Origin of the sequence: Bradyrhizobium sp. CCGUVB4N (assembly GCF_024199945.1) — a bacterium.
Taxonomy (GTDB): domain Bacteria; phylum Pseudomonadota; class Alphaproteobacteria; order Rhizobiales; family Xanthobacteraceae; genus Bradyrhizobium.
Window position 1 is genome coordinate 1,363,333 of record NZ_JANADP010000001.1, and the last position, 115,343, is coordinate 1,478,675.

At 59.8% G+C, this 115,343-nt stretch carries 73 protein-coding genes and 18 pseudogenes (2 of these 91 only partly in view); 46 read left to right on the plus strand and 45 right to left on the minus strand.

Features of this window, described 5'->3' with window-relative positions:
- The 3 genes from NLM31_RS06310 to NLM31_RS06320 form a co-directional block, all read right to left on the minus strand.
- Nucleotides 1-128 carry the 5' end (the start) of an inner membrane-spanning protein YciB gene (locus tag NLM31_RS06310; protein WP_375143530.1) on the minus strand. 550 nt of this gene lie to the left of the window's left edge, so only the first 128 of its 678 coding nucleotides appear in the window; its start codon is at nt 126-128; its stop codon lies off the left edge, out of view.
- A gap of 239 nt (nt 129-367) precedes the next feature.
- A complete protein-coding gene (locus NLM31_RS06315; RefSeq protein WP_254191801.1) occupies nt 368-664 on the minus strand; it encodes a hypothetical protein in 297 nt (98 codons plus the stop codon).
- A 422-nt stretch (nt 665-1,086) separates the two neighbouring features.
- Nucleotides 1,087-1,494 (minus strand): hypothetical protein, encoded by a 408-nt coding sequence (locus NLM31_RS06320; protein WP_254191802.1) that lies wholly within the window; start codon nt 1,492-1,494, stop codon nt 1,087-1,089.
- Nucleotides 1,495-1,568: 74 nt separating this feature from the next.
- Here NLM31_RS06320 and NLM31_RS06325 point away from each other — a divergent pair, with 74 nt between their 5' ends.
- The gene (locus tag NLM31_RS06325; protein WP_254191803.1) at nt 1,569-2,507 is read left to right on the plus strand and encodes a DUF2493 domain-containing protein; all 939 of its coding nucleotides are present in this window, start codon (nt 1,569-1,571) and stop codon (nt 2,505-2,507) included.
- A gap of 187 nt (nt 2,508-2,694) precedes the next feature.
- Here NLM31_RS06325 and NLM31_RS06330 read toward each other — a convergent pair.
- Nucleotides 2,695-3,574, minus strand: a pseudogene (locus tag NLM31_RS06330) (transposase); the annotation flags it as partial.
- Nucleotides 3,575-4,022: 448 nt separating this feature from the next.
- Between NLM31_RS06330 and NLM31_RS06335 the strand changes: the two are divergent.
- Nucleotides 4,023-4,642: pseudogene (locus NLM31_RS06335) on the plus strand (IS5 family transposase); the annotation flags it as partial.
- Between the two features lie 25 nt (nt 4,643-4,667).
- On the opposite strand, the gene NLM31_RS06340 reads toward NLM31_RS06335, so the two are convergent.
- Entirely contained in the window at nt 4,668-4,874 is a 207-nt protein-coding gene (locus tag NLM31_RS06340; RefSeq protein WP_254128494.1) for a hypothetical protein, read from the minus strand.
- Between the two features lie 1,075 nt (nt 4,875-5,949).
- On the opposite strand from NLM31_RS06340, the gene NLM31_RS06345 reads away from it, so the two are divergent.
- The 4 genes from NLM31_RS06345 to NLM31_RS06360 all read left to right on the plus strand — a co-directional run bounded on the left by NLM31_RS06345 (nt 5,950) and on the right by NLM31_RS06360 (nt 9,892).
- On the plus strand, nt 5,950-6,519 hold the full coding sequence (locus NLM31_RS06345; RefSeq protein WP_254128495.1) for a hypothetical protein: 570 nt from the start codon (nt 5,950-5,952) through the stop codon (nt 6,517-6,519).
- Nucleotides 6,520-7,071: 552 nt separating this feature from the next.
- Nucleotides 7,072-7,497: a hypothetical protein gene (locus tag NLM31_RS06350; protein WP_254128496.1), complete on the plus strand. Its 426-nt coding sequence runs from the start codon at nt 7,072-7,074 to the stop codon at nt 7,495-7,497.
- Nucleotides 7,498-8,052: 555 nt separating this feature from the next.
- Nucleotides 8,053-8,373 carry a DUF736 domain-containing protein gene (locus NLM31_RS06355; RefSeq protein ID WP_254128497.1) on the plus strand — a complete coding sequence of 107 codons (321 nt, stop codon included), beginning with the start codon at nt 8,053-8,055 and terminating at the stop codon, nt 8,371-8,373.
- A 700-nt stretch (nt 8,374-9,073) separates the two neighbouring features.
- Entirely contained in the window at nt 9,074-9,892 is an 819-nt protein-coding gene (locus NLM31_RS06360) for a calcium-binding protein (protein WP_254128500.1), read from the plus strand.
- An 808-nt stretch (nt 9,893-10,700) separates the two neighbouring features.
- On the opposite strand, the gene NLM31_RS06365 is transcribed toward NLM31_RS06360, so the two are convergent.
- On the minus strand, nt 10,701-11,666 hold the full coding sequence (locus tag NLM31_RS06365) for a LysR family transcriptional regulator (protein WP_254128501.1): 966 nt from the start codon (nt 11,664-11,666) through the stop codon (nt 10,701-10,703).
- A 167-nt stretch (nt 11,667-11,833) separates the two neighbouring features.
- Between NLM31_RS06365 and NLM31_RS06370 the strand changes: the two genes are divergently transcribed.
- Together NLM31_RS06370 and NLM31_RS06375 are read left to right on the plus strand one after the other, a co-directional pair.
- Nucleotides 11,834-12,907, plus strand: coding sequence for an aromatic ring-hydroxylating dioxygenase subunit alpha (locus NLM31_RS06370; protein ID WP_254191804.1), 1,074 nt, complete (start codon nt 11,834-11,836; stop codon nt 12,905-12,907).
- 10 nt (nt 12,908-12,917) lie between these two features.
- On the plus strand, nt 12,918-13,925 hold the full coding sequence (locus NLM31_RS06375) for a PDR/VanB family oxidoreductase (protein WP_254191805.1): 1,008 nt from the start codon (nt 12,918-12,920) through the stop codon (nt 13,923-13,925).
- Nucleotides 13,926-14,575: 650 nt separating this feature from the next.
- Here the strand turns inward: NLM31_RS06375 and NLM31_RS06380 are convergent.
- Nucleotides 14,576-16,849, minus strand: coding sequence for a hypothetical protein (locus NLM31_RS06380; protein WP_254191806.1), 2,274 nt, complete (start codon nt 16,847-16,849; stop codon nt 14,576-14,578).
- Nucleotides 16,850-18,150: 1,301 nt separating this feature from the next.
- On the opposite strand from NLM31_RS06380, the gene NLM31_RS06385 reads away from it, so the two are divergent.
- The gene (locus NLM31_RS06385; protein WP_254128497.1) at nt 18,151-18,471 is read left to right on the plus strand and encodes a DUF736 domain-containing protein; all 321 of its coding nucleotides are present in this window, start codon (nt 18,151-18,153) and stop codon (nt 18,469-18,471) included.
- A 384-nt stretch (nt 18,472-18,855) separates the two neighbouring features.
- Here the strand turns inward: NLM31_RS06385 and NLM31_RS06390 are convergent, their stop codons facing one another.
- Complete coding sequence (locus tag NLM31_RS06390) at nt 18,856-19,137, minus strand: helix-turn-helix domain-containing protein (protein ID WP_254128505.1); 282 nt, start codon at nt 19,135-19,137, stop codon at nt 18,856-18,858.
- A gap of 103 nt (nt 19,138-19,240) precedes the next feature.
- On the opposite strand from NLM31_RS06390, the gene NLM31_RS06395 reads away from it, so the two are divergent.
- The 3 genes from NLM31_RS06395 to NLM31_RS06405 all read left to right on the plus strand — a co-directional run bounded on the left by NLM31_RS06395 (nt 19,241) and on the right by NLM31_RS06405 (nt 20,485).
- Nucleotides 19,241-19,519, plus strand: coding sequence for a DNA -binding domain-containing protein (locus tag NLM31_RS06395; RefSeq protein WP_254191807.1), 279 nt, complete (start codon nt 19,241-19,243; stop codon nt 19,517-19,519).
- Between the two features lie 218 nt (nt 19,520-19,737).
- The gene (locus tag NLM31_RS06400) at nt 19,738-19,869 is read left to right on the plus strand and encodes a transcriptional regulator domain-containing protein (protein WP_254135235.1); all 132 of its coding nucleotides are present in this window, start codon (nt 19,738-19,740) and stop codon (nt 19,867-19,869) included.
- A gap of 58 nt (nt 19,870-19,927) precedes the next feature.
- Nucleotides 19,928-20,485, plus strand: a complete 558-nt coding sequence (locus tag NLM31_RS06405; RefSeq protein ID WP_254191808.1) for a DUF2285 domain-containing protein — start codon at nt 19,928-19,930, stop codon at nt 20,483-20,485.
- A 451-nt stretch (nt 20,486-20,936) separates the two neighbouring features.
- Here the strand turns inward: NLM31_RS06405 and NLM31_RS06410 are convergent, their stop codons facing one another.
- Nucleotides 20,937-22,142: a sulfotransferase gene (locus NLM31_RS06410; protein ID WP_305884441.1), complete on the minus strand. Its 1,206-nt coding sequence runs from the start codon at nt 22,140-22,142 to the stop codon at nt 20,937-20,939.
- Between the two features lie 1,285 nt (nt 22,143-23,427).
- Between NLM31_RS06410 and NLM31_RS06415 the strand changes: the two genes are divergently transcribed.
- The 8 genes and pseudogenes from NLM31_RS06415 to NLM31_RS06450 all read left to right on the plus strand — a co-directional run bounded on the left by NLM31_RS06415 (nt 23,428) and on the right by NLM31_RS06450 (nt 31,320).
- Nucleotides 23,428-23,706: an AlpA family transcriptional regulator gene (locus tag NLM31_RS06415; RefSeq protein WP_254128510.1), complete on the plus strand. Its 279-nt coding sequence runs from the start codon at nt 23,428-23,430 to the stop codon at nt 23,704-23,706.
- Nucleotides 23,707-23,863: 157 nt separating this feature from the next.
- Nucleotides 23,864-24,945: pseudogene (locus tag NLM31_RS06420) on the plus strand (replication initiator protein A).
- Nucleotides 24,942-25,406, plus strand: coding sequence for a DUF2840 domain-containing protein (locus NLM31_RS06425; RefSeq protein ID WP_254128511.1), 465 nt, complete (start codon nt 24,942-24,944; stop codon nt 25,404-25,406). Before NLM31_RS06420 ends, NLM31_RS06425 begins: the two are co-directional and overlap by 4 nt.
- On the plus strand, nt 25,406-25,912 hold the full coding sequence (locus tag NLM31_RS06430) for a S26 family signal peptidase (protein ID WP_254128512.1): 507 nt from the start codon (nt 25,406-25,408) through the stop codon (nt 25,910-25,912). The genes NLM31_RS06425 and NLM31_RS06430 overlap by 1 nt, the downstream gene beginning before the upstream one ends.
- A 212-nt stretch (nt 25,913-26,124) precedes the next feature.
- Nucleotides 26,125-26,823 (plus strand): lytic transglycosylase domain-containing protein, encoded by a 699-nt coding sequence (locus tag NLM31_RS06435; protein WP_375167533.1) that lies wholly within the window; start codon nt 26,125-26,127, stop codon nt 26,821-26,823.
- A 241-nt stretch (nt 26,824-27,064) separates the two neighbouring features.
- Nucleotides 27,065-28,792: a DUF3363 domain-containing protein gene (locus tag NLM31_RS06440; protein ID WP_254191810.1), complete on the plus strand. Its 1,728-nt coding sequence runs from the start codon at nt 27,065-27,067 to the stop codon at nt 28,790-28,792.
- A gap of 91 nt (nt 28,793-28,883) precedes the next feature.
- Nucleotides 28,884-30,860: a conjugal transfer protein TraG gene (locus NLM31_RS06445; RefSeq protein WP_254191811.1), complete on the plus strand. Its 1,977-nt coding sequence runs from the start codon at nt 28,884-28,886 to the stop codon at nt 30,858-30,860.
- Nucleotides 30,861-30,870: 10 nt separating this feature from the next.
- Nucleotides 30,871-31,320, plus strand: coding sequence for a CopG family transcriptional regulator (locus NLM31_RS06450; protein ID WP_254128516.1), 450 nt, complete (start codon nt 30,871-30,873; stop codon nt 31,318-31,320).
- A 628-nt stretch (nt 31,321-31,948) separates the two neighbouring features.
- Here the strand turns inward: NLM31_RS06450 and NLM31_RS06455 are convergent.
- From NLM31_RS06455 to NLM31_RS43290, 9 genes and pseudogenes are all read right to left on the minus strand, one after another.
- The gene (locus NLM31_RS06455) at nt 31,949-33,013 is read right to left on the minus strand and encodes an IS630 family transposase (RefSeq protein ID WP_254191403.1); all 1,065 of its coding nucleotides are present in this window, start codon (nt 33,011-33,013) and stop codon (nt 31,949-31,951) included.
- A 96-nt stretch (nt 33,014-33,109) separates the two neighbouring features.
- Nucleotides 33,110-34,036, minus strand: coding sequence for a phosphoenolpyruvate mutase (gene aepX, locus NLM31_RS06460; RefSeq protein ID WP_256561093.1), 927 nt, complete (start codon nt 34,034-34,036; stop codon nt 33,110-33,112).
- A 162-nt stretch (nt 34,037-34,198) separates the two neighbouring features.
- The gene (locus tag NLM31_RS06465) at nt 34,199-34,459 is read right to left on the minus strand and encodes a hypothetical protein (protein ID WP_254128517.1); all 261 of its coding nucleotides are present in this window, start codon (nt 34,457-34,459) and stop codon (nt 34,199-34,201) included.
- 646 nt (nt 34,460-35,105) lie between these two features.
- The gene (locus tag NLM31_RS06470; protein WP_254128518.1) at nt 35,106-36,179 is read right to left on the minus strand and encodes a Gfo/Idh/MocA family protein; all 1,074 of its coding nucleotides are present in this window, start codon (nt 36,177-36,179) and stop codon (nt 35,106-35,108) included.
- A gap of 857 nt (nt 36,180-37,036) precedes the next feature.
- The gene (locus NLM31_RS06475; RefSeq protein WP_254128519.1) at nt 37,037-38,773 is read right to left on the minus strand and encodes an ATP-binding protein; all 1,737 of its coding nucleotides are present in this window, start codon (nt 38,771-38,773) and stop codon (nt 37,037-37,039) included.
- Nucleotides 38,770-39,816, minus strand: coding sequence for an SIR2 family protein (locus tag NLM31_RS06480; RefSeq protein ID WP_254128520.1), 1,047 nt, complete (start codon nt 39,814-39,816; stop codon nt 38,770-38,772). The genes NLM31_RS06475 and NLM31_RS06480 overlap by 4 nt, the downstream gene beginning before the upstream one ends.
- A gap of 62 nt (nt 39,817-39,878) precedes the next feature.
- Nucleotides 39,879-42,515: an AAA family ATPase gene (locus NLM31_RS06485; RefSeq protein ID WP_254128521.1), complete on the minus strand. Its 2,637-nt coding sequence runs from the start codon at nt 42,513-42,515 to the stop codon at nt 39,879-39,881.
- Nucleotides 42,515-43,633 (minus strand): DNA repair exonuclease, encoded by a 1,119-nt coding sequence (locus NLM31_RS06490; RefSeq protein WP_254128522.1) that lies wholly within the window; start codon nt 43,631-43,633, stop codon nt 42,515-42,517. Before NLM31_RS06490 ends, NLM31_RS06485 begins: the two co-directional genes overlap by 1 nt.
- Before the next feature lie 1,435 nt (nt 43,634-45,068).
- Nucleotides 45,069-45,320 (minus strand): annotated as a pseudogene (locus NLM31_RS43290) (BrnT family toxin).
- A 554-nt stretch (nt 45,321-45,874) separates the two neighbouring features.
- On the opposite strand from NLM31_RS43290, the gene NLM31_RS06500 reads away from it, so the two are divergent.
- The 4 genes and pseudogenes from NLM31_RS06500 to arfB all read left to right on the plus strand — a co-directional run bounded on the left by NLM31_RS06500 (nt 45,875) and on the right by arfB (nt 51,839).
- Nucleotides 45,875-47,596, plus strand: a complete 1,722-nt coding sequence (locus NLM31_RS06500) for an outer membrane beta-barrel protein (protein WP_254191812.1) — start codon at nt 45,875-45,877, stop codon at nt 47,594-47,596.
- 1,036 nt (nt 47,597-48,632) lie between these two features.
- Nucleotides 48,633-49,955: a pitrilysin family protein gene (locus tag NLM31_RS06505; protein WP_254196142.1), complete on the plus strand. Its 1,323-nt coding sequence runs from the start codon at nt 48,633-48,635 to the stop codon at nt 49,953-49,955.
- The gene (locus NLM31_RS06510) at nt 49,952-51,325 is read left to right on the plus strand and encodes a pitrilysin family protein (protein ID WP_254128525.1); all 1,374 of its coding nucleotides are present in this window, start codon (nt 49,952-49,954) and stop codon (nt 51,323-51,325) included. Before NLM31_RS06505 ends, NLM31_RS06510 begins: the two co-directional genes overlap by 4 nt.
- Nucleotides 51,326-51,434: 109 nt before the next feature.
- Nucleotides 51,435-51,839 (plus strand): annotated as a pseudogene (gene arfB, locus NLM31_RS06515) (alternative ribosome rescue aminoacyl-tRNA hydrolase ArfB).
- Nucleotides 51,840-51,911: 72 nt separating this feature from the next.
- Here the strand turns inward: arfB and NLM31_RS06520 are convergent.
- Complete coding sequence (locus NLM31_RS06520) at nt 51,912-52,217, minus strand: hypothetical protein (protein WP_254128526.1); 306 nt, start codon at nt 52,215-52,217, stop codon at nt 51,912-51,914.
- A gap of 417 nt (nt 52,218-52,634) precedes the next feature.
- Between NLM31_RS06520 and NLM31_RS06525 the strand changes: the two genes are divergently transcribed.
- Nucleotides 52,635-53,147 (plus strand): hypothetical protein, encoded by a 513-nt coding sequence (locus NLM31_RS06525; RefSeq protein ID WP_254191813.1) that lies wholly within the window; start codon nt 52,635-52,637, stop codon nt 53,145-53,147.
- 404 nt (nt 53,148-53,551) lie between these two features.
- Here the strand turns inward: NLM31_RS06525 and NLM31_RS06530 are convergent, their stop codons facing one another.
- On the minus strand, nt 53,552-55,153 hold the full coding sequence (locus NLM31_RS06530; protein WP_254191814.1) for a glycosyl hydrolase family 18 protein: 1,602 nt from the start codon (nt 55,151-55,153) through the stop codon (nt 53,552-53,554).
- Nucleotides 55,154-55,616: 463 nt separating this feature from the next.
- On the opposite strand from NLM31_RS06530, the gene NLM31_RS06535 reads away from it, so the two are divergent.
- On the plus strand, nt 55,617-56,126 hold the full coding sequence (locus tag NLM31_RS06535; protein WP_254128529.1) for a hypothetical protein: 510 nt from the start codon (nt 55,617-55,619) through the stop codon (nt 56,124-56,126).
- Between the two features lie 424 nt (nt 56,127-56,550).
- Here the strand turns inward: NLM31_RS06535 and NLM31_RS06540 are convergent, their stop codons facing one another.
- The 6 genes from NLM31_RS06540 to NLM31_RS06565 form a co-directional block, all read right to left on the minus strand.
- Complete coding sequence (locus NLM31_RS06540) at nt 56,551-57,918, minus strand: condensation domain-containing protein (protein WP_254191815.1); 1,368 nt, start codon at nt 57,916-57,918, stop codon at nt 56,551-56,553.
- A 28-nt stretch (nt 57,919-57,946) separates the two neighbouring features.
- On the minus strand, nt 57,947-59,194 hold the full coding sequence (locus NLM31_RS06545) for an MFS transporter (protein WP_254191816.1): 1,248 nt from the start codon (nt 59,192-59,194) through the stop codon (nt 57,947-57,949).
- A complete protein-coding gene (locus NLM31_RS06550) occupies nt 59,191-60,132 on the minus strand; it encodes a sulfotransferase (RefSeq protein WP_254191817.1) in 942 nt (313 codons plus the stop codon). Before NLM31_RS06550 ends, NLM31_RS06545 begins: the two co-directional genes overlap by 4 nt.
- 29 nt (nt 60,133-60,161) lie before the next feature.
- The gene (locus NLM31_RS06555) at nt 60,162-61,472 is read right to left on the minus strand and encodes an aminotransferase class III-fold pyridoxal phosphate-dependent enzyme (protein ID WP_254191818.1); all 1,311 of its coding nucleotides are present in this window, start codon (nt 61,470-61,472) and stop codon (nt 60,162-60,164) included.
- A gap of 27 nt (nt 61,473-61,499) precedes the next feature.
- A complete protein-coding gene (locus NLM31_RS06560; RefSeq protein WP_254191819.1) occupies nt 61,500-63,017 on the minus strand; it encodes a GMC oxidoreductase in 1,518 nt (505 codons plus the stop codon).
- Between the two features lie 1,126 nt (nt 63,018-64,143).
- Nucleotides 64,144-65,010, minus strand: a complete 867-nt coding sequence (locus NLM31_RS06565) for a radical SAM/SPASM domain-containing protein (RefSeq protein ID WP_254128535.1) — start codon at nt 65,008-65,010, stop codon at nt 64,144-64,146.
- Nucleotides 65,011-66,421: 1,411 nt separating this feature from the next.
- Here NLM31_RS06565 and NLM31_RS06570 point away from each other — a divergent pair.
- Complete coding sequence (locus NLM31_RS06570; protein ID WP_254135237.1) at nt 66,422-67,066, plus strand: YopT-type cysteine protease domain-containing protein; 645 nt, start codon at nt 66,422-66,424, stop codon at nt 67,064-67,066.
- Nucleotides 67,067-67,776: 710 nt separating this feature from the next.
- Here the strand turns inward: NLM31_RS06570 and NLM31_RS06575 are convergent.
- Nucleotides 67,777-68,049, minus strand: coding sequence for a transposase (locus tag NLM31_RS06575; RefSeq protein WP_254191820.1), 273 nt, complete (start codon nt 68,047-68,049; stop codon nt 67,777-67,779).
- 560 nt (nt 68,050-68,609) lie between these two features.
- Between NLM31_RS06575 and NLM31_RS06580 the strand changes: the two genes are divergently transcribed.
- The 3 genes and pseudogenes from NLM31_RS06580 (at nt 68,610) to NLM31_RS43295 (ending at nt 72,040) form a co-directional block, all read left to right on the plus strand.
- On the plus strand, nt 68,610-70,430 hold the full coding sequence (locus NLM31_RS06580; protein ID WP_254191821.1) for a trehalose-6-phosphate synthase: 1,821 nt from the start codon (nt 68,610-68,612) through the stop codon (nt 70,428-70,430).
- 422 nt (nt 70,431-70,852) lie between these two features.
- Nucleotides 70,853-70,984, plus strand: a pseudogene (locus NLM31_RS06585) (transposase); the annotation flags it as partial.
- 828 nt (nt 70,985-71,812) lie between these two features.
- A complete protein-coding gene (locus NLM31_RS43295) occupies nt 71,813-72,040 on the plus strand; it encodes a TIGR02391 family protein (protein ID WP_375167534.1) in 228 nt (75 codons plus the stop codon).
- A 320-nt stretch (nt 72,041-72,360) separates the two neighbouring features.
- Here the strand turns inward: NLM31_RS43295 and NLM31_RS06590 are convergent, their stop codons facing one another.
- A complete protein-coding gene (locus NLM31_RS06590; protein WP_254128538.1) occupies nt 72,361-72,618 on the minus strand; it encodes a hypothetical protein in 258 nt (85 codons plus the stop codon).
- Nucleotides 72,619-72,923: 305 nt separating this feature from the next.
- Between NLM31_RS06590 and NLM31_RS06595 the strand changes: the two genes are divergently transcribed.
- Nucleotides 72,924-74,684, plus strand: a complete 1,761-nt coding sequence (locus NLM31_RS06595) for an HrpF/NolX family T3SS translocon protein (RefSeq protein ID WP_305884090.1) — start codon at nt 72,924-72,926, stop codon at nt 74,682-74,684.
- A 1,061-nt stretch (nt 74,685-75,745) separates the two neighbouring features.
- Nucleotides 75,746-78,280: a Ulp1 family isopeptidase gene (locus NLM31_RS06600; RefSeq protein ID WP_254128539.1), complete on the plus strand. Its 2,535-nt coding sequence runs from the start codon at nt 75,746-75,748 to the stop codon at nt 78,278-78,280.
- Nucleotides 78,281-78,338: 58 nt separating this feature from the next.
- Here NLM31_RS06600 and NLM31_RS06605 read toward each other — a convergent pair.
- Nucleotides 78,339-78,491, minus strand: a pseudogene (locus tag NLM31_RS06605) (IS5/IS1182 family transposase); the annotation flags it as partial.
- Nucleotides 78,492-78,515: 24 nt separating this feature from the next.
- Between NLM31_RS06605 and NLM31_RS06610 the strand changes: the two are divergent.
- Nucleotides 78,516-78,644, plus strand: a pseudogene (locus NLM31_RS06610) (IS256 family transposase); the annotation flags it as partial.
- A 297-nt stretch (nt 78,645-78,941) separates the two neighbouring features.
- On the opposite strand, the gene NLM31_RS06615 reads toward NLM31_RS06610, so the two are convergent.
- From NLM31_RS06615 to NLM31_RS43300, 3 genes are all read right to left on the minus strand, one after another.
- Entirely contained in the window at nt 78,942-79,118 is a 177-nt protein-coding gene (locus NLM31_RS06615) for a hypothetical protein (RefSeq protein WP_254128540.1), read from the minus strand.
- 44 nt (nt 79,119-79,162) lie between these two features.
- Nucleotides 79,163-79,447 carry a DUF3892 domain-containing protein gene (locus tag NLM31_RS06620; RefSeq protein ID WP_254128541.1) on the minus strand — a complete coding sequence of 95 codons (285 nt, stop codon included), beginning with the start codon at nt 79,445-79,447 and terminating at the stop codon, nt 79,163-79,165.
- A 1,281-nt stretch (nt 79,448-80,728) separates the two neighbouring features.
- A complete protein-coding gene (locus NLM31_RS43300; protein ID WP_256561096.1) occupies nt 80,729-80,995 on the minus strand; it encodes a hypothetical protein in 267 nt (88 codons plus the stop codon).
- A gap of 239 nt (nt 80,996-81,234) precedes the next feature.
- On the opposite strand from NLM31_RS43300, the pseudogene istA reads away from it, so the two are divergent.
- Nucleotides 81,235-82,002: pseudogene (gene istA / locus NLM31_RS06630) on the plus strand (IS21 family transposase); the annotation flags it as partial.
- A gap of 24 nt (nt 82,003-82,026) precedes the next feature.
- On the opposite strand, the gene NLM31_RS06635 reads toward istA, so the two are convergent.
- The 3 genes from NLM31_RS06635 to NLM31_RS06645 form a co-directional block, all read right to left on the minus strand.
- Nucleotides 82,027-84,099, minus strand: coding sequence for a recombinase family protein (locus NLM31_RS06635; protein ID WP_254191822.1), 2,073 nt, complete (start codon nt 84,097-84,099; stop codon nt 82,027-82,029).
- Between the two features lie 333 nt (nt 84,100-84,432).
- Nucleotides 84,433-84,957 (minus strand): helix-turn-helix domain-containing protein, encoded by a 525-nt coding sequence (locus NLM31_RS06640; RefSeq protein WP_254128543.1) that lies wholly within the window; start codon nt 84,955-84,957, stop codon nt 84,433-84,435.
- Between the two features lie 198 nt (nt 84,958-85,155).
- A complete protein-coding gene (locus NLM31_RS06645; RefSeq protein WP_256561097.1) occupies nt 85,156-85,479 on the minus strand; it encodes a DUF5372 family protein in 324 nt (107 codons plus the stop codon).
- Between NLM31_RS06645 and NLM31_RS06650 the strand changes: the two are divergent.
- Both NLM31_RS06650 and istB read left to right on the plus strand, forming a co-directional pair.
- Nucleotides 85,473-86,249 (plus strand): annotated as a pseudogene (locus NLM31_RS06650) (IS21 family transposase); the annotation flags it as partial. The gene NLM31_RS06645 and the pseudogene NLM31_RS06650 overlap by 7 nt on opposite strands.
- Before the next feature lie 16 nt (nt 86,250-86,265).
- Nucleotides 86,266-86,904: pseudogene (gene istB / locus NLM31_RS06655) on the plus strand (IS21-like element helper ATPase IstB); the annotation flags it as partial.
- A gap of 6 nt (nt 86,905-86,910) precedes the next feature.
- Here istB and NLM31_RS43140 read toward each other — a convergent pair.
- Nucleotides 86,911-89,013, minus strand: coding sequence for a recombinase family protein (locus tag NLM31_RS43140; protein WP_309143672.1), 2,103 nt, complete (start codon nt 89,011-89,013; stop codon nt 86,911-86,913).
- Entirely contained in the window at nt 89,007-89,489 is a 483-nt protein-coding gene (locus tag NLM31_RS06665; RefSeq protein ID WP_254128545.1) for a Y4bD/Y4pK family protein, read from the minus strand. The genes NLM31_RS43140 and NLM31_RS06665 overlap by 7 nt, the downstream gene beginning before the upstream one ends.
- Nucleotides 89,490-89,518: 29 nt before the next feature.
- Here NLM31_RS06665 and NLM31_RS06670 point away from each other — a divergent pair.
- Nucleotides 89,519-89,656, plus strand: a pseudogene (locus tag NLM31_RS06670) (ATP-binding protein); the annotation flags it as partial.
- A 305-nt stretch (nt 89,657-89,961) separates the two neighbouring features.
- Here NLM31_RS06670 and NLM31_RS06675 read toward each other — a convergent pair.
- Entirely contained in the window at nt 89,962-90,711 is a 750-nt protein-coding gene (locus NLM31_RS06675; RefSeq protein ID WP_254128546.1) for a sulfotransferase, read from the minus strand.
- 1,243 nt (nt 90,712-91,954) lie between these two features.
- Between NLM31_RS06675 and NLM31_RS06680 the strand changes: the two genes are divergently transcribed.
- Nucleotides 91,955-92,671 carry a GNAT family N-acetyltransferase gene (locus tag NLM31_RS06680; protein ID WP_309143673.1) on the plus strand — a complete coding sequence of 239 codons (717 nt, stop codon included), beginning with the start codon at nt 91,955-91,957 and terminating at the stop codon, nt 92,669-92,671.
- 194 nt (nt 92,672-92,865) lie between these two features.
- Nucleotides 92,866-93,589, plus strand: a pseudogene (locus tag NLM31_RS06685) (DDE-type integrase/transposase/recombinase); the annotation flags it as partial.
- A gap of 33 nt (nt 93,590-93,622) precedes the next feature.
- On the opposite strand, the pseudogene NLM31_RS06690 reads toward NLM31_RS06685, so the two are convergent.
- Nucleotides 93,623-94,887: pseudogene (locus NLM31_RS06690) on the minus strand (IS256 family transposase).
- Nucleotides 94,888-94,985: 98 nt separating this feature from the next.
- On the opposite strand from NLM31_RS06690, the pseudogene NLM31_RS06695 reads away from it, so the two are divergent.
- Both NLM31_RS06695 and NLM31_RS06700 read left to right on the plus strand, forming a co-directional pair.
- A pseudogene (locus NLM31_RS06695) lies at nt 94,986-95,228 on the plus strand (integrase core domain-containing protein); the annotation flags it as partial.
- A gap of 1 nt (nt 95,229) precedes the next feature.
- Nucleotides 95,230-95,418, plus strand: coding sequence for a transposase (locus tag NLM31_RS06700; RefSeq protein ID WP_375143531.1), 189 nt, complete (start codon nt 95,230-95,232; stop codon nt 95,416-95,418).
- Between the two features lie 62 nt (nt 95,419-95,480).
- Here the strand turns inward: NLM31_RS06700 and NLM31_RS06705 are convergent, their stop codons facing one another.
- Nucleotides 95,481-95,945: a hypothetical protein gene (locus NLM31_RS06705; RefSeq protein WP_254191823.1), complete on the minus strand. Its 465-nt coding sequence runs from the start codon at nt 95,943-95,945 to the stop codon at nt 95,481-95,483.
- 17 nt (nt 95,946-95,962) lie between these two features.
- A complete protein-coding gene (locus NLM31_RS06710; protein ID WP_254191824.1) occupies nt 95,963-96,784 on the minus strand; it encodes a hypothetical protein in 822 nt (273 codons plus the stop codon).
- 795 nt (nt 96,785-97,579) lie between these two features.
- Here NLM31_RS06710 and NLM31_RS06720 point away from each other — a divergent pair.
- A pseudogene (locus NLM31_RS06720) lies at nt 97,580-98,800 on the plus strand (transposase family protein); the annotation flags it as partial.
- A 1,000-nt stretch (nt 98,801-99,800) separates the two neighbouring features.
- Here NLM31_RS06720 and NLM31_RS06725 read toward each other — a convergent pair.
- Nucleotides 99,801-106,508 (minus strand): shikimate kinase, encoded by a 6,708-nt coding sequence (locus NLM31_RS06725; protein ID WP_254191825.1) that lies wholly within the window; start codon nt 106,506-106,508, stop codon nt 99,801-99,803.
- A 1,383-nt stretch (nt 106,509-107,891) separates the two neighbouring features.
- Complete coding sequence (locus tag NLM31_RS06735) at nt 107,892-109,943, minus strand: HrpF/NolX family T3SS translocon protein (protein ID WP_305884442.1); 2,052 nt, start codon at nt 109,941-109,943, stop codon at nt 107,892-107,894.
- Nucleotides 109,944-110,247: 304 nt separating this feature from the next.
- On the opposite strand from NLM31_RS06735, the gene NLM31_RS06740 reads away from it, so the two are divergent.
- Nucleotides 110,248-110,505 carry a hypothetical protein gene (locus NLM31_RS06740; RefSeq protein ID WP_254128538.1) on the plus strand — a complete coding sequence of 86 codons (258 nt, stop codon included), beginning with the start codon at nt 110,248-110,250 and terminating at the stop codon, nt 110,503-110,505.
- 56 nt (nt 110,506-110,561) lie between these two features.
- Here NLM31_RS06740 and NLM31_RS43305 read toward each other — a convergent pair whose 3' ends face one another.
- Nucleotides 110,562-110,777: a hypothetical protein gene (locus NLM31_RS43305; RefSeq protein WP_375143629.1), complete on the minus strand. Its 216-nt coding sequence runs from the start codon at nt 110,775-110,777 to the stop codon at nt 110,562-110,564.
- Between the two features lie 448 nt (nt 110,778-111,225).
- On the opposite strand from NLM31_RS43305, the gene NLM31_RS06745 reads away from it, so the two are divergent.
- Nucleotides 111,226-111,597, plus strand: coding sequence for a hypothetical protein (locus NLM31_RS06745; RefSeq protein WP_254128567.1), 372 nt, complete (start codon nt 111,226-111,228; stop codon nt 111,595-111,597).
- Nucleotides 111,598-112,833: 1,236 nt separating this feature from the next.
- Entirely contained in the window at nt 112,834-113,037 is a 204-nt protein-coding gene (locus NLM31_RS06750; RefSeq protein ID WP_254191826.1) for a hypothetical protein, read from the plus strand.
- 227 nt (nt 113,038-113,264) lie between these two features.
- Here NLM31_RS06750 and NLM31_RS06755 read toward each other — a convergent pair.
- Nucleotides 113,265-114,564 (minus strand): annotated as a pseudogene (locus tag NLM31_RS06755) (DUF2130 domain-containing protein).
- A gap of 148 nt (nt 114,565-114,712) precedes the next feature.
- Between NLM31_RS06755 and NLM31_RS06760 the strand changes: the two are divergent.
- Nucleotides 114,713-115,343: pseudogene (locus NLM31_RS06760) on the plus strand (IS1380 family transposase) (it continues 715 nt past the right edge of the window).

The following is a 115,343-nucleotide window of genomic DNA, read 5'->3' on the forward strand; positions in this document are numbered from 1 at the left end:
CCCATGAACGCGGCGGTAGCCGCGAACAGCTGAAATTTCGCGTTCACACCATAGAAGACGATCAGCGGACCGAGCTCGGTTAAGAAGAACATCTTACGCGGTGAGTCTTGTCCATCAACTGCGCTCATCACCATTTCCAATCCATCTTTTGTGCCCGCATAACGCTAATACGTAGGGTATACAATTTAATGTTGCATGGACTGGTCTCGCTCTTCGCATGGCATGCTTGCGTTAACCGCAGCCTCGGTTCGGCACGCTGCTTGCTTCGCTCAAGGCAGCATCACCAAGTCGCCCGGTGATGTAGAGTCTGACTCGGTGCGTTCAGCGGCTCTCGCGTCACTCTTACGACGTCTATCGGCTCCTCGCTTCAGAACATGGCATGAGTGCGATGGCCAACCTCGAGCGCGCGAAGAGCTGCGCCGCTCACGCTCGTCCCTATTTCGATCGAAAGCCTCTCGACCTCGACCTGGCTACTCCCGGGACGTTCGGCATTGCGCCACCCGAGGGCATGCTCGGCCCGCTGTAGGAAGATTACGACGAGATGGCCGGCATGATCTTCATAGAAATCCCACCGTTCGGAGACATCATCGACCGAATCGCAGAGGCGGAAGCGACCTTGAACACGCGACCTAAACCCGGAAACTAGACCGTCGAACTCGGCCATCCTGCCAAATCGAACACCCGAATAGGCCGCCGCTGCCGACGGCACCGGCAAGCCGCGCTCTCTTAGCCAGAGCATGATTCGGACAAGTGTGAAGCGGCGTTCCCTGACGACGCGCGCGGCGCGTTCGTGGGGAAATCATAACAGTCCGAAGTGCGAAGACCACTCCTCCCAATCTCATAGCGTTTTAGGCATGCCGATCGAGCTGACAGCCCTTGCGGGGCGCAAGGTAAGCACTGCCCTGCGGATGCTCTGAACCGGCACGAGCCCAGTGGCGTATAATGGACTATCGGGAACCGACGCTACTGCGTTGAGTGTGTCAGAAATTCGGTCCATTCCATATCTCCGTTTTGATACAGCCTCGCAGTCTCTTACTTTCGCGCTTTGCCAGCTAGCAGGCATAGCTTTCTGGAATCTGACGAGTGTTAGAGCCAGTGCCCCGCATCGCGTCCTTTCGCCACTTTCATGCTTCTTGCTCCACAGGTTGATGCCGGTATCGCGCTGAAGCGCCTGCTACGAAAGCTAATCTCGTTGATCAGCTCCAAAAAGCCGCCCGCGCGATTCATGCGTCCGGTCGCGTTTCGATGTCGGTTCAATGCGGATGGTCTTGCGATGCTCGTCATGATCGCTCCCTGTGGGGGCGCCGCGCGGATAGAGCCGCCCCCCTTGCCTTCTAGAAGGCGATCGAACGGCAAGCGGTACGGGCCGGCAATGGCAGAGGCACAGCTATTTTCCGCCGGCGCGTTCCGCGCCTTTGCATCGCGAATCAAAATAGCTGTGCTTCTGCCATCCTCCGCTCTGCTTCGGCCCTCCGCTTTGCTGCGGGTGCTCATCCGTTCCGCTCGCCGTCATGTGATCGCCACGAAGGCCGCGATGGACGCGGCCGATCCGGCAAAGGACCTCACCCATGACGACCGACCACGACGACCCTCAATTCGTGCCGCTCCATGCTTCGTCCCCAACCGATCACGTTCTTGCCGAACTTCAACTCTTCGGATTTCGTCCCTTGCATGACGAGCCCGATCCACGGCTGCTTCCCGAAAACATGGCGATCACCGGCGCCGTCGCCGATATCTTCGATGCACTCGTTTCGACGTTGAATGACACGCGCCTGGAACCTGACCTCGAGGACTTGCTCTGGTCGACCGTCAATCTCTTCCATCGCGCTGCAGGCCGCATCGAACACGAGCTCGACGCCAACGAGCAGGCGCAGCAGAAGAGCCAACGCGAGCAGAACGGCTCGGAGGTGCGATCCGTCGAGCTCGAACGACTCATCGCCCAGGGCGTTACGCTCATCGAGCGCCGCAACGCCATGGAGCTCTTTCGCGACCAGGCCGCCGAACGCTTCGAAGTCCACACCGGTTCGCCTTGGCGGCCGCGCTCCGGGTCAATCGTCAGCCATCGTAACCTCACCGCCGCGATGATCGATAGCCGCGATTTTCTCGCTGCCAGGCGTAGAGCCGAAACCGAGGTGTTGTTCCCACCTGGGCCAAAAGTCGTACTCACCGGTGGGCTCGAATTCAACGACGTCTCGCTCGTCTGGGATCGCCTCGACAAGGTCCACGCAAAACATCCCGATATGGTTCTTTTGCACGGCGGCTCACCGAAAGGCGCCGAATTGATCGCGACAAAATGGGCCAGCCATCGCAAGGTGCCGCAGATCGCCTTCAAGCCGGACTGGACGAAACATGCGAAGGCCGCACCATTCAAGCGCAACGACGCGATGCTCGACATCATGCCGATCGGGGTCATGCACTTTCCGGGCACAGGCATCCAGGACAACCTCGCCGATAAGGCGAAGAAGCTCGGTATCCCGGTCTGGAAGTTTGGCAAGGACGGTGCGTGAGCGCCGTTCTGGTTGACGCTGAAAGCTATGGCACGGCCCGCTAAAAGGATGGACGGGCAGGGTTCGAAGGTGCATCGAGACACCGAGCCGGTGGGCCGGCCCTCTTCGTTCCTTGCTCGCTTGGTGCCGTCCGGCATCTGGTTGGAATCTAGAGTGGCGCAATCTCCGACATCGTGAAGTCATCTGGTTAGGCGGCGAGGTCAATTGGCTGATTGATGGGCTTTGCGGCGAGGTCTTCCAGCCATTGACCTTGCGCATGTTGATCTGGCCAGAAGCGAGCGAGGCCCAGAACAACATTGCTGCAGTGTCGGCAGATGGCGGCACTGTCTGCGTCTTGATCCGTCGTTTGAAGTCCTCGTGTAGCCGCTCGATGGGATTCGTCGTACGTGCGCTCTTCCATCGACTCGGTGGCAGCGACGTGAAGCTGAAGAACCGGTCGCCGGCTTCCTGCAGACTGTCGGCGATGGCGCGATGTTTGAGCCGCTATTTGCGTACGAAGGCTTTGCGTCGAGTTTCAATCTCCTCGCACGTTACCGCGTAGATCATGTCGTTGTAATCGGCGGTGATCTCCTCGTGCAGGCGCTCGCGCGCATGCGCCAGCAGATTCCTGTGATTGTGCACAGCGCTGCACCGGCACGCAGTCCCACACGGCGACGATGCAGTCTCAAGCCCCGACGCGCCGTCGACAATGAGGAATTCGGGACGGCGCAAGCCGCGCCGGATGAGCTCGTCGAGCACGATATGCCAAGTTTCGGTACTCTCGCCGCCCATACTCTTGATCGCGAGCAAGACGTTCTGACCGTCCGCACGCACGCCGATGACGACAAACAGCGAGATCGATGTCACCTTGCGGTCGAGCCGTCCCCCACCACGGTGCCGTCGAGAATCAATCGCACGATCGTCTCATCGGCCAGCCAGCGGGCATTCCAGGCGTCCCCGTCGCTCTTTCCCTTGCGCCATACCCGGCTCACCGTGTCCTTGCCGACGGCGCCAGCGAACAATGTACTGAGCGCACCGCGCACACGGCGCGTGTTGGTGCCAGCCAGGTAGCAGCCGGCGATCAGCGCGACTAGAACGCTGCGTCAACACATGATCAAGGCGCGGCCCTTGCGGCAGGAACACCATGACCATCCAGAATATCGATGTGATCAATTAGGAGATGCTCAGGCGCTGTTTACCAAAGTGATGCGTTCGCTGCATGCCCCCGCAGATACAGCCACGATGAACGGAGGGGCCCCCTCATAGCGAACGACGAAGCGTGATTTTCGCTCAAGAGCGCTTGCACATGGCAAGCCACAATTTGGATGGGTGGTCAACGCGCACCAAATTTATCAGCGACGAGCCAGATCTCTCAAGTGTCGGCGAAGCCCGCTTCGGGGGCACTTTCGTTGGACTCAGTTGAGGGCGGCACCTTGACGTCCGTTTCCGGTCATAAGTGCCGCAGCGGCGCCGGGCCAAGAGCGTCGCGGTTAGCTGGCCTCCTGTGATTCAGATCCCCAACTGGGAGATCGAACCATGCGCTACGAACCCGCCGATCATGAATGGGCTGCCATCGAGCCGATGCTGCCGAGCAAGCCGCGTGGCGTTCCTGGGGTGAACGACCGACGTGTCCTCAAAGGTATCTTCTGGGTCTTGCGATCAGGAGCAACCTGGCGTGATTTGCCGGAGGCGTTCGGTCCTGCACCACTTGCTACAACTGCTTTGTTCGCTGGCGGCCCGCAGGTGTCGGGCGGCGTATCATAAACGCACTTGCCGCTACCCATGATGCCGCTGTCCTGATCATCGACACGTCCACAATCCGCGTGCATCAGCACGGAGCCCGTATCACAAAGAACCAGCGCCAATCGATGGGAAGATCACGCGGCGACTTGACGATTAAATTCATGCGGTGGTCGATAGCAATGGTCTGCAGGTGCGGCTGGCGTTGAGTACCGGCGAGGCTCATGATGTTCGACTTGCCGGAAAACTGCTGTCTCGTCTGAAATCCGGGTCAATGGTGCTTGCCGATCGAGGCTATTGACGCGGACTGGATTGAGCTTGCCATAAAGAAGGGCGCGTGGGCCAACATTCCGCCGAAAAGTAACCGCAGCAGATCCGATCTGCTTCAGCCCTATCTCTACTGCGCTCGCAACAAGCCGGCCTTTGATTTGGATCGCCTGTCTAAGCTTCCGTGTACGAAATAGCGAGATTTTCGCAGATCGACGCAAACGCCTTTTTCGCTTCGGCGTCTTCGAAGCAAAAGCGTACCCCTTTGTCACCACGCTCGATCCACCACCCCGCCTTGTGTCCTTGCGAAACGCGGAATGCCTCCTCGCGCAACTGATCCAGTAATCTTCCGTAAGCACGCACAATCACACAGTTTTCCATCTCAACGCTCATTGCAGGAAAGCAACACAGGCCAAGCCACATATACCCAGAAGGCGCCGCTATGACAAACGGTGAATCTTAGGCCGGCCGCCGCCCAATATTTCCTCGGACATGATGTCGGACTCGGCGCATATTTTCCTCTCGCGCTCGGCCTTTCAGGTTGGGTTCCTGCACCCGTCGATGGAGGCGAGCGAAGAATCTGCGACGTCTTGTGCTATTATCTTGATCGGATGTGCTGCTTTTGGTGCGAGCTCAGGCTGGACGATTTCAAAAAAATGCGATGGATCCGCAAAGGTGCGATGCTGGTCGCGTTTTTCCCCGTGATGGTTTCGAATGTCTACTGGAGTTGGACGAGCGATTGTATGGCCGGCCTATTTGCGCTTGCAGCCGGCGCAATCATAGACCGTCTGTTCAAGTGCGCAATGATCCGCCGTGGCTATGCCGAGATGCGTAGACTCCACGGCGCCGAATGGGGAAACGGATAGGCAGCTGCCATCATCCGGCGAAGGCGAACAGCGGCCGCAAGCTTGCGAGAGCAAGCCAGGCCAACATGATCGCCGGATTTGACTCTGGCGCGTATTCGGCAAAGGTCGACCGGTACCAGCAAGGCGATTGTATCGGATTCTGTCAGGCGCGCCGAGTTGTGGCGAGGCGGCATCGCCAACCTTTGTTGCCGGTGGTCCGCCGGTTCCGGTTTGTGCTCACCGGCAAGTCACCTGCCGCATCATCACGACCTCGTGCTCGCCAGCACCGATGTTGCGGATGACGAGCGTCAACTGATCCCCAAAAGCGCGTGTTCGTCCGTTGCCGCCAGCTTTCCAGGTGAGTGAGCTCTGGTCCTTACAAATCGCAGCCTACGTAATGATACGGAGGTCGGCCGTCGTACTTTCTTGATCTGCGAAATGCATCGTCGTCGACATGCCATACAGACCAATCTACGATCCACAGCTCTGGCGCAGTCGCGCGCTCGCAACGCGTCTCAAAGCGGACTCGCTCAGCCCCGGCAAACCCAAAGACAGGCTCCTGAAAGTCGCGGAAGAATACGACAAGCTAGCCCGGTACGCAGAACGGTGCGATGCGCACGGAACCGACCAAGATTCCGATTCGTGTCACGATTTCTGATCGTTCTTCCGCTGTCTTGACTGAATCCTCGAGCCGCTCGCTTCGAGCCAAGACGGATGCCTTGGACAGAAACTTTGGCCTGATCTTTGCCAGTTGTTTTCCGATGCTGGCACTTCTTCGCCCGCCGATGTCGGGGCCTTCGGCGAAATCCTCCGCATCAAGCGCGTTGCCAATCCCCAACGTACGCGCCAACTGGCGCGCCGATGGTTCGGAATGCACACACTTTTGCCGACAATCGATCTTAAAAAGTCGAGAACGACCGGGGAGGCAAGCTGTATTGATTCAGGCCGAAAGAAGCGTGGTCGAGCACATGCTCGCATCATTGACAATCAGCGCGCTGCAGAGCCGGGCCGTCCCAACCCACGAACAGGTGATGCATCATTTGGAGCTTGCGTATGAAAGGGCGGGTCTGATCCCGACGCAGGCATCTACGATCAGGGTACTGGAGCGTATCTCACGTGAGATCAACAAGGCCGAGACGGTGTTGGAGTTCATCGGCCGAGGCGATGGGCACCCACACTGAGTTGACGCATGAAGGTCCATCACGCCTCGCACATCACGCGATCTGAGTGACGGAAGGAAGCAGGATGTCGAGTCCAGCTCCGGTCTAACAAGCCCATCCTGGCCTTGATCTGTGCAGCGATGCCAATCATTGTACCTTTGATGCCGTTGCGAAGGAGCCTAAGGTCGATGGGTCGAAGATCCATTCGGACGAGAGGTTTCATTCCTGTCCAGCGATGGAGCTCGCCAAAACGCGGATGTGGTGCCCGACGCACTTGCGGGTAGCGGCACTTGCGGAGGGTGAAAGGAGTTTCTAACTCTGCAAAAGCTATCGGGCTAGAACGCGATCCGGTTTGGAAGTTTGCCAAGAGCCGCTCGCAAGCGAGACCTCAATCGCTACAAAACCTGCATCTCCATATGACGCGGAGTTTGCGCCGCGACTTGATCACGTTTTGGTTCCATACAATCAGTCGCGCCGTGGTGGTGGTGGAAGGCGCAGTCCGAACTCTCTTGAGCGGGAATCACCACCGTGCTTGCCCTTGGACTTACCCTCAACCTCGTTGGGCTCGGCCTCTTGTTCTGGCTGACCTTTGCTCTCGCAGTCTACGCCCTCCCATTCTTTATTGCGGTCAGCGCTGCTGCAATGGCATTGGAGCGCGGCGCCGGGATGACTGGCGCGCTCATTGTCGTCATCATCAGTGCCGCCTCGATGCTCGCCATTGGTCAATTCGCCCATTCTATGGCGCGGCCGACCATCTTGCGCGGCATGATTGGCGGAGTATTTGCCATTCCGGCAGGCATTTCTGGATACCATGTCATGCTCGCCTTATCGCAGATCGGCGTATCCTCGCCGTTCTGGCGTGAGGCCTTCGCATGCGTCGGCGCAATCTTCATCGCCCGGAAGGCGTCGACGTCGATCACAATCTTGAGCGGGCGAGATGCGGCACCGGGCAGGTTGACCAATTCTGCGCCAACCGGCTCACTCGTCGGCGAGGCCTGAGGAATCGTCCGTGGCCGCTACATCTGGGGTGCTTTACCTCTGTGGGTGCCGAGGCCTCATTGCAGGAGCTCTTCGGCACAGGGCGGACTTCGTAGCGTCTAATCGGACTGTGCCGGCCTCATTCGGCCCTGTCACGGGCCAGTTGGCGGGACTTGGTTGCGGCTTTTTACCTGGCGGCAATGTCGCCTTTTCCCGCACACTCTTTCTTTCTCTGCGCCGTAACCTGCCGCCTTCTTGTGTTGCAAAGCGAGGTCTGCCACGTCTTTTCCCGCTTAAGCCTGTGTTCAGCGCTCGGACGCACCTCGCCTCGTTGGCTTGATCTGACCGAAGACCGTCTGCGCCTCGATCGTCTGAGACGCAATGCCGCCGGGGAGACTTTCTTCCCCTGGGCTACGCCCATTCCTCGCGAGGCAAGAAAGTCTCTCCGCCGGCATCCTCCGCTTAACGCTCCGGCCCGCGGGAAGACGCGGGTGCGTCGCCGATCGTCTTCGGCCCTCAGATCGCCATCGAGGCCGCGGTGGTCGCGGGGCTCGAAACAAACCAAGGAGAAGTGACATGGCTAGCATCGGTTCTTTCAAGAAAGTCGGCTCCGACTTCCAGGGCGAGATCGTCACGTTGAGCCTGCAGGCCAGGGGCGTCCGCATCGTCGCCGAGGCCAACCGCTCGAACGAGAACGCTCCCAGCCACCGCGTCTATGTGGGCCGGGCAGAAATCGGGGCGGCATGGTCCAAGCGCTCCGAGGAAGGTCGCGACTACCTCTCGATCAAGCTCGATGACCCCTCGTTCAACGCGCCGATCTACGCCAGCCTGTTCGACGATGAGGACGGCGAAGGTTACACGCTGCTCTGGTCGCGGCCGCGCAAGACCGGCGAGTAAGCCTCGCAACACCTACGCCCCGCCCGATCCAATCGGGAGGGGCGCTCTTTTGGTTAGAGCGCACCCAAGTCACGTGGGAGGAGGGGCTTATGGCCAAGAATAAGACCGGCATCGGCTAGCATCGGTTGGCCGGTACTACGTCTTGCGCCCGAAGGCGAACGGGGCAAGCGGACCACGAAAGACGCGGCCGAAAACGATCAGCGAAGCGAGAGGCAAGTCTAGTCTCTCAAGAACCGGAAAAATCCAACGGCGACTGCGATGTATGGCCATTCAGGCGTTAGGCATCAGGTCGCCGCTCCGCTGTCGGACTTGGGTTCCGGTTCTTAGCGACCCAAGGAAACGACATTAGTTCTCGCCTCACAAATTCTGCGAGCTTTATCGCGCGAGATTTCGATTGACGCATCAAGGAATGCGGAAAGTTACCATCCGAGAGCGTCACCGTCAGCACGATGGGGCAGGTTTCGCCCTCGCGCGCGCCTGTGGTTGCAGTTGCAATCACGAGCATTCAACTCTCATTGATGAATGGTGACAGACCCTAGATGACGGAGAATACGTGCAAGTCTAAGCCCGTGACGCGCATATGAATGCATTCGCAATGTAAATGATATCCATCAAAACAATCGATTTCTTTAGCCGTCCTAACGAGGAATACGAAGGCATCGGGCAGCGACGCGGGGGGGAATCCTAAGGAGCATTTGCGATGGAAAGGTTTATCCAGGGTGGCTCGGGTGACGATAGCCTCTTCGGCAGCAGCGGCGACGATCTGATGATGGATCCCCGGGGCAATGACTGGATCGACGGGGGGGCTGGCAACGACTGTATCTCGGCCGGCGAGGGCAATGACCGCGTCTTCGGTGGTGCCGGTAATGACCAGGTCTTCGGCGAAGAGGGCAACGACTATCTCTACGGCGGCGACTACGGCGGCAATAACCGCGACCAACCGCGCATCATCGCTGTAGACAATGACAAGCTCTACGGTGGCCCCGGCGATGATGTGCTCTTTGCCGGTGACGGCAGGGATATTCTGAGCGGTGGCTCCGGCCACGACACCTTTGTCTTCCAGTTCCACGACCCGATCCCCGGGCTCGACCCGAAGTACGGGCCGGATCCGGACAATACCAGCATCAGCGATTTCGATCCGGCGCAGGACACTCTCGCCTTTGATGCCGTGGGTCTCTATAACGACGGTTCCAGGGCGAACTTCGTCAACCACGCCAGTGAACAGCCGGGCTATCCGGTTGACACCTTTTACAGCGGAGCGGCCTCCGGTGCCAATGGCGAACACGTGGTAGTAATCACTGATCGGTCTTTCGCCTCCGGTACTCAGGCGGCGAGTGCGATCTCCGGCGAGAACGCCGGCGACATCATCGTCTACCACGATTACCAGACCCAAACCGCGAATTTGGCCTTTGTCACCTCCGCGAACCACGTGGACGAATTCGCCCATCTGGGCAGCTTTCAAGGTGTGGCCGATCTGGCCCATCTGCACCTGACCGCGTCAGACTTTACCTTCGTCTGATCGAGCCACGTCCCGCCATCTCGGCGGGATGCTTTGTGCCATCAACCTCTGGCGCGATAAGCATGCTGCCGCACCTCGACGAAGATGACTTCAAAGTTCAATGTTGCGCGCCACGATCTGTCGCGAAAGCACCAAGATACCTAAGATCGTAGCGTAGCTCGCTCAACAGCCACGGCATCATACCGAATCTCCGCCGACGTCTGCGTCATGGATCAATCATCGCGCCTGGGCTGGCTGAACGCACCACAAAGCAAATCCAACGAGGTCTTCACACTTCACGGTCGGGCGGCTAGAGGTCTATATCCGTACCTTCATCGACCTGCAGCCACAAAGCCGTAGCCCATCAAATGGGCCGTTGCGAAGCGACAGTGTCGAAAACATCTCGTGCTCAAGCGCAGGAAAGCCTCACGTCAAATCTCCCAAAAACATCATACTTGGTAGACTCGTATAACCTGCTCTCTTGATTGTTTGAACCTGTTCGATGACGAGGTCGGCGAAAGCCAAACGTGCGTTTCGTGTGGCCGGGCAAGACCGAGAAGTAAGTGTAGTGCGCCCGATCGATCCGCCCGGAAACGGCGCTCTTTGAAGCGGGCAGCAAGGCACCGGGAATATCGGTTTGTCTCGTTCCGATCCACGCGGTGTAGCGACCAGAACTCGTCCGATTGGAACCCACCGAGGCCGATCGAGCTGCCTGGAACGTTCGCCGTGTAAGAACCGTCGGCACGTCGGCGGCTTCGTGAGGACAGAGGAGGGGGGGAACGAAAATTCGAAAGCAGCGGAGAGACCGACGCGCGGGCGGGCGGGCAATTCAAGTTCTCGCATCGGCGCTGCCGCGGTTGCGCCCGGACGGCGCGGCAAGAGCGGCCCTGTACGGCAGAGCGCCGGCAATTCGAGCCATGAGTTGCCTCAGCCACCGGTGGGCGGCGGAATGATGCGTCCGCGACGTCCAGGTCATCCCGATCTGAAACGGCTCGGGGAAAGGACACGACGTGGCCACGACGGATTTAGCGATATTCGAAGCGATCCGGCTTGGCACCGTCGAAATCAGATCCGTGCTGGGGAGAATGTGGGTGAGATCGGAAATGCTCGGCACCGTGACCACCTGGTTGAGCGACAGGCCGCGTTCATCCAATCCTCTGAGATAACCTGATCGCCAGGTGCCGCCATAGGTGACGACGGCGTGGCTCGCCTTGACATAGTCGTCGACACGCAGCCTCCTGCCGGCGAGAAGATGGCTGCGGTGCATGACGCACATATAGTGGTCATCCAGCAGATGGCGATGATAGAGGCTATCCTCATGCACGTCGTAGGGGCCGAGGAGAAGATCGGCCTCGCCGCGTTTGAGACACGCGATACCTTTGGCGCGCGCCGTCTTGATCTCCAGCACCAGGCGCGGCGCCCGACGCCTGATCTCGGCGATGGTGCGCGGCAGAATGATCGAGCGTTCGTAATAGTTGCAGGCGATTGTCAACCGCCCGGACGCGCTTGCGGGATCGAAATCCGTCGGCTGCATTAAGCCTTCAAAACCTTCGAGCAGGCGGCTGGCACATTCGACGATCTCGACGCAGCGGGGCGTTGGTGCGATGCCGCCGCGCTGGCGCACGAACAGCTTGTCGTGGAACGCCGCGCGCAGCCGATCCATGGTGTAGCTGATCGTCGATTGATTGGTGCCGAGTGCTTCGGCGGCCCTCGAAAACGAACCCAGTTCCGACACCAGGCGCAAGGTACGGATCGCGGCAAAATCAATCGCGAATGGATCCCAATTCTTTGCCATCTCCTCAAGACTCTCCCGGCGGAAAACGATGCGATATCGGAAGAATAGATAAGGGATATCAACTCTGTCCGATTGTCCGATAACTATTGCCAACGCAATCTGCTCGAAAGTGGGAGTTAAGACGGCAAGCCCGCGACCATCGACCGAACCATGGAGATAGCTGCCCGATGAACGCACCCAAACCCTTTCCGCTCAATGCCTGGTACGCGGCTGCATGGTGTCACGAGATCGTCCGCGAGCTTTCCGCCCGCACCATCTGCGGCAAGAACGTCGTGCTCTACCGCCGCACGGATGGCGCCGTGACAGCGTTGGAGGATGCCTGCTGGCACCGACTGCTGCCGTTGTCGCTCGGACGTCTCAAGGGCGATGACGTCATGTGCGGCTATCACGGGCTGGTCTTCAATTCGGCCGGCCGCTGTTCCTACATGCCTGCACAGAAGACGATCAATCCGTCAGCCTGCGTGCGTGCCTATCCGGTCGCTGAGCGACATCGCCTGGTCTGGCTCTGGCCCGGCGATCCCGCGCTTGCGGACCCCGACAAAATTCCGGAGTTTCACTGGAACGGTGACACACAATGGGCTGGCGAGGGTGGCACGTTCTATCAGTTGAAATGCGACTATCGCCTGGTGGTCGACAACCTCATGGACCTTACGCACGAGACCTATGTGCACGCCGGCAGCATCGGTGACGAGGCGATCACGGCTGCGCCCTTCGATGTGACCCACACGGACAACACGGCGACGATGACGCGCTGGATGATCGACATCGAGCCGCCCCCGTTCTGGGGGCGCCAGCTCGCACGGCCGGGCCGCGTCGATCGCTGGCAGATCGTGACGTTTCAGGCACCGTCGGTCGTGGTCGGCGACGTCGGCGTCGCACTTACAAATACGGGCGCGCCGCTAGGCGATCGCTCGCACGGCGTCAGCGGCGCGTTCTTGGCGGCGATCACGCCCGAAACCGAGACGACCTGCCACTATTTCTGGAACTTCGTCCGAGATTATCGGAAGGATGATGTGGAACTAACGAGAGAGCTCCAGCTCGCCCACGTCAATGGCGGCGCAGGCGTCTATGATCAGGATCACAGAATCTTGGAGGCGCAGCAGGCCGCCATCGACAAGAACCCGCGTTCGCCTTTTTACGATCTCAACATCGATGCGGGCGCGCTCTGGGCACGGCGGCTGATCGACCGGATGATGGCCGGCGAACAGGACGGCGTGATCGAAGACGTTGCAGCTGAATAGGCGAAAAGTCATGGCCAAGCCGATGGAACGGATGAGTGCACGTCTTCGCGCCACGCGCGATCTCACGCCCGACGTCCGTCTTTTCGAGATCGAGCCGGATTGGCCGTTGATCAGGGTAACACCTGGCAGTCACATCAACGTCGTCGTACCGATCGACGGGCGGTCGCAGCTGCGTAGCTATTCGCTGGTAGGGCCTTGCGGGGACGGGCTCTATCGCATCGCCGTCAAACGGCTCGCTTCCAGCCGGGGCGGGTCTGTCGGCATGTGGCACCTCAAGACAGGCGAACGGCTCACGATCTCCGAGCCGAGGAACAGCTTCGAATTGAGCTACGACCGCCCGGAATATTTGCTGCTGGCCGGCGGCATCGGCATTACGCCGATCTACACAATGGCGCTGGCGCTGAAGCAAACGGGCGCGAAGTTTCGCCTGCTTTATTCAGCGCGCAGCCGCCTCGACCTGGCATTCGCGGAAGAGCTTGCCCGCTACATCGGCGAACGGCTCCAGATCTTTGTCAGTGAAGAGGGACAGCGCATCGATATCGCCGGCGAGATCGCCAAATTGGATCCGCGCGGCGAACTCTATGTGTGTGGCCCATTCGGGATGTTGGAGGCGGCAAAGCGCTTGTGGCGCGAAGCGGGCAGGCCCGCGCCGCATCTCCGCTATGAGACGTTTGGCAATGCCAGCAACATTGCGGATGCGCCGTTCAAGGTCAGGATTCCCAGGTTGGGTCTAGAAATCGACGTCCCTGCCAATCGCTCCATGCTAGAGGCGCTTGAAGATGCTGGCGTCGAGATGATTTTCGGTTGCCGGCGCGGAGAATGCGGCCTCTGCGTCCTGCCGATCTTGGAGCCGTCTGCCCAAGTCGATCATCGTGACGTCTTCTTCAGCAGTGAGGAGCGGGCGATAAACAGCAAGCTCTGCACCTGTGTCTCGCGCGCGGCTTGCGGTAGCCTAACCGTCGATACGCCCGATCGAACGCAGATCCGGCGTCATGCCTCTGACGCCAGCGTGGTCTAGGACGTGGCGTCGCAAGACCGCCATACTCTGTTTGACCTTCTCACACTTCAGGGCCTCGCGGCAGAATTATCTGCGGTAGCTAGAGCTCAATAAATTCAGTCTCTCCATCAATGCGCTTGCGTGGACATTTTGTTGACGATGGTAGCGATGAGGAGAATGGGCGGTCCCCGATTCAGCATGCGCATGAGCCACACATTTGGCGAGCGTTTGCCCAACGCACCGCCCCGCTCGCTGCGATGGTCAGCAGTCTGCGCAGGGGTCCGCTCATCCAGGAAAGACATCTTGCCGAGCTTCTGCTTTCCACCCGTGGTGCGCAGCAGCGGGTGTGGAGTCCGAGCCACGCTGCAAAAGTTGCAGCCTTCCAAGGCTTGAGCTGTCGGCGCCGGTGCAATAAGTGCCGGAGCCGTGATCGGCCCAATCCTGGCCGTCATCAGCCGCTTGGCTTCTGCAACATGGCTTTGGAACTGCTTTTCGGAGCTATCCCCGCGAGAACTGGCCGCGCGTTCGGCGGCGAGCGACTGGACTGCGTCTCGGAAGTTTTAGTCGACCGGCTGCTGAAGGCCCACGACCTGATCACGGGTCCCTGGCTCCGGAGTCGGAGGTCTCACTGATGGTGTCACCACGAGGCGCTCTTCCGTGGGACGCACCAACTACAAGTGTCGAGCGGCCTGCGTCGACCAGCGCTCCGCCTCAGCAAACGGATAGCCTGAGTGGTCGCTAAGCGCCGTGGTCAACAAGGATCTACAGAACACAGGCGTGAGCTTGCCGCGATGGACCACGACGTTCTCATGCCCCGTCGCTGCCTGGGCATTTTGCCACTGCCGATTGTAGCCGCGCTGTTCATTGGACTTGACGTGGCAAGCGGCGAAGTCAGCGTCATCAAGCATCGCCAACTGCCGCGCATGTATCGGCCGCTTCGTATGGATGTGCACCCACATCGGACTCGGCATTGCACCATTGCGCAGCGCCTTGGGTTGCAGCATGATCTCAAACAACACTCCTGGCTCGCCCTTTAGCGCGCGCGGTAGATCCGCAGGCGCCAACTCCTCGTCCGACCGCAAGTGTTCAAGGTACTTTTGCGACGGAAAGGCGTAGGTCTTCATGCAATCAATCCTCGTCGTGGCCTTTCGCTCGTTCAAAGCCTTGGCCAGCCCCTGCGCCTCGGACCCCATCGTCTTGAGCCGAACTATTTTGTCGTGCACTTCGCGCAACTGCACAGGCGTGAGTAGACCGCGACGGCGAGGCTCCTCCAACGCGGCCACACAGGCCTGCATCTCAGTGGCCTGGGTCTGCAGGCGCTTGACCACGGTGTCCACGACGTGGTCGGCGTCCTCGGGTTTCATCTGGCGCACTGGCGAGGCGGTCCTTTGCTGACCAGCCAGATCGAATTGCAAAAGTTCGTCCAAACGCTCGAGGAGTGGCGTCAGTGCCTCCATCGAGGGCGGGGCCTGCCAGATTGCCAAGTGCGTCGCCGACGATGATGCCCTTGCATGCGCCTCCTCTGCGCTCAAGAGCTTCTTCGTTCCCAGATCCGAGAGCACGAGAACCTTGGTTGCTGGCGCCGTCTCGGACGTAGCGACCTGCGGCTGCATCCGCCCGGCCGCCGAACTCCCGGCGCCAACGGCCGGCGTGCGCTTGCCTTTCCCCTTCCTGCGCGCTGTCGTGCCTTCGGCCACGACAGCCTCGCCGGCAGTGTTGGCCGGTATCGCAGCCCCATCCTCGAGCGCAGGTGAAATGATGACTGGCGTCTTGGGCTGTAGATCCAGGAGGCGCATAACGTCGTGCGCAGTGAGCCACGCGCCTTCCACGATGCGCCCCAACAACTCGAATGGAAGGTCGGCACCTGTTCCGGCATCCCTTAGCTTTGAAACGAGGTCGTGCACCCCCAACGCAAATTCTGAGAGTCGCTCCATGACTCCTTCCAGGACGGCGCAGTGCGCTCCGTCGAGTACGCGTCCTTGGTTGTGTAGAACTGCGTCGGATGTCGAGACGAATGCCGGAAAGACGTCCCCGAGGAAGGTTCCCAACAGGCGCGCCCGTCCGCTCTCGGCCATGAGGATTTTCCTCATGACTGGTTGAAACGTGTTCGCGTGAGGCTCAATCATGATTTGCGCGAGAGCGACCCGCGATTGCAGATGCATGCACTTCGTATGAAGTGCCCAACCGCTGTGCAGCCGCAGTGCGGCCTCTTCGGCCTGCCGCATCTTGGTCGTTGGCTTGGGCAATTTAGCAGTAGCGGCGCAGACGCCTTGCATCCGCTCTGAACGCAATGCCTTTTTTTCCCACCACTCCATGCAGGCCGCATAGCGGTTTGCTACGCTTGAAACCGCTCGGCTCATTTGATCGGAGGGAGCGTTGGATTGGAGCATCCGCTCAAGCACGAGTGTCGCAGTCAATCTGCTCTGCTCCAAGGCGAAGATGGTCGGGGTGGCCAGTGTGTTGCATTGGTCCGCCGCATGGAGCACCTCGTCGCGGAGGCGGCGAGTCCGATCATCGGACAGAACCCTACGCGCCACATGCGGGGGCAGGCTCGCGCGGTAGTCCAGAACTTTTGCGCCTGCCTTGACGAGCTGGTCGATCAGCTCTTGCGGCTCCGATGAGTTCCGCAACACTTGCGTGGCCGCATTACGGCAACGATCAAGTTCCTCAAGCAGGCCGTCCATTTGTGGCTTTGCTGCCTCGATCTCGTCGCCTGTCGCCGAAATGGGGACCTCCGTACCCGAAGTTCGCGGCTGGCTGAGGACCGGCGCCGTTCTGTCTTGCGGCCCAGAGCGCATCCGGTCCAAGACGGAATCGAACGATTGGCTACCTTCCCGAACGGCAAGTCCTGATTCTGAGCGCGAACTGCTCGATCCCGACGTGCTGTCTGCTCGAGCAGCCTCAACCTGCGACTTGAAAGGCCGCAGCCGGCCAATGCCCGTCATATCCACCTCCGATCCAGGCGATAATGCGAAGCCTGTCGAGATAGACCGCCTGGCTGACCATTAGCTGACGAAAAGCATTCTCGCGGATACACAAAGAAATCGGAACCATCGTGCCTTCCAATTCCAAGGAAGATCCCGTGGTTTTGAGTCTTCTGCCCGGCAGACGCCGCGTCCTGATCGCAAGCAGGCCATCAGTTCCCGGCGCATCGCTGCCCGGGCTGAACGAAGAGGGACTGGTGTAGCCTTCGGCAGGTACTCGACGTGCGTACGGCGGAGTGTCGGTGGTGCCATCGCGCTCCAGTTCGTTCGCCGCGCGGCGTCCCCGTTCACGAGGATGTTCGATCGAAGACCTGGCGGTTCAGAGCCGCCCTTTCGTAGCCGCTGCCGGGGTGCGAACCGGTTCGTGATGAGTTGAGGCAGTGATCGCAGCGGCAAATGGATAATCCATTCCTTTAAGCTGTGGTCGGTCAACCATCATTCTAAATCGCGACCGTGCGCAGCTTTCGCAGGTACATCTGGAATCTGCTCCTCAAGAGCAGCGGGGGCCTGGCGAGCCCCCTCAGCCGCCCCGTTGAAGGCCCGCCGCGCCTCGTCTAATTGGGTGACCGCTCTCGCACCCACATCAAATAGATTCGGCCCGATTGATGGAGGTCGATCCTCCAGGATTGCTCGGTCGAAATCTGGTAGCAAGCTCATGAGCGCTCGATGTGCGGCCGCTTGCGCAGTTTCCGAACTTGCCACAGTGGCAAGAGCGTCGCGATAATCGCCGCACTGCCTTGATGGCTCTCTCTTCAAGACAGAGATCGTCGCTCAATGGCTGATTCCCGTTACTTCGCAGCCTAGATCAGACCGACGGCTCCAGTCGGCCCCCCGTGAGCGGTCGACGGTAGATGCTCGGTCGCAACCGCTGCCCAACGGCAATGCCGTGTCGCCTTTTCCCGCACACTCTTTCTTTCTCTGCGCCGTAACCTGCCGCCTTCTTGTGTTGCAAAGCGAGGTCTGCCACGTCTTTTCCCGCTTAAGCCTGTGTTCAGCGCTCGGACGCACCTCGCCTCGTTGGCTTGATCTGACCGAAGACCGTCTGCGCCTCGATCGTCTGAGACGCAATGCCGCCGGGGAGACTTTCTTCCCCTGGGCTACGCCCATTCCTCGCGAGGCAAGAAAGTCTCTCCGCCGGCATCCTCCGCTTAACGCTCCGGCCCGCGGGAAGACGCGGGTGCGTCGCCGATCGTCTTCGGCCCTCAGATCGCCATCGAGGCCGCGGTGGTCGCGGGGCTCGAAACAAACCAAGGAGAAGTGACATGGCTAGCATCGGTTCTTTCAAGAAAGTCGGCTCCGACTTCCAGGGCGAGATCGTCACGTTGAGCCTGCAGGCCAGGGGCGTCCGCATCGTCGCCGAGGCCAACCGCTCGAACGAGAACGCTCCCAGCCACCGCGTCTATGTGGGCCGGGCAGAAATCGGGGCGGCATGGTCCAAGCGCTCCGAGGAAGGTCGCGACTACCTCTCGATCAAGCTCGATGACCCCTCGTTCAACGCGCCGATCTACGCCAGCCTGTTCGACGATGAGGACGGCGAAGGTTACACGCTGCTCTGGTCGCGGCCGCGCAAGACCGGCGAGTAAGCCTCGCAACACCTACGCCCCGCCCGATCCAATCGGGAGGGGCGCTCTTTGAAGCCGACAAAAGAGATCGCTTAACGCCACCTGATCGATCCGCATTTTACTTGTTATGTGAATTTCGCTTCGCAATCTTGGGACGTGCTTTGCAAATTTCTTCATCAAACAAACAAGATCGATGTAGCTGATGTCCGCTGGCTTGCGAGCTCGCACAGGGTCACCACAGTCGGATTGCGCCGACCACACTTCAACCCGTTGATATATTGTTCAGTAGAGCCGAAGGCCTCGGCGAATTTTCTTCCGCGTGAAGCCTTTCCGCTTCCGCAGCCTTTCGAAACTCTGGCCGTCCAAACTGCAATGTTTTTCAGCGAACTTATGCGAGTAGGTCCGCTATTTCTTCTTGTGACGTGAACGAGCCGGCTTGCGACCTTTGCGCAATGTCTTGTGGGATGTTGCTCCCTTGGGTGGTTGGACAAAGAACTCAGATAGATGAACACCAAGTGTTTTAGCGATCCGGTCGAGAAGATCGATTGTCGGATTCTCCTCTTGCCGCTCTACGCCGCCCAGATATGAGCGGTCAATCTCCGCATCGTAAGCCAGTTGCTCCTGCGGAATACCAAGATCCACGCGGATCCGTCGCACATTCCAGGCCACAAGCGCGCGAGCTTTCATGCGCCAAAGCAGCCATTTGGGCGGCCATCAAACCACTGGCTATAACCGATCTATTGCGGTAAGTTCGCCAAATGAAGATAACGAACTCGCCGCGTGAGCTTACATGAAAGTGCCGGCGTTAGATCCTGATGTCGCGGACGCGGCGCCGAACGAATCGGAACTGACATCCTATGACCAGCAGCATCTGGTGACGTATTGGCGACTCCTCGATGCCGAGGCGGATGGCGCTGATTGGAGCGAAGTCGTCAGGATCGTGTTGCATATCGATCCGGACCGCGAGCCAGTGCGCGCTCGCAATGCATTCGACAGCCATTTGGCACGCGCAAAATGGATGGCGGATCACGGCTACCGCGACTTGCTTCGTGTTGGCGCTCCTAGGTAGCAAAGATGCATCGTCTGGATTGCGCAGAGAGAAAGAACTTCTCCCATTGATGGCGTGATCGACTATGTGCATCACGCGTGATGCACAATTTGTGGCTTCCATAGCAACCCCAGTCTTTATAGACACTGCGCCGCAATTCGATTAGGCGGGAGATCATAGCAGTGTCAAAATTCGACTGGCGCTCACCGGAGTCATACCCGGGCGTCAAAGACGGCGAGATGTCGGATTTCGCTTGGGAAATCCTCCGTCGCAATCCCAAGTATCAAGCTGACTATCGGGACACGGTTTCGAAACACGGGCAGGTGACCCCTGAATTTCGGAGGAGATGGGGCCTTTGCTTTCGCTCATGACCCACAGAAGTCCTTTCATCAGCAGACCATCTTTTGGGCGCCGGAGGCTTTGCCGGCGGTGCTACCGATCGTTCAGAGCGCTGCCGGTTCGGATATCGTTGCTGCTGGGCTTGCGCTTGCCGATCCTGCATCGGACAGGATCAGGAAAGCAGCGGACGGTTGGCATGTCGTGTTGCGCATTCATGGGACCAAGCATCATCTGTGGCTGAAACAGGCCCCGCAGTTCGGTGCCACTTATGCATTCAAACTGCTGCCCGACGTCGAGTTTGAGATCCGGGCCCACGCCGCATATCGGTTCTGGCGTGCGGTCAACGGTCGCTCACCAGGACCTCCGTTTCATCGACTGTCGGCGCAACGACGTAAGCGTTTTGCGCTGGCGCTGCGCGCCCTCGATTTACGCATGGAAGGCGCCTCCTATCGTGCCATCGCCGAAGTATTGTTTGGTTCAAGACGCGTCTCCGAGCGCGCCTGGAAGACCCACGACCTGCGCAGCCGAGTCATTCGCCTGGTTCAGGCGGGTTTGGCGCTGATGCGCCGCGGCTATCATGCGTTGCTCCGTCCATCGCCTCGCAATAATAGAGGGGCAGCGAAATCATTCCCGACCCGCGGAAAATAGTCCTTCGCCATCGTGACCAAACCTGCGACGCAAGTTTCGGGAGTGTTGCAGAGACATTGCTGGCTGCCGCCACGCCCCGCGGGTTTATCTCGCTTGGAGCTAAGCAAACGTCAGCTCTGACGCCAAACTGGCTGGATTGGGTAGAGCGGCTGAGGTCAGGCCCTCGGACACTTGATGGTGCTGAGTTCCTTGAAACTCAATCGTTGGAGCGTGGCTTATATATTGCGTGTGCGCCTGCCGATCAGGCAATTCTGACGAGAGCAAGCGAGCAATCGTTCTGACCTGTGCCGGATACCTCGGCCATTTGTATCTCAAATGTCGCATTTTTTTTGTTTTCCAATTCACATTGCTCGCGCATGACAGCTGAAGCGATGTCTCAGATTATCATCTGAGATAACGGGGTCTGCCTGGGCCATGACCTTGCCCCCGCAACATCAATGTTGGCGCGCCATCACGGATGGTCTCCAGACGGCGCATCTCGATCGGCCTTCGAAGCCGCGAGCGCCTCATTCAACTGCGCCGCTATTGAATTTGCTGCCCGCAAATTCTCTTCCTTCTTGGTCGCGGCCAGACGTTGTGCTTGTTGAAGTACCGAGCGGCCGAAAGCTAACGAAGAGTTTTCCTCAGCTTGCCGACCGCTACTGTCTAGTTCGGCGCCATCAACGGGGATCTCGAATGATCTCCCTGTCTTGCCGTCCAGGAAATCCCAGCAGGTCCGAAACAAGTGGCGATAGCCTTGAGTTGCTTCTGGACCCCTATCAACGACGCCGGCTCGCTTTGCGAACTGAAGGTCCTGCTCATAGCCGAGCTCTATCAAAAGCTCCGCCCCAACCAGGTCGGTCACGACCTGCATCTCTTCGATGCTAAGGTTAGTTTGCCAAGCCTGCACTGAGCGGTCATCGACGGTTTTTCTCTCCACGATCTTGCGATCCCCGAGGGTGCTGGACCGAAGATCGTCCGTTTGCCCCATCGGCGCCGATGCCATGTCGGTCGGAGTGTAACCAAGGCCAGCAAGCACGCGACGAACTTCGTCGTCGGGCTGCGCCACAAGGACCTCGTAGTGTACCACCTGCGTCTGAGGTCGAGTGCGGTAAGCTGCTAGCGCGGGCAGCCCCAGAACGAGGTCGGCGAGCGAAGAAGCGATTGGGGGCGTGGGCTGGCCCAACGCGATATCGGCAAGACACGATGCGATCGCGGGCGGGCAACTTGCGGCTAGGAGAGGGACGTCCCACGTCGATTTCAGTGATGCGGCGATGGCGTAGGGGTTGCGCATTAGGACGAGCCGCGGTGCCTCCGGATAGACGGAATCCAAGAAGTCGAGCACCGTCCAATAGCGCGGCGTCTTGTCTATGAGGGTGCGTTTGCCTGCAGCGGCCAAATACCGGCCATAAGCTGCATCGGCAAAAGCGCGGGTAACGATCGTTCGATCTATTCGTCCCAAGAACTCCGAGGTTGCGGTCTGAACCAATGATGCGCCGGCTGGGTGACGCTGGTCCACTTTACCGAAGGCCTCAAGTGCCAACATGAGCCAGGGCTCAGGCGGAGCCAAAATATCCGGGTGCCGCTGAAGTACATGCGCTAACAGCGTCGTCCCCGAGCGCGGAAGACCGAGAAGAAAGCACAGCGCGGGCGAATGGCTTACATCGTGGTTCATCATTCAAGATCCTATCCGTGGCCAGACCGAGCGTTCGTCCTGAACCCTTCGGCCGGTCGAAAGAAACATCGCCAGCAATGGCGATTCAGATGGGTTTCAACCATCCCCATCCTCAGATGACTTGCCGTTAGCGAGGATGACATCATGCCGCGACAACATCCGATGATATTGTAGTCGCGCTCTGGCTTCTTCGCTGCATGATCGCCCACTGCGCTTCGGATTGACGCACGCAAGGCACGTCCGATTAAGGCATTGCGTACATAGATTTTTGGTTGCTCGGTGTTGTTGCGGACAGATTGCAGGTTGTATCGCTCCCGATCGCAGCGCCTCTCGAAGACGACCCCGTCCATGTTTCGCACGATCTGGGCGCCATGAATTCAATCCATTTATCCAGCCGGAGCACTGGACTCGCAATCGGCTGCGACCAATTCCTTGCGAGGCTGGAACTCCCCAAGCATCGCTCAGTCGCACGGAGCGGTATAGAGAGCCCTCCGAAAACCTATGCCGTAGTTTATTGGAAATTGGCGGCTACACGACAGAGGAAGTCCGTCGCTTCGCGACGGCACAATGCCGCTCACCTCACCAGCTAAAGAAGACGATCGCAATGGGCTGGTGTCGACCGATGCTCGACGCAAACGTTAGAATTCTTCCTAGAGCCGAGGCAAAGATGATGGTCGGTCCATTTCTGTGTTCGCAACCTGACCCGTATTATCCGCCACTCGTAAGATCGGCAGAAATCAATAGTTTTGATTGGACACATTCAGAGCGTGGATTGATGCCGTATCACTCAACGATCCTCGTATCTGAAAGAGACACGGCAATCAGTTCTGTGCGCATTATCCAGTCAGGCTGCCGCTCGATGCAGCTTTCGATACCGGCGCAGACGCCTTATATCGTCGGTGGCGCACAATCGCGCGCCGCCCGCCCGGACCTCTGTTCATTTACCCCAGCGCCGCGAAGGTTTGAGGTTGACGCTGCGAGCCGTCGAAGAACGCATCGATGCGTACCGCGCCATCGTACGATCGGTGTTTGACGTCGAACGATTCCTCAGCGCGCCTCTAACCCCACGAACGACCCATCTGACTATCGCTTTGAGTAACTTGTTTGGTGCTGAAGTGCGGAGATCGACGGAAAGTGCTCTGCCTGTCATTTCGCAAGGAACGAAGCAGGGGTGCCGAAAATCATTCCCACATCTTCGGCATCCCCTTAAGTGCTTCTACTCCGCCATCATGCTCTTCGGCGCGCGGTCAGACGCGCGAGCCCTCCAGATGAGCACGGAGCCCCTCGAATGCCCGATCCGACCGCCGGCTTGCCGCCGCGATACTTACGAACCCCCGAAGCGGCACGCTTTCTCGGCCTGTCCGGCCGAACCCTGGAAAAGCATCGCACCTATGGCACCGGGCCGACCTATCGCAAGCTCGGTGGGCGCGTTGTTTATGCGCTTGAGGACCTGAAAGCCTGGGTGGACCGCGGAGCAAAGAAGTCAACCAGCGATCCCGGCATGGGTACGGTCTTGCCTGCAAAGCGGCACGCACCCATTCCGTATGCGGGCAAGGAGCGGCGCTGATCCATGTCGAACGACACATGCTCTGGTTATGGGCAACGTCACTCGGAACGCGGTCAACTCAGAACTGTTTTGCTCATCGCCCAGCGATCTCATGCCGGGCGATGCGCCAAACCTGACGGCATATCCGTTCTTCCCACCGGCAAAGTCGAAACGGATTATGCCGATCGACCTCAGCGCCGGGGCAATCATGATTCGAGTGGAAGCTGTGCCGGAACATCGCACGGAGCCGATTTGGGATGCGCACGTTGTGATCTGGACCGCTTTGCAGATTGTCGAGGCTCGAGATGCCGGCTTGAAACCATCCGGGTTGATGAAACTACCTCATACGAGATCCCGACCTACGTAGATCGCGGCACCAGTGTGCGCGACTGCGAACGTCAGGGCTGCGCTCGACCGGCTGCAATCAGTATCGGTCCTGAACGCGATTCGCCGGCCGACCGAGCGCCGTCAGCACCGGTTCTCCGGATCAACAAATGGAAGGGAACGGCAGATATGCACCGCCATGCCTGCGGAATCGAGCTGATCTTGCCGGATTGGGTCTGCACGGGGGTTCTCAATGATGCCGTCGTGTTGACGACGGACCGAGCCTATCTCGATCTGATTGGTAGATTTGAATGCTGGCTCTTTCGCCTCCTGCGAAAATATGGCGGCCGTCAAACGTGCGGCTGGAGCTTTGATTTCGTCCGCCTCCACGCCAAGTCGGGCAGCCTATCCCCGCTCAAGCACTTTGCTTACGACCTGCGCCAGTTCGTCCGTCGACAAACGTCACCCGCGTATCGGCTTGTCATTACACGAGACATTGACGGTGTGGAGCGATCGAACTTCGCGCCACTTCAGGTCAGTCCCCTTTGCAGAAAGGCTACAAAGATGCGGGCGCATCTCAACGCCGGAGGAAAGTCTGTGAATTGTATCGTGCTATCACGGACCAGAATTTTCGCCCCATCCGCGACCGCACCTTTGTACTATCGGGAACGGAAATCAGCGCCAGGGGTTTGCTGTGCAATCGCTTTCCGCTCCCTTAACCCTGCTAATCCCGAATCCCTCGGATTGCTCACAACGAGTCAGACCCTTTCGTCTACGATCGGCAGGATGACCGCCGCGAGAATTCCGCAACGGCGGCAAGTTAGATTTCACCACGACGGCTCAGCCGCAGGCAAGTGTGTTGCAGCCATTCGGCTGCGGAAAAGTGCCTGCTGGCGCGGACCTGCAACACCTCTGAGCAAAGGAGCCGCTAGATGAGCGATGTCACAACCGTCGAACTCTTGTGGGTCGAGGGGCGGTTCGAGAACCGAATTCGGTTCGGCCGGCCCGTATCGGAAAAGATCATTGACCGCCACCGCCGCGTTCTGTCATTCGCAACCGGCAGCATTTTCGCATTCGTGCGCTGGACGTCCAACGATTTTGGAACCGTTCTGTCCCGCATCGACATCTTGCGCGCGGCAGCGCCCCGGCAGCGATATTCAACCGTACCTTGGGTCAATCCCGGCGGGGAGAGCCTGATGCGATTGTCAGGATGGACCAAGGTCGAGCGCGCACTGCAATTGATCGATGCGGTGGAGGCACTTGATATCAATCCTGCAGATGCTGCGCCAGACTACTGGCATCACGTTCACAATCGTCTCTCTGTCAACGAAAGCCCGCGTACCTACACCCGTGCGCGCCATCAAGCTTGGCTGCGACGCCGAAGACGGGAGCTCTGATGGGACGGCTATCAATTATGCTGGCGATCTGTGGATCGGCAGCTCTGGCGTTGTGCTCGGACAGAGAGGCACCGCCATCGTACATCTGGAACGCTTCAGACAGTGTTCCAATCGGCTTCTATCGACTGCAGCCAGCGCGACAATTGACGGTCACTGAGCTCGTGGCGGTTCGGCCGCCCGAGCCACTCGCAAGCTTCCTGGACTTGAACGGTTACCTGCCGACCGGTGTTCCCATGCTCAAGCGCGTCCTGGCACTGCCGGGACAAACCGTTTGCAGAACTGGTCTCGTCATCTCCGTCGACAACATCGAGATGGGACTGGCGCGCGAGCGCGATGCACGTGGCCGGCCGCTGCCGGTTTGGCTCGGATGCCGCCTCATAGCGTCAGATGAGGTGTTTCTCATGAACTGGCAGTCGGCGGACTCCTTTGATGGCCGCTACTTCGGGCCAATTCCAGCATCCGCCGTGATCGGACAAGCGTTCCCCGTGTGGACAAAGGAAGACTGATCATGCAGAGCCTGCTTCGTGGATTTGCAGTCTCGCCGGTCGATGGATCGCCGCACCTTCGCTCCGTCCCGGCCAGAGTCTTGAAGAGGATCGTGCGCGGTGCATGTCTGCGATGGCCTCGCACCCAGCGGCCGAACCGGCTACCCGTCACCTTCGCGAGCGCAAACGCTTGCGGTTCCATCTCTTTAGTGGCGGTCTGCGCTTTGACCGCTGTGCTGGTTCTTGAACTCTCGTCGAGCGTTTTGGCGGAGACCGCAGTCCCGGCGCTTGATTCCCGTTCGCTCAGCTCCCTGGATGTCGATCCATATACCGCCTTCGTCGCCGAAGCGTCCCGCCGATTTGCGATCCCGGAGCGCTGGATCCGTGCTGTCGTGCAGGTCGAGAGCAGCGGAAACGTGGGCGCCGTATCCTCTCGGGGAGCGCTGGGCCTGATGCAAATCATGCCCCAAACCTGGGTCCACCTGAGTATTCGCTACAAGCTCGGTGTCGACCCCTTTGGGCCCCGCGACAACATTCTCGCAGGCACGGCCTATCTGCGCGAGATGCTCGACCGGTTTGGATCGGAAGGATTTCTCGCAGCTTACAACGCTGGTCCAGGACGGTACGAGGCGCATCTGGCTACGGGGCGACCACTACCTCGGGAAACGCAGGTTTACGTCGCCAGGCTCGCAGGATTGATCGGCATCACACGAGACGAGTATGCGACTTTGGCTCCCCGACGCACTCTTCCGGGGCGGCAGGCAGCACTAATCTTTGATCGCGCCGACGGCGCGTCGGTCAAGGCCAGATCGACATCGGCTCTGCATTCAATGAACAGCCCGAAAGATCTTTCGAACCTGGGAATGCTGGCCTTCGTACCTGGTGCGACCAGGCTTTTTGTGCAGCGATCAACCGAATCGGAGTCCCGATGATCGCAATCGCGTTTCGTCGCGTGTTGTCGAAGTTTGTCGCACGTTGGAGAGTGCTGGGGAGGGAGCAAGGAATAGCCGACCGCGGATGGCAGGATAAAAGCCGCAAGGTGCGGTCGGTCGGTCGGGTGAGAATTGTCAGTAAATTCAGATACGCTCCAAACGTTGCGAAGATCGAGCACAACTTGTCATTTTTTCCACGACGCTGTTTTGGCTCGGCTTTCTGCACATTGCGGGGACCAAGATGACGCGTAACGATGATTTTCGCGTCCGCCCGGGCCAAATACGTTCGACACGCTGGCCGCGGGCAAAGCCCTTCCTGGCGCAAGCGCTCCAAGCCGCGCAGAAAGCCGGCGGTCTTTCACGTCGTGCCGGCAGTCGTGGCGGCCGGTTTGGGCGTGGGCGCGCTGCGACCCTTAGCGCCAACCGGCTCCTGCAAGATCGAGGCCGCGGTGCCATGGTCAAGGCGCGTGTCGTGCGGCGGATGCGCTCGCCAGGCAGTCTGCGGGCCCATATCGGTTACCTGCGGCGTGACGGCGTCACCCGTGACGGATCGCGTGGCGAACTATTCGATGCTGCCGGAGATGGCGCAGATGGCCGAGGCTTCGCTGAGCGCTGCGAGAACGATCGGCATCATTTCCGCTTCATCGTCTCGCCGGATGACGCCGGCGAACTGGGAAGTTTACGCAGCTTGACGCGCGAGTTGATGGATCAGGCCTCACGCGATCTCGGTACACGGCTTGACTGGGTCGCCATCGACCATTGGAACACTGAGCATCCGCATATTCACATCCTTGTGCGCGGCCGCACGGATGATGGCTCCGACCTTGTGATCAGCCGTGACTATATCAGCAAAGGTCTGCGGGCCCGCGCAAGTGATCTCGTCACGCGCGAACTTGGTCCCCGATCGGAGCTTGAGGTTCGGCGCGGCCTTGAGGCAGAGGTTGCGGCCGAGCGCTGGACGCGGCTCGATCGCGCGCTTGCTCGGGAAGGGGGACGGACGGACGGGGTGATCGATCTGCGCCCAGAGCGCGGCGGCGGGTCCGAGCCATTGCGCGAGATCCGGATTGGCCGGATGCGGACGCTCGAGCGGCTGGGGCTCGCTGAGCCCGCCGGTCCCGCGCGTTGGGTTCTCGCTCCTGATACGGAGCTACGCTTGCGTGCGCTTTCAGAACGCGGCGATATCATCAAGCGGCTGAACAAGACACTCGCGAAGGATGGCGCATCTCGTTCACCATCCTCCTGGGCGCTCGAAGGCGAACGTCATGGCGAACCCATCGTCGGCCGCCTTATCGCCCGTGGGCTCGATGATGAGCTTAGGGGATCGGCGTTCGCCGTTGTCGACGGGATTGACGGACGTGTTCATCATCTCAGGCTCCCCGACATCGATGCGGCCGGTGATGGCCCGGTTGGCGGTATCGTCGAATTGCGTCGCTTCGAGGATACGAAAGGCCGGCAGCGGATCGCGCTTGCCGTCCGCTCAGATCTTAATCTCGACCAGCAGGTGGCTTGGGAAGGGTCGACCTGGCTCGATCGGCGCCTGGTCGCTCGTGAGCCCGTCGATCTCGCGCGTGGCGGATTCGGCGCCGAGGTCCGGGCCGCGCTCGATCGCCGCATTGATGCACTGGTAGAGTACGGGCTTGCCCGCCGCGATGGCGATAAAGTCACATTAAGCGGCAACCTGATTGGCACTCTGCGCAAGCGTGAGCTCGATACCGTGGGCCAACGCTTGGCCTCCGAAACAGGGCTGGCGCATCTATCCGCCGAGGCGGGAGAGCCCATTTCCGGGGTTTACCGCCAAAGGATCTCGCTCGCCTCCGGCCGCTTTGCCATGATCGACAACGGGCTCGGCTTCCAGCTCGTGCCCTGGACCCCGTCGCTCGAGCGTGAACTGGGTAAACAGGTCAGGGGCATCGCAGGTCCCGGCGGGATCGACTGGAGTTTTGGGCGCAAACGCGACCTTTCGCTCTGACCCGCCGATCTCTTCGCCATGCTCCGCGACACCGCGACCTCGAAAGGACTGCCGTTGAATGGCGCCCTCACGGTGCGCATCAATTCTGGCTATGCCCGCGACGAAGATTCTTTGGGGTCAACTACTCTTTGTCTCAATGGTCGTGCTCGCTTTCCTCTGGGCGGCCACCGAATGGACGGCGTGGCGTCTGGCTTTCCAGCCGCAACTCGGGCCTGCCTGGTTCATAATCGCGGGCTGGCCTGTCTATCAACCGGCTGCCTTCTTCCTTTGGTGGTTCGAGTTCGACGCCTACGCGCCTGTCATCTTCGTCAAGGGAGCGTGCATCGCCGCAAGCGGCGGGATAGCATCGGTCGGCGTCGCCATCTTCCTGTCGGTGTGGCGGGCAAAGGAAGCTCAGTATGTGACAACATATGGGTCGTCCCGCTGGGCGGATGCACGGGAGGTTCGCCGTGCGGGACTTCTGGGGCTAGATGGCGTCGTGCTCGGTCGCTTTGAGGGCCGTTATCTCCGGCATGATGGACCCGAGCATGTCCTTTGCTTTGCCCCGACCCGTTCCGGCAAAGGTGTCGGCCTTGTCATTCCGACGCTGCTGACCTGGCCGAACTCCACGATCATCCACGATATCAAGGGCGAGAACTTCCAGCTGACCTCCGGATGGCGTGCCCGCTTTGGGCCAGTGCTGTTATTTGACCCGACCAATCCGGAGAGCGCGGCCTACAATCCTCTGCTCGAGATTCGCCGAGGCGACTGCGAGGTCCGCGACGCCCAGAACATCGCCGACATTCTCGTCGATCCCGAAGGCGCGCTCGAGCGTCGCAATCACTGGGAGAAGACCAGCCATTCCCTGCTGGTCGGGGCAATTCTCCACGTCCTCTATGCGGAACCAGACAAGACGCTTGCCGGCGTTGCCAGCTTCCTGTCGGACCCGTTGCGCGCAATCGAAACGACCCTGAACGCAATGTTGGCGACGCCCCATCTGGGAGAGCGTGTCCATCCGGTCGTGGCTTCGGCGGCGCGCGAACTCCTCAACAAGAGTGAAAATGAACGTTCCGGCGTGCTGTCGACCACGATGAGCTTCCTAGGTCTCTACCGTGACCCCGTGGTTGCCCGGGTCACGGGGCGGAGCGACTGGCGCATTCGCGATCTTGTCGACGGACCCCGACCGGTCTCGCTTTACCTTGTGGTGCCACCGTCCGACATCGCCCGGACAAAGCCCCTGATGCGGCTCGTTCTCAACCAGATCGGGCGGCGGCTAACCGAGAGCCTCGATACCGACAGGCGGCGGCAGAAGCTGCTCCTCATGCTCGATGAGTTCGCAGCCCTCGGCCGGCTCGATTTCTTCGAGAGCCAGCTCGCCTTCATGGCAGGTTATGGCATCCGCAGCTTTCTCATCACCCAAAGCCTGAATCAGCTTGAGCGCGCCTATGGCGCGAATCACGCGATCCTCGATAATTGCCATATCCGCGTTGCCTTCTCGACCAACGACGAGCGCACGGCCAAACGCGTGTCGGACGCGCTCGGAACCGCAACCGAAATGCGCGCGATGAAGAACTATGCCGGGCATCGGCTCTCGCCATGGCTTGGCCACCTGATGGTCAGCCGCCAGGAAACATCTCGTCCGCTGCTCACGCCCGGGGAAGTCATGCAGCTCTCGCCCAGCGAGGCCATTGTGATGGTTTCCGGCGTGCACCCGATGCGCGCCCACAAGGTCCGCTACTACGAAGATCCGCAGTTCCAAAGCCGGATATTAGGCCCGTCGCACAACGTTCCAGTCGGCTTGGTCTCGCAGCCCGACGATTGGTCGGCCCACACACCGATTCCGCCCTCGATCGATCTGCTTACCGCGTCGAAGCGTAACGTCCGCGATGGGAATGGTGGCATTCGACGCGAGCCAGAACTGGCGCCGCAGGAGGAGGTCGTGATCACGGCGCCGCGCGCCGACAACGAATTCGACGACGCGCTCGATGATGGCGATGCTGATGCCGCGCAAGTTACGGCCGTGAATCGCTCGATGCAGGGGATTGCACGTTCGGTCAGCCTCGACCCGGACGATAAGATGGACCTTTGAGAGGGCTAAGATGAAGAAGGTCCAGCTCAGCATCTATCTCGATCCAGAGATCTTCCGTAGCCTCGAGGCGTTCGCAAAACATCAGGGCAAGCCCAAGTCGCTGGTTGCCGAGGCTGCCGTTGCCTCCTTCCTGTCCCCCGATGAGTCCGAGCGGAGGGAAGCGGCGATAGCCAAGCGGCTCGACCGGATCGTGGGTACGCTCGAGCGCCTTGAGCGCAATGACGGTGTTACGTTGGAAACGATTGGACTGTTCATCCGCTTCTGGTTGACGGCAACTCCGGCATTACCGGAGCAGTCGAGCCCCGCGGCGCGCGCCAAGGGCGCTGAACGCTACGATCGCTTTGTCGAAGCTCTTGGACGGCGCCTGTCCAGTGGATCGAGCATGCTTAGGGAAGTCAGTTTCGAATCCTATGAAGCGGGAGGTCTTGATCCGACACAACACAAAGCTCGCCCCACCTGATCGACCCGCCACTTCATTCTTTTGCTGCGTTAGACTACGATCGCCCTCGTCAATCAGTTGAAAGAACTCGCGATGAGGTCCCTCCATCTTGCCTGTTAATCACCTCCTTGAAATCGATCGTTGCGGCATCGATCAATGTGCCCAGAGAAAGAAGAGGGCCATGCAAGGAAGAGGGAGGATATCAGCCCAGCGGCGAACTCGAACTGAAAGCTAGTGAGCTCGAGCTAGCTGCATCAGGGGCACCGCAAGGGGCACTCTTCGGCGGCGCGCCGCCGAAGCGGATGCTTCTTGCAACGAAAAAGAAACCTACCGCGGTCATGTCGCCCGCGAGCCGCTGCTATATCGTCCGAACACTGAAGTGCTGACCGTTGTGTTCAAGTCTGCCGAAAGTGACCTAAAGATTCGAACGAAACAAGTTAGGCTCCGTGTCGGTCGCTCTCCGAGAGACACGGACCTTCTGGATAAGTGACCTGATCGAGTGAGGGGCTCGAGATGCCCAGGGCGGCTATCTGGGAGCTGCGGCGCCACTTTCTGAAATCTCCATTATCGGGAGAGCAAACAAAGGTATCGTACGAGGCTACAGTGGACCGTTGCGATCGGGCGGTCGATCGCATGCTAGTACCCGGAATCAGAGCTGAGTGATACGGCGGCCTTTGAAACGGCGTTGACGGACCTTTTTCTTGGTCCAGACGAAGGGCTCGGCTCTGTCGTTGTATGCGTTGACGTAGGCATCGATGTGATCCTGAAGCTGCTTGAGGCTTGTGAAGGAGGTGCCGCTGAGCGACTGCCCCTGCAAGATCGAAAACCATACCTCGACCTGATTGAGCCAGGACGCACTTGTCGGCGTGAAATGAAATTGCACGTTGGGGTGGGCCTTGAGCCAGGGCTCGTTCTTCTTGTGGGTGTTGAGGTTGTCGAGGATGACGTGAAGCTTCCGGTTCGGAAAAGCCGCGGTGACGCTGTTCATGAAGTCGAGAAACTCGACGCGGCGTCGGCGTTTTGAATGCGTCGCGATGATCTTTCCGGTGGCGACTTCGAGCGCCGCAAACAATGTTGTCGTGCCATGCCGCTTGTAATCGTGGCTCTGGCCGGTCAAGGCGCGGCCATTGGGCAACTTCAGATAACCCTGCGCTCGCTCCAAGGCCTGGATCGAAGGCTTCTCGTCCACGCATAGCACAATGGCCTTCGCGGGCGGGGCGACGTAGAGGCCAACAACATCGGCGGCTTTGGCCGTAAAGTTCGGGTCGTTGCTCTCGCACCAGGACTTGCGAGCCACGAGGTCAATCTTGTGGATGCGCAGGAACCGCCAGACATATTGGACGTCAACATCGCCCAGTGCCTCGGCCAGCAGAGGGCCGGTCCAGCGTGCGAACCCTTGCGGGGCCGGCTTATCCAACAGCTTCAGAATCCGCTTGTCGGTAGCCTTCGTATAGATCGGCTGCTTGCCAGGCCGCGGCTTGTCTTGCAGACCTTCCAGGCCATGATCGGCATAGCGGCGCCGCCAAAGGCTGACAATCCGCGGCTGGACCCCGACTTCTTTGGCGATCGAGCGGGTGCTGCGCCCGTCCGCTGCCAACAGAACTATCCGCGCCCGCTTCAAATCGCGCTGCAACGTCACCGGCGAGCGACAACACGCCTCAAGCACCTTGCGATCTTTCCGCGAAAGGTGGACTTCTCTTGCTTCGGGGATCATCCCGACCTTGAATCATGACTCACGATCCAAGAAAAGTGGGTACTAGCACTTCCTAACGAGTAATTTTTTGTGAACATGAGAAACGGCTGCCGTTGGTTATCGGCGAGGCAAATATCGCACTTCGGCACGGGCGAGTTCGTCGTACCCGAACATCGCGAAGACCTCGTCGAGCGTCGCGATATGTGGCTCAACGCCGGCAATACCCTCCTTGGCCATGATGTCATCGCAGACTCGTCGCATTGCCGCCGTTGCAGCTCGCATAGAGTGGTTTGCCCAGATCACTGTCGAGATTTCGGCATCGCGATATACTGAGACGGGGGTTCGGAAGTATTTCGTTGGAACGATGACGACCGGCAGCCGGTTCTGCCAGGCACTCACAAACGAAAGGACCTCATCCGCACTGCTCTTTCGTGAGTGGATAAGGATTGCATCGGCTCCCGCATCAGCATAAGCGTGAGCGCGCAAAATTGCTTCGTCCAGTCCATGGCCGCTGATGAGGGCTTCGATCCGGGCAACGAGGACCAAGTCCTCTGCGATTGTATCTTTCACGGCCCGCAGTCGGCCGGAGAATTCATTGATATCGGCAAGGGGATGCCGCTCGCCAACGAATGAGTTCATCTTCGGAAAACAGCTGTCCTCGAGCGCGACACCGGCAGCGCCGCGCTGACGGAGCTTGCGTGCCAGGAGGCGCGCATTATTGAAGTTCCCGAAGCCGCCATCGCCGTCGACGAGCACAGGAAGCTCAGTCGAGTCGACGATGCGCTCGACCACGTCGACGATTTGGCTCCATGAAGCTTCGTTGGCATCGCGGTAGCCGAGAGAGCAGGCGATCGACAGACCCGACGCCCAGAGACTTTTGAATCCTGCGCGCTTGGCGATAGCGCCAGAGAGCCCGTCATGCGCTTCCATGAGGAAGGAGAGCTCGGTAGTGGAGCAGACCTGAGCGCGCAGCGCTTCTACGCACGACGAGACAGCACCTCGGTGAGGGGCGCTATCGAATACATATTGCGGTTGAGGTTGCATGCCGAAATCCTTGCAGGACACGTTGGACCTGCCGAGGTTCATGAACCGGGATGAAGACATGCTTTCGTCATGTAGATCAATTCCTGGCCTTGGTAGTTGACTGAGGTACAAAATTGTTATGGCAGTCTTGGTGTGGTTGAGCGCCCGCCAAGCGCTAAGCTCCTAGGTTCCGCGCATCGTAGGACCATTCGGGCCGCTAAAACCGTTCGAGCGGCGGTTCTCGGGTCGAGCGGCAGCCCCCCGACGTTCAGTTAATGGTCTATCGATCGCGGGGTCGCTTGGCCGCTCGTAGACGATCATAATGTCCGCAACGTCGCTGCCATCGATCTCCTGCACGACGACCGCAGCGCGGTAGATCATGATGCCGCGGCGGGCACCGGCGAACAGCCACAGCGTGTTGATGCTCACCCGAAGGTTGCTCAAGGCAGCCTCTAGATTGCTCCAACGGACGAAGGGGGCAGGCAACTTTCGATCAACGGCTCTTCCGAGGAGAAGTTTTGCAGCGCGTAGGGTTCTCCGCCGCACAGAAAGCAGCCTCATGATGGAGCGGAGCAATTTCCGTTCCGAAGGCCGCCGCGATAATCGAGAGAAAGAGGACGTATCGCGAGCAAACGACCACTGGTCCATGTTCCGTTTTGAAGGACGCATAGGGCCTGTCGCGCTCGAAACAGTGACTTTGGTCTGCCGCACGCGAGCTTCGTTCAAGATGGAATTGGGAGATTCAGTAGGGCAAGAGTCGTCGGCACAGTCGTTGCTGCTTGCAGGTCAAGACAGGAAAACGTTTGCACTTACTCTCTTCGCGCGTTCAGTGGTTGGCTTGGTGGCGAATTCGATGAGTCGACGGCCGCGGTATCACGCGACTGACTGAGACTAATGCTTGTGATCACCGGCTTACAACGGACGATGAAAACATGATGGCAGCGGCCAACACACTTCGAGCCGAGGCAACGAACAAGCGGGTTTGCACGCCGGATGTTCAGCCTCCATCACGGCGCGGAGGTTCGGCGAGGCTGGATCTGAGCAGGTTGAATCCGTCTCGTCCGCGTTGACGATGTTGGCAGCAGGCCCCTCAGAGGACCAGTCGTCGATCGGTTGCAGAGACAAATCGCACCATGTCGGGGGTTGGATGGCGGGCACGTGGCCGGGATGTGATCGTTTGCGGTTGTCCGGTCAGGACGGCCGTCTCAATTGCGAGCAGTGCGCGCAGGTCCGCCAAGCCTTCCTCGCCATCGGCTTCGGGCGGCGTTCCAGCTTTGATGCAATCTGAAAAGTACTGCACCTGCGCGGCAAATTGGTCGATGTGCGGAAACTGGGTTTCACCGACCTCGCCGTCGCGGCGCAGGCGCAATTTTGTTGCCGTCTCGAACCGGAAACTGGGGTCGAGTTCGATATCACCCGACGTTCCGACGACTCGATAATTGTCGACGGTAGACGCCCCGAAGCTGGCGATGAATTGGGCCAAACCGCCTGAAGGAAAACGCAGCAAGGCTGCGACCGACGCATCCACCTCGCCAAACCGTGGGTCATCGATCGGTCGGTGCGCCATTGCCACGGCCTCAATCGGCTCCTCAGTAAAGATATGACGAGCCGCGTTGACGCAGTAGACCCCCACGTCCTGGAGGGGGCCACCCCAACTCGCAGCTTTAAGTCTGTGGTTCCCTATCGCCGTCTGGAAACTGAAAACCGATTGAAAGAAGAGCGGTCGGCCGATCGCGTTGTTGCGGACATGTTCGAGGACCGCGACGGTTCCGGGTTCGTTGTGGAGCCGGTAGGCGGTCATCAGAAACACGCCAGCCTCGCGCGCAGCGGCGATCATAGCGAGGGCATCTTGTTCGTTGGTAGCCAGCGGTTTCTCGACCAAAATGTGCTTGCCGGCGCGAGCCGCCCGAACCGTATAGTCAGCATGCAAATGGTTGGGCAGAGCAATATACACCACGTCGACGTCGGAGCCTCTCAAAAGGGCATCGTATCCGTCATAGTTGGCGACCTGACCAATACCATGAAAATCCGCTAGTTGCGCGGCCTTGTCTCGATGACCGGTTACGATTGCGGTAACCTTCGAGTTCGCGGACTGTCCGACTCCCGGCAAGAAAGCTTGTTGCGAAATCGCACCAGCGCCGACGACTGCATACTTGATCATCATTTCCTCTCCGAGGGCTCGATCTTGGATCGCGTTCGAGGCTGTCGGATTTCCTCCAACTTCGTTCGCTTCTGTCAGTCATACAGGGGACGAGGCCGTATCTGAGGGGTGCCGCCCCATTTTCGGCGAGAGCCTCGGGCCCTGTACTCATTTCACGTCCCCCCTGACGTCCCATCAGATGACCGAGCTAGTGGAGTAACCGCTGCGGCCAGATCGAAACCGACCAGCCGCGTTGCGTCTGAAATTGCGAATACGCAGTCACAGCTGGCTGTCTGTTGCGGCAATCTGGCTCTCTGTTGCGACAATAACTGCCAAGTCGCAGGAACATCAGAACCCAAAAGGTTGGCGAGGACCGACATTCACGGTCCAGCAATTGCCGTGCCAGCAAAGACCTCGTGCAAAACCTTGCTTCGAACACGGGCGACGCATAGTCGAGCCAACGTCAGGCTCCCTCGCTAATGTCGCAAACCCAGCACTCCAGAAGAAAGCCCGGGCATGGTGTGTTTCGGCATGCATGAACGCGGCCGCTTCCGGGGTGATCGACATCCAAGAAGATTCCGTGATGGCCTCCGTCGACTCATGGGTAGATCGTGATGAAGACGATAGGATCATCTGTCGCGATAATTTTGCTTACGTTCTGGATGCACGTCCCAGGATTGCCGCGGTCAAGCAGCTAGTCTTGGAACTTGGTATTCGACCAACCGAAAGGGGGTTGTCGAGAGTCCGCAATTCGAACTTTCTCATGGCCGACGATCGCGGCAGACAACGGAAGTTGCCCGCAGATAGGCGATCCGAAGTGAAACGGGTGACGGACGCGATAAGCCGCGTGGGCTGCCCCCGTAGCTCGGTTTGACCAGACGCTATTTGACGAGCGTCTGACGGCGCCAACTCTCTACGGCCTTGTCGAGCTCGGCTGTAGCCCTCGGATCCGCCCAGCGGTCCCAAAACTGAATCGTGCCGCTGAGCGGTTCGTTGATCGGCTTTGCGATCCGGATGCGTGTAGGTAATAAGATCGCATCGCCGACCACGAGGGCCTCGCCGGTGTCGAGCACGGGGAGCAGATCACCAAACCCGCCCAGGCTATCGGGCAGCAGGCGGCGTACCACCGTCTGATCGTCACCATTGGTCAAGCGCATGGCAATCAAATTGTTGCACTGACTGACGACGGTGCGATTCACTTCGGCGGGCCGCTGGCTGATGACGACAAGGCCAACGCCATATTTTCGACCTTCCTTGGCAATGCGCTCAAAAGTCGCGATCGCATTCTCTGCGGCGCCGGAGGTAGCGTCCTGGGGAATATAGAGATGTGCCTCGTCGCAGAACAGCGCCACTGGATGACGTGCCCCCTGCGGACTCCACTGCTGCACATGAAGGACCATACGTGCAACCATGCCGACGATCAGCGGCAGAATGTCCGAGGGAACTTCGGAAAAGTCGATCACCTTTACCCCGTCGCGGCCCCCCTTGGCAGCTCGTCCGCCTAGGAGTAGCGTGACTGCTTCATCGAGCCACTTATAGCTATCGGCGACGCCCACTGCCGGAAACAAGAACCCGAGTCGGCGGTCTGTACGCTTGCCTTCGAGGCGCTGGATCAAGCGGCTGAGCTTCCCGTGAAAGTCGCCCTGCTTTTCGGCCCTGGCGCCTGGCACCATTTCCGTGTTCAGACGATCGAGTTCCGTGAGCACCGATGCCATCGCAAAAGGGACGGGGCTGTCGATCGTGAAGTTGGCGAGAACATCAGTGTGGCCCCCTGCAGTCAGGAAGCTGGTCTTCGCATCGACAATCGCACGCGACATAACCATGGCCTGATTAGGCGCGTTTTGGTCGCTGCGGTCGACGAACATCGAGACTAGCGCTTCGTAGCTCATCAGCCAGTAGGGAAGGTGAAGCACGCCGTCAGTGAGGCCTTTGTCCGCATCAATATCGCCCGGCCCCGCGACTCGAAGATGCGCGAAACCGGCCCCGGCCATAGACGCATATTCGCCGTGCATGTCGAACACGATAGCGTTAGCACTTTCAAGCTCGGCCACTTGTTCCAGGAGACGCGCTGTCGTCCAGGATTTACCGGAGCCAGTGCAACCGACGATGAGGGCGTGGCGCTGGAAAAGCCTGTTGCCGTTGACGTAAGCCTCCGCGTTGGGATCGAGAGTATAAGCGCCGAGCGACAGACGCTGAGCACCCCCAGTCACCTCAGAGATGACGCCCATGAAGCGGGTCAGCCGTTCGCCCTCAAGTGCGAAACAGCATGCATCAATTTCCGGAACCGTTTCGAGCGTACGCCGGAATACGTTGGCCCGCGTCCCGTCCCGGTCGAGCAGAGTTCCAATCAACGTGATGCGGACCAGATTAACCTCGGGATGGGCCTCGTCGGCACGCTCGACGTCGGCCACTTTTGCTTCCTCGAGCGCGGTGCGGGTGATTTTGTGGATAACGCCAATCAGCTTGTGGCCGGCCAAGCTGCTTTGGAGCGCGACCAGCCGATTGACCTGTAGTGCACGCAATGCATCGACGTCATCGACGCGAACAATCACGGTGGCGGTATCGACCGATTGGACGCGTCCGAGCGCCTCTGCATCGGTAAAGTCGAGCATGCTCATGCAGGTATTCCTGTGATGTGGTCGAGAAATTGATCGAGGCGCCACAGCGGCTTGTCTAGGTCGAATCCTGCTGGCGCGTCGTGCGTATATGCACGCGCGCCCGCGGCGCTGTCTTCGATGGCGAGATAGCGGCGGCAACGGCCGCCGGTCAGAAAGGCCTTAGCGCTGACCGTCAGCTCCTTCGTGATCACGACCAGCGGTATGGAATTATAGTCGCAACGCTCAATAAGCTTGGTCTGGACATGCTCATCATTAAAACCGTAGCCGATGCAGAGGTAAGAGCGGGCATTCTCTAGCGCGTTGTCGCTGCAGCTCAAGATTGTGCGGAACGGCTCGCCATGGGTCAGGCGGTACTTGTCAATGCCCGGCGTGATCATGAGCGGCGTATAGGCCGCCGGGATTGGGACGGCGCTTCTCACGCCAACGATCTGGTTGGCTGCCTGGAACCAATCGAGGGAGCCATGGACCTTCCAGACCGCCACCGTGCGCGACGGCCTCCCGTTCATGGTGACACGGGTATTAGGCGTCCGCGCCCGGGTCTGCAGATAGCCATGGTTGAAGCCCGTGAACGTGCTAACATCAGCCGCGTCGGCGGCGTATTCCGCGAGCCTGTCATAATTGGGCGTGACGACATGGATCATCGTGTGTGTGCTGTCGAAGAGGTGCCGATAAAGCCTGGTTAGCGGCAAGGTGTGGCGATCGGCTAACAGCGATGTGAGGACTGCTAGGTCGGAAGGCAGCAGAAATTCCCGTGTAGCGCCTGCAATGAACTGGGTTTGGCGTTCGGTAGGGCGTACCGCCTGTAGCGCGCTTTCAAGATCGGTGCCGGCCTTGAGATGACGAATGAACGATGTCCATTCGGCATTCTCTTCAGCCGTCCATCTAGGTGGAAGCGATGCGGCAGACAGATGCTCTGCTAGCGCTCCCATTCCCGGCACACCATGCGCCGCTGAGGCGCCACTTCCGAGGATAATCACTGGGGTGGCGCTCAGCGCGCTTTGGGCAAATTCCTGCGCGATCTCGGCCTTGCTCTTGGCCGCCATTCATTTCTTCCTTGATCAGACTGAGTGGGCCGCGGCGATCCGCTGAGATGTGCTTTGAGCTATCATGCAAGCATGATCCGGCTAGCCTCGAGACCGCGGTAGGCGCTGGTGCGGCAGCTCAAAATGATGATCTGCATGCGCTGCGCGGCTTCGGTCAATATCTCCAGCATGACTTCGAAGCGATCATCATCCGCAAACACCAGCGCGTCATCGAGCACAAGCGAGGCAGGTTTTCCATTCTCGATGAGGAGGTCCGCAAAGGCGATGCGCGTGAGGACGGCAAGCTGTTCCTGGGTCCCCTTGCTGAGATCTTCGGTGGCTTCTTCGCGGCCGGCGCGCGACAGCTGCATCGGACGGAGATCCTCCGCGAATGTGATCGATGCATTGGGCAAGAGCCGGCTGACGAAGGGCGTAACGCGCTGTGTGATGGGTACAAGAAGACGACGGGCGGCTTCGCGTTGTGCTTCGCGGATGGTCTCCGCGAGCATTGCGAGCATCTCGGCTTCCTCCTTCAGCCGGGCATGTGCTGCGGTCGCAGCCTCCGCGAGCTCGGCGGCGGCTGCCGCTCGACTGGTCGGCCCAGTGCCGCCGAGCGTCTTGGCGCGTTCTTCGAGCTGGGCGATTTCGCTCACAAGAACAAGCCTGTCAGTGGCCAGTCGTTCGCCTCGCTTGCGTAGATTGTCGCGACGCTGCACCAGCACGGTCTCGTCGAGCCCATCGACGGCGTGCCGCGCTTCGTCGCGAGCAACGATCGCACGCGCTTCGGTTGCCTTTGCAGCCGCCAATGCGGCGCCGAGTGCAATGTCGTCGAAAGCTTCGAGCTCGGTCGCGAGTTGGGCACCGAACCGTGAAACGTCTGCTACAGCGCGCTCGACCTGACCCGTCAGGCGAACATGGGCGAGCTGCGCCTCCTGCAGCGCATCGAGCGCAGCTTGGCGACGACCCTCGGCTTCTCGTTCAGCGGTGCGTGCGGCCCGCCAGGCTTTTTCGAAATCGTCTTCTCTTCGATCGGTTCCATCCTCGGCGAGCTGGGTTGGCTGGTCTATGGCTGCGAGCGCGCCGCGCAGCGAATCCAGGCCTGCGACAATGCCGAGCTCCGGATCCTCGGGGCAGGAGGCCGCAAGTCGAGCCGACAGCACAGAGACCGCTTGGGTAGCTTCCACGCGCGCTCGCGCCGTCTCCTTGGCGGTGATTGTATCGGTACAGCCGACCTCGGCGAGAAACGCGGCGAGATCCTGTTCTACTGCACGAAGTCGGGCCTGTGCAGGGGCGCCAGAAGCAGGCGGCGTAACCGCCACGCTTCCGATACCTTCGAACTCGAGAGTCTGGGTGTCGGTCACGAATGCGCGACTGCTGCCCTCTACCACAACGCCGTTCAGGCGAACTTGCGGCGCCGTCTGCAGCAAATCGATCTTGAGGAGGACCGCGCCAGCGGTGGCGGCCGCTTTGGCTTCGACGAGGGTCTGTTCGAGCTCCTGCAACCGCGCGCTCGCTTCCAGCGTCATCCGAATCGCCGCGACTTCGTCGCGACGCGCCTGGAGCTCGGCCGCAGTCCTTTCGGCAGCCTCAAGGCGGGCAAAGGCTGCGGCAAGCGCGCGCTGACGCATCCGCGCTGTTCGCACTTGTTGCGCTGAAAGCCTGTCTTCCTCGGCCATGCGCAAGGCGACCCGAGCGGTCTCGAGTGTTGCGGCCGCCTCGCTTTCGGCCTCCTCGGCCGATCCCTGAACGGCGTGATGATCCGCGGCGACCCGACGTAAGGTAGCCGCGGTCTGCTCGGCGCGCTCCAATTGGTCGCGCAACTCGCGCCGAGATCCCTTACGGGCTTCCAATCGCACGCGTTCGCCGGTCGCTTCGCGCAGCAATGCTTCGGCAGTGCGCAATGCCTGTCCCGCGACCTTCGCGCGATCGATATCGGTCTCCAGTTGGGCGAGACGTTCGCCCTGTTCGGGATCCTCGAGTTCGCGAACTAACCGCCGTTGCTCGTTACGCTTCGACTCGAGACGATTGAGCACTGTATCGAACTGCTCCAGCTCGGCCCGTGCAACGCGCGCCTCTTCGCATGCGGCAGTTGCTCTTTCCTGAGCCTCAAGGAGGCGGCGGGCGGGGCGGCCCGTCGGGGTCTGAAAATCAGCGAGATTTCGTTCAATGGCCTGCAGCACCGTAGTAGTACGCAGGCCGCCGGTTACAACGCCGACCTCGCCGGCCAGGACCTCCTCAAGTGTCCGGCGGGCACCTTGCCCCGGCACTCCAAACACAAAGGACTGGCCTTGCTCTACCCAAAGCAACCCTAGCGCTCCGCGACTATCATCGTCGGCGCCGCGATTGCCAGCGCGGGCGAACCCAAGTAGCGCTTGTAGGCGTTCCTCGGCTTCGTCGCCAGTTGCGCGTCCGTTGGGCCCTTCAAGCTCCACCGAAGCGTTCTGGAGGAAGCGTTTGCGCAGCTTCCAGACATCGCCTCTGATCTCGAAAGTCAGATCGACAGAGGGCGCTACATCGTCCCCATGCGGCCGAAACGAACGAATGCGATCGCTTCGCGATCCATGCCGTTCGAACAACACCGCTCGCAATGCCTCGAGCGCCGTCGACTTGCCTGCTTCATTTTGGTCGCACACCAGGTTCAAGCCGGCCTTGAAGCCGGTCAGCCGGATCGGCCGACGAAACTTTCGGAAATTTTCGATAGCGAGGTCGCGGATCAGCATCAGTGTGCCTCCGCGCGGGCGGCTCGGCGCTGTTCGACATAAAGGCGCTCAAGCGCGGCGGCAGCGCGCTTGGCGAGCACACCGCCTTCCGCAGACAAGGCCTGCAGGCGTTCGGCAGCCACGTGCAGCACGCCATGGGCATCGATGTCAGCGAGATCCATATCGGTCGGACGCGCATACAGATCGTCGAGATTGAGGTCAAGCCAGCGCACCTCGTGAGCCAGCTCTCCTTCGAGCCGGTCGCGCAGGACCACTCGCTCTGCGAGTGTGAGAAGGCCGGATAATCTAAGACGTAAGATAAGGTTTCGACGCTCGACGGCAGGGGCCAGACCGGCGAGCAAGACGTTCAGGTCGGCCGCGCTGCTGAGCGACCAAGTTTCTGTTCTCCAATGATAGCGCCCGGTCGATAGGTCCGCTACGCTTGGCCTTTCGGAACTTAGGTCCACGCAAAGCGCGACGCCGCTCACCTCGCGGCCGAAATCATCTGGTTCAGGCGTTCCGGAATAATAGGTGTTGGGATCGATTTCGTGCCGGCCGTGCCAGTCGCCGAGTGCAAGATAGGTGAGGCCGGACCGGCGCGCTCGATCAGGCGCAATCAGGTTTCCAGCCGTTCCGTGGGAACCGAAATCTCGGATTGGACCATGTGCGAGGCCGATGCGCTTCGCGCCCGCGGGGGTTTCCGCGAAATCGAACCATGCAGTCGGGTCTTCTAGCGCCCGCTTGAACTGCAGCGGGGCAGGGAGCAGCCAGAATCCCTCCTTGAGTTCGAGAGGCCGTGGTTCGAGGCAAACGGTTACAGTCTCGGGCACCTCGCCGATGAGACGGCTCCAGAGACCGTCGGCACGCGCCGGATCGTGATTGCCCGGAAGCAGGACCCAACGTATGTCTGATGCGGCTTTCATGCGCGTGAGCGCCTGACGATAGACGCGATCACCTGGTTCTGGACTATCGAATACATCGCCGGCCACCAGCACGAATTCGGCGCCTTCGCGGCGCGCCGCAGCGGCAAGTGTGTCAATCGCATCGAGACGCGCTTCGAATAGAGCAGTGCGAGCTTGGTCGGGCGCTCGTCCAAACGGCTTACCGAGCTGCCAGTCCGACGTGTGTATGAACCGCATCAACTTCCCTCGCCCAAATCCTGATCAGTGCTATGGTGCGCCTAGCGTAAAGCATGAAACATGATCCCCTCCCGTGCTTAATTGAAGCGGAGGGCTCCGGCGGTGCTTTTTTGAAAGGTCAACTAAGCGTTGGTCCGCTCAGACGGTGAACTGCTTGTGCCGCTACAAAGTAGTGCTCAAATTCATCCGGCTTCCGAGGCGATGCTTGTCGAAATCATAGGGCACTCGATAATTCCTTCTCAGCATGCATCGCTCTTATTCCGTTCCTGATGATCGAGCAAGCGAATCCCTGTGAGCGTCATCGCTTCCGCGTCGATCGGCCAATGCGCTGCAAGCAGCGGACAATTAGATAGCCGTCCAGATCAAATAGCCAACCATCGTGCGCCCAACCAAATTCGGTGCGGTGGTCACCCGGCCGTCGGGATGTTCGAGTGACGATCTGCTGTAAATTGACGCTGCATCATATTCGCCGTCGAGAAGTTTTTTCTCGCGTCAGCTCCCACTCGCGTGTCTTGAAAGCTGCTTCAATAGGCGCAGTCGCGCAGTATTTCTGCAACGAAGGGGCGGGGCAGGGGCGTGCCTGAAATGCGCCTGATGCCGCCGCCAACGCTGCTAAACGGCACCTTCTCGGGTCCTCCGCACATTCCTGCGCAGGCGGTGCAAGGATCAACTCGGTTACGCGAATCGGTTACAATCTGTCCCCACTAGCGTTGGCGTCGTCTCCATGACCGGCTCGCGCCGGGCTCCACGCAAGCGCAACTGCAAAGGGTAGTTGGAGCAGCGGGCTTCCACCCGCCAAAGCATGCAGAACCAAAATGGGAGATGAGCCCAAGTCGGAACCAAAGCGCGTGAACGCGTACATGCGACTACGCCGTGGACGCCGTGAGCACGTTTGTGCGCACTGGCATTCTTGGCCGCCTCAACTCGACTTGGCTTTTGAGGTCGGGCGGCAAAACTGGCCAGCCGACAGAGTAGGGAGCAGCGTTGCCCTCCGTCTCAAGAGAGGCGAAGCTCGGCTTTCTGCCGGGCTTCGCCGCTTTCGAATTGCTGCGGTTCTTTGGTTTTTTGCGGAAGGCCGTACCTTCGGCGTTTTGCCTTAACGGCAGTGAGGGGGATCTTAGCGCACCTTGTAAATGCACGATCAGATTGCTCCCGCACTCCTGTCAAGCGACCGATCGGGTATCCAGCCTTTCGATTGACAATCTTCACAAGCGCTTCGTCGTTTCTGGTCTGCCAATTGGGCCAGCCTTGAAATGATCTAGAAAAACGGCGCTGAGCTGTAGCGAAACCGGCTTCTTTGTGGGCGCCTTATTGGGCCGTACCCTTTCGCATCGTTGGGGAGACCTCGTCGAAGGCTTTTGCTTTTGCAAAGTCGCGCTTAGTCCATTCGGGATTATCGCTTACAGCACGCATATCGCTGGCAGTATGGCGCTTCTTAGCGACGATTCGCTTCATAGAACCCCCTTTCCGCTTTACTGGCTGGGCCCATGCTGATGATGCTGACGGCCTCCTTGCCGTGTATCGCGAAATAACGCCGCGAATATTCACGCCGATTGCGCGATAACGGTCTCGCTTGGCTCCCAAGACGACAGCCGTATCGAAGAACTTCTCGTTGAGATCGGCGAAATCCATCCCGTGGTTGTCGAGATTGGCCGAGTCGCTTTGGTTCGTCCCAAATGACCTTCACGAATGTTTTCTTAGCTGAAATGGTTGGACGTCAAGAGCAAGACGTCGCGGTATTTCGGCGGGCCGGCATTGCAGGTCGGGCAAGATACATCAATCTCCCTGGGACGCATCACAGACATTTGGCGCCCTCTGTGTTTGGCTGTTTGCGTTAGCGGCAGGAGTGGAGATCGGCTGACACCGTATGCTTCAGCCAATCAGCTGACTTGAATCTCTATTCGGGGAGAGCGACCTACTTGAGGGCTGCGTGAAACCGTATCGTGTAAGTCAACAGAACTTCTGCCGCTATCCTCACCGGACCATTACAGAGCGTCCCCCTATCCATCCGCTGGATGCCGAGCGTGAAGCGTGCGGTATGACCAACATCAGACGCGGACTTGTCTCAAAGATCATCGGGCTTGTTGCGAAGGCGACATCACTGACGAACAACTGCAGGGATCGCGCGCCACATCCGATGGCCTAGATCCTGCACAACAGCCCCGTGGAAGCTGGACGACAACGAAGGTTACTCGGCCTTCGTTGCAAGATGGCGCGCGCATTGTGTGTTCGTGAGGTGATATGAGATCTGAACTTTTGTTTTGGGGGATGGCAGCGGCTGCGCTGGTTGCAAGCGAGGTCGTCAATTCGGCAGACTCTAAGCCGGTAGTAAAGCTCCCGCCTGTCTTATGGAGTTGGACCGGAGGATATTTCGGCGGACAGGTCGGCGGGGGTTACGGCCGCACATCATTTGGTGATCCCTACGGTCCCTCGATCTATGGCGACGTGGTCGACACCCCTGTGTTCCTGGCAGGAGCGCAGATCGGTTACAATTGGCAGAGGGGCCGCTGGGTTTTTGGCCTCGAATTGGATGCCAGCGGCGCCATCTCGGACGGTGCAAACACCTGTCTTGCCGCTTCCGGTGTGCTCGTGAGTGCAAACTGCAACGCAAGTCCGGACGTCTTCGTCACTGGGACCGGCCGGCTGGGTTATGCCTTTGGGCCGCAGGGCCGCACGCTTGCCTATCTCAAAGCAGGTGTGGCCTGGCAACACAACCGCGGCGATATCGCCAACGGTAACGAGTTTCGTAGCGAGACTTACCCTTCCGGATGGGCACCACAGAATGCAACCCATGTTGACTATGGTCGTGCCGGGGGCATCATCGGCGCGGGCGTCGAACACGCGCTCACCCCGGCGTGGTCGTTGAGTCTCGAATATGATTATCTGATGTTCGGCGGACCAACTGTGGTGACCCCTTCGACGCTAGAATATCCACCCTTGGCAACGGTGCCAGCTAACGCCACCAACTTGTCTAGCGGCTACCAGATCGGCAAGATCGCTCTGAACTACCATCTTGACGCCGATGCATCGACGCCGCGGTGGTCGGACACGCCGCTCTATCCGATAAAGCCGACCTTTCGCGCGCCGGCTATTCCCTTCGCCGCAGGCTGGTCGCTTGAAAGCGGCACACGGCTCTGGCTGAGCCGAGGAAAATTTCAATGGGAAAATGGTCCGCCCGGTCTTGTGTCGAGGCTGACCTATCACAAGCTGGATGGGATTTCCGGTGAGATGTTCGAACGGGTTGACAGCCCCTGGGGGATCTTCCTGAAGGGCAATATCGGAGTCGGGCTCTTTAACAGCGGGAATATGAATGATGAAGATTGGGGCTTAGCTTGGGAAGCCGGAGATCCCATGGCCTATGCCAACACAATCTCGGGTCAGGCGAACGGTAGGTTCATGTACTACACGGTTGATGCGGGCTATGATTTTTTGCGTGGGAGCACGTACAAGATCGGTGCAATCACCGGCTGGACCTATTACAGCCAAAAGTCTGATTCGACAGGATGCGTTCGGATCGCGTCGCTTTACTGTCTCACGCCGGGCGATCAAAGGACAATCGGCAGCCAAGATACCAACTGGAATGCGCTGCGCATCGGCCTCAACGCTGAGACCATGTTTCTCGATCGTTGGCGCGTGAGCGCCGATATCGCTTATTTGCCCTGGACGGATTTCCAGGGGCGCGACAATCATCTGCTGCGCGACTTCACGACCTTCATTGATCATCGCGGGAGTGGTGGTCGTGGGGTACAAATAGAAGGTATTCTATCGTACCTCATCACCAGCAATTTCAGCGTCGGCGTCGGCGGCCGCTACTGGGCGATGTGGAGTCCGAGAGATAGTGAGCAATTCCACACCGGCACCATGCAGACGCGCACCTTTCCCGTCACCTCTGGGCCCTACCCTGCGAACTATCGCATGGAACGATGGGGCACCTTCCTGCAGGTCTCCTACAAGTTTCACTAAACTCGTTCCCTCGTCGCTCTACTCTTCAAAGACACCGACTAGGGGGCGACCATCAAAGACGAAAGCTTAGGTCCCTTGCCTCCTGCAAACTGCAAGCTCTTTGAGCCGTCAAAGCTCAAAAGCTTGCGCTGTTGTGATGGGAGGCCAGGCGCTGCCGGCGGCTAGAATAATGTGCCTTTTGCCGACAGATCTGCCATCACGCTCCCCACATCCTAAATGCGGTGGTTGGCCTTTGATAAAATGGCGTTCGATCACGGTCAGATGCGATAACCGCAAATCGCACGTCGATTTCTCTATGGCAAGCTCCTGGTCTCGAGATCGTTCTGCACTCGCGCCGCAGTCGCCATTTCCACGCTCGCGCAAGTCTAACGGTTGTGAAACGACGATCGCAGCTTTCTGCAGCCTTGACTGCTGATCTGATCACAAACCGAACAGCGGCATCCTGCTGGGACCATGCACAAGTTCTCGAACTGGCGATGATCGCGGCCACCCATTCACTTGGCCTGTCATTCGAGAGGACACGTAGTGGGCAGTGCCAGCACGCACTAGGCGGGTCCAACTGCGCTTCGTAAGAAGAGGAGTCTCGATAGCCGCACCCGTTTCAACGCGCGCACCGTGTCCGATGTATGACGATGTGTGAAGATGCTGACACGCTGAATAGGGTCACCAGGTTGCAGTTCAAGCAGTTTCTCCTTTGGCACGACTAATGCTTTTGTTTCGTCGGCGACGCGCCTGGCCGACGAGATCCCTGGAGCAAGGCGATCTGTCGATTGGTTAGCCAAAAGCATGGAGCATCCGACAAGTGACCTCGATCATGACGACATTTCTCATCCGAAACCAATCGCAATGGGGCATGCAAAAAGCCATGCCGATCCAGCGGTTGACGAACCGTTTTGAAATCAATGCCGCGCCCCTTCGACGGCGCGATCTGGCTTTCGTTTCGAAAAATCTATTACGTCTGCTGTCAAGACTTCCGACGTCCTCATCGCGATCGGCCGTTTGCCTTCTAGCGCGGGTCCTGACGTGCGCCTTCGTAATGGCTGGTGTATCAGAAAAGAGTCTTGCGAGCTCCATGCAGCACACCAGCTTTGCGCTTGGTAACGGCCTGCAAGTGGTCGTAATCCCCGACCATCGCACACCAGTGGTGACGCAGATGATCTGGTACAAAGTAGGCTCCGCAGATGAGGCGCCGGGCAAATCCGGACTCGCTCATTTTCTGGAACACCTCATGTTCAAAGGCACAGAGGAGCATGCGATCGGTGAGCTTTCGCAGATCGTGCATCGCGTCGGTGGAGGCGAAAACGCCTTCACCTCCACTGATTTCACTGCCTATTTTCAGCGCGTCCCGCGCGAACAGCTGTCGACCATGATGGACCTCGAGGCCGACCGGATGACTGGGCTGGTTCTGAAAGACGAGAACGTGCTGGCCGAGCGCGACGTCGTGCTCGAGGAGCACAACATGCGGGTTGCCAACAGCCCTGAGGCGCGGCTGTACGAGCAGATGAAGGGAGCACTCTACCTCAATCACCCCTATGGACGGCCGGTCATCGGTTGGCGACGAGAGATCGAAAATTTGGATCGCGAGGACGCGCTCGCCTTCTACCGCCGCTTTTATGCACCGAACAATGCGATCCTGGTGATCGCGGGCGACGTCGAAGCCGCCGACGTGCGCCCGCTGGTCGAGCACAATTTCGGCTCGATCCCGGCACGGGCCGCTATTCCCGCACGACGCACCCGTCCCCAGGAGCCGGAGCCCGCCGCCCCGCGCACCGTCACGCTGTCCGATCCTCGCGTCGAGCAGCCGAGCGTGCAGCGCATTTATCTCGTGCCCTCAGCCGCGATGCCCGGCGAGAGCGAGGCACTCGAGGTGCTCGCGCAATTGATGGGGGGCGGCAGCAACTCCTATCTCTACGGTGCGCTTGTCGTCGACAAACCGCTCGCGGTCTCCGCCGGCGCCAGCTATTCTCGTATCTCGCTGGACCCGAGCCAGTTCTCGATCTCGGCCGCGCCCAAGCAGGGCGTCAGCTTCGCGGAGGTCGAGCAGGTCATCGACAACGTGATCGCCGACACCGTGCAGAATCCCATCCGTGCCGAGGATCTCGAACGGGTCAAGAGCCGGCTCATCGCGAGAGCGATCTACGCCCAGGACAGTCAGGCGGTGCTGGCGCAATGGTATGGAGGCGCGCTGACGACGGGCCTGTCCATCGAGGACATTCGCAGTTGGCCCGACCGCATCCGCGCCGTGACTGCCGAACAGGTACGCGCTGCCGCGCAAAAGTGGCTGGAGAAGAAGCGCTCGGTCACCGGCTATCTGATCAAGGACATCACCCCGGCCAAGCGCGAGGAGAAGCGCTCGTGACTCATTTCTTCCTTTGCACGCGACGCACTGCGCTCTCTCTTGCAGGCGGACTCGTCGTTTCGCTCGCGGCGACGACGCTGTCGTACGCTGCTGCCAAGATAGAGCATTTGATCTCACCGGGCGGCATCGAGGCCTGGTTCGTGCAGGATGCGACCGTGCCGCTGATCGCGATGGAGTATTCCTTTGCCGGCGGCGCGTCGCAGGACCCCAAGGACAAGCCGGGCGTGTCCAGCTTGGTTGCCGACCTGCTCGACGAAGGATCGGGCGACCTCGATTCCAAGAGCTACCACGAGCGGCTCGAGCGCCGCGCCGTCGAGCTCAGCTTCTCGGCCTCCCGCGACACTTTTCGCGGCAGCTTGCGCATGCTCAGCGACAACAAGGACGAGGCCTTCGAGCTGCTCCACACGGCGCTGACCTCGCCGCATTTCGATCCCGTCGACGTCGAGCGCATCCGCTCGCAAGTCATCTCGGGTCTCCGCCGCGACACCACCAATCCGACGGCGCTCGCCAGCCGTAAGTTCCTCGAGATCGCCTTCGGCGCTCATCCCTACGGGCGCCAGGCCAGCGGCACGCTGGAGAGCGTTCCGACCATCACGGTCGCCGACATGAAGGACTATGTCGGCCGGGTGCTTGCCAAGGATAGCTTGAAGGTCGCGGTCGTCGGCGACGTCGATCCCGATACGCTCGGCACACTGCTCGACCAGACCTTCGGCAGCCTGCCGCCCAAGGCAAAGCTGACGCCGATTGTCGACGTCGAGGCGGCCAAGCCGCCGCAGCGCGCCTTCGTCCCGCTCGATGTGCCGCAGACCGTCATCGCCTTCGGAGGGCCCGGCGTGAAGCGCAGCGATCCGAACTTCATGGCCTCCTACGTCGTCAACCACATCTTGGGCAGCGCCGGGCTGTCGTCCCGGCTCTATAGCGAGGTGCGCGAGAAGCGCGGGCTCGCCTATTCGGTGTTCGAGTCGCTGCTCTGGATGGAGCACTCGGCCGTGTTTATCGGCAATACCGGCACCCGCGCCGACCGCGCGGGCGACACCATCGATGCCATCGAGAACGAAGTGCGCCATATTGCCGAGGACGGCCCGACCCAGAAGGAGCTCGACGAGGCGAAGTCCTACCTCAAGGGCTCGCAGATGCTCGCGCTCGACACCTCATCCAAGCTCGCGCAGGCACTCCTGCAGTATCAGCAGGACAAGCTGCCGATCGACTACATCGAGAAGCGCAACGCCATCGTCGATGCCGTCACGCTGGATGACGCCAAACAGGCCGCCAAGCGGCTCTGGGGCCAGGGGCTGCTCACCGTCGTCGTCGGCCGCGCCCCGCAGGCCGCCGCACAGCCGGCCGCCGCGCCGGCGGCTAAGTCGAATTGATCGGCGGCTTTCCTCCGCCGATGGCCGGACTTGTCCCGGCCGTCGGCGCCATTCAGGATGCGCCCGTGCATGCCCGATGATTCCGGGCATGAGGAATACCGGTGCCATCATGCTGCGGATATCCCGCGACCTTGTCATCGACGAGGACGACATCGAGGTCGGCTTCGTCCGCGCCTCTGGGCCGGGCGGGCAGAATGTAAACAAGGTCGTGACTTTGGCCTAGCTGCGCTTCGACAGGCGCAAGCTGACGCCACCCGAGGACGCCGTCATCCAGCGCCCACACTGCCGGCAAGCGCATGACCAAGGACGGCATCATCGTGATTCAGGCACGGCGCTTCCGCACTCAGGAGCGCAACCGCCAGGACGCGATCGAGCGCCTCCTCGATCCTCCGCGGGGCCATGGCGCGGCCAACCCCGCGACGCGCAACACGGCCGACCGCCGCGCCGGCTCGACAGCAAGAAGCGCCGTAGCGATATCAAGGCCGGCCGCGGCGGTAGCCGCTTCGACGACTGAGCATCCACAGCTGACTTGGCAAGAACCTCCGGCCGTAGAACGACCGGAGGTTCAACGTCTGGAATGATCGAATTAGTAGCGCTTGCCGGTAGCGGTGCCGCCCGGTGCGGAAACGTCGCCCGTCCCCTTGTGTACGGCGCTGCCGGTCGTGCTGACCGTACCCTTCGTTCCCTTGGTCGGCTTCATGCCGACCTTCTCGCCGGCGGCCCCCGGCTCCGCGTTCAGCTCCTCGTCCCCACTGCCTGACACCGTACCCTGCATCTGTTTGCTTTGTACGCCGCGCAGCTTGGCGTCCGATGATACGCCTTGCGCCAGGACGGGCCCTGCAAGCAGTGAAGAAAAGGCGCATGCGATCACGGAGGTCTTCACTAACTTCATCCATTTCTCCTGGATTTTATTCGCAATGAACGGTTCGGCTACACAACGCCGTTCGCCCGATCCGAACCGTCCCATTCAATGTGTGCGGCCGAATGGCGCGACCGTCATGCAATCCGGATCGTGTGGTGATGGTTTAGAGATTTCTGGGCGGTTTCGCGGAATTGCGCTCCTCATATGCGGCGGCGGGGAACACGGATTGGCATGCGAGCAGCGTGGACTTATCCCATGCATTTGCCGCTCCGGCGAGGCTAGATTGGCCGGATTCACCGAGGAAGCCATCCCCGTCCGCCAGCCTCCAGAGCAAGTCGTCAATCGCATCGCCGCCGGCGAAGTGGCGCCAACGCGTCAAATGTTCTTGAATCGGTCGTGGCGTCAAGTTGTACACCGTACCGAGGCATATCCGCGAAGTATACGTAAATGAAAAAAGCCATTCTCACTGTTGTACTATGTTCCGTTTTCGGTTTGCTCGGGCTGAATGTGGTTGCGCTCGCGGACTCCACCCGACGCTTTGATTGCACCATAGACGGGACGGATCGAGAGCCGGTAGGCGATCGAAATGGACAGCACATCATTGTCAGCCTTCAATACACCTGTCGTGTCGCTGATGGGCCGTTGAAGGACGCAGGAATCACGGCAATATCGGTCAGCGAGTGGGACGGTGAGAAAGGGACGTACCTGGCTTCTCTCGACGTTCACCGCGCGCTCGAAGGATTTGCAGTTGGCCAGCTCTTGGAGGGGATCGGCTCCTCAGTCATGGAGAACAACAGGACCGATGGGATCGCAGCTTCGGGTAAGACGGTGTTTAAGTTCGCATCCGGCTCGTTGGCCGCTCTCTCCGGAAAGACTATCAGATTTACGACCAAGCCCGCCGGTGCTCGCCGGTTCGAGATAGAGTTCACAGATTGGCCTGAAGCTGCTCAACCGAAATGACGCAGCGGGTCGAGATTCAGTCAATTTCGAGTGACGATCCAAGCACGATTTATTCTTACCCTGCACGACGGCGAGCCGCTCGGAGCGAATTCGCCGTTAGCACTTCGCGATCAGTGCGCATTCGCCAGTACTCGCTAAGCGGGCTCAAGGCATGGTCTCCGATCTTGTTTACGCCTAAGACTTCGTGACCCAAGCGTGCTCCTTGGCAAAACTCATGTGTATCTGGAGGATCGCTATCCTACTCGGTCTCAGTCAAGGCTCCAGGCAATCTGGCAAGCTACGGCCGAGCAGGGAATCGCGGCCCTATGGGGGCTATCGGTTTTCGCTTTCGGCAAATTCTCGCCGGCAGGACCTGCAAACTCTATCAAGGCAGCAGGATATGATCTTGAGTAACTGGAATTCCTCTAGCCTGGGATGTTGGCTTCGCAGTTATAATACTGTCCGGAAAGCCTCATTTTCGTGCAAGCCTCCTTCAGCACGTCCTTCGGGCTAGCCCAGTTCGGTTTCCATTGATCTCGATCGAAGCGAACGTTTTTGTATAAATCCCACATGATGATCCCTGACCGAGAATGCTTTATTGTCTCGTCAATGATCTTCGTCAGATCCTCTCTGGTAAGTGGCAGATTCCCGCTTGCTGGTTGTCCCACTTCAAAGCCGACCGTGATCGGTGGCGCGATCAGGAGTTTGCGGGGCTGAATTGAGGCTCGAGCGCCGGTTCTCGATCCTGAGACTTTTGCGTGCAAGTCTGCAAACTTTGAATCTGCCGGCAGTCCGTCGCCATTTTTGAGCCAAATCGCGGACTGCGCATAGTAATAGTTTGCCTGTCCTACGAGATCGCATGGAATGTAGGTCCGGGGACGGGTGCGCTCACAGTCCAGTTCACCAAGATCGTAGGACATAATGCCGACCTGGCTTAACTTGTCGATCTCCGCCTTGTGGAGCAGGGCGGTGTTGTAGATCAGGCCATAAAGATTGCCGCCCCGCCATACACCTCCATAAGCACCCGAGTTCGGAGCGACAGTGTCCCAATTAGCCGACATATTGGGGATCCCACCGTTGGCAGGCGCTGCAACGCTGACATTCAAGGATCGATTGTTGCTTGTGATCGCGTTGTCCAGCGACTTCAGAATTGCAGCGAACTTCTCGACCGTCCACGGCATAGCGCGTGGAGCCTTGTCGCTGTCAGGATTGAGTTTCATGGCGTCGTCAAATACGTCAGCTCCTATGCCAAGCTGCATCAAGGCCTTGTCGTCTAACATCTCCGCTTTCATCGCATCATTGGTGGGTGCGGGTGGCGTGATATTGTCGGGAGTCAACGTCCAAGACTTGGCATTGATGTCGGCGTGCCAGAACTCTTCATAATCGACATCGATGCCCGTAACCCCAAGATCATTTGCGAGCGCAACGATGTTCTTGTATGCGCGATCTGCGTCGCTTCCTATGATGCCGCTTTCAAATTGAGGACGAGGAATCACAGTCGAAGGATTCGGAAAGATATCATACGCTTCATACTCCGGGCCGCATGAATTGTTCTTTCCTGCCGTCGCATCGTAGATTTTGGGATAACAACTGAAGTTCCATCCGCCGACTGCTATGGAGGTTTCCACGCCATGGGCTTTTAGATCGGCGACGATCCTTTTCAGAGTCTCGAAGTCGCCTTTCGGATCTCTGTTCTCCGTAGAGACAGTCTTGGTTGTGCCTTTGTCACTGCTACAGGTATAACCAAAAAGTCCCGTGCAGGTCAGATCATTCGAAGTGTATCTGATCAAACTGGGCTGCACGAATGACAGCACGAGGCTGTTGAAATTTGTCTGATCGTGTTCGATCTTTTCGCTGAGCTCCTTGAGATTTTCCAGACTCGCGTAGTAATCCGGTGTGCCTTTCTCTGCTCCGGGACCTGTCAGGTAGTAGGCCGAAATTGTGGGCGCCGCGAGCCCATTCCCGGCAAGGCAAGATGTAAGCGTGATCGACAATAGAGCCTGGCGCAATGTTCTTCTGCCGCTCATCATTTTTTCCTTTTGACAAGATCGACGGCTGCCCTGCTTCCTGCGTACCGCAGCCACCGACGCGGTAGCAAGCGATCAGTGCTCACCAGGCTCGAACCGGCTATTTCGCCCAAGATCTGTGAACTGTTGCGCAAACCCCTTTCGGGCGGCTTTTGGCTGTCTGAGGGAAGGTCATCCTCAACCGGAGCTTTCCCCATATCTGTCCAAGCCCCGCGTGCCATCCACGTCAGGCGCCACAACGTTGGACCGCCAAAGAGCAGCGAGGTCGACTTTGCCGTGATAGCGGCGTGCGCCAGAATTCAGAGTTTCCGTAACGTCCGATTATAGGACGCTTGACTCAAGGGCGCGGATACTTGGCCGCGGGTCGCGCAATGTTCTGTCATCGTGGCTGAAGGAGCTTGAATCGGTCGTGGCGTCAAGTTGTACGTATCAAGCGGAGGATATCCCACGAAGGCATAAGCGGATGAAGACATCCTTTCTCGCGATCGTACTATGTTCCGCTTTGGGTTTGCTCGGGCTGAGCGGGGGAGCGCGTGCGGACACGATCCGGCGTTATGACTGCTCGACAGACGGGGTTGATCGAGAGCCAATGGGCGATCGGGATGAGCACGTCATCATCAGCCTTCAATATACCTGTCACGTGGCCGACGGGCCATTGAGAGACGCCACGATCACGGCGATTTCGGTCAGCGAGTTGGATGGTCAGAAAGGGACGTCTTTAGCGTCTCTCGATATTCACCACGCGGTCGACGGATTTGCAGTTGGACAGCTTCTGGAGGGGGTCGCCCTCCTAGTTATGCGGGATAAGAGACCTCTTGGCATAGCTGCATCCGGTAAGATGGTCTTTAAGTTCGCATCCGGCTCACTAGCGGCGCTGTCAGGAAAGGCAGTCAACTTTACGACCAAGCCGGCCGGATTTGGTCGGTTCGAGATGGAGTTCTCAGATTGGCCTGAAGCCGCTCAACCGAAGTGAGCCAGCCTTGCGCGCCCGGCTGGCTTTCTGGAATCAGTCAAACCGTATGGACAATGTGGAAACGCGGCTCGAACGTCTCGTTTGTTGTCGGCCATGGGAGTCTGGGCAACGTCTTGATGAGTCCGCGACAGAATGGTCGCGTCCTGGAAAAAGAAGAAGACATCAAGCTAGCCTACATCATAAGCGCGGTGCCCGCGCTGGCCCACCGTTACGGGGACGGGGGCCGGCCACTGTTATGGGAGCGGCACCGTGACCTCGCCGCTCCTAAGAGTTCCATGATCGTCGATGTCGCGCTGAGCGATCGTGCTGAGCGGTCTCTTCGCGACTGCGCATATCACTCCAACGCAGCTACGCTTGGACGACGTCCCTAGAACACCAGTTCTTCGATCGGCAAACGTGAGATTCTTGTGCGCCGGCAGCCAAGTCAGTCGTCCACCACGACCGGCCGCGGTAACGCACCGCTGATCCCGTTGGCTAGCTTTGTGACTTCGGCGAAATAGCGGTCCACCGCGCTGCGGGCGGTCGGCGTGCCGGGGTGACGGAAATTCAAGCAGATTCCATCGTGTGACCGGCTGACCCACACATAGACCTCCTGCGGGTCGTTGCTGCGGCTTATCAGAAATCTCGTTCGCCAGCGCGCCCAGCAATCCGACCCTGGAACCACCCGATCGTCCATATAGGAGACCATAAAGCGATCGCGCAATGCAGCCCCTAGCACTTCCATCGCTTTGGAAAAAGGCACCTGCGCGGTTTCTTTGGCCCGCTTCAGTTCGAGTCCAACGGATCGTAGTAGATCTGGGAACGTGTCGGACACTGGGAAGCTTACTGGGCTCATCCCGACATACCACCCAACCGAGTTCTTCCATCGCGTTGCGTTTCGCGTGTGAAAGGGAGCGACGGAGCGAAATTTCTTTTGGTTGCCCAGCGCTTTTCCCGCCAAGGCCAGGCACGCAAACATGCCTGCCATTGTATGTCCGCCTTGGGCGCGGCACGCCCGATCGAACCTGACTGCACTTTCCGCGTCAGATAGCCAGATCCGTCTGGTTTGCTGCAGGGCGGCGGCGCCGCCCAATGCACCGACTGACACCGGAAAATCGGGCAGTTGACCGCCGGTGGCCGCAATTAGCTCGCGCCAGTGTCCGATCACCGGATCCCCGTCGGTCAGATCGCTCACACGAGCGCGCTCGGAGACGGCGTACTCCAGATAGCTGTGCGCCGGAGCCAGTCGCGGGGCCACGCCCTGAATCGCCGCGGAGTAGAGTTCCCTGATCTCGTAGGGTACCGAGGCCATTGAGTAGGCATCTGTCACCGAGTGGTCGGAGGCGATGACGAGAGTGGTGCATCCGGGCCGGCTGATTGTTACGAAGACATGCGGTGGCCAGCTCAGCGGTTCCGTTTTGGTGTCGAACACATCTTCTAGCGTCCGGGCCAATTCGCCCGGATCAGCGTAGTCACCGAGCTCGACCAGATCGAGTGCTGCCGCGCCCGGGCCGACCGTCGCAAGGTGGATCGCAGTACCGTCCCTGTCGAAGCGGCAGCGTAGTGCCTCGTGCCGGTCGACCCAGCCAAGGATCGCCGAGCTCAGTGCTGTCGTATCGACCTCGCCCGACCATTCAAACGTGACGCCCAGCCAGGTTGGCCGGCCATTCTCGAAACAGCGAAGGTGTTCCTCCTGAACATAGGACGGGCGACGCGGGTCCGGGCGCCATCTGGCCGTGCCGGGCACGCTGATGCGCCACAAGGTCAGCCGGCCCGGCCGCAAATCGAGGTCCCCGAGATCGTTGATCTCCATGCACAGTCCTGCCAGCCAGTCCGTGGTATCAAAGATGCAAGCTGTGGGTGTGGCGCAGGGGCGATCGCCAGATCCACAGCATGGAGGTCGCGCTCAGCACGCTGCTGGCCACTAGCGCAGTCCGCAGTCCAGGCCCGGCGCCGACCACACCGCCAAGCAGCGCGCCTAGCGGCGCAAGCCCCCACACCAGGCTGCGGATGCTCGCGTTGACGCGGCCCAGCACCCGAGGCGGAGCCAGCGCGTATCGAACGGAGACTTGGTGTACGTTGTAGATCTCTTGACCAAACGACAGCATGAACTGGGACAGCGCCACGCAAATGACTGCTGCCGGCGGCGGCTGCGTGAACAGTGCTGCCAAGGTCATGCCTGCGCCGCTAAGTGCCAAGGCAGCCATCAGCACATGCCCAAGGCCGATCGCGCGGCCGGCCCACGCTGCGGTGACCGCGCCCCCAATACCACCCAGCGCGCCGATGCTGAGAACTACGCCCGTGGTCCAGCCGTCCAAACCAATATGTTGGGTCAGATACAGCAGAAAAACCGCAGAATAGGCGTTGTAGCAGAAGATGAAGCTGCCAGTCGCAAACGTCACCGCCCGGAGAATCGGGTTGCCAAACACGGTCGTCAGTCCTTCCGCGATTTGACTGATGACTGAGCTTGATCCAGTTGCCGGCGGTTCGGCCGCACGTGTCGGCAACAGCGGCAGCAAGACGGTGGCCAGCACGAACGAGGCCGAGTCGGCGAGAATCGCGGTTGGCGCGGAGAACGCGCTGATCAGCCAGCCTGCGAGAAACGGACCGACGGTCACCACGCAAGATCTGCTGAGTTGCCAGGAGCTCTGCGCTCTGACGAGTCGAGCACGATCAACGACGGTTGGCACGCACGCCAGATAGGCGACTTCGCCGATCACCGCAGCGGTCCCGACAAGCGTGGTTGCCATATACAGTTGGACCATTCCGAGCCAGCCAAGACCAGCGAGCAGCGGAATGGTTGCGAGCGTTGCTGCCATCACTAAATTGGCAGTCAACAGGATGCATCGGTGTGGTAGGCGGTCCACGATCACCCCGGCAAGCAGGCCAATGACGAGATACGGCGCCCGGCCGCAGGCGAGCAGCAACCCGGTCTGCGCAGGGCCCGCTCCCAGCAGAGTGATCGCCGTCAGTGGTAGCGCCAGCACTGTCACTTCGGATCCCAATTCCGACACAGTGCGCCCGACGAGCAGCGCTAAATAGCCGCGCGGTAATCCGCGAGATGGGGGGGAGATCTCGGTGGGATTCATGCGTCGATGGCCGGGCTCGCGGTCGACAGATAACCCAGCCGGGCCAATTCGCCGCCGGCGATGCGCTCGAATTCCGCGACTTCCGTGAGTGTCAGATCCTGCCTGAATCGGCCGAGGCGGCCTGCGTGCAGCGGTTTGCCCGCGGACTCGGCTGCCGGATGGCCGTGCGGCCTTTCGAACAGCGCATGCTTATGTTCGGCGTGCCGCAGCACGGCTTCATCCCAGGGTAGCTGCAGGTGATCCAAAATCTGCATGAGGCTGGGACGAGGGCGAGTCACCAAATCCTCGTAGCGCACCTCGAGATAGCGCGCCGGCGGCGCGAGGAGATGCGGCCGGGATACGACTTCAAGCCATCCGTGCGCGGCCTCTGCCACAGTTCGGTAACCCCAGTCTGGCACGGTTCTCAAATGCGAGGCGGCAAGGTCCCGACCATCCCGGACGATGTGCACGAAATGCGCATCGGGCCATAGCTGTGCGAAGACGTCGATTTGGGTGATCTTGCGTTGAAGCTTCAGTCCCCAGCGACTTGCCCCTGTTCGTAGCTTACGGAACTCACCGATCTCGTTGATCAGCCTGCATCTGTCGGCGAATGAGATGATATCGCCCGCTGTCTCATCCATCACCTTGGTAACAAGCTTGTGCACGTCATCAAAGTTCAGGCCGAACCGCTGGCATTGTACCACGAAGTGCGCGCCGTCATACCAGAACGGGTCGATCGCACTTTTGGTGGTGCCGCTGACCCGGGGATCGTTAGCTGCGAGCAGGTCGGTCGCACCGAGAATGTGCGGCCCGAGGTTCGGTGGTTCTAGGAAGTCGATCTCCGGCCCGACCACCAGATCGGCATGGGAGTCCAGCATGACGCTCAACAAAGTAGTGCCGGATCGATTCTCGCCACCGAGCAGCACCGGCGAGGTGGAGAATAGGTCGGTCTTGGGCATGGCAGTGTCCGCTGTTCGACTGCTGGTGTTCATGGATGGCTCGCAGCGGTGACCCAACGCCGTACGGTGTCCGGCGTTGCGATGAAGTGATCACCGGCGAACCGCACCGCAGCGGCGATCGGATCCGGATTGTCGCAAGTCGCGTCCACCTGGGCCAGTGCGGCCATCAGGGCCTGTCCGGCGGCATCAATCGCACCTCGTACGTCGGCATCGGAGACCGCGGCGGACGGCATGAAACGGCCGCCATACTGCATGAGGAAGCCGCGCGACCACATTTCCTGAAAGAATGTGTGACCGAGCTCGGCATTGGCAAACACGACGTCGAACATGGTCGGCCATGCGAACGCGCTCGCCTGAACCTGATGGCGGGCGAAGACCTCGTTGAGGCCATCGATGAGGTCCTCGCCGACCTGGTGCATCCGGGCGAGCGCGGTGCCGTCGCTCAGCGCGTCGAGGGTGCTCAGGGCGGCAGCGAACGGGGTGATCTCGCGTTGATAGGTGTTGCCCATGTATGTCTTTTCGGCGGCACCAATCACGTCTGCCCGACCAGCCACGGCCGATAACGCCATGCCGTTGGCCAGTCCCTTGCTGAGTGTGATCAGGTCGGGCGCAAGCCCGATCGCGGTGTGATAGCCGCCGAGGCCATAGCGAAATCCCGTCATCACCTCGTCCAGGAGGAGCAGGGCACCGCATTGGTGCACGAGATTTTGCAATTCGCGGTGATATTCGGGCGGAAAGAAGTTGACCTCCGGAGTGATGATCACAGCAGCGACCCGTTGCGCTCTGGTCAGTCTCTTGAGCAGGTCAAGGTCGTAATGGAAGTCGATACTGTCCAGGTCCCGGTCGGGTAGTCCCATCCCCGGACGGTCCTGCAAGTGCCAGTCGTGCCAACCGTGATATCCGCTGGTAAGCACCAGGTTCACACCGGTATACGAACGAGCAAGGCGGACTGCGGCGGTCGTGGCGCAGGAGCCAGTGCGGAAAAAAATCGAGCGCTGCGCGAGCGGGAATATCTCCGCTAGCCGCTCGGCCACCTCGATCCGATGCACGGACACCGGCCCGGGCAGGATGCCGCCGGTGCGACGCATTTCTGCAGTCACATGATCTACGACCGGTTGATATCCAGCTCCAAGCGGCGCAGCCCCGCTACAGGAGGTGAGATCCACGTATTGCCTTCCATCGACATCAAAGACATGCGCACCGGAGGCATGGCTCATGACGAGGGGAAAACGCCGATTGAGATCCCATTTCTCCGACGCAGTGATCCGCAACGCGCGGCGCAGTGCGGATTTGTGCGTATCCGTCGCGGTCAACGTGCCGTGGGGTGTGCTGGTGAACATCAACAATTCTCCGATCGCCGTGGCCTGTCAGGCCAGCTGCGTGAGGATTCTCCGAGCGATCCGCAGCGCGTTCGCCTGAATGGTGAAGGTCGGATTGACGCCGCCGGGATACGGGAAGAACCCGCCGTCCGCGACATAGAGATTGTCGATATCGTGCACGCGACCCCAGCGGTCGACCACGGATTCTCTTGGATCACCCCCCGCTCGACAACCGCCATGCAAATGGCCGCTACCGAACTGATAGTTGGAATCCTCGTAATCGATCTCTTTCGCGCCGGCCTCGGCCAGCACGTCCGATGCGCGTCGGGACAAATAGCCGAGACGGCGCTTGTCCAGCGGATGGGTGCAGTATTCAAGAATGATGTTGGGTAGACCGAGCCGATCGCGACTGTTGGCCAGTCGAACAGCGTTGCTGCGCATGGGCTGATCGGCCGCCAGGAAATGCACTCTTAACGGCACCTGTCCCTCGCCGGCCGCCCGATCTGCCGGACTGGCTTCGTAAATAAGTCCACCGAGGCCAGAGGGCGCATCACTGTCGAGATAGTGATCCGTCATCGCAACCGTGGAGAACGGTCCGCCGGTCGAATGCGAAGGCAGCCGATTCATTGTGATGGTGCCAGAGACGTAACCGCTGATCTTGAAACAAATGCCCCTGCCGACCATGCCCGTGGCGTTGCCGATGCCGTTGGGGGCCGCTCGCTGCACTGAGCGTAGCAGCAAGGCCGCAGATTGAATCGCGTTGCCAGCGAGCACCATGCAGCGGGCGTGGACCCGTGCGCGTTGCCGGGTGACGGTGTCCAACCATTCGACTGTATCGGCGCGGCTGGTGCTGCCAAGTTCGATATGCACAGCTTTGCTGCCCAAGTTAACCGACAGGGCGCCGGGTGGCAGCCAGGCGTCGGCGAATGGTGAGTGCGCATCGGCACGCGCGCCGCTTGGACATGGGTGTTCGTTGCACGGGCCGCACCGGTCACAAGCCGGCCGGCCGCGGTAGGGGACCGAGTTGATCGCCAGTGGGGTCGGGAACGGCTGCCGGCCTAGGCGTCCGCCCGCCGTAGCGATCAATCTGCCCTGCAAGCTATATCTGTGCGGTGGCAGCACGGCGGGATCACTGGTCGGTTCGAGTGGATCCGCGCCAGCCAACCTCGCGACCCCGATCCGCTGTTCGAGCTCCTCGTAATAGGGGCGTAGTTCGTCGTAGTTGATGGGCCAGACCGGGTTGAGCGCATCGGGGGCGACATGCGCTCGTGCGTCGAAATCAACCTTGCGATATCGGAATGCGATGCCGGCGTAGAGTGTCATTCCACCACCGAGCGCCGACACGGTCCATGGCCAGCCGATCGGCCTCAAAGTACCGGTCGGGGAGCGCACCAGGGCGGCGGCGTCAATTCCATTTTGGACCGTCGCAAATGAGGCGCCAGTGGGAAGCCTCAAGCCCGCTTCGAGGACGTGTACCCGGAATCCGTTTCTGGCGATCTCGTGGGCGACGATCGAGCCGCTGGCACCACTGCCGACTACACAAACGTCAACGGCGTCGGACGTCATTGCCCCACCTATGGCAAGGAACATCGGCCATACCTCATGGCGACGTGCCCATAAAGGACAGGTCAGGACGGCTAGTGAGAACTGTCAGCGCCAGCGTCGAACGTACGCCTGATCAGACCGTCGCGACCTACTTCGAGACTTATACAATATGACGTTCCGTGCGATTCAAGTCCCTTGAGCGCGCCCTCGCCTGAATGAGCGTGAGCATGTTCAAATCCACCGAAGTAGCGAGCTAAGAACTCTGAAGAAGAACGGTGCCGCTAACCCTAAAGCACTTGGTGCAATAGGGTGGCAGCGGCGCTGAACGTCATCTCATTGTCGCTGGAATGGAAGCTCAGCGGGAGTCGAGCACGGCCTTTGACACCTTCAGTAAGGACGATCTCGATAGGCGGGGATATTACATAGGTTTGGGTCGCTCCCCCCCGATTGCGGCTCATGTCAATCGATGAGGCTCAGCGCCTCAGTGCGATGTGTCGGTCGCTATTGCCGTGGGCGCAAGCCCCGTCGCGACGCGCCACCATAGCCCTTATTCGTCCTCGCCAATGCTGGCCAGGTATGACTCCGGCAAGCCGACCTTCCGCGCAATCGCCCGCAGGTCAGCTAATTAGCCCGGATCGGTCGTCCTGTCGTCTGGGATCGTTGGAAGATTGCAGCAGAGCGCCAGCTCTGCCGTGCCGTCGGCAAGTCGGGCGACGACAGGCTCGGGTCGATAGGCTGCGACGATCGGCTCTGAATAGAGCCGATCTCGTTCGGCATGGGTGAGAGTAGCGATTGTGCCGTAAACCCGCCCGTTATGATAGGCCACTAACGTTGCACGGTTTGATAGCCTCAGCGCAAGCCGCTTGAGATAGGCCTGCCGCTTGAGATAGGCCTCTTGAGATAGGCCTTCTGAAATCGGCCGGACGAAGACCTTTCGCCATCAAGCCTTCCGGGTCCATGAACAGGCCATGGAAGAAAATCGTCACTCGCTTTGCCATCGAGAGATTCTAACGGTTCCGAGAACCGATCGGCGCATTTGGCTCGCCCCGGACGCCCTTGTGGAAACCCGGTCATCGCCTGGCTGTTAGAGCGACGCACTTTCGCGCGAGTCGTGCGCAAGGCCAGGGCGTCGCCCCCCACACACAAATCAGCATGCCAATGCCGTTGGCTTAGCGAATTCACATATCCGGCAGAGAAGAAAACCGTCCTCTCCGTTCATGCGATCGACAATCTTACGAAAAGTCGGTCCTTTGAAGAGATCTTGATATTCATCGCGGAGAAGATTGCCCAGGATGTGGCGTCGCTCAAAATCCATGCAGCAGAGGGTGACGTCGCCGTTTGGGAGAAGAACATTACGATGTTCTCGTTCGTCGACGCACGTGAGCGCTCCGACGATCGGCTGTCGTGCCTCAACGATCTTTGGATCGACGCTTCCACCCCTGCTGCTCAGCGGACGCGAACGAACCAGCGCTTGCTCGGGGATTATGTCGACAAGCTCGGGATGAACCTCGCCCATGACTATGAACAGCGTCGATGGAATGTCTGCGTCGACCAGTTGACGCATCATATCGACATACTTGCGCCTGACCAGGCGACTGTTCATGTAGGTGCCGTCATCAAACACGTGCACCAGGAAAACTCGGAATTGCAGCGCTTGCAAGCGTCGTAGATTGCGCTCGTTCATTCCTGCAAGTGTCGTGAAAATCCGGATGCCATGGCCAGCGGCGTAGGCATGCTCAACCATTTCGGTGCAAGCCGGATTGAGCCAGGGCTCTGAGTACCCGGCAAAGCTGATGTCGACAGCTGCAGGTACGCGCGCAAGGCAGCTCTTGAAATCTTCGAGACGAAGATGCTTTGCGTGGGACACGGCTCTTTGCCGTTCGGCGAACTTGTCCTGAGGACAATAAGAACATCCGACGACGCAGCCCGTTGTCGTAGTTATCTCCAAGACCCTGCCGCCAGGAGGGATTGCAGCGCGCAGGTTCTGTATATTCTCCGGGTATGATTCAACCATTTGCTGGGTTCTCCGGAAATGGCCGGAACAAAGCGCGTTCCGACGCAGGACCGCCGATTTACATTCTTCATGAGGAGTTACTCATGCATGTTCTCAGTCATGCATGATCTCGGATGACTGGCGATAACGCGACACAGCTCACGACGAAACGATGGTTGATCGAGATATCCCACCTCGTGCGGCTTTCCTCCCGCCGCCCAGTTGAAATCCCGGCAGGGGTACGGATCTGCCGGAGCAAGCGCGTCGAGCACAGGACCGACTCAATGTCAATATTTCTGCGGCGTTTGGTAACCGCCGGCGCAAAATCCACTCACCAGTACGCCGGCATTGGTCATTGTTTTCTCAGTTCTCTCACCTCTTGCGATAGAAGTCGGCCATGCCATTGAAGCTCGCACCAGTGGGCAGTCAATCGGCTGAATTGTCACAACCAACGTTGGTCCGGGTTCATGCGATCGAGATCGTACAATGTAACGTCACGTACGATTCAAGCTCTCTCGAAATGGAGCGGAATGGAACGAGCACTCGATCCATCAAATCTGACCACTCCGCCGCTGGTATCGCGCTCGACAATGATGAATAGACCCTGGTGGGCCTGATTGCATATTCTGGACTGAACCTAAATCGGTTGATGAGACGACCCTTGCACGTGTGAGATCTCGTGCAAAAACCTATCAGCGCGGCGCAATTACGAGAGTTCGCGCGCATCATTAGGCGCTTCGCCGAATCTTCCGGCTCCCCCGTTAGCTTGCTCGCCGAAGACCCGGCGGATGATACGCTTCAAATCGACACGAAAGGTACAGTGCTTTCTTTCTATCTATGGTCCATCGCGAAACCTATTTCGCCATCGCTCGACTGCAAACGTCTTCGAGGTCCCAGGGGATCCTCTGCCTGACATGGGCCGCCATCACCACGGGTCGCGCGCTGCCTGTATACGATGCTATTCCCGTCCAAGCTCCGTCCGATTCTCGGTCGCGCCATGATACCCTTTTTTATGCTCGGTCTTCGTCATGCTCTCCAAGCCGAGCAACACCTGCCCGTCAGTTTGGGATCAGCTTGTCTGAGTATCATTCGCAGCCGGACCTAAGCAGCCTCAGTTCTCCGCGAAGAGACTTGACGCCGAAGGGAAGCGAAAATCGTCATGTACAATCGAATCAGTGGCCCATCCACGTTCCCCAACCATGCTCACGAGCCGACTCAGTCGACGGACAGCGACCGCTTTCAGCAAACATTGGCGGGCATGTCGTCCCGATCGGTGCCGGATCCCTATGCAACTTTGTCTTCGGCGCCAATACGGTCGTTTTCGCTGGTTTCCCAACCCCTTGTCATGGAGTTCGAAAGGCTACCATTTGGCGGAACCAGGCAAAATCTCACCTCGCGGAGGAGGCTGCCACCTGGGGATTTGCCTGACAAAATGGGGTGCTGCGTCAGCACGCCACAGGCCACGGATCCGCATGATCCCGGTACATCCTCTGCGGCGAGGCCGGTCACCCACCTGTTCGACTACAGGACGGCCGAATTGCATGAGGCAAATGTAGACGGCATCTGCGTCGGGTTGACGGCGGAGTGGCTCCGCAATCTCCACAACAGCCCATCAACGCGAATGAGTGCGCTAACACCCGGATCACAAATGTACTATTCAGCTGCTGAGCGGCAGCGGGAGTATCAAGATGGCAAGGACCAGTTGCGACTCGAGGGATTAGGAGACTCTCAGGCAGACTTAGAGGCACAAAACAGCATGTTGCGGCGGGCAGGCCTGAATCCATCCGGAAAGGAGAAGGTCTACGGATTCGGCGAGCAGTCGAGCGTCTCGCGCATGCTTGGGAAGATCACCAACGACGGATCGGAGTATTTGCTCACTTTGTATTTCGCCGAAGGAGGCTCACACACAGTTGCGACAGCGGCGCAGGGTAGAAGAACCACACTCTTTGACCCCAACTATGGAGAATTTACCGTTCAGTCAGAGGAGATGGAGGACTTGCTCCAAAGCCTCGCCAATCGTTACAGGGACCCCAACGGGCGGCATTTGTCGTCAATCACCACACAGAAGATGGAGTGAGTCTGGCCTGCAAGCTCGTGGCATGTTCCGCGCGGCGGCAACCACAGCACAGCCTCGTTCCGCCAAAAATGCGGCAATCGACTCCGTGCGTACATCACGGCTGCCGGTTGCGGAAGGCGGACCGCTGGGCGTTGGGTGAGAGCCGGCGCTGGCTGCGAGTTTGAGCGGTGCGACTGGGGATAGCCGGTACGGGCAGTTGTTAGTTTGCGCGGGTGACCTCGTGGCAGAGGACGCGTCGGCTTGAATCGTTGTCCGGCGCCTTTGTGCCCTACCGAGCTAAGGCGCCTACGCGTGGGTTCCTTTTGGGCGTTGTTACCTTCCAATGGGCGGTGAAGTGCTCAGCTGGCTCGGCCTAGAAAGCGATCAGCATCTCGTTGTCGCGCAACGCCCGAGGGGGTAAGCGTACCGCGGCTATGCATCGGCTACCCTTCTGTTGCGGATGTCCGGACTACAATTCCACGGCGGGTCATGTGGTCGACCACAGCTCGATGGACTGAGCGGCGCCTGCGGTCGCGGGAGTGACAGAAGTTTTGCGTAAGAGCGCCTTTGTGAGAAGTTTGCAGGCTCAGCGGACTGACCCCATGGGGTCAGTCCGCTGAGCCTGCAAAGCGCTCGCCCAACTGGATCGCAAATTGGCCCACTCGCGGCCGTCCATGCAACCGGTCGTCGCCAATGGATGCGTGGATTTCTGATGGCGAAGTAAAGTAGCTTCATCGCCGCCTCGTCGTTGGAGAACTGCCGCACGTCTCGATGATCTTGCGCAGCGAACGGTTCAGCGCCTCGACCGCGGTGGTGGTGTCGATCATTTTGCGGATCTCCGGCGCAAAAGCGAAGAACGGAATGACGTGCTCCCATGCCCGCCGCCAGGCCGTCCCTTCGCTGAATTGTGCTTCCCCACTCGGCTTCAAAGTCCTCCGAGCCTGAGCAGAGCGGCATCGGCACTCTCGGCAAGATAGATCGCCTTGATCGAGGGCAGGATCCACGGCATCATCTGTCAGATCTCGCAGGTAAGACGTGCGACCTTCGTGCTATCTACCTGTCGCATCTACGGCCGCAGTCTCTAGGTGACATTGGGCTTCAAGCTTTGTGGCTTCCTCGCCCGGATGCGGACGCTTCGTATGTGCCTCCTGTTCGTCAGGCCGGTACTTTGCTTACAGCTTCCTGCGGGTCTCGCTTCGTGACGATGCCCTTGCTGTTCGGCTAACGGTTCCTATCACCAAGGTCCATCGAGGACTCACACCTCCAAGTCATCGACCGGACACCACTTCGGTCAAGTCGCGCCAAGTTCAACGAGTCAGAACCTCCATGTCGAGTCGAGATTTTAGCGTCCCAATCAGGTTTCGCTATGGTCCGCCTCCGACATCGGACGATATCCCTCAGTTCTTGGGTCACGAGCGTATCCCGGACGCACCGTGGAAGAAATCAACGTCGCGGCTCGCTTTCAGACCCGTCAGCTTCTCGAAAGAAAGCTGTCATAATATCAGAAGTGCAGATCGGACACTCGCTGTTCCGATCACAAAGCTCGTCAAACGGAGGACCTGGGATGGACACGAATATCAACCCGCTGGGCCCCAATCGCGCCGAAACGTCGCATCCCATGATGGAAGAGCAATGGGCGCAGCAAGCAATCTTCGAGCGCCACTTGAGCGAGCCGCAACAGAGTAGACGTCGTCAAGCCGGTGCAGGATCCTCGCGTCGCATATTGTCTGCGGATCAGGCTGATCCCACCGACATGGCGACCCAGGGACGACATATGAACCTTGTCCTCGTCTCGAACCGAGTTGCGGATGGCAAGCCGAATGAGCCGGCGACTGGTGGGCTTGCCGCGGCCCTACTCCCGGTGGTTGAGGATTCCGGCGCAGTTTGGATGGGTTCATCGGGTGATCCCAGTCAGAACTCGGGCGATCCCAGTCAGAACAAAGCGTCCGTCCACGAGCTCGGAAATGGCGCGCTGGTGAAACTGGAGCTGCCTGAGGCCGAATATGCGGGCTACTACGACGGCTTTGCAAATTCGACGCTCTGGCCCGCACTGCATTCCCTCAGCGAGCGGATCTCGGTTTCGAATTCTGACCGCAATTATGAAAGCTATCACACGATTAACGAGATCATGGCGAATGCGTTGCTCAAGTTTGGCGACCGAGATGCGTTCTGGGTGCATGACTATCAATTGCTGGTACTCGGTGCCAAGCTGCGTGAGAAAGCTATCGACCGGCCAATCGGATTCTTCCTGCATACGCCTTGGCCGGGGCCAGATGTATGGCAGCGAGTGCCTCACCATGATGAGCTCATCGAATCGATGATGGCGTACGATCTTTTAGGCTTTCACACCGAGCGGGACTGTCGGAATTTCCTCGATTGTGTCCATTCCGATCTTGGTCTGAGAAGCAAGGACGGTGTGGTGGCGTCCAACCGCGGTCTCACCCGCTGCAAGGTATTTCCGATCGGCATTGATGCAGATCAGTTTGCTCGGTACGCTGCAGCGTCAACATCGGATTCCAAAGTCGCCTCACTGCGGAGCGGCCTGAATGGCGAGAAGCTTGCGGTTGGCGTCGACCGGCTCGACTATACGAAAGGTCTTCACGAGCGGATCGAGGCTTTTGATCAGCTGTGTACCGAGAGGCCAGGCAGCATCTCGCTCTTGCAGGTAGCAACGCCAACGCGCGCCAAGATTGAGATGTACCAAAAATACCGAGACCGGTTCGTCGAACTCGTCGAAGACGCGAATGCGCGTCATGCTACGGACGATTGGATTCCGATAAGACATCAGGATGAGGGCGTCAGCCAGAAGGTGCTCGCTGGCCTCTATCGCGCCGCGCATGTTGCTGTGGTGACGCCGATACGTGATGGCATGAACCTCGTTGTCAAAGAATATGTCGCTGCGCAAGATCCGAATGATCCCGGCGTGCCGGTTCTGTCGAAATATGCAGGCGCAGCCGACGAACTCAAGGAGGCATTGCTCGTTGATCCGAAGGACATCCCTGGCATAAAGCGCGCGATCTTAGAGGCCATGGAGATGCCCCTCGCTGAACGCTGCTCACGCTGGAAGGCGATGATGAAGACGCTTCGAGAAAATTCACTCCAAAACTGGTCGGCCAATTTCGTTCGGGAATTGGAGAACAGCCGCTTCGTCGCGAGGGTGCCTCCGAATCGGCTCGACAATATCGGCCTTGGCAGGACCGCCGAGACCCAATTTCCGAGCGAAGTGCTGGAACGTGCCCGTGACGTGCTGATGCGCCCATTGAGTAGAACCCCGCCTCCGACTGCGTTTGAGCAATCGACAAGCTCGTATCTCGGTGGACAGTCAGATCCGGCAGACTCGGAGTATGATGCGGAAGCCTCCTCCAGAGCATCTCCGACGCGCTGACGAGCCCGATCGTACTGATCGCAATCGCGTCGACCACGTACAGTGGGCTGTCGCGGCTGGTCGCTTCGCTCGATCGTATCAGTGCGGGCGCGCAGCCTGATCAAGCGCTCTAACGATCCCATTTGAGCACTTGGAGTTGAGGCCGGTCCGTGCCGGGACATTTTCGGTGTGACGAAAGTGTGTTCCCTTTCTTCCGGGCGGCAGCTGGCTCTTTTATTCGTATGGCAATATGCAGGAAGCGGCTGTTGATTAACGATTGCTGACGACGTTCGCTTCAACCTGATCAAAGAGGGAGATCTCTGAACCCTTTTACTGAAGCCTTTCCGACCGAGCTGCTCTCACGAAGCATGATTGCCAGAAGCGGCGCATTTGCGGTGGTGAGTCAGGCTCTGTATCCAACAGGGGCTTGCGATCTGGAGCCCCCATGGCGGGATCTGCCAGAGGTATTCGGCCCATATGCCACTTGCTACAACCGCTTCGTTCGCCGGAGGAGGGCTGGTGTCTGGGGGCGCATCATAGACGCACTTGCTTCTGCCCATGATGCCGCTGCCAGATGATCGAGCCATGCAGGCTCTTTGCTCAGGAGCCATGCGGGGGGCGGTTGCCACCGCACATTTGGCGCAGCCGTCGATGAGCTTTGCGCGCGGGCGGCAGTCTATCGGTAGATGGTCGCTTCGCTGCCTTCAAAACCGCAGAGCTTGACCTCGGTCAACAATGGCGCCGCGCGGCGTCACCCTCTTCCCGGCGCTTTTCCAGATAATCTCGGAAAGGATCAACCAGGACGGATGCTGCGGGTCGCCGCCGGTGCTGCAGCGTCACCGCCTGCAGCAAGCAAGCGCTCGACTGTCCTCACGCTCATGCCGATCCGCGGCGCGATCCCGCGCGACGACGGGCGGTCGCGTGCAGGTCGAGGATTTCGCCATAGAGTGAACGGCGACGGTTGCGCCGTGTGCTGCGCAGCTGATGAACTTTTGTAGAGGCTCTAAACGAACGCACATTGCAGTGAGCATCATCTCATCAGCGGACGACGAGGGCATAACGCCAACTCGGCAGCTCGGACTTCGAGACGACGTCGGCCCTCATCGAGAGCCGACGCAGCTTCTGCTTGCATCCTATTGTCAGCGACAATCACTTGTTCGATTTCGGTCAACCCGAATGTCGTTTTGCTTACGTGACGGGGGCCAACGTTGTCGTGTACGGCACGCTACCAATGGTGAAACTCGTCTGCTGCCGGTCCTCGTTCGGCAACGCGCCCATGCAGTGCATGCCCCGCATGAGCTCCAGATGCGCACGTCGGTCGCGGTGCAGCCAGCCCGGGACGTACATCATTAGATCCGGCGCGGTCGGCGGCGCGGAAGGCATGTATGGAGTCCCAAAAATCGATGCCTCGGCGCCTTGCAGCGTGGTACCGACGTCCCTTGCCGGGAGTTTCGCGGGCGCGTGCACATCTCTTTAGCGGCGCCATCGATTCTTATAAGAACCCGCATTCGGATCGCAATGTTGCACTGGATGATCCGGAAGAAGTCGCCGAAATCGTCATGCTCGCAAGTCATTTGCTCCGTATTATCGATGCGCGCGCCATCGTAGTTGGTCGATCCCGTGGCCGCTGAGCGACCCCGCTCGGCGCATCCGATACACGGACCGGTGCCGCGCGGCAATTTGGGCGGAAGCGCGTATCGCGTGACATGTCGCATGGGACGCAGGCAGATGAATGCGTGGCGGCGCTGCATGCCCACCTTTGCGACCAGCCGCAAGCCGCTCAAACGTCCACTATCGTGGAAGTTGATGATCGTGCCGGCGAAGCTTGCGAAATTCGCTTGATGTCGCACTCGCCATACCCCTTCAACACAGCATCGTGCTCGCGCCTGAGCTGACCAGACACATCGAGAGCACGCTGCAGCTTCCGGCAGAACTCCTAGATTTGCCATCGTCATTGGTGGGTCGCTTTCAGACGCGTCAGCTTCTCGAAAGCTGATCTCCCTAACATGAGAGCCTGGGTCTCTAGACGGCGCTGTTGCCGATTGACCGTAACGGAAATGAACGTCGGGCCTGGCGCGCAGGACATGATGGCGACATTTTTGGTGAGCCGCCAGGCAGTGGGCCAGGTCCCGGTCAACATTTCCATCAGGTCTTGCGTGTTGTTCGTCGTGAACACGGCGGCGCCACAAGGCGCACTTGTGACGGTCATCAATGTCACATCCGGGGATGCACCATGTCGTTCAGTAACCTTTCGCCAGCCAGTTGCGGAAATCAGCCTCAGCCGGCGTTTACCCCGGGGCCACGTTGGCTCTGGTACCTTCTGCGCAGACGCCGGGCCTGACCCAGCAAAGCGCATTTTCGAACTTTGGATAGCGAGGCAGTTGAGTGAGCGCCTTACGAAATAAACAGTCACTCAAAGCTCGACGTGACCCAAAAGTTCGGCATCCTTCTGACCGATAGGTTGGACGCGGGCTTCCTCAAACAAGCTCCACCCTCACATCCGAGTATAATGCTATGCAGCTCAACACCTCTTCGTCATCCGCCAGTGCGGTTCCAGCTCTGTTCGTGCTTGGTCCGGAAACCACGACCTTGGGTCCTTCCGTGCAGTCGCCCGGTGAGCAAGGCGACCCCTTCGAGGCCATGTTGTCCAGTTGCGCGCGGGAAGCCAAATCCGAGCTGCCGTCCCCACCACCGGAACTGCTGGACCCAAAGTTGCCTGTGCCGGAGGATCCGCTGGATCTGCTGCCGGCGAATGTGAAGGCGGCGGTTAAGGCCGCGGAGGAGGGCGTTCCCGCACCGGAAATGTCGAACGTCACGTGGATTGACGGCACGCTGACCAATGCCGAGTTGCAGATCGTGGCAGTGCTGAACCGCCACAAGGATCAGTTGCCCCTCTGGTGGGGACACATCACACCCACCGACTTCGATCCATCTGTGCCGCCGGATCTGAAAGCCGCAATCCAAGGATTGCACCAGGACCGCAAGCTCTTCGCTGCGCTCGGAGGGACATCCGACTGGAGGTCCTATAGAGTTGCCGATCGTTTGTCCAGCTTCTGCAGCAATCATCCGCAAGTTGCCGCATTCCAGGAGCAGCAGGCGCACAGCTACGAGCAGAACTACATCCCCTCCGATGGTACCGGAAATGGACAACCGTCAGTCATGACCGTGAACGACGCAATGCGCGAGCTTTACCGGTATTCCGACTACCTACCCAAGAACCTGAGCCTGGCGGATTTCAAGCAGATCGTCGACGGCAACGCCCAAACTGGCAAGAGCCCGCCGCAGGTGATCGCGGCGGCCCAATACTTCCTCGACCACCCGGATGCCTGGAAGCAGCTGTACGGTGGTGCGATTGATCAGGTCCACAAAGAGGATTTCCTTCAAGTCGCTTCATCGTCGATGGGCCTCACGCGAACCGAGCTGAACACGCTCGACACGATCAACAAGAATCAGGGCGCCTTCTTTGGAGGCGGCGTGCTGACCCGGGACAAGTTGGCGAGATTGGCCGAGGACAAGAGTCTTGATCCGAAGGTACGGCAAGCTGCGTCGCAGCTGCTCTCGGATCCGCTATTGTTCGCACTACTGAACAATTCGATTACGGGCTACAAGACCCATCATAAGTTCTTCGACTTCGGTGGCGGACATAGGGTCGATTCCGGTAACATCAGCAACAACGACTTCACGAACTTCTACCGCAACATGTCGGCTGCGAACCGCACCGTTCAGCAGACCAAGACCCATGTTCCCAAAACCGCGGCCGAGCAGTCCGCGGTCGCGGACATGATGATGGGCGTGGCCGACCAGCCCGATATCAAGTCTGTGAAGAAGAATGGCGGGGCGCTCAAGCACGCACTCGACGACGCGAAGCCCATACTCGACGGCGTGCTCAATGTCGAAGCGAAAGCGACTGACTGGGCCGCCACAGCGGTTGGCGCGCTTGGCTTCATTCCGGGCCTGGGCCAATTGGCCGATCTTGCATCAATGGCCCTCGAATTCGAGTCGGCAACGACGACTCTTCTCCACACCGCCATTAGCGGGGGCAATATGGACCATGCGCTGGAAGAGTTCGGCCTCAGTGTTGCGGCGCAGGCGATTGGCTGTATCTCCGGGCCCGAGGTCAAACTCGCGATGCGCGAGGGGCTAGCGAAAGAACTCATTGAAAGGGCCGCGAATGCCGGGGTCGACTTGGCGGTTTCGCAGGCGCAATCCCATGCGGAGGACTATTTGAATAACCTGAAGGAGCGCCTTGAGGCCAGTCCCATGCAAGCCGGATAGGCTCCGAGTCAGGTTGGCACGACGGCATCGTCGCAGAAGGTGGCCTGACGGGCGCACTTAGGCGGTCTCAACGTGGAATTCTGGCATCTTGTATTCGGGCGATCCCAACTTCAGTTCGATGTACCTTATGTCGTGGTTTCGAGCAGAAGGGTGCCAACACTGTTGCCTTCCGATAGAGCGAATACCTCTTTCGCAGCCTCCGGGTTGTCGTGAGTGCAAAACCACAGCACGGATCCAGGCCTCTTGTGATGGGGCTCGTCGCATGGCCGCACTTCTGGCGCATCGGCCACCTAGTGCTAAGGAGGGCCAGGGAGTTCTTCTGCGGCAGCTAAGGCTGGGCGGTGTGAGCAATGCACGAGCTTGGAGCGTGCGCTCGACGACTGTCCTCAAGTTCTGGCTGCCGACCTCGGCGATCAGCTTTCTGAAGCTGGCGTCGTTGCGGTCAGTGCACCCGAGTGTAGCTCTCAGCGGCTATGAAGATTAACCGATTAACCTCACCTAGGGAGAGTGGTGTGGAACCGAGCTATAACGATCGGAATCATTGGATGCGTTGGTACGCTGAGCAGCATGAGCTGCAGCGTGCGCGGCAAGAGTCGGACAATTTGTCTGTGGATCAAGCTGGCTTTGAGCAGCAGTTGAGCGAGCTGCAACGCCGCGCATGTGAGGAGAGCTCCGCCGAGCTGAGTTCACCCGACACTCGAGCCGCGGAGGGGCATGGAAGTATCCAGCGTACTGTCGACGGTGGTTCGATACGGACGCCGTCCCAATCCAACTTGCAAGACTACGGATTCAGCAGGACGCGCCACAGCGTAGACCTGCCGCGAGCTCACCTTCGTGGTTCGGCTGTGGAGGGATCGCGCTCTGATCTGCGTGAGAGGCTATTCAGCAGCACGCGCTATACGGCACCGTCGGAACCGGAGGTTGTCGCGCGGACGAGGGATAAGAGGAGTGGAGGGCTGTGGTCGCGTGTTAAGTCGGGGCTCGGCAAGGCCTTCGGGCGGAGCCGTCGCGAAAAGTTCTCCGGCGGCTCGGGCCCCGACGCGATGTCTTCAGAGCTTCGGATGGATTTCGTCAAGCGTGGTCGCTCCGCCGGCGAGGACATGCATCCGGAAGACGAGCGCTGCATTGGGCAGTTCGTGGAAGCAGTCCGAGGGTACGAAATTCTACCTGACGGTAGCCTCGGCCGAGGGGACGGAAGGGTTCCCGAGCCCACCCTCACGGACAATCAGGGCGTTCTTACCGCGTTTGCTCGTTGGCTTCGAGCACAGAACAGGGATCCGATGGCTTCTCGGTTGTTTAACGATCCCGAGTCATTAGCCGCTGATATCGAGGATTACAGGGCAAGCGGGGGCGACCATCGTGAGCGTCTCAAGTCGGCACTGTCTCATCTGCGGAGACTCTCGCCTGATGGGCAAGAACTCCACGCCGTCGGCCCCGGGCCCCGCCTGATGGGACGCTTCAAAAATCATCCTTATCCCGACGACACCCGCATTATCGATGCCGTTGTCAATGAAGCTCTGAGCAACGCTGGACCCGACCCGACTCCAGAGCAAAAAAGCCGCGTCTCAACGATGGCCACCAAGCAACGTAGGTTTAGTGATTGGCTCCAAAGGGAGGCTAGGGGCAGCATAGTGAGCCGAATCAGCGGAACTGAACAGCAGCAACTGTCGTTGAGAGCAGATCAAACAGACTTCTACAAAGCCACAAGACAGACCGTCAGTCTCGATCAGATTCGGAAGTACCGAGGCCTGGGCACCGGGGTCCGAAAACTGGATCCGTATGCGGACGACGCCCGCATCATCGATGCCGTGGTCAAGGAAGAGCTGAGCAAACTCGAATCCGACTTGCCCGCCCAGAGAAGACGTGCCGTGGATACTGCCAGCGGGCGACGCAGGTTCAGTGATTGGCTCAAAGCGGGAGATAGGGGGAGCATAGTGAGCCGTCTCATTGGCAGCGATCAGCAGCGACAGTCGTTGAAACTAGACGTGAAGGACTTTGCCGAGACCGAGGGAAAACCCGTCCTGCGTCTGGATCAGCTTCGGCAGTACCTAGGCGCCGAGTCCGCATCGAAATCGGCCCCTTTTGATCCTTATCCAGACGACGCTCGCCTTATCGAGGGCCTGGCTCACCAAGAGCTAACCAAGCTCGGAATGGATTCGACTAGACAGAGATATAACGCCCTGAAAATTGCCAGCAAGCAACGCAAATTTAGTGATTGGCTCCGCCAAGGCGGTAGGGAAAGCATAGCAAGCCGAGTCAACGGCAGCGATGTGCAGAAATGGTCGTTGAAAGTAGACTACCGGGACTTCGTCGAAGCAGTCGGACAATGCTCAGTGAGCCTCGATAGGCTTGGGCAGTACCTACAAGTCGTCGAGGCGAACGCGGCGCTCGGGTTGTCTCCTGAGCAGACAGGTGGGGAGCCGCCGCCTGCCGGGACGAGTTCAATCTGGTCGCCACGATTGCGATCCGACTTTGAGGCCAGTGAGCGGCCAACGCGGGAAGGTTCGTCAGGACAGGCCGGTCGGCAGGAAAGTGCCGGGTCGAGCTCAGCCTGGTCACCGCGAGTGCCGTCCGACTTTGATGCGAGTATGTGGCCAAGTCCGGAAGGTCCATCAGCCCGGTCATCAGAAGTATATGGCGGTCTTGACTCTCTGGTTGATTTGCCGTCCACAGCGCACGAGACGCCGGACGATGCGTATTATCCGCCGGAGCCGAACCGCGCCGCCAGATCGCCGTTCATGATGGGGCCATCAGGCGCATCTCAGTTGCTAGAAGATATCGGCTATCTCGTCGGCGAGGATTGGCAGCACGGGTCTCAGCCGGTGTCGGACCTCCTGATCGATGTACTCGATAACAAAATGCTCATGCCTAGTTCGCACAGCGTTCCAAAGTCGGTCTCTATCAACGGTGAAACCTACTCGATCGAGTTGGGACGAGGGCGCCGCGATGCTTACTTCGTCCATCATCCTCGCCAATCCTCGGCTTCGGATGCCCACGTACGAGCTTCGGTAGGCTCGCTCGTGCTCGGTCCTAGGCAATGGCTGCGCGACCAGCATATCCTGAGGGATTATAGGCTGCTGGAGCAGGAGTTGCAGAGAGACAATCCGAATCTCGCTGCTCGCACGCGGCTCGTGGATCCCCTGATAGCCTTTCAGCTGGGCCACGCCGTCGACAGCGACGCGCTAGCCGCATTCCAGCGCATTGTCGTTGATCGTAACGGTAATGATTCTGCTGACTTCCTGTTCTTGCCAGTAAACGATGCCAGCGCTACGGACCTTAATCGCCGGGGCACCCATTGGTCGCTGCTGCTGGTTGACCGTCGCGATCGCGAAGGCCCGGTTGCCTATCACTACGACTCCTCCGGGGGACACAATGATCAACCTGCCGCATGGCTAGCAGCACGGCTGGGTGCCAACCTGCAAGACGCCAGCATGCGTCAGCAGAGGAACGATTATGATTGCGGCGTCTTCGTAGTGGATGGCACGCGGACGCTGGTTGGGCGATTGGCGGGAACACGGCAAGCAGACCTGCGGAACCTCGACAATCTCGTCGTCGATCGGCAAGCGCTGCTAACCCGTATATCTCACGAAGTTTAAGCGCATCGGGGCAGCGAATCAGGGAAAGTTGTTTTGCGAAAACGACTTCCACTTGATTCTAGGTCGTGTTGACGGTTCTAATCCAGAGCATCGCTGCGGCGATGCTTAGCATCGATAGGTAAGCTCTGGCAGTCTTTTCGTAGCGGGTAGAGACGCGACGGAACTGTTTGATGCGATTGACACAGCGCTCGACGAGGTTGCGATGCCTGTAGGCCTCAGATCATATTTGATCTGGCTCATCGGCGCGATCTTGCTCGAGCAGAACGATGAGTGGGCTGTCCAGCGCGCCCGCTACATGAGGCTGGAAACCATCACGCCGTTGAGCGATGATCCGACCGTCAACCTACAGGCAATCGCCAGCTGACCAGCTCGGCTCACGCCGGCGAACGCGGTGACCCGCCGCCAGCTACACCACGCCGTGGGACACGATCCCATGCGCACGGCAAATTGGGTGCCGACTAACGTCGCCGCTAACTTTCTACTGGTGGCTGGAACAAATCGAAATTACCAACGGGACAAAGCTTCGCTGGCGAACGCAGGCGTTCGGAGCGGATAAAATGCACCAACCAGATCGACCCACGTGGTCTTACACAGCCCGACGCAGCAACCTACTGCGGCTGCTCCGAGGCCGCGTTCGACGCATGGGTCAGGAAGGGTATAATCATCCCCGTGGCGGCGCACTCTCCGCCGTGCAGCCCATCACTTGCCTGACCGCTTGCACCGCATCCGCGGCGAGCGCGGCCGCGTCGAAGTGAACATAAAGGCTGCGCCGCAAAGCGACGTAAGCAGCCTCCGTTTTAAGAATGCTTGCCCGTACTTCGAGGAGGCCGGCTTTCATTTGAATGACTGCTCCCAGGCGCGATTAGCTGAGCTGACGCGATGTCACGGACAGTTAGCGAGCAGAAGAAGATTGTTGGGTTGAATGTCGTCCGCCGCTGTCTTGATGTACCTGTGTCCCTCGTGCGTGGCCCACACGACATCAACCCTGCGGCCGTTTTCTTCGACATAGAACTTCCATTCGTCGCTCTCGATATCTTTGATAGCCTGATCGATGGATCGCTTCCACTGCGTCCCGTTGGGGTTTACTCCCCCAACATGTGTGATTCTTTCGTGAGGGTTCTTTCCTTCCGTCTTGTTGACGCAGCGAATGCGCGCGCGTTTAGCCATTCTAGTCTCTCCTAAATCTGCAAGTCCTGAACGATCAGCATAGACCAATGGTTGGATTAGGCGGCCACCAGTCCAGGGAGGTGCCTTGCAGTCCTTCTCCGCGATACAATTTGGCGGCAGCCCGCGGATTGCGCGCCACCCCAAGCACCGGGGGGATGTGGTTAGCCTTGCTAATCCAAGGGCGACGGCTGGCCACCGAATTTTTTCGGCGCGTGGTGGGACAGCGCTTTCAAGGGGCCACTAGGCGAGCGCCGAGTCATCGCCGCTGACTTCGCTGGCAGCGGGCGTGGTAGGGACAGTCGGGTTCTCACCACCAAAGGGGCCGGGTCACCTCCGCGCAGCCTCGTAACTGCGCATGCGCCACAGAGCGGAGCAACTACAATGCCGAATTTTGTCGTCTCGTACCATCTGAAGGAGACCAGACCGGAGCCTCGACCACAAGAGCTGCCCCACGCACGATGAGCGGAAAGCATTCGGTCCAGCCCGTTGCGATATCCACCATTGTTACCGTCTGAATGAACGCGGCGGACACGGCGTGCTGTCGATGGCTGTCGAGAACCGCGTAAATCTGGCGACATCGGACGCGGGCAGAGCATCCGGGCGGTCTAAGTCGTCGAACTGATGGTGGCCGACGACGGCTGGGCTGGCCGCTGCTGTCAAGGCCGCCAGCCGCCGAAGGCGGTGGCCGCAGGCCAGCCTTGACAGCAGCGACCGGCTCAGCCCTCCTCCCTCCGAGGGTTGATGGCTCTCGATGCGAGAGGTTCTTGAGCGGACCGCGGTGCGGATGTTGCAAAACGCAGCGACAACACGAGAACGCACAGCGTGCCGCGCGGAATGCTCTGATGACATCTGCAGGTTATTTTTTGTGCTCCCGTTGCCGCGTTCAGGTTCTCGTCTGCCGCCGATGCGATCGCGGTCAGATTTACTGCTTCGGGGCCTGCGCACAGGAAGCAAGGCGTGAGCGGCGTAGGGAGCCCTGGCGGCGTTATCAGGCAACTGACCGTGGCTGGGCTATGCACGCCGAGCGGAACCGCCGGTATCGCGCTCGATGGCGATGCGTGACGGACCATGGTCCTTTGGTGACCAGGTCAGAGCGCCGGTTGCCCACAGTCAACACTGCTTCGAGCGATCCACCTCGCGGCAGCGCACCTTGCCTCGGACTCTGTCATCGTTGTTCGCGATCGGCGTCGCCGCTTGTGCGCCTCTCGGCCCTGCCGCGTCGCCATGTTGGTCGCCGCCGGCGCCGTTTTGGCCACCCACCTTGACGGCAACCCACTCGGCTCACCGGGGGGCTGCAATGCCCCTACGCGCCTCACCGAGACTGCGCCGTTTAAGCGCCGTCCTCGCAGCCGCTAACACCCGTTCTTGTCGCCATCTTTGCGTGCTTTTGCATAGCCATCGATACGCCATGCCGACCGCTGGGAAGCGCGTTCCGACGACGAAATCGATGGTGATCGTCAGCAACTTCCTGCCCGCATCGAAATCGACGCCCTTCACGTACCACGGCTTGGCAATGCCAAGCGCCGCCTCGAAGATTTGGTTTTGCACGTCCGCGCCTTCCCCCGCCCAGGCCACCTGCGCCAAGTATCGCAAGACGGCGCTCAGCCCTCAAGCTGCATGTTTCGCGCGATCGTGAGCACGGATTTCAGGGGATCGTGAGCAGAGATTTCAGACGATCGTGAGCACGGATTTCGCGGGATCGTGAGCAGCTTTTCAGTGGCTCAGCCCGCTTCGGCCGACAACTCAACCGGCTTAGGAACTGCCTCGTCAGTGAACGAGGAAGGCCGATGCCCACCCAGAGATTGTCGATGCGCCGGATCAAAGAGGTTCTCCGCTTAAAACATGTTCAAGGCTTGCCGGAGCGAGCCATCGCGCGCACCCTGGGCATCAGCAACGGTGCCGTGCACAGCTATCTGCGCCGGGCCCGGGCTGCCGGGCTGAACTGGCCGTTGCCGGCCGGAATGACCGATGAAGACGTGGAGCTGCTGCTTTTTCCTGCGCCGAAGCTGGCGTCGCAGAGCCCCCAGAGGACCGTTCCCGACTGGGGCTATGTCGACAAGGAGTTGCGCCGGCGCAACGTGACCCGCCGGCTGCTGTGGGACGAGTATCGCGCCACCCATCCCGATGGCTTCGGCTACACATGGTTCTGCACGACCTACGAGGTCTGGAAGGGGCGAGCCCGACCTTCGATGCGGCAGACCCATTTGGGCGGCGAGAAGGTTTTCGTGGATTTCGCCGGCGACACCGTCGACGTCATCGACCCCTCAAGTGGGGAAGTGCAGTCGATGAAGCTGTTCGTCGCGGCGATGGGTGCGTCCAATTATATCTACGCCGAGGCCTGCCCAAGCGAGGGGCTCGTCGACTGGATCCGGGTCCACATCAACCTTTTCGCCTTCCTCGGCGGCGCGCCGACATTCGTGGTCTGCGACAATCTCAAGGCCGCCGTCACCAATCCCGACCGCCACGATCCTGGCCTCAACCGAACCTATGCCGAGATGGCGAGCCATTACGGCACGGCCATTCTCGCAGCCCGGCCGCGGCGCCCAAAAGATAAGGGCTCAGACTCATATTGCACCTCGTCAGTTACGTGAGGATGAAGTTACAGGATCGATCTGGTAATCGCGCTTGTGAGCGAACTTCGTCGGCAGGTCCTCTGGCGGAATCTCATAGAGGAAGTCGCCGCGATCGTTGACCGGATGTGCGCGTAGCAGGCCACGTCGGCGCCACATGTGGACGGTTGAGACCACAACGTTGTAGCGAGCCGCGACGTCCTGCGGAGTCAGCAGTCCCTGCGCGAGCAGGCGTGTATGCCGATCGATGAGGTGGTAGCTATGGCGAAGCCGCCCGATCCGCGCAGCTGTCCAAGGAGTGGTCACGACGGTCCGCACGCCTCGCTCGTTGAGCAGATCGGCGATCTCTTTGTCCGTGTAGGTATCGATGAGGTGGTCGATCTCCTCGATCACGGCGGCATCTGTCGTACGCAACTCGACACACGACTTCGGCAGCGGCAGATCCAGTGAGCGCGTCGCGCCGCCGACGAAGCGGATATCCACGTGGATCGTATCACCCTTGCTGAGCGCCACGTCCTCGATCAGCAGGCGAAGCATGCGCTTCTTGTCTTTCATCTGCGTACACGGATTGCGCCAGAGGCGGGGGAAGTCGGTGGCGAGAGCCATCAGCGCGGTACGCTCGGCATCGGTCACGACGCTTACATCGGCGGCCGAGGCTTTGTTGTATGCTTCCTGTGCAGCGGCGAGCGCACGAAGCTTCGTATTCCAGTCGGCTTCCAGGGCATCGGCCACCAGCCGGTTGTCGGGATCGACCTTGAGGAAGCGGCGCTGCGCGAGTTCTGCATCATACTTCGCTCGCTCCACGTGCTGACGGCGCAACCGATCTGCTTCCTCCTGACGGCTGGCGAGCTCCTGTTGCACGCTGAGAGCGACGTCGACCGCCAGCGGCGTCATTGCCTCGATCAGGATGTCGCTGATCGCAGCATCGAGTGCGCTGCCATGCACCGTCTGACACAGACCGATCTCGCCGCGGTGCATCGGGCGCCGGCCACACCAGTAGGTCGGCACTTGTTGGTTGTGGTGAGAGTGATAACGCACCGACATACGCTCGCCGCAGCTCCCGCAGATCACAAGACCTTGCAGCAAGGCCGTCCCCTCGCGCGCCGGGCCCCGATGCTGCTCGGTGCTCCAGGCCAGCGCATTACCCTTCACACGGTCCAGGTTCGATCGGTACTCCTCCCAGCTGATATAGCCCGGATGGATGTCGCGCAGCAGGATCCACTCCTCGCTTGGAACTTGCCGCGAAGAGTACTTTCCGCTCGGCAGACGACGGTGTTTGGTACGACCGAACACGAAGGCGCCGGCATAGCGCGGATTATGGATGATCTGCCGAGCGCGACAGTGCAGGAGCTCAGCCCACACGAGTTCGCCCTTGTGTGCGCCACTTCTCAAACGGCGCGGGAACAGCAGCTCCTTCGCGTGGAACTCCTTTACCACCGCCAAACAGGAGCCTGCGCGCCTGAAGGTGTCGAAGAACAGCCGCACGGCTGCCTGCACCTGGAGGTCCGGATCAAGGATAACACGCTCCTGTGTATCATGCACAAAGCCGACCGGGACCATCTGCTTCAGCTCGCCGCGGCGGGCGCGGCTGAGGATGCCGCCGCGAAGTCGCGCCTTGAGCACATGAAGTTCGGCTTCACTCATGGTTCCTTTTAAACCCAGGAGTAGACGGTCATTGAAGTGCGCCGGATCATACAGCCCGTCTTCATCCAGGATCAGTGTGTCAGCGAGTGCACACAGCTCGAGCAATCGATGCCAGTCGGTGTTGTTGCGCGCAAGGCGCGATACTTCAAGTCCGAGTACGATCCCGACACGGCCCAGGCCAACCTCGCTGACCAGACGCTGGAAGCCCTCGCGGTCGGCCGCGCTGGCGCCGGATTGCCCGAGATCGCTGTCGATGACCACGATCCGATCAAGCGGCCAACCGAGTGCGACGGCACGATCGCGCAGCGCATACTGGCGCTGCGTACTCTCGGTGTTCTCGAAGACCTGGCGCAGCGTCGACTGTCGCACGTACAGGAATGCCATGCGCGACAGATGCGTGGCCGTGATCTTCTGATTGGCCTCACTGTTCATTGGCATGATCGATATCCCTCCTTCGGTTCGGGTGTTCGACACAACGCGTCGAGAGAACCAGATTGGCCAGAAGCGCAGTCAGATCGCGATGCGGCACGCTGCCGAGCCACTGCGGCGCAGACCACGCGCTGGGAGGTTCAGCCGCCGGCATCTCCGCGGCGTTTGCGGTGCGCAGCACGCCTGACGCACGGATAACGCCCTCAAGTGCCCTGAGCCACCTGGGCATCCCTTCGCACAGCAGCAAGGCAAGACCGACGCCGCCGGGCTGACCTCTTGGACTCACCCCGCCGAGATCGGCTCGCGCGCCGATGACCTGTGAACGAAGCAGCTCGTAATGGGCTACGTACGGCGCGGGTTCGAGCGCTGCCGCTTCGGCGATCGGGAGCGTTTTTTTTCCTGCGGTTTCAGATACGGGAGCAGACGTCGCAGGATGCTGCGTGGATGGGCATAAATGCCGCAACGTTCGGCCAAGAGCTCGGCCAACTCTGCACCGCTTGGCATGCGTTCGGCCTCGCGCACCGCCTGCGCCAGCACGGCAAGGGCCTCCTCGGTAAGCTTGTGCGCACGCTTCGGCCCGCGTTTGCGTGGTAACAGGCCCGGCAGACCTTCGCGATTGAACAGCTCCCAGGTCACGTAGTAGACCGGCCGGGACAGTCCAAAGGCCTCTGCTGCATCCACCACGGCGCGCCCCTCCTTCTCGACGCTGCGTAGCATCTCGTACTTGACCTGGACCAGATCGTTCGGATCGAAGAATGCACTGCCGCGAAAGAGCGGATCGGTCACGGCCTGAGGGCGCGGGTGGGTGGCGCCCTGCGCCAGCAAGGCCTGTCGGCGCCGCGCCCGCTGACGTGAATCTGATGCCATCCGGCCTCCTTGAAGCACGAATCGCGTATGTGTCTTGATAAATAGATACAACATATGGACGGATATCAAGAAGATGGGATCGCAAAATCCACAATTGTCCTATCTTATCGCCGATTATTTGCTGGTCACCGTGTGTCGTCTCGCGCGCCACCGCCGATGCATGCACATATTTCCTAAGACACATTGTACATAATTTGCCTAACATGACGGTGGCTCCTCCTGCTGCCTCCGGCCCTCATCGATGAGCTTGCGCAGCTCACGCAGTCGATCGGCTCGGAAGAAGGCGCGACCAGCACCAACCGTGACTACGAGTTCGGGCTCGATAACGTCAGTCCATTCGACCGGAAGCGTGCGCAGCCTCCCTTCGGGGCCTGCGTATGACACGCGGTCTCCGCCCCAGTTGTTGCGCACGGCGAGCAGCTCGAACGTCTGTCCTCGCAGCGGATGGAACGGATGGGTGACCGTAAAAACTTGCGCGCCATGCTCGTCACCGTATGCAATGCGCGCTCGACTCCAAGGCAAAGGTCGAAGTTGCGGTGCAAGTCGCCCAGCGATGGATTCTGGCTCGGCTGCGCAACCAACGCTTCTTTTCGTTGGCGGAGCTGAACGCGGCCATCAAAATACTCGTCGTCGAACTCAATGCAAGGCAGATGCGCGACTTTGGCGCCAGCCGCGCCGAACTGTTCGCCGAGCTCGACAAGCCCAAGCTCACAAAGCTGCCGGACCAGGCTTACGCTTTCGCGCGCTGGAAGCGATGCCGGGTCGGCCCCGACTATCATATCGAGATCGACGGACACTGGTATTCCACGCCGTATCGGCTCATCCGTGAGCTTGTCGATGCGCGCATCGACGATGGGACGGTCGAGATCTTCCACAGCGGCCGCAGGATCGCCAGCCACGCCCGCGCGCCCAACCGGCGGGGCCACACCACCGTCACCGACCACATGCCCAGCGCCCATCGCCGCTACGGCCAATGGACGCCCGCCAGAGTGATCGCCGCCGGCGAGCGGATCGGTCCGTCGACCGCCGCCTTCTTCCAGACCGTGATCGCGGCCCGGCCGCACCCGGAGCAAGGCTTTCGCACCTGCCTCGGCATTCTGTCGCTCGTCAAAAGCTACGGTGCCGAGCGCGTCGACGCAGCCTGCCGGCGCGGCATTCTGATCAAGGCGCGATCCGTCGCCTCGATCCGCTCGATCCTCCAGAACGGCCTGGATCGCACCTTTCTCGACGAGTCCTCCGAACACCAACCCCTGCGCCACGGCAACATCCGCGGTCGGGATTATTTCCACTGAAGCCAAGGAGACCTGTATGCTCAACCATCCTACCCATGAACGCCTGATCGAGCTCGGCTTGAGCGGCATGGCCAAGGCCTTCGAAGAGCAGCGACGATCGCCTGATCTCGAAGCCTTGCCGTTCGAAGATCGCATCGGCCTAATGGTCGACCGGGAAGCCGCGGAACGCGACACCAGGCGGCTCACCACGCGCCTCAAGCTGGCCTCGCTCCGCCAGAATGCGTGCGTGGAGGACGTCGATTTGCGCACGCCGCGGGGCATCGACCGGGCCGTCTTCGCCAAGCTCGTCAGCGGCGACTGGATCAATCGCCACGAGAATTTGCTCATAACCGGGGCGACCGGATTGGGCAAAAGTTGGTTAGCCTGTGCCCTCGGCCACAAAGCCTGCCGCGACAATCGCTCGGTTCTCTACCATCGCGTCCCAAGGTTGTTCGAAGCGTTGGGGCTCGCGCGGGGCGATGGACGTTATGCTCGCTTGCTCAAAACACTGGGCCGCGCCCAGGTCCTGATTCTCGACGATTGGGGATTGTCAGTGCTCACTGCGGCCGAGCGGCGCGATCTACTGGAAATCCTTGACGATCGCCATGGCCGCGCCTCCACCATCGTAACCAGCCAACTCCCTGTGGAAACATGGCACGAAGTTATTGGAGAGCCGATGACTTCATGATGCCTCCTTCTTCGAACGCTTGGTGCGTCGTACCCGCTTGCGAAGCTGACCGATTTGGTCGTCCGAGAGCTCGATCTGCCATGGCTGGCCTTTGGTTAGCTGACGACCTGCCAGCAATCCCCGCGCGAGATAATCGAACACCGTCTGCGGGGTCACTCCAAGCTCAGCCGCGGCGCCCTGAATCGAGAAGCTGCCGTCGGGCCACCGCATCGGATTCTTATCCACGCCGTTGATTTTGATGGTGGGAATGCCCCAGCGGGTACGCAACAGCCAGACATTCTCGCCTTTGAAGGCGCAGCCTCGGGCCGCGACGAAGCCTTCCTGATTGAGTGTTGCCGCGATCTCGCCATCCATTTTGTGTTCAGCATTCAACTCGACGATCCGTCGCCGCAATCGATCAAGGTCGATGTAATCGCGGTAGGTCTGAACGCGCCGTTGCACGTGATGCTCGCTGGTTGCACCGGTCTGCCAGACGATCTTGAGCCAAACCTGACCTCGGGTCTGCTTCTGATCAAGAACGACTTCGCGGATGACAAATCGCAGAATGCGCTTGCGATCGGCTGCCGACGTGGTGGCCGCGTTCCAAATCCGTGGCAAGTTCTCGCCGAGCGCTTGTAGCCCTGCGCATTCCGCTGGGCCAATCAGAAGCGGCTCTTGCGCGCGCCAACGCGCATGCTCCTGCTCGACCGTCTCGACGAGACGCAACTTCTCTTCCCAAACCCGCTCAAGGGAGCGTGCGACAAGACGGTTCTCGGGCTCGACGGCGTCATACTGACGCCGAGCGCGCTCGGCCTCGTAGCGGGCGCGCTCGACGCGAAGCGCCCACTGGCGCTCGAGCTGATGGTTCTCCTGCTCCAGTTGGCCCGCGGCGGCGAGTGCGATCTCAATCTGATCCGGCACCAGCGCATCGAGGACCACCCGCTCAACCAGCGCGTCAACCGCCAAGGCCCGGACTTCCTGGCACATTGCACTGCCTTGCTGGTCCCGATCCGAGCGGCAGCAATAGACCGGATAATCGGCATTCGGGCCCGTGTAGCGCATGCTCATGCGCCGTCCACAACGACCGCAGATCGCAATCCCTTGTAACAGGGCTGCCCCCTTGCGCGGTACGCCAGAATGTCCTGCCTCATAGCGGCAGACGTTATCTGCCAGTCGCCCCTGGTTGGCCATGAACTCCTCCCAGCTGATATAGCCTGGGTGAGCGGCATGGAGGCAAACCGCCCAATCTGCGATCGCCACCTTGACCGTTCCCGTCAGCGATCCCGGCCGGCATCGGCTCGGATCTTTTTGCCGGCGGCCATAAACATACGCCCCAGCATAGGCCGGATTTTGAAGGATGCTAAGGACGCGTGCACTATCTGGCAAACGCCAAACGATCTCATGTGGAGATGGTCCAAGCAGCGGTCGAGCCGGTAACGACAATCCATTCCTGTCCAAGTAACGCATCACACGGCGAGCGCTTTGCAGTTCTCGAAATTTGGCAAACACGAGATAAAGACGGGCCTGCACCTCCTCATCGGGATTGAGAATAATCTTGCCCGCTCGATCGTAGGCGAGCCCGGCTGGCAGAGGCAGCCGCAGTTCGCCCCGCGCCGCCTTCTGGCGCTCCCCTTGGTGAAGGCGCATCCGAAGCTGATGCAGCTCCGCCTCGCTCATGATGCCGGACAAGCCCAACAACAGGCGGTCGTGGTAGGCGCGCGGATCGTAAAGCCGCTCACCATCCGCAATGAGCACGCCGAATACCGAGCACAGTTCGAGAAGCTGATGCCAGTCCCGATTATTACGAGCCAAGCGAGAAGCGTCGAGACTCACCACAAGGCCGGCGTTGCCAAGGCTGATCTCGGCGATGAGCTTCTGGAAACCATGACGATCCACACCGCCAGCACCGGATTTGCCCAGATCCTCGTCAATGACCTGGACGCGCTCCGGCGGCCAGCCCAGACCGATGGCGCGATCGACAAGGTGGTACTGCAGCTCGGTGCTCTTCTGATGCTGGCGCACCTGGTTCACGGATGACTGCCGCACGTAGACATAGGCCAACTTGGCTCGGTGTGCGGTCGTGAGCCGCTCGTCAGCGATGTTCGAGCTGATCAGCACGACCCAGTTCCCTTCCGGGTGTGCCGGGGATCGCTTGCATTCGCCGCATCAGCACGGCGATCGCTTGAGCAATCTGGGTTTGCGTCGCGGTCGACAGATTCGGCCAGAGGCGCGGAATGTCGGCCGTCGGACGGCCGGGTGGATTTGCCAATGTTGGCAGCGGTCGATACGCAGCGCGACCTGGAAGCGGTCGGCGGGTCATCGCGAATCACCTTCTCGTCGAGAAGGCCCAGACTCGCGCTCAAATATTGCATCAATGGGATCAGCGTACGCACACTGATGCGCGGCAGATCGGCCGCGTTCGGGCGTGAAGACGTCTCAGCAAGGTCCGTCGACGCGATCCGAACTCCTCGCCGTCGTCCGTCCGGCAGCACAACAATAACGTAGGCGGGACCACGTCCCGACCGCTCCTTCAGCACCTCAAGCCGTTGTCCGAACAGAAAATGATGCGGGTCGGTGATCGTGACGTGAGACACGACCCGTTCAAGAATAGGGGCACTCTGCCGTGTTCGGCGATCCCACGCTCGCCGACGCGATTCTGGATCGCCTCGTCCACAACGCTCACCGCCTCCAGCTTGCCGGCGAAAGCATGCGAAAACGCAACGCCAAAACCATCACCCTTGACGAGCAACCAGAACGCTGACCCTATCACCGCCTCGGCCGGAGCGAGCTGCTCACGATCCCCTGAAATCGCCGCTCACGATCAGCGAAATATGCACTCAAGCACGCTTCGCGCCGCTGTGCGGTGGCCTGCGGCCATGCTTGACCGCCAATCGCCGCCTTGCACTGGCAGAAGGCAGGTCGGGACAAAGCGATGGTCTCTTCGGCCGAACAAAGCGATGCCACAATGTCGGTCGCAAGGAGGCCATAGACGTCAATGCACCCACCCGTTCTTCAAAAGAGGCAGTAAATTAAATTACGCCGACGCTCGCCGCTACTGACCGCGAATCAGGCTTCACCAACCTCAAAGAACCGTTCGTAAGGTCCGTCGGCGAAGTGCCGCCGCAGCTCATGAAAGTTCTGCACGGTTTGGTCTAGTGGTCGCGTTTCTTGGCGCTGAAGCATGGCGCTACCAGACAACTGAAGCGCTGGGACCCCCAGGAATGCCCAAACCGTTGCCAGGCAGGCGCTTGGTTGATGGTGTAGCCTTTCATACTCGATCACGAGCATACTGGTCGATGCGAAGGACTGAGCAACACGGGCATGGAAATCGTCGGCGGCCTTGAAATAGGCCTCGCAGTCGGCGATTGACAATGTAATGCGCGGTGGCGGTGCGGCCTCGCCGTCAGAACTGAATCTCAGCCATTGGCCGCTCTGCCTTGCTTGCACCAGCGATCGAAGCGATTCCATAGTGTTTCTCCGAAGCACGAGGATGACCTTCAGGCGTGGCCAACGAACCAGCTCGGCAAAAACACCGGGACGATCGTGAAACTGCGGTTCGTTGATCTTGCACCCAACATGCGTCAGCTCAGGCTTATCGCTTCGCGTCGGATAGCGCAGATACGCAAGCTCGAGAAGCTCGCGCTCGCTCCGCAACAAACGATCCTTATCGTGCCAATTCGTATCAGATGTATTGAGCAGCTCACCGTTGCTCAACACGTTCGGATGCTCATTCAGCAACTCTTCAAGATAGTGGGTGCCAGTCCTCGGCAATGCCAGGATTACAAATGGCTCGGGCGGCGATGTAGGGCGGGTCATTGCATCTTCCTTAGATAAATTGCTTGCAACAACTCGAGATCGCATCAACGACGATAACGTTAGCAGGCTCATGGTGGTCCCTGCGTTTCGCAGTAGCGGGCTCGCATCTGGATGCGTTCGGATGTCTCATGGTGTGATTTGGCGATCGCATAACTTTCTAGATCATTTGTCGAGTAGCCATGGATGGTTTGCGGTATAGGGGCTGATGACACAAAAAGTCGGCCACACCAGATGTTTGGCCGGCACATCTAAAACAACCACCCGGTGTAAAAAGCAGACTAGTGCCGTCGTCAAACGTCAGATAGAGACTGCAGCATCTGCCGGTGTCAGCGCGCTCATTGGGCGCGCTAGAGACGGAGGTCTCGAAGCGAGCGTTGTTCTTAGAGCTTGAGCGACGATCGATATCCATCCGGCTATGCTCGAATTAAATTTCAACAAACTGACGTTCTCTACCCTCATTTCGTGGGATTGGTAAAATCGGTTATATGGATGTGGGCACATCCAGTTTGCGGATAAATAACCTAGCGCTGCGCACACCGGAGGTGCCATCGGTTTGCGACCTTGTCGCCTATGGCAGCCATGATCCGTGCCGGTTTGCTCGCCTTTAGGAGGGCGACGATCGCGTCAGGCTTAGTCCGTTCGAAATACTGACCTGCCACCAAAATGTCATCCAGCAGCGGTTATGCCGCCCCTGGAGGCTCCGCCATAGCCAGCACGACGCCGATAAAGGATCAGGATAGCTAATTCTTGACCAAGCACCACTTATGCCGAAAATATCTGTGCTCGAACATTCAAAATGTCTGTGCTCGAACATTCAAAGGATAGCCTCACCGAGGCCCGCAGTTGGCACACGTTTTGAACGAGAGACCCCAGCTAGAACAGCTCACTGGAGTCCGGATGTTATCACATCAGGCCATTGCCGATCTATGGCCTCAACGTGCGAGGCTTGCTAACTGCCCGGCGACAAAATCGGGAACACGATTCAGGCGCAGCTGTCCTACCGAGCGTAGACCCGCGAGTTCCTCTCATCGCAAACTAGAAAAAGTCCCTGTGTCGCTCGCTACGCGCGGCGGTTGCAGGCTGCCGACGCTCGACGCGGACAAGCCAGCCTACTTTAGGAAGGGGGCGATGACGCTCCTAGACCCAGGAAGCACCTAAGCTCGCCAAGAAGATACAGAAGGTTAACCCGCTGACGAGCTTGGTCCCTGAGGATCGTTAACGCGACCGTCTGAGAAAAAAGAGCTTGAAACGGAAACTGGATGAAGTCGACGAAACCTCCATTGGTGCGCTCTTCTGCGCACGTTCAAAAGGACTTGTCGTCGGTTCTAGCTTTGCAACTCAGACGCCCAGATTGAGACTTGGAACAGACATCATGACAGCGGAGACGGACATCAAATCTGCGCACGCAAAAATGCAGGCGACCACCGTCTGGACATTGGTGCTCGGCTTTGCCGCGGACCCGTTGGCTCGATGGAGCTGGCCTGCTCCAGACCAATATCTTACGAGCATGCCTCAGTTCGTTGAGGCCTGCGGCGGACGAGCATTCGAACATGGCACGGCATACGTGACGGGAGGGGGGCACGCCGCGGCGCTCTGGCTGCCGCCCGGCGTGCAGCAAAATGAGGTGGCACTCGACGCAATTATGGCTCACTCCCTACGTCCGGAGATCAGCGAAGATATGGCACAGCTTCGGCTTGGAATGACCGAACATCATCCACCCGAGCCACATTGGTATCTGCCTCTCATTGCTACCGATCCGAACTGGGTCGGGCAGGGGCTTGGCACATTGCTGATGAAACACGCTCTCAGGCGATGTGATTCGGAGGGCACTGCCGCCTATCTCGAAAGCTCAAATCCGGAAAACATTCCCTTTTACCAGCGCCACGGCTTCAAGGTCATTGGTGAGATACAGCATGGTGATTCGCCGCGACTAACGCCAATGTTGCGAACAGCCCATTGAGCGGAATCCGGCGAAGAGAAGTTTCGCATGCTCCAGTCCGCTTTATCTTGGAGTGGCCTCTTTACTGGCCGCCGAGATCCGCATGCTGCGCAACAGTGGGGCTCGGTGACACCGTTTCACTTTCTTGCTTTTGTTTTTGACTGCGGGATTCTAGATAGCGCGGTAGCGCTGTCCATCAAATCCACAGGCCCCCGATGTTTCGCGTGAAGATGCGCCTTGGTTGGATCAGGCTTTACGAGGCAACGGGCGATGCCGGTCTCGTCTGTCGACGCTGCGGCATTTCGCGCTGACCTTGCGCAAATGGTTGCGCCGGTTCCAGGAAGCCGGCGAGGTTGGGCTGGTCGAGCGCAACCGCCGGCCGCCGCGCCAGGCGAAGGAGAAAGTCTTCGAGCCCGAGGAGTCGTTGATCCTGTCGCTGTGGCGCGAACGCAAGCTCGAAATCAAGCAGTTGCGCAACGAACTGATCCGCTGCCACGACGTTGCGCTCTCATTCGACACGCTGCATCGTGTGTTGTGTCGCCACGGTGAGCAGGTACTGAAGCGCCCGCGCCGCAAGAAGACCACAAAGCGCTACACGCGGCCGGTTCCTGGCGACCGGATGCAGGTGGACGTCTGCAAGATCGCGCCGGGCGTTTACCAGTATACGGCAATTGACGATTGATCCCGCTACAAGGTGCTGGGCGTTTATCGCCGAAGCACAGCGGACAACACGCTGGACTTCCTGGAGCGCCTCATTGAGGAGACGCCGTTTCCGATTCAGCGCATCTAGACCGATCGCGCTGCGAGTTCTTTGCCGAGGCTGTGCAGCAAACGCTGATGGACTGGGCGATAAAGTTCCGTTCCATAAAGCCGCGCTCACCGTATCTGAATGGCAAAGTCGAACGGACTCAAGGGGCAGACCTCGAAGAGTTTTGGTCAGAGCTAAGGCTGATTCTGGGTGACGCGGCCTGATCAGGCGGCGTGGCTTTCAGTGGTCGGAGTGACCTCGATGCCGTCGTTAAACTTTACACCGGCGATGACCTTCGGCAACTGATTTGTTCCTTTCAGTCGGCGCCATGTCTTCGATGCGGCGTCGATCAACTTGAACACCATCAGCTTCGCGGTTTTCGGCGAGAGCGATCCTTTCGTTCGCACCGTCCGGTGCCGCACCGTGGCGAACACGCTCTCGATCGGATTCGAGGTGCGCAGATGAGCCCAATGCTCGGCAGGGAAGTCGAAGAACGCGAGCAGCGCCTCACGATCCTTGATCAAGCACTCGACCGCAGGCCCGTATTTGGCACGGTATTTCTCGACGAAGGTGTCGATCGCGGTTTCGGCTTTCGCCCGGCTCGGCGCCAGATAGACGTTCCGCAGGTCGTTCTTCATTGCGCCCTGCACGGATTTGGCGACCTTGTCGAGCACGTTGCTGACTTTGTGGCACCAGCACCGCTGGTGTCGCGTGCCAGGGAAGACCTCGTCGAGAGCCTTCCAGAACCCCAGAGCGCCGTCACCGATCGCCACTTCAGGAGCGATCCGCAGGCCGCGCTGCTTCACATCGATCAAGAGCTCACGCCAGCTCTGGGCGCTCTCGCGGGCGCCCACCTGGAAGCCGACCAATTCCTTGCGGCCCTCCGGCGTCGCGCCGACCAGCACCAGGATACATTCGCTGTGATCCTCCATCCGGGCCTGCAAATAAACCCCATCGGCCCACAGATAGACGTAGCGCCGCGCCGACAGGTCACGTCGCTGCCAACGCTCGTACTCGGCCTGCCAGTCGGCCGTCAGGCGTGCAATCACCGACGGTGACAGGTTCGGCGCGTCTTTGCCAAGCAGCGCCGACAGCGCGTCCTGGAAGTCGCCGGTCGAGATGCCGCGCAGGTAGAGCACCGGCAGCAGGGCATCCAGGCTCTTGGTCCGCCGCGCCCACAGCGGCAGGATCGCCGAGCTGAAGGGATCCGATTGGCCCCGCAGCCGCTGCGGTCCCGAACCTTCGGCCGGGCGACCTCCACGGGGCCGATGCCGGTCTGAATTTGTCGCGCCGGTCCATAGCCGTGCCGCACCAGCCGAGCCCGGCCGTCGGGCAGTGTCAGCTCGGACGTGCTGGCCAGAAACGTATCGACCTCGATCTCGACCGCCCTGGCAAGCAGCTCGCGCGCCCCAGCGCGCAGGATATCGGTCAGTGGATCGTCAACCGTGAAGGGCTGACGAAAAGCAAAAATGTTGGTAGTCTCGGTCATGGCGTATCGCTCTCCTTGAGAGGTTTCTGGCAGGCTGGACACCCGCCTCGATACGCCGCCTCTCTCAACCCGTCATCACCCAGTTTCGGCCATAGCTCTTTTGGTCAACGGTCGATCCGAAGGCCGCCGACATCGAGGATCGGATTGCCGAATGGCAACATCATTGGAATCGGCGCCGCCCGCATACCGCACTCGGCGGTGGCACGCCTATCGATCGCGCCTGCGACCTGTCGGACGTCACCCCGTTCACAGGCCGGGTGGAATCCCGCATCGACCCTACAAAAGAGCGGATCAGAATCCCAGACTATCGCTTTGATCAGGCGTTCGCTGCGCCGAAATGATGTGACCAGACCCTACACATCATGCTTGGTCGATCGGCGATCCCATGCCCACGTCGAACATTCGGTGGCGACGCTGGTGGGGCAACGGATATTCGCCATCGCTCTCGGCTACGAGGACCTCAACGACCATGAGACGCTGCGCCACGATCCGTTGATGGAGAAAACTCAGGAGCCCGCCGACCCGCGTTGAGGCAACGCCACGTGCCAGACCGAGAACGTCCCCCTTGAGGCTCCACAGTTGGTCGCAACCCATTAAACAGCGGGTAGCTCGACCGCACCATCACGGCTTGTAAGACTGATCCCCGCAACGGCTAGCGCACGCGTAAACTCCTCGTGAGGATAGTAATAGTGCTGGAACTGCTCAAAACTATCGAGGCGCTTCAGTAGAGCATTTGCACTGATCTTTTCGTTGCCGAATTCACCGTGCATATTGTCGATTATAGTTTGGCGTATTTTGGGCTCTACATTCCGCAATGCGTTAACCAAGTATCCTCCCGGTCCTGTTCTTACTTCTGTGGACGTATAAGCGCCTGCGACTTTTACCGCCTCGATATGAGACGCCATCGAAACACGACAGGTGGGGAATACCCAGACGTTTAGATCCGATAAGGCCAGGAGATAAAGTGCAGCGAAGAATGAGAAACATTCCTCTATGTCTAAGAGTTGCTCGGGACGATTATCTGTCTCAGGCGTTGTTATTTTATTCCAAGTGGGCATGCCGATAATCAACGGCCTCACGGGGCATACGTCGTGCAAAGATACCTTGCGTGGTGCACGGTCGCCAACACGTCAAACGCAACGTCTCTATTTAGACCGAGCATTGCTCCTACTGAAAGATTTAGACCAGCTCTGCCTGCTCGATCCTGACTCTGCAGCCTGAATAAGAAACCATTACCATTCTTCACAATACGGAAATCATCGTCGATTCCGTACGCCTTTGGCCCGCGCGAAATATGTTGATTATACACAGCCTCGTCGTATGTCTCTTGCCACATTATCATGCCGTCAGCGCCGCAGGCAGCTAGCGTCTGATATTGCGCTTCCGTAAGTGCCATTGTGCAAAACAAAAGCTGACGGGAACTAGTTGGAGGGACAAGCGATCTCAGCCTCCGCAGGAGAACTGGAAGAGCATCACGGACAAATCGAATGTCGTCGCCGCCCACTAGTTCGATATCCTCTATGCCCTTCTCAAGCAGATATCGAGCTTGAATATCAACGATTTCCTCATCAATAGTTAGACGGCCCATTTGCGTATTGTCGGCGCGCCAGCCGCAAAAATCGCAGTTGGATGCACATCGATTGGTGACCTCCACGGGAGACAGTGTGGTAACAGAGCGACCATACTTCCGCGCCCTGATACTGGCAGAACAGTCAAGAACCGCCGCCTTAATCTTCTCAAAATCGGGCGTGTTGATCGCGCCAATGAACTCAGTAAGCTCCGTAGGTAACAAAGGACGATGTTGCGCTTGGTCTAATATGTCAGCGGCTTCCTCGAGGGATATTCCGATAGCTGCACGGGACGTCGTGCGCAATTCATCAACTGGTACTTGGTACATCTCTTCATCTTATCCTTCGGTGTTTCCTTCGGTGTTGCCGTTTATTTTTATGGTATTTGACCTGAGCCCCCACAGTCTCCTGCCAAAAGTGATAGCTCCCTCCGTGGGGGCGGCGAAAGACCGAAAACGGAAGGCCGGCAAAACATGTTTGTGCGAGCGCGTTTGACGAGCTCGCTGCACGCGGTGAAACCTCGCTTGAAGAGCGAGGGCTGGTCTTCAACGTGCCGCAACACTCGGTGATGGCAGTGGCGATGGTGATGAGGCGGGTGTCATGGCGAAGGTCCAGCGGGCAGAGCAGCGCAGATTGCTCTCTTTACTCGATTCTCCTGATTGTTTTCTTGGGATGCGATTGATTGGATAGCGGTACGACGACTCCACCTGGTTTAGGGGGACGGGATGAGAGAGACTCGCGCTTGGATTGGACAATGCGAGAGACACTCATTCCATGCAACAAGATAGACATCAAGACAGGCATAGTGCGCGACTCCTATCGCGGATCGAAGTGATCACGGGGGAGAGGCGATGGCGCAGTTGGAGCGATGCGGGGATGGCGCGGATCGTCGTTGAGAGCGCCGAACCGGAGACGAGCATTTCCGAGGTGGCGCGGCGCAACGGGGGCAACTGTTAATCGGCGTTCAAATTTGGCTCTGACTCACTTTTGATGCAGTTTGAGAGATGTCTGGCGCTTTGGTTGGGGGAGAATCAGCGCCATGCAGCAAGCACTCCACCGCTCCAGTCTGGTGCGGCGTGGGTGTGTTGCAGAGGGTGCGCACTACGAAGGTGATAAGGCCGTTATTGCGGGTCCGGGCGTCCGGAAGCGTTGGTCTATGTCCATCGTGCGGTATAGTTTCTCGACGTGTTCATAACCGGTATCGGCGACGCGTGACCGATCTGCCGCTCGCAGGGCGGGTCGTAGAGCTCTTGGTGATCGCCCGCCGCTTCCGCTGCGACGCAGTCTTGTGCGGGCGCCAAATCTTCACTGAGCGTTTCGCCGACGAGGTTCTGGCGCCGTCGGCGCGAAGGACGGCGAGGTTGGACTCTATCGTCCATCATCGAGGTCTGGCGCCTGTGCCGACTGGCAGCGGTTTCGCAAAACGGCTAATGCTGCCGGTCAGCAAAGACACGCTCCTGCGCGTGGTGCGACGCCGCAGCCGTTCCCCCAGCTGACCCGCTCAGGGTCATCGGCATTGACGATTGGGCCTGGCGGCGCAATCACCGATACGCCAGCATCATCTGCAACCTGTATGAGGGCTATTTGCGGCGCGAGGAGACCAATGCAGCCATCCTGGCTCTGTCGAAGCACGGCCTACTATCAAGCAGATCGTGCGCCAGACTGGCCATAGCAGAGAGCTGGTACGGCGGGTGATCCGCGGTGAACGTAACGATGTCTTCCGGACCCGGCAAAGTTCGTTGGACTTGCATTTGCCGTGGCTCGACGATCAGTGGGCGTCCGGCTGTCGAAACGGGGCTGAACTTTGGCGCCGTTTAACGGCGCGCGGCTTCCGAGGCTTGCTCCGCGTCATCAGCGAGTGGGCGACCCGCAGACGACGGGCTGAAAGGGCCGACGCGCAAAATCTTCAGTGGATTCCGTCGGCCAGAACAATCGCGCGCCTCATGACAACCGGGCGGGATTTGCTCACGAAAGCAGAGACCGTACGGTCGCGGCGAGCTAGCGTACCAATCCTGGTTGACGCACGCGAGCTTATCGCCGAATTCCACTTGATGATCCGGCGCAAGGCTGAGGCGGGCCTTACCCCATGGATCGAGCGAGCTCGCGCTATTCTCGTTGCGTCCTTTGCCGGCGGCGTCACCAGGGATGAAGCGGCGGTTGGGGCAGCAATCGCTTCGCCCTGGTCCAACGGGCAGACTGAACGTCAGATCACGCGCCTCGAGCTGGTCGAACGTCAAATGTACGGTCGCGGCAAAATCGATCTGCTTCAAGCGAGATCAATCGCGCAGAATAATCGGATCTGCACCAAAACTGCGTCAGAGGGGTCAAATTTGGGAGGCGATTGACAGGCAAGATGGCGGCAAGCGGTCGGATTGGCGATGGCCGACGATGAGATTGAAGCGCTTGCAACTCTTTTCGCGGTCGAGAACCGAGCCATCGAGCCGGGTCGCGCGGGCGCAGATGCTGCTGGCCTATCGGGACATTCGGTCGGTCTGTGCCGTGGGGCGCAGACTTGGGGTCCATCACCGGACCGTCGAACGCTGCGTCGAGCGGGCGCTGCCCACGGGGGGCTGGCGGCCCTCGATGATCGGGCGCGGCTGGGCAAGGAGCCCACGATAGCGCCCGCGCGCCCCCGCATCAGCGGCCTTGCCGAAGCAAGAACACCTGATGCCGTCCGTGCCCTCGTCAAGGAAATGTATGCCCGTCTGGATCCGTCGCTTTGCTGTGCGATATCCGAGCCGTGCAGGAGAAGTTGGCCAGTCTAACCGCCGCCACAGCAAGCCATCTGACTGCGGCACAACCGATCAAACAGTTTTTGTCGAGCTTGCGAACAGCGTGGAAAGAAGGAGCGGTGCGACAGGCCAATTGCGGAGCCGAGGCGAGAGCGGCGACGCCCTGATCCGCTCGTCAAAGCTACCACAGCCGCGTGAATGGTTCGAGGCCGAGCCGTGGCGGCAGCAGCGTACTCCTGCGCAAACTTCAGCCAGAATGCCCCGGGGTCTACCCGAGCAAAGCATTCCGAACTCTTCAATGTCGTCCCAAATTGTGGCGCAGCGGGCAAGCAAGCGCACTATTGTTTAGCTGCCCGGAAAACGCAGCGCAAATTGACGTGATTGACATATTACTGGAAAGCCCGGCGCTGCTCATGACGGAGCGGCGGTGTGAAGTAGACCCGTGATCGACCGAGACCGAGCGCGGACATCGGTGCGCTCGAAATGCCCACGAGTTGCGCGACCGGCTTCCTTCACTCCCCCGGCTAGGGAGCAAAATGGATGAGGCAACGAGAGGTCTATCGGGAACGTCGCTACATGCGGGCAATTCAGGCTTGCTACCCAGATCGTCGTGCTATACTTGTAGTTGATCTCCAGGCCGTCTCTGGTCCGGAGCGCCCTGCTGACAAAGGTAGGTGTGCAGCGCCTGCACGCATGCATCTGCGTTCTTGTTGTCCCGCTTTTCGCACGGAACGACGGTGAGATCGGCTTGGCGATAGTGGGGCGTGCGCTGCGCGATGAGCTCCTCAAAGCGCTCCTTCTTGATGGCCGACGTGTTGGAGCTTTCGGCGCCGGAGCTATCCTCGGCTTTCTCGATCTGCAGCAACGGACGACTGGTGTCGTTTGCAAGGCGCTTCCATATCTCGTCTCGGTTGGTGTCGAGCCAGATCGATACCCCCTTGTCCTGGATGAGGCGCCGCGTTTCCTCGCGCTCGAACGCCCCGCCGCCGGTTGCCAGGACCACGTTCCCTTTCTCGACGCACTGCGCGATCACGTTTGCCTCGCTGTCCCTGAACCACTGCGGGCCTTTGGCATCGAAAATCTTCGATATCGACATGTCGGTGGCCTGCTCGATCTGTTTGTCGGAATCGATAAAGCGTAGCCCGAGTCGTCTTGCGAGATACCGGCCGATGGTGGATTTGCCGGCGCCGGGCAGGCCGACGAGCACGATCGGCCGCGCACCGAGAGCGGCGACAATCGCGTTTGCCTCGTCTGATCTCTCTCGGCTTCCTGGTTGTTCGGCAGCTTGCAACCCAAACGCTGCGCTGGCGCCGCCTCTGATACCCGCGTCGACCCCCCAGTGGGGGATGTCATTGGCGCCATCGGGGATTGCGACCTCCTTGCAGAGGTCTCGGACGCTCTGTACGAGCTTATGCGCCTTACCTTGTTCCAGAGCATCGCCGCTCGCCTGCTTGTGAAGCTTCTCCAGCTGCTTGTAGGCATCGTGATTATCGATCTTGGCACGGTAGCTGTCCGGCGTGTGGAACTCCACCTCGAAGCGGTAATCGTCCGGGGTGGCGAGTACGGTCTTGATGCCGACGAAGGACGGGTTGCGCCTCCTGAACCAGTTGGTCGTGCTGATCTCGGCGTAGCCGCGCGCGTCGAACGCCAGCATGGCCGCCTTGAAGGCGCGGGTAAAATCCTTGTCAGGGACTTCGAAGACATGGCGGACGGCGTTGCTGACCAGCTGTGCGACGCTGCCGGATGGGACGCTCATGCCGGTGAGCTGATCCCTGATGGAGCTCTCTGATCTCAACCTGCGATCGAAATGGGGCATAGTCATTGGAATGCCCGCCCGCCTGAGGGTTTCGGCGACCGACGTCGCCGTTCTGGTGATTTCCCGCTCTTCGACCCTTGCGCGGGCAGTTTCCGTGTGGCTGCGCTCTGCCGTCTCGTCGCGGGTCAGCGTGACCGTCACGGCGGAATCCTCGGCGACCGGCTGTCGATCAAAGAGGCCGGGCAGAATCTGCTTCTCCACGGCAAGCTTGATCGAGGCTTCCATGATTGAAGCCGCCAGTGTCGGATTGTCCTTCAGATTCTCCATGGTCGCATCGGCATCGAACCTGCCCTGGTTGAGGGTCGCCGCCAGCCCCTTGCTGTAGGGCACCGACTGCAGATCCGGCGTCCGTTGCAGGAGCCGCTGAAGCGCTTGGCCCTTTTTCATGAAGTTGCGAGCACCCGTGTCTGATTTATAGGCGTCGGTCCCGACTTTGATGCCGAGGCTCAGGAGGTTGGTTGTGCTTTGCAGGAGGTCGTCGGCGTCGTAACCATCCGGGCGGGGATCGATGCGCGCAGGATAATGGTCGAGCAAGGCCTGGACCCTGTGGCGTGGGTCAGGCGTTGCCGGATAGGTCGCCGCCAGTTCCGGGAAAAGCTCGGAGAGCGCGGGGCTCAGCGTTGGGATTGCGTCGCTCCCGCTGTCAACTCCCTCGGACAGGACCTGCTGATCCGCGCCGGCGACCCACGCCTCGAGGTCAGAAATGAGCAGCTCAGCGACTTCGCCGGCGACCGGATGGTCTGCAGCCTCGATCTCGTCCCTCGCCCGCTCGAGCTTGTCCTGGATATCCTGGCCACGCACCTGGTCCTGATTCAACAGGTCACGGATGTCTCGCTTGAGCTCGTGGTGAATGCCTTCGAAGGTACCAAACACAGCGCGCTCGGCAAACCAGCGTCGGGCATCATGCGATTGAGCCAGAAAGTCTCGCTGCAGGCAGCTATACATTTCCAAGACATCCTGTGTCGCAGCGAGGATCTGGCTGGCACGACCGAAGTGGTAGGTCTCACCCTCAATGGCAGGCGTATGCGACTTTGGCGGCTTAAGCGAACGAAATCCGCGCGCGTGCACGGCCTGATCGAACTGGCGGACGTGCTCATAAAGCTGCGGCCGGTCGGCGATGACAATGGCCGTGTCCCCGTCGAAGTCACCGTCAAGCTTTTTCTGTTCATCGATCGGAACGGCCACCAACGAGCCCGGGGCGAACAGCTCGGTCGCCTGCAGGATGCCGACGCAGTCGACCGGCGTGTCCTCTGTGACGCGGTCCTTGCGCTTGGTCCAGTTCGAATGGGATTTGACGTCCTCGGCAGACATGACCAGCCCTTGGCCGGCGTAGTTGGCCGGCCACATCTCGTCCGGCACCACGATCAGAATGCCTTTGGCAAAAAACGTCGGATCTTCGGCTGACAAGTGCTCGGCTGACTTTTGGGCGACGTTAAAACTGTATTGCATGGCCACGCACTGATCCATGAACGCCGCCGTCGAATCGCCATCAACGGCCGACCTCACTCGCTCGGCTTCGAACGGACGCAAGTTGGGCTTGTCATAGGGGGACCGCCCGAGCAGCACGCCACTTTTTCCCGTCAAGGTGTCGCTTTTGAGCGTCGGCACATGGAGGCAGCCATCATCGGACGGTACGGCGACTGCGCCGGGACCATCGATATGTCCGGCCGTCACGGTGCGAAACAGCTCTTCGGACGTCAGCTTGTCCCCTTGCTTGCGCTCGAGCCAGATGGTGGCCTTCTCGCGCGCCTCATCCGCCACCTGCGCGCTGCGCGGATAATGCTGTAGCGCCGAGGCGGGCAGCGACGATCGCCTTCCCTCACCAAAGGCATGCATCCGATCGGAACCGTCCCGGTGGCCGGCCCGGCGAACCGCTGGCATGCGCTCGGCCAGCGAGGCCTTGATGAAGCCACAGCCGTCATGAGGGCGCAGAGCAATCGGGCCTTGCGGCCCAGTCAGCTTGAAGGGATGCTCCTCGGTGGCAGGGCGGTCCGGCAGCAGCAACAGCTTGAAGGTGCCCTCCAGCGCGTAGTCGTGAGGCCCTAGATCTTTGATCGCCGGTGGCGCTGCAAACCCCCTGCGCTGCGTGTAATAATAGGCCTCTTTGAAGGGCGCCCAGGCGCGTGACAGCTGCTCGAACGCCGTGCCGGGTGCTGTGTCGGCATAGGGAATGGCCAGCAGCTTCCCTCCGGAAGACGCGGCTGGCTGCTCGCCTGGCGCGCGCGCGGCGATCTGCGACACGGTCGGTTTGGGTGGTTTCAACTTGCTGCCGCCGAACAGGTCCATGCGGTATGGCACCCCCTCGACGGTGACCGTGCGCGCCAACATGAAGACGCTCGGCTTTGCCGGCAGTTGCACCGCGACCACCGGCAGCGTCCCCGACGTCAGGCGATGAAAAATCGAATACCGCGTCTCGGGCTCCGTGGCCACTCGTCGTCCCTGCAGGTCCACCACCGGCAACTGCATCAGTCCCGCGTCCCCCTGCGGCGGCCTCGGCTCGTGATCCATGGTTCGCAACAGCTGATGGACATCGAACACTGCCGCAGAATGTTGCGCCTGGATCCTTTGCGCCTCCTGGGCCATGAAGGGGTCCAGCACATCGACCGGGCTTTCCGCCTCGATCTGCGCGATCAAATTCCAGCTCATCTTGGAAAGATCGCTTTGGATGAGGTCGCGCGCGCCGGCCAGGATCTGCCTGGTCCCGCGCCGCAGTGCTTGCTGCCTCATCCCCAAATCGGACCTCTTGCCCTCGACATGCGGTCGTCGGTACAGAGTCTCCAGGACCGCACGCGCCTTGAGCACCTGATAGATCGACAGCGCCGGGCAACGGGTCGCCAGTGGTCCACGGGTCCGCTCCGCATCGCTTGCTGCCAGATGTGCCTCGATCTTCTGCTCCACGACCGATTGCAGATCGTTCAGCAAGACTAGAGCCTGTCTGCGGTGCCAGCGCAGCGGCTTCTGCGGGCTGCGAGCCAGCGGCAGCAGAGCTACGCACAGATTGCCTAGAGTTTCGAGGTTGTTCTCGGCGGCAAAACCAGGGGCACGATGCAATTGCGCGAGGCGATTGAGCCCTGTCGAAGCGAGCAAACCGAGATCGTCGAACAGCTGGGCCTTTCCCAATGCCTTGAAGATGTTGCCGATGCTCAGAACATCGGCCTGCTCGAGGCGATGAGTGGCATACTGAAGGTGATGCGCCAACTGACGGAGCCGATCGCTCAGCAGAGCGGTCTGTGTGACTTCTCCAGTGTCCTGCTCCCTCACAATACTCCGCCCGAGGGCATTGGCAATCATGCTGAGCTCACGCGTTGTGAAAGCACCGAAGCGCCGGCCTCCTGTGCCGAGGCCGCGCGCAATGTCTATTACCGCCTGGTGGCACACCACCTCGTCTGGCCATTTGTTGAAGCCGTTCACCAGATTCGCCAAGCCTCGCGGAGCAAAATCGGAGAGCCGGAAATGACGCACCACACTCGCGATGGCGGCTGTGGCCTCGCCACACGTCGCCGTCTCCGGCCACTTGCTGTAGCCGTTCACCAGGTTCGACAGCTCCTGCGGAGTAAAATCGGAAAGCCCGCGGCCAGGAATCGCAGCGGCGATTGCGACGGTGGCCTCGCGACAGGCTGCCGCTTCCGGCCACTTGCTGAAGCCGTTCACCAGGTTCGTCACGTGCAGTGGTTCAAAATCGGAGAGCTCGCGGCGACTGATCTCACCGGCGATTGCGACGGCGGCCTCGCGACAGTCCGTCGCTTCCGGCCATTTGCTGAAGCCGTTCACCAGGTTCGCCACGTGCCGTGGTTCAAAATCGGAGAGCTCGCGGCGACTGATATCACCGGCGATGGCAACGGTGGCCTCACCGCAGTCCGCCGCTTCCGGCCACTTGCTGAAACCGTTCACCAGGTTCGCCAAGCCCTGCGGAGTAAAATCGGAGGGCCCGAGGTCACGCACCACACTTGCGATGGCGGCTGCGGCCTCGCGACAGGTCGCCGCGTCCGGCCACTTGCCGTAGCCGTTCACCAGGTTCGCGAGCTCCTGCGGTGTAAAATCGGAGAGCTGACGGCGACGGATCTCATCCGCGATGGCGACTGTGGCGTCACGACAATCCGGTTCTTCCCGCCACTTGCTGAAACCGTTCACCATATTAGTCAGGTGCCGGTGATTAAACTCAGAGAGCCGACCGCGAGGGGGCTCATTGGCGATTGCGACTGTGGCCTCGGCGATTGCGACGCTGGCCTCGCGACAGGCCGCCGCTTCCGGCCATTTGCTGAAACCGTTCACCAAATTCGCCAGTTCGTGTGGAGCAAAATCGGAGAGCTGGCGCCCGCCGATCTCCTCAGCGATTGCGACTGTCGCCTCGCAACAATCCGCCGCGTTCGGCCACTTGCTGAAGCCGTTCACCAGGTTCGCCAGGTGTTGCGGTGTAAATTCGGAGAGCCGACCGCGAGGGGGCTCATTGGCGATTGCGACTGTGGCCTCGGCGATTGCGACGCTGGCCTCGCGACAGGCCGCCGCTTCCGGCCATTTGCTGAAACCGTTCACCAGGTTCGCCAAGGCCTGCGGTGTAAAATCGGAGAGCAGGCGGCGACCGATCTCTCCGGCGATCGCGACGGTGGCATCGCGACAGGTCGCCGCTTCCGGCCACTTGCTGAAGCCGTTCACCAGGTTCGCCAGGTCTTGTGGCTTAAAATCGGAGAGTTGGAGATCACGCACGTCACAGGCGACTACGATTGTGGCGTCGCGACAGGTCGCCTCTTCCGGCCACTTGCTGAAGCCGTTCACCAATAATGCCAGCTCTTTACTGATGGCCGTCTCAAGCAACCCGCTTTCAGCGCAACAAAATTCTGCGATCTTGACCGTTCCGTCGCGGCATTCCGTTGCCCGGGGATGCCGACCGAACGATGATGCGAAAAGGGAAAAGGCCCGAAGGTCGACCTGCGTCAAGAGCGCCTTGTCAAGCCGCGATACCTGAGCCGCTAGGGCTCGACAAGCTCTCATGCCGGCCTGACCTCCCGCGTCCCCGCTCACCGCGTTGCAAGTCGTGGCGTACCCCCATGACGATCGGATATTTTCTTCCAACTGCGCCACAAACCGAGCGTCAAAACGGCCTGCTGCGTTTCGCAGAAATTCTGAAAGGTCCTTCCCCTTCAGCTCGCCCTTGTGATGCACCACTTTACGTGAGAAAGTACCGATGTTGCGTGCGCTGGCGATTTCTCTCAGCGCCGCATTCAGTTTATCTGAACGGCTAGAATAGCTATCCGATATTGCACCTTGGACGTTCTGCGCAGTCGCTTTGTCGACATGCAGCCTTTCTGGTACGTTGCTTAAGCCGGAGACGGATTGGCGATGCGCCGGCCGCGCAGCTGGTTGCAAGCTTTCGGCAGCTTGATCTGCGCGCCACCGACCGCCATCCGAATGCAACAGGCTTGCTTCTCGATTTGCTGCGCCATTGGAAGATCGATGTGGCCGTTCCGGACGTTCGCCCTGGATCGGCCGCTCAGGCACATCGCCCATGCGCCACCTTCCTAGCCTGCCACTTCGCTCGGGCACGGATTGCGTATCCGGCGAAAGCGCCGCTCTTCGCGAGCTTTCGGCCGTTCGATCGGCGCGCCACGGCTCGCCTTCCGATGGCAAGGAATCCGCCTCGCCGCGTGGAGCGCCACTGTCAGATCGACAAGGTCGCTGCGAGCCTGAAGCCTGGACGACCTGCGATGGCACATCGTGCACGCGCCCTCCTTCTGGTCCGCCACGCCGATCGGAGACGGATTGCGTGTGCTGCGGGCGCGCACTTGTTTGCGCGCTTCCAGCCGCCGGATCGTCACGCCAGAGCTCCTCATCAGAACGCGACGAACTGGATTCCGGCAAGGAGCGGAAACGACGACGGCTTCCACCCATTGCGCCCTGCAGCGCAGCGCGAAGGATACGATGCGCGCCGATGGGGGGGGCGGCAAACCGGTCCCCCCCGCTGGCGGGTCGCGCGATGCGCGATGCGGAAGCGCCTGAATCCTGAAGCTCAGAGCGGATCCGCTCCACTGCAGAATCGAATGATCGGGTCTCTTCGCCGGGGGCACGAGCCGCTCCTGCGCGAGAACCGTCCGCGTTCCCACCTTCGTTGGCGCGTTCCGAACCGAGCGAATTCCCGCGCTCGTCAATGCCCCTCATAATCCAACTCCCGATTTGGAGGGACTGGGCTGCCTGCTCTCACGACTTCGATAGTCATGCCGGCTCGGCCACCTATATTGGTCTTGTCTGACGTAGAGCTGACCGAATGGGAGCGCCCGATCCGCAACTTGCCGAGCATTACCCTCCTTCTGCCCGTCGATTCCGATCTTTGGTCCATCAGCTCACGACAATCCATTCGACCAGACGCTTGGTTGGGCTGAAAACCGCAAGGTCGGACGGAATTGCAAGTTGACGTTGGTTGCTGCTGATTCATTCTTGCGGATGAAACGCAAGCAAACTCTCCGGGCCCGCCAGAGGCTGACCAGCAAATTGCCGGTCACCGGCGAAATTCTGCGTGGTTCGCTGCTGGAGCGTACTGTCCGACATGCCAAAGATTGCCCGCGCGCGGCGAAGGGCACCAGGTCTTCGTGCTGAACAGAAGTGGACGCGGTCAAACCGCCGGTGCGTCCCCAGACCGTTGAGCACCTGGTCCCCTCGAGCGCGCAATGAAACGTGGCGGACCCGCAACCCAGGACGAGTCCATATGGTGCGTCGGTCTTCCGATGTCACTCTTGTCGGAGACGCTGGGTGCGCCGACGGACGATTTGAACGCGAAAGCCAATTCAGGTTCGACGCGAGGAAAGCTAACGCTCTCGCGCTTTCTCCCTCACAGCGAGTTAACCTGAACCATCAGCAGTGCGCAGCCCTCCACGTCGAGGACTGCAAGTGCGCCCGTCAGGCCACCTTCTGCGACGATGCCGTCGTGCCAACCTGGCTCGGAGCGTATCCGGCTGGCATGGGACCGGCCTCGAGGTGCTCCTTCAGGTTGTTCAAATAGTCCTCCGCATAGGATTGCGCCTCCGAAACCGCCAAGTCGACCCCGGCATTCGCGGCTCGTTCAATTAGCTCTTTCGCTAGCCCCTCGCGCATCGCGAGTTTGACCTCCGGGCCGGCGATACAGCCCACCACCTGCGCCACGTCACTGAAGCCGGCCTCTTCGAGCGCCTGCGTAATATCGCCTCCGCTAATGGCTGCGTGAAGAATATTCGCCGCTTGTGCCTCCCATTCGAGGCCCATTGATGCAAGATCGGCCAATTCACCCAGGCCCGGAATGAAGCCGAGCGTGCCAACCGCTGTGGCGGCCCAGTCAAGCGCCTTTGATTGAGCAGCGAGCATGTGATCGAGTCTAGCCTTCGCGTCGTTGAGCCCCTGCTTCATCGCCTGCTTCATATTGTCTCCGTTAACGGCGGTGTGGAGAAGATTCGCCGCTGCCGACTCGCATTCGAGGGTCAAGGATGTAAGGCCGAAACACTGGCCCAGGACTGGAATGGAGTCGAGCACGCCAACCTTTTTGGCGGCCCAGGCGAGCGTCTTCGATCCAGCAATGAGCACGTCGTCGATTGCGTGCATGAGCGCTCCGCCGTTCTTCTTCACAGACTTGATATCGGGCTGGTCGGCCACGCCCATCATCATGTCCGCCACCGCGGACTGCTCGGCCTCGGTCTTGGGAATATGGGTCTTGGTCTGCTGAACGGTGCGGTTCGCAGCCGACATGTTGCGGTAGAAGTTCGTGAAGTCGTTGTTGCTGATGTTACCGGAATCGACCCTATGTCCGCCACCGAAGTCGAAGAACTTGTGATGGGTCTTGTAGCCCGTAATCGAATTGTTCAGCAGTGCGAACAATAGCGGATCCGAGAGCAGCTGCGATGCCGCTTGCCGCACCTTCGGATCAAGACTCTTGTCCTCGGCCATGCTCGCCAGCTTGTCCCGGGTCAGCACGCCGCCTCCAAAGAAGGCGCCCTGATTCTTGTTGATCGTGTCGAGCGTGTTCAGCTCGGTTCGCGTGAGGCCCATCGACGATGAAGCGACTTGAAGGAAATCCTCTTTGTGGACCTGATCAATCGCACCACCGTACAGCTGCTTCCAGGCATCCGGGTGGTCGAGGAAGTATTGAGCCGCCGCGATCACCTGCGGCGGGCTCTTGCCAGTATGCGCGTTGCCGTCGACGATCTGCTTGAAATCCGCCAGGCTCAGGTTCTTGGGTAGGTAGTCGGAATACCGGTAAAGCTCGCGCATTGCGTCGTTCACGGTCATGACTGACGGTTGGCCATTTCCGGAACCGTCGGAGGGGATGTAGTTCTGCTCGTAGCTGTGCTCCTGCTGCTCCTGGAAGGCGGCAACCTGCGGATGATGGCGGCAGAACTCAGACAGATCGTTGCCCGTGTTCACATTCCTAAAGTACGGGAGGCGCGACGAGATGACTTTGTCTTTGTTGATCAGGCTTGTGTGGATTGCTTGGAATAGCCCAGGATCCTGGCACAATCCCTCGAACGCTGCCCTCAGATCTTGTGGCAGGGAGGGACTGTTCTTGATGCGCTCCAGCCCACCCAAACCCTGTGTCGTGCATAGGTCCCATAGGTCCTTGTGCCGGTTCAGCGCTGCCACGATCTCCAACTCGGCATTGGTCAGCGTGCCACCATTCCACGTGACGTTCGACATTTCCGGTGCGGGAACGCCCTCCTCCGCGGCCTTAACCGCCGCCTTCACATTCGCCGGCAGCAGATCCAAGGGATCCTCCGGCACAGGTAGCTTTGGGTCCAGCAGCTCCGGTGGTGGGGACGGCAGCTCGGATTTGGCTTCCCGCGCGCAACTGGACAACATGGCCTCGAAGGGGTCGCCTTGCTGGCCGGGCGGCTGCACGGAAGGACCCACGGCCGTGGTTCCCGGAGCAAGCACGAACAGAGCTGGAACCGCGCTGGCGGATGACAAAGAGGTGTTGAGCTGCATAGCACTATACCCGGATGTGAGGGTGGAGGTCGTTTGAGGAGCCCGAGTCCAACCTATCGGCCCGAAGGATGCCGAACTTTTGGGTTACGTCGACCCTTGAGTGACTGTTCATTTCGTAAGGCGCTCACTCAACTGCCTCGCTATCCAAAGTTCGAAAATGCGCTTTGCTGGGTCAGGCCCGGCGTCTGCGCAGAAGGTACCAGAGCCAACGTGGCCCCGGGGTAAACGCCGGCTGAGGCTGATTTCCGCAACTGGCTGGCGAAAGGTTACTGAACGACATGGTGCATCCCCGGATGTGACATTGATGACCGTCACAAGTGCGCCTTGTGGCGCCGCCGTGTTCACGACGAACAACACGCAAGACCTGATGGAAATGTTGACCGGGACCTGGCCCACTGCCTGGCGGCTCACCAAAAATGTCGCCATCATGTCCTGCGCGCCAGGCCCGACGTTCATTTCCGTTACGGTCAATCGGCAACAGCGCCGTCTAGAGACCCAGGCTCTCATGTTAGGGAGATCAGCTTTCGAGAAGCTGACGCGTCTGAAAGCGACCCACCAATGACGATGGCAAATCTAGGAGTTCTGCCGGAAGCTGCAGCGTGCTCTCGATGTGTCTGGTCAGCTCAGGCGCGAGCACGATGCTGTGTTGAAGGGGTATGGCGAGTGCGACATCAAGCGAATTTCGCAAGCTTTGCCGGCACGATCATTCTGCGGCTTGTCCCTTGCCGGGAGTTTCGCGGCATCCCGCACGGCGACCTCAACCGCCTTCATCGCTTCGAACGCGGCCGTATCGAATTTCGCCCCGTGATAATGCGCCCGAACGTCTTCTCTGATCGCAGGATGCTAGGACTCCTTGGGCAGCCTCCTTGCGCCGAAGGAACGAACGGGGTCGGGCTCGTCATCCCAGCTTCAGCGCGCGACGACTGAGCACACGAAGCGTATTGGGCTCAAGGTATCCGGGATGTGGGATCGGAAGGGCCGCACCTTCCAGCCAGTACCAGGCCTCCCGAATAGTGCGCTTAAGTTCGTCACGCCTGTTGGCAGGATACGCACCGTTTGGTGACTTCGGGTGAACAAGAACGGAATTGATGAAGATGCCAAGCTCAAGCTGGTGTAGATGCGGAGGCCACTTCGAAACAACCTGAAGGACCCCGATTGCCGAGCGGACGCCCGCTCCGGTTCAGTGCTCCCTCTACGTAGGCTGTTCGTCAGCTCCCCGACAGCCGGCCCGAGTAGCATCTAGGCCGCATTCTTACGTGATGGACGAACGTAGGAGACTAAGATGGACCCGAGCAAGTTCAATCTATTTGGATTCGACCCAAATGCGTACTACGCCATGGTGGCACAGCAGCAGCAGGCGGAACAACCTGACGAGGCTGCGCCAGGCGTCTTTGAGCAGCACCTCGAAGAGGCTGCCCAGCCGGACGCTCCGGATTATGGAAGGCGGTATAGGGCAACTCCTGAAGACCAGGACCTCATCGACAGGGCGGGTCATGCGGCACCGAGCAGAACCATAAGCGACGCATCTTTAGTTAAAACAGAACGGGTCTCCGCATGCTATCTGAAAGGCTTCACGACCATTACGGGTTGTCTCTCTCTCTCGGCTCGACGACGATTCGCTGAAGACTTATGCCCAGCAACTGTTCCCGGGTGAAACCAAGGTCAGGAAGGGGTTGAGCATGCTTCGGCTGTACCGTGGGACTCCTGATACTCTGGCGCGGTATGGAGCCGCTCCCGGAGACGCCGACCTCATCGAGCGGGCAGGTAATGTGGCTCGCGAGGCGCGATCGAGCAGCATCATGCAGCAGATCCGCGGGGGGGCTTTCGACGAACACTATACACCACAGTAATACGGGTCTCCGTAAACTATCTGAAGCGCTTCACACCCGTCGCGGGCTGTCTCTCTCCGCGCTCAGCGATGAGACGTTGAAGGATTGTGCTAACGACCTGTGTCCGGGTGACCGCTCCGTCAAGGCGGGATTGCGCATGCTTAAGAAGTACCGTGAGACTCTTGGAGAGGGTACGTCGGGTGCTACGGGGGGTAGCGCGAGCCGGCCAGTGCATCAGCCTGCTCTGTCGCCAGTGCATGAATCCCCGTCGCCAGTGCGTGAATCATCCCCGTCGCGGGTCTCAAGTTACAACCAGGAAGAGCTTTGGGCCGCGGCTGATACGGTGCCGTTGCTCGGCGCTTCTGCGGCGGCCAGTTACAGTTCGGGGGAGTTTTGGGCGGGGGTGGATCAACGGGGCCAGGTGCCGGCCGAGAGTTGGGGCAACACGTCGAGTTTTTGGCGCGGAATGGAGGCACCTTCGCCAGCACCAAGCGTCAATCAGCCAAGCCCATCGTGGGACCAAGGCACTGGAGCACCGGTTTCGGGGGCGCCCTACATGCCCTACGCGCCGCCTCCCGTGCCAGATCTAGCAATCTACGTCCCGGTCTGGCAACACGGCGATCAACGGGCGCCTGAGCACCTCATGCGCGGAATGCACTACATGGACGTGCTACCGAGCGCGTCTCGGCCGCAGACGAATTTCACCATTGGTGGCGTGCCATACACGGCAACGTTGGGCCCGTCAGGCAGGCAAAACGACGTTCGGGTTACCCGAAACTGAACGAGTGATTGTCGCTGACAAACAGGATGCAAGCAGAAGCTGCGTCGGCTCTCGATGAGGGCCGACGTCGTCTCAAAGTCCGGGCTGCCGAGTTGGCGGGCGTTATGCCCTCGTCGTCCGCTGATGGGATGGTGCGTCACTGCAATGTGCGCTCGTTTAGAGCCTTCTACAAGAGTTCATCAGCTGCGCAGCACTTGGCGCAGCCATCACCGTTCACTCTATGCCGAAATCATCGACTTGCACGTCGACGGCCTGTCGTCGCGCGGGATCGCGGATCGGCATGAGCGTGAGGACGGTCGAGCGCTGGCTTGCTGCAGGCGGTGAACCTGAGCACCGGCAGCGACCCGCAGCATCCGTCCTCGTTGATCCTTTCCGAGATTATCTGGAAAAGCGCTGGGAGGAGGGTGAACGCCGCGGGTCGCAATTGTGGACCGAGGTCAAGCTCTGCGGTTTTGAAGGCAGCGAAGTGACCATCTACCGATAGACTGCCGCCCGCGGGCAAAGCTCGTCGACGGCTGCGCCAAATGTGCGGTGGCAACCGCCCTCGCATGGCTCGGGAGCAAAGAGCCTGCATGGCTCGATGAGCAGGCCCAGCCCGCGACAAGGGCCAACCGGTTGAGTCCGCATTCGCTGCTCAACAATTCAGCCAATGTCGGTAGGAGGACTGCCATCTAGTAGCGGGAGGAGGGAACTGACCTGCCCCCCAGTCATTCATCCTGCCTTTCGCTCGGGTTCGGCGCTATTCTCCAGCAGTGGCATCTCTAAACTTGGAATCTCCGGCATGGCCTTGCCCGCGATGGCTTGAAGATCTCCCACCATCCCAACTGTAGAATCGATAACAGCCAAAATCTGCGTCTCACGTTTGGCCCACTGGCGGCCCATGAATTTGCGTTCCTTGTCGAGATCGTCACGCATGTCGTTGAACTTCTCGACAACAGCTTCTACCCGCTGCTTGAATTTCGTCCCCGTCAGGTACTGGTAGACCTGCTCCATCTTCGTTTGCTGGCCTTGCTGCACGAGGCGCGAGCCGGTGACATCGATAAGCGCCTGACGCAGAGCCACCGCAACCGGCAGAGCGCATCGGGGATGCGTTACCCATATTCCATCAATCAGGTCGAAATGCTCAACGTGTTTCGGAAGCGCCTGCGACACGATGAGCGCGACATCGGCGCCGCAGCGGCGCTGATCGTCCCTGAGCTTGCCAAGCCACCCATCGCTCCAGGCCTTGGTGCGTTTGGATTCCCAGAGAAGGATGCCTGCCGGCTGGCCTATAGAGCCATTAACCTGCTGCACTACGTCGGCACCAAGTTCGCCTTTACCAACCGGTTCAATCAGGGCAGTTGGAAAGCGGCCGCGAAGAACACCCTCAAGCTCCAGGACCTCGCCCTGAGACTGTTGTGATCCTTGCTCGGCTTTCCGCTTCAACTCCTCGATCGTGCGGGACATCGACTCGATGGTCTGGTCCTTTTCCGCGACGCGCAGTCGAGCGGCTTCGTCAGCTTCCTGCCTCGCTCTTCGGTTCAATCGAGGCTTGGACACGTTTCTCAACGGTCAGATCAAGCTCACGCTTTTCTTCATCGAACGCCCGTTGCTTGCGAATGAGCTCGGCCTGTGCCTGCTGCGCCTCCGCCAGTTTGGCGTTGTTCGCCTCGAGGGCCTGCCGGAGCTCGGCCAATTCGTTTGTCCGCGCCTGCAGTTCAGCTGCGGCCGCCTCGCGCGCTTTCTTGGCTTCCGCAGCGACGAGCTGGCTGCGCTCGGCCGCCAACCGTCGAGCTACCTGGTCTTCGATCAGCTCGCGATCCTTTTGGAGCTGTTCGCGCTCTTGCCGCAGCGCTTCGGACTTGCGCGCGACCTCCGCGTCCTTGCTGGCGAGTTGTTCTTGGAAGCGTTGGCGGGTTTCGGTGAGAAGGGGCGCGGCGAGGGATTCGGTTAGGCGAATCTCGTGATTGCAATTTGGACAATGAAGAGTGGGTTCATGGGCGCTACTGGCCGCGCTGGCGTGAAATGTCATGAACCCTCACTTTCAGCCTGCGCTAGCCCGTCTTATTCATCAGCGGATTGTTGAGAGGCTGGCGAGCGTGGCATAAGCCGCTGAGGTGGCGTAGGATTCGGTTGCTAACACCCACCCTCCGCGCATCCGGGCCGCCGCCACACTCGCCATGACCGACAATACGAGTCTGCCGTTCTCATTTCCAGCCGTTTCCCGCAAGAAGCTCACAGCCGCGTTTGACGGCGGCGGGCTGACCTCGGATGGCGGCGTCATGCTTCTGGCCATGGCGGACCAGCGCCTCGGCTTGGCCACGAAGTTGTCCTGTGTATTCCCCGAGCGGCGCGATCCGGGACGCATTGTGCACAGCCTTGCGGATATGATCCGCGCCCGCATCTTCGCCATCGCGTGCGGCTACGAGGATGGCAATGATCTCGATCGTTTACGCGGCGATCCGGCGTTCAAGCTGGCTTGCGGCCGACTGCCGGATACTGGCCGGGATCTGTGTTCGCAGCCGACGCTATCGCGCCTGGAGAATGCACCACACACCTGCGTGAGGTGATCCGGCTGGGCTATACGCTGGTTGACCTATGGATGGACAGCTACGCGCGAGCGCCGAGCGCAATCCTGCTCGACATCGACGACACGGTCGACGTGGTGCATGGCCGTCAGCAACTCTCGCTGTTCAACGCCCATTATGACGGGTACTGCTTCCTGCCGATCCACGTCTACGACACCGAGCACAGCCGGCCTGTTGCGGTCATGCTGCGCCCCGGCAAGACGCCGAGCGGCATCGAGGTGCG

Coding starts and splice junctions, on each gene's coding strand:
- NLM31_RS06315 (WP_254191801.1), bottom strand. CDS start 664: ATGGCCGAGTTCGACGGTCTAGTTTCCGGGTTTAGGTCGCGTGTTCAA.
- NLM31_RS06320 (WP_254191802.1), bottom strand. CDS start 1,494: ATGAGCACCCGCAGCAAAGCGGAGGGCCGAAGCAGAGCGGAGGATGGC.
- NLM31_RS06325 (WP_254191803.1), top strand. CDS start 1,569: ATGACGACCGACCACGACGACCCTCAATTCGTGCCGCTCCATGCTTCG.
- NLM31_RS06340 (WP_254128494.1), bottom strand. CDS start 4,874: ATGGAAAACTGTGTGATTGTGCGTGCTTACGGAAGATTACTGGATCAG.
- NLM31_RS06345 (WP_254128495.1), top strand. CDS start 5,950: ATGCGCACGGAACCGACCAAGATTCCGATTCGTGTCACGATTTCTGAT.
- NLM31_RS06355 (WP_254128497.1), top strand. CDS start 8,053: ATGGCTAGCATCGGTTCTTTCAAGAAAGTCGGCTCCGACTTCCAGGGC.
- NLM31_RS06360 (WP_254128500.1), top strand. CDS start 9,074: ATGGAAAGGTTTATCCAGGGTGGCTCGGGTGACGATAGCCTCTTCGGC.
- NLM31_RS06365 (WP_254128501.1), bottom strand. CDS start 11,666: ATGGCAAAGAATTGGGATCCATTCGCGATTGATTTTGCCGCGATCCGT.
- NLM31_RS06370 (WP_254191804.1), top strand. CDS start 11,834: ATGAACGCACCCAAACCCTTTCCGCTCAATGCCTGGTACGCGGCTGCA.
- NLM31_RS06375 (WP_254191805.1), top strand. CDS start 12,918: ATGGCCAAGCCGATGGAACGGATGAGTGCACGTCTTCGCGCCACGCGC.
- NLM31_RS06380 (WP_254191806.1), bottom strand. CDS start 16,849: ATGACGGGCATTGGCCGGCTGCGGCCTTTCAAGTCGCAGGTTGAGGCT.
- NLM31_RS06385 (WP_254128497.1), top strand. CDS start 18,151: ATGGCTAGCATCGGTTCTTTCAAGAAAGTCGGCTCCGACTTCCAGGGC.
- NLM31_RS06390 (WP_254128505.1), bottom strand. CDS start 19,137: ATGAAAGCTCGCGCGCTTGTGGCCTGGAATGTGCGACGGATCCGCGTG.
- NLM31_RS06395 (WP_254191807.1), top strand. CDS start 19,241: ATGAAAGTGCCGGCGTTAGATCCTGATGTCGCGGACGCGGCGCCGAAC.
- NLM31_RS06400 (WP_254135235.1), top strand. CDS start 19,738: ATGTCGGATTTCGCTTGGGAAATCCTCCGTCGCAATCCCAAGTATCAA.
- NLM31_RS06410 (WP_305884441.1), bottom strand. CDS start 22,142: ATGATGAACCACGATGTAAGCCATTCGCCCGCGCTGTGCTTTCTTCTC.
- NLM31_RS06415 (WP_254128510.1), top strand. CDS start 23,428: ATGCCCGATCCGACCGCCGGCTTGCCGCCGCGATACTTACGAACCCCC.
- NLM31_RS06425 (WP_254128511.1), top strand. CDS start 24,942: ATGAGCGATGTCACAACCGTCGAACTCTTGTGGGTCGAGGGGCGGTTC.
- NLM31_RS06430 (WP_254128512.1), top strand. CDS start 25,406: ATGGGACGGCTATCAATTATGCTGGCGATCTGTGGATCGGCAGCTCTG.
- NLM31_RS06440 (WP_254191810.1), top strand. CDS start 27,065: ATGACGCGTAACGATGATTTTCGCGTCCGCCCGGGCCAAATACGTTCG.
- NLM31_RS06445 (WP_254191811.1), top strand. CDS start 28,884: ATGCCCGCGACGAAGATTCTTTGGGGTCAACTACTCTTTGTCTCAATG.
- NLM31_RS06450 (WP_254128516.1), top strand. CDS start 30,871: ATGAAGAAGGTCCAGCTCAGCATCTATCTCGATCCAGAGATCTTCCGT.
- NLM31_RS06455 (WP_254191403.1), bottom strand. CDS start 33,013: ATGATCCCCGAAGCAAGAGAAGTCCACCTTTCGCGGAAAGATCGCAAG.
- aepX (WP_256561093.1), bottom strand. CDS start 34,036: ATGCAACCTCAACCGCAATATGTATTCGATAGCGCCCCTCACCGAGGT.
- NLM31_RS06470 (WP_254128518.1), bottom strand. CDS start 36,179: ATGATGATCAAGTATGCAGTCGTCGGCGCTGGTGCGATTTCGCAACAA.
- NLM31_RS06475 (WP_254128519.1), bottom strand. CDS start 38,773: ATGAGCATGCTCGACTTTACCGATGCAGAGGCGCTCGGACGCGTCCAA.
- NLM31_RS06480 (WP_254128520.1), bottom strand. CDS start 39,816: ATGGCGGCCAAGAGCAAGGCCGAGATCGCGCAGGAATTTGCCCAAAGC.
- NLM31_RS06485 (WP_254128521.1), bottom strand. CDS start 42,515: ATGCTGATCCGCGACCTCGCTATCGAAAATTTCCGAAAGTTTCGTCGG.
- NLM31_RS06490 (WP_254128522.1), bottom strand. CDS start 43,633: ATGCGGTTCATACACACGTCGGACTGGCAGCTCGGTAAGCCGTTTGGA.
- NLM31_RS06500 (WP_254191812.1), top strand. CDS start 45,875: ATGAGATCTGAACTTTTGTTTTGGGGGATGGCAGCGGCTGCGCTGGTT.
- NLM31_RS06505 (WP_254196142.1), top strand. CDS start 48,633: ATGGCTGGTGTATCAGAAAAGAGTCTTGCGAGCTCCATGCAGCACACC.
- NLM31_RS06520 (WP_254128526.1), bottom strand. CDS start 52,217: ATGAAGTTAGTGAAGACCTCCGTGATCGCATGCGCCTTTTCTTCACTG.
- NLM31_RS06525 (WP_254191813.1), top strand. CDS start 52,635: ATGAAAAAAGCCATTCTCACTGTTGTACTATGTTCCGTTTTCGGTTTG.
- NLM31_RS06530 (WP_254191814.1), bottom strand. CDS start 55,153: ATGAGCGGCAGAAGAACATTGCGCCAGGCTCTATTGTCGATCACGCTT.
- NLM31_RS06535 (WP_254128529.1), top strand. CDS start 55,617: ATGAAGACATCCTTTCTCGCGATCGTACTATGTTCCGCTTTGGGTTTG.
- NLM31_RS06540 (WP_254191815.1), bottom strand. CDS start 57,918: ATGGAGATCAACGATCTCGGGGACCTCGATTTGCGGCCGGGCCGGCTG.
- NLM31_RS06545 (WP_254191816.1), bottom strand. CDS start 59,194: ATGAATCCCACCGAGATCTCCCCCCCATCTCGCGGATTACCGCGCGGC.
- NLM31_RS06550 (WP_254191817.1), bottom strand. CDS start 60,132: ATGCCCAAGACCGACCTATTCTCCACCTCGCCGGTGCTGCTCGGTGGC.
- NLM31_RS06555 (WP_254191818.1), bottom strand. CDS start 61,472: ATGTTCACCAGCACACCCCACGGCACGTTGACCGCGACGGATACGCAC.
- NLM31_RS06560 (WP_254191819.1), bottom strand. CDS start 63,017: ATGACGTCCGACGCCGTTGACGTTTGTGTAGTCGGCAGTGGTGCCAGC.
- NLM31_RS06565 (WP_254128535.1), bottom strand. CDS start 65,010: ATGGTTGAATCATACCCGGAGAATATACAGAACCTGCGCGCTGCAATC.
- NLM31_RS06570 (WP_254135237.1), top strand. CDS start 66,422: ATGGGGTGCTGCGTCAGCACGCCACAGGCCACGGATCCGCATGATCCC.
- NLM31_RS06580 (WP_254191821.1), top strand. CDS start 68,610: ATGGACACGAATATCAACCCGCTGGGCCCCAATCGCGCCGAAACGTCG.
- NLM31_RS43295 (WP_375167534.1), top strand. CDS start 71,813: ATGCCTCGGCGCCTTGCAGCGTGGTACCGACGTCCCTTGCCGGGAGTT.
- NLM31_RS06590 (WP_254128538.1), bottom strand. CDS start 72,618: ATGACCGTCACAAGTGCGCCTTGTGGCGCCGCCGTGTTCACGACGAAC.
- NLM31_RS06595 (WP_305884090.1), top strand. CDS start 72,924: ATGCAGCTCAACACCTCTTCGTCATCCGCCAGTGCGGTTCCAGCTCTG.
- NLM31_RS06600 (WP_254128539.1), top strand. CDS start 75,746: ATGGATTTCGTCAAGCGTGGTCGCTCCGCCGGCGAGGACATGCATCCG.
- NLM31_RS06615 (WP_254128540.1), bottom strand. CDS start 79,118: ATGAAAGCCGGCCTCCTCGAAGTACGGGCAAGCATTCTTAAAACGGAG.
- NLM31_RS06620 (WP_254128541.1), bottom strand. CDS start 79,447: ATGGCTAAACGCGCGCGCATTCGCTGCGTCAACAAGACGGAAGGAAAG.
- NLM31_RS06635 (WP_254191822.1), bottom strand. CDS start 84,099: ATGCCAATGAACAGTGAGGCCAATCAGAAGATCACGGCCACGCATCTG.
- NLM31_RS06640 (WP_254128543.1), bottom strand. CDS start 84,957: ATGGCATCAGATTCACGTCAGCGGGCGCGGCGCCGACAGGCCTTGCTG.
- NLM31_RS06675 (WP_254128546.1), bottom strand. CDS start 90,711: ATGACCCGCCCTACATCGCCGCCCGAGCCATTTGTAATCCTGGCATTG.
- NLM31_RS06705 (WP_254191823.1), bottom strand. CDS start 95,945: ATGCCCACTTGGAATAAAATAACAACGCCTGAGACAGATAATCGTCCC.
- NLM31_RS06710 (WP_254191824.1), bottom strand. CDS start 96,784: ATGTACCAAGTACCAGTTGATGAATTGCGCACGACGTCCCGTGCAGCT.
- NLM31_RS06725 (WP_254191825.1), bottom strand. CDS start 106,508: ATGGGCGATGTGCCTGAGCGGCCGATCCAGGGCGAACGTCCGGAACGG.
- NLM31_RS06735 (WP_305884442.1), bottom strand. CDS start 109,943: ATGCAGCTCAACACCTCTTTGTCATCCGCCAGCGCGGTTCCAGCTCTG.
- NLM31_RS06740 (WP_254128538.1), top strand. CDS start 110,248: ATGACCGTCACAAGTGCGCCTTGTGGCGCCGCCGTGTTCACGACGAAC.
- NLM31_RS06745 (WP_254128567.1), top strand. CDS start 111,226: ATGGACCCGAGCAAGTTCAATCTATTTGGATTCGACCCAAATGCGTAC.
- NLM31_RS06750 (WP_254191826.1), top strand. CDS start 112,834: ATGAGCGTGAGGACGGTCGAGCGCTGGCTTGCTGCAGGCGGTGAACCT.